At 41.9% G+C, this 115,343-nt stretch carries 76 protein-coding genes and 1 tRNA gene (2 of these 77 cut by a window edge); 44 read left to right on the top strand and 33 right to left on the bottom strand.

Going from position 1 to position 115,343, the window contains the following annotated elements:
• Together AC1DRQ_RS06990 and AC1DRQ_RS06995 are read right to left on the bottom strand one after the other, a co-directional pair.
• Window positions 1–549, bottom strand: the 5' portion of a protein-coding gene (locus AC1DRQ_RS06990; protein ID WP_477423162.1) for a TIM-barrel domain-containing protein. 2,298 nt of this gene lie to the left of the window's left edge; 549 of the gene's 2,847 nt are visible here — the first part of the coding sequence; it begins with the start codon at window positions 547–549; its stop codon lies off the left edge, out of view.
• 309 nt (window positions 550–858) lie between these two features.
• Entirely contained in the window at window positions 859–5,013 is a 4,155-nt protein-coding gene (locus AC1DRQ_RS06995) for a hybrid sensor histidine kinase/response regulator transcription factor (RefSeq protein WP_477423164.1), read from the bottom strand.
• A 654-nt stretch (window positions 5,014–5,667) separates the two neighbouring features.
• Here AC1DRQ_RS06995 and AC1DRQ_RS07000 point away from each other — a divergent pair.
• From AC1DRQ_RS07000 to AC1DRQ_RS07040, 9 genes are all read left to right on the top strand, one after another.
• Window positions 5,668–6,555, top strand: coding sequence for a helix-turn-helix domain-containing protein (locus tag AC1DRQ_RS07000; protein ID WP_429399516.1), 888 nt, complete (start codon window positions 5,668–5,670; stop codon window positions 6,553–6,555).
• A 456-nt stretch (window positions 6,556–7,011) separates the two neighbouring features.
• Window positions 7,012–8,655 carry an alpha-L-fucosidase gene (locus tag AC1DRQ_RS07005; protein WP_477423165.1) on the top strand — a complete coding sequence of 548 codons (1,644 nt, stop codon included), beginning with the start codon at window positions 7,012–7,014 and terminating at the stop codon, window positions 8,653–8,655.
• Window positions 8,656–8,661: 6 nt separating this feature from the next.
• Complete coding sequence (locus AC1DRQ_RS07010) at window positions 8,662–10,614, top strand: glycoside hydrolase family 97 protein (protein ID WP_477423167.1); 1,953 nt, start codon at window positions 8,662–8,664, stop codon at window positions 10,612–10,614.
• 49 nt (window positions 10,615–10,663) lie between these two features.
• The gene (gene fucP / locus AC1DRQ_RS07015; RefSeq protein ID WP_477423168.1) at window positions 10,664–11,932 is read left to right on the top strand and encodes an L-fucose:H+ symporter permease; all 1,269 of its coding nucleotides are present in this window, start codon (window positions 10,664–10,666) and stop codon (window positions 11,930–11,932) included.
• Between the two features lie 18 nt (window positions 11,933–11,950).
• Window positions 11,951–12,967, top strand: a complete 1,017-nt coding sequence (locus tag AC1DRQ_RS07020) for an aldo/keto reductase (protein ID WP_477423170.1) — start codon at window positions 11,951–11,953, stop codon at window positions 12,965–12,967.
• A 16-nt stretch (window positions 12,968–12,983) separates the two neighbouring features.
• Window positions 12,984–13,319 (top strand): L-rhamnose mutarotase, encoded by a 336-nt coding sequence (locus AC1DRQ_RS07025; protein WP_477423172.1) that lies wholly within the window; start codon window positions 12,984–12,986, stop codon window positions 13,317–13,319.
• An 11-nt stretch (window positions 13,320–13,330) separates the two neighbouring features.
• Window positions 13,331–14,344, top strand: coding sequence for a zinc-binding alcohol dehydrogenase family protein (locus tag AC1DRQ_RS07030; protein WP_477423173.1), 1,014 nt, complete (start codon window positions 13,331–13,333; stop codon window positions 14,342–14,344).
• 226 nt (window positions 14,345–14,570) lie between these two features.
• Window positions 14,571–15,434 (top strand): sialate O-acetylesterase, encoded by an 864-nt coding sequence (locus AC1DRQ_RS07035; protein WP_477423175.1) that lies wholly within the window; start codon window positions 14,571–14,573, stop codon window positions 15,432–15,434.
• A gap of 580 nt (window positions 15,435–16,014) precedes the next feature.
• Window positions 16,015–17,712, top strand: coding sequence for a cellulase family glycosylhydrolase (locus tag AC1DRQ_RS07040; RefSeq protein ID WP_477423177.1), 1,698 nt, complete (start codon window positions 16,015–16,017; stop codon window positions 17,710–17,712).
• 279 nt (window positions 17,713–17,991) lie between these two features.
• On the opposite strand, the gene AC1DRQ_RS07045 is transcribed toward AC1DRQ_RS07040, so the two are convergent.
• The 10 genes from AC1DRQ_RS07045 to AC1DRQ_RS07090 form a co-directional block, all read right to left on the bottom strand.
• Window positions 17,992–20,352: a beta-L-arabinofuranosidase domain-containing protein gene (locus AC1DRQ_RS07045; RefSeq protein WP_477423179.1), complete on the bottom strand. Its 2,361-nt coding sequence runs from the start codon at window positions 20,350–20,352 to the stop codon at window positions 17,992–17,994.
• 364 nt (window positions 20,353–20,716) lie between these two features.
• Window positions 20,717–22,225 (bottom strand): SusD/RagB family nutrient-binding outer membrane lipoprotein, encoded by a 1,509-nt coding sequence (locus AC1DRQ_RS07050; RefSeq protein ID WP_477423181.1) that lies wholly within the window; start codon window positions 22,223–22,225, stop codon window positions 20,717–20,719.
• Window positions 22,226–22,237: 12 nt separating this feature from the next.
• Window positions 22,238–25,396 carry a SusC/RagA family TonB-linked outer membrane protein gene (locus tag AC1DRQ_RS07055; RefSeq protein ID WP_477423182.1) on the bottom strand — a complete coding sequence of 1,053 codons (3,159 nt, stop codon included), beginning with the start codon at window positions 25,394–25,396 and terminating at the stop codon, window positions 22,238–22,240.
• Between the two features lie 189 nt (window positions 25,397–25,585).
• Window positions 25,586–26,902 carry a gluconate:H+ symporter gene (locus AC1DRQ_RS07060; protein WP_477423184.1) on the bottom strand — a complete coding sequence of 439 codons (1,317 nt, stop codon included), beginning with the start codon at window positions 26,900–26,902 and terminating at the stop codon, window positions 25,586–25,588.
• Window positions 26,903–26,919: 17 nt separating this feature from the next.
• Entirely contained in the window at window positions 26,920–28,635 is a 1,716-nt protein-coding gene (locus AC1DRQ_RS07065) for an IlvD/Edd family dehydratase (RefSeq protein WP_477423186.1), read from the bottom strand.
• Window positions 28,636–28,653: 18 nt separating this feature from the next.
• On the bottom strand, window positions 28,654–28,848 hold the full coding sequence (locus AC1DRQ_RS07070) for a hypothetical protein (RefSeq protein WP_477423187.1): 195 nt from the start codon (window positions 28,846–28,848) through the stop codon (window positions 28,654–28,656).
• Window positions 28,848–29,684: a fumarylacetoacetate hydrolase family protein gene (locus tag AC1DRQ_RS07075; RefSeq protein WP_477423189.1), complete on the bottom strand. Its 837-nt coding sequence runs from the start codon at window positions 29,682–29,684 to the stop codon at window positions 28,848–28,850. The genes AC1DRQ_RS07070 and AC1DRQ_RS07075 overlap by 1 nt, the downstream gene beginning before the upstream one ends.
• A 170-nt stretch (window positions 29,685–29,854) precedes the next feature.
• Entirely contained in the window at window positions 29,855–30,976 is a 1,122-nt protein-coding gene (locus tag AC1DRQ_RS07080; protein WP_477423190.1) for a bile acid:sodium symporter family protein, read from the bottom strand.
• A 13-nt stretch (window positions 30,977–30,989) separates the two neighbouring features.
• Window positions 30,990–32,273 (bottom strand): mandelate racemase/muconate lactonizing enzyme family protein, encoded by a 1,284-nt coding sequence (locus AC1DRQ_RS07085; RefSeq protein WP_477423191.1) that lies wholly within the window; start codon window positions 32,271–32,273, stop codon window positions 30,990–30,992.
• 25 nt (window positions 32,274–32,298) lie between these two features.
• Window positions 32,299–33,255: an RraA family protein gene (locus AC1DRQ_RS07090; protein ID WP_477423192.1), complete on the bottom strand. Its 957-nt coding sequence runs from the start codon at window positions 33,253–33,255 to the stop codon at window positions 32,299–32,301.
• 179 nt (window positions 33,256–33,434) lie between these two features.
• Between AC1DRQ_RS07090 and AC1DRQ_RS07095 the strand changes: the two genes are divergently transcribed.
• The 5 genes from AC1DRQ_RS07095 (at window position 33,435) to AC1DRQ_RS07115 (ending at window position 45,369) form a co-directional block, all read left to right on the top strand.
• Window positions 33,435–34,403 (top strand): helix-turn-helix domain-containing protein, encoded by a 969-nt coding sequence (locus tag AC1DRQ_RS07095; RefSeq protein ID WP_477423193.1) that lies wholly within the window; start codon window positions 33,435–33,437, stop codon window positions 34,401–34,403.
• Window positions 34,400–35,926: a gluconokinase gene (locus tag AC1DRQ_RS07100; protein WP_477423195.1), complete on the top strand. Its 1,527-nt coding sequence runs from the start codon at window positions 34,400–34,402 to the stop codon at window positions 35,924–35,926. Before AC1DRQ_RS07095 ends, AC1DRQ_RS07100 begins: the two co-directional genes overlap by 4 nt.
• A 1,067-nt stretch (window positions 35,927–36,993) precedes the next feature.
• On the top strand, window positions 36,994–40,161 hold the full coding sequence (locus tag AC1DRQ_RS07105; protein ID WP_477423197.1) for a SusC/RagA family TonB-linked outer membrane protein: 3,168 nt from the start codon (window positions 36,994–36,996) through the stop codon (window positions 40,159–40,161).
• Window positions 40,162–40,182: 21 nt separating this feature from the next.
• Window positions 40,183–41,742 carry a RagB/SusD family nutrient uptake outer membrane protein gene (locus AC1DRQ_RS07110; protein WP_477423198.1) on the top strand — a complete coding sequence of 520 codons (1,560 nt, stop codon included), beginning with the start codon at window positions 40,183–40,185 and terminating at the stop codon, window positions 41,740–41,742.
• 63 nt (window positions 41,743–41,805) lie between these two features.
• On the top strand, window positions 41,806–45,369 hold the full coding sequence (locus AC1DRQ_RS07115) for a VCBS repeat-containing protein (RefSeq protein ID WP_477423199.1): 3,564 nt from the start codon (window positions 41,806–41,808) through the stop codon (window positions 45,367–45,369).
• Window positions 45,370–45,514: 145 nt separating this feature from the next.
• Here AC1DRQ_RS07115 and AC1DRQ_RS07120 read toward each other — a convergent pair whose 3' ends face one another.
• The gene (locus tag AC1DRQ_RS07120) at window positions 45,515–47,740 is read right to left on the bottom strand and encodes an FG-GAP-like repeat-containing protein (protein ID WP_477423201.1); all 2,226 of its coding nucleotides are present in this window, start codon (window positions 47,738–47,740) and stop codon (window positions 45,515–45,517) included.
• Between the two features lie 588 nt (window positions 47,741–48,328).
• Here AC1DRQ_RS07120 and AC1DRQ_RS07125 point away from each other — a divergent pair.
• Entirely contained in the window at window positions 48,329–49,414 is a 1,086-nt protein-coding gene (locus AC1DRQ_RS07125; RefSeq protein ID WP_477423203.1) for a glycoside hydrolase family 43 protein, read from the top strand.
• 199 nt (window positions 49,415–49,613) lie between these two features.
• Here the strand turns inward: AC1DRQ_RS07125 and AC1DRQ_RS07130 are convergent, their stop codons facing one another.
• From AC1DRQ_RS07130 to AC1DRQ_RS07155, 6 genes are all read right to left on the bottom strand, one after another.
• Window positions 49,614–52,106 (bottom strand): glycoside hydrolase family 95 protein, encoded by a 2,493-nt coding sequence (locus AC1DRQ_RS07130; protein ID WP_477423205.1) that lies wholly within the window; start codon window positions 52,104–52,106, stop codon window positions 49,614–49,616.
• 345 nt (window positions 52,107–52,451) lie between these two features.
• The gene (locus AC1DRQ_RS07135; RefSeq protein ID WP_477423206.1) at window positions 52,452–53,522 is read right to left on the bottom strand and encodes an endo-1,4-beta-xylanase; all 1,071 of its coding nucleotides are present in this window, start codon (window positions 53,520–53,522) and stop codon (window positions 52,452–52,454) included.
• A gap of 69 nt (window positions 53,523–53,591) precedes the next feature.
• Complete coding sequence (locus AC1DRQ_RS07140) at window positions 53,592–54,446, bottom strand: sialate O-acetylesterase (protein WP_477423207.1); 855 nt, start codon at window positions 54,444–54,446, stop codon at window positions 53,592–53,594.
• Between the two features lie 14 nt (window positions 54,447–54,460).
• Window positions 54,461–56,434 carry an alpha/beta hydrolase-fold protein gene (locus AC1DRQ_RS07145; protein WP_477423208.1) on the bottom strand — a complete coding sequence of 658 codons (1,974 nt, stop codon included), beginning with the start codon at window positions 56,432–56,434 and terminating at the stop codon, window positions 54,461–54,463.
• 23 nt (window positions 56,435–56,457) lie between these two features.
• Entirely contained in the window at window positions 56,458–57,732 is a 1,275-nt protein-coding gene (locus tag AC1DRQ_RS07150) for a family 8 glycosyl hydrolase (protein WP_477423209.1), read from the bottom strand.
• Window positions 57,733–57,807: 75 nt separating this feature from the next.
• The gene (locus tag AC1DRQ_RS07155) at window positions 57,808–59,769 is read right to left on the bottom strand and encodes a family 43 glycosylhydrolase (RefSeq protein ID WP_477423211.1); all 1,962 of its coding nucleotides are present in this window, start codon (window positions 59,767–59,769) and stop codon (window positions 57,808–57,810) included.
• An 812-nt stretch (window positions 59,770–60,581) separates the two neighbouring features.
• Here AC1DRQ_RS07155 and AC1DRQ_RS07160 point away from each other — a divergent pair.
• On the top strand, window positions 60,582–64,490 hold the full coding sequence (locus AC1DRQ_RS07160) for a hybrid sensor histidine kinase/response regulator transcription factor (RefSeq protein WP_477423214.1): 3,909 nt from the start codon (window positions 60,582–60,584) through the stop codon (window positions 64,488–64,490).
• 210 nt (window positions 64,491–64,700) lie between these two features.
• Here the strand turns inward: AC1DRQ_RS07160 and AC1DRQ_RS07165 are convergent, their stop codons facing one another.
• From AC1DRQ_RS07165 to AC1DRQ_RS07185, 5 genes are all read right to left on the bottom strand, one after another.
• Window positions 64,701–66,044: a family 43 glycosylhydrolase gene (locus AC1DRQ_RS07165; RefSeq protein WP_477423216.1), complete on the bottom strand. Its 1,344-nt coding sequence runs from the start codon at window positions 66,042–66,044 to the stop codon at window positions 64,701–64,703.
• Between the two features lie 201 nt (window positions 66,045–66,245).
• Entirely contained in the window at window positions 66,246–67,820 is a 1,575-nt protein-coding gene (locus tag AC1DRQ_RS07170) for a glycoside hydrolase family 43 protein (protein WP_477423218.1), read from the bottom strand.
• Between the two features lie 177 nt (window positions 67,821–67,997).
• Entirely contained in the window at window positions 67,998–69,125 is a 1,128-nt protein-coding gene (locus AC1DRQ_RS07175) for an alpha/beta hydrolase-fold protein (protein ID WP_477423219.1), read from the bottom strand.
• Between the two features lie 78 nt (window positions 69,126–69,203).
• The gene (locus tag AC1DRQ_RS07180) at window positions 69,204–70,652 is read right to left on the bottom strand and encodes a family 43 glycosylhydrolase (RefSeq protein WP_477423220.1); all 1,449 of its coding nucleotides are present in this window, start codon (window positions 70,650–70,652) and stop codon (window positions 69,204–69,206) included.
• Window positions 70,653–70,702: 50 nt separating this feature from the next.
• Window positions 70,703–71,434 (bottom strand): hypothetical protein, encoded by a 732-nt coding sequence (locus tag AC1DRQ_RS07185; protein WP_477423222.1) that lies wholly within the window; start codon window positions 71,432–71,434, stop codon window positions 70,703–70,705.
• Between the two features lie 498 nt (window positions 71,435–71,932).
• Here AC1DRQ_RS07185 and AC1DRQ_RS07190 point away from each other — a divergent pair, with 498 nt between their 5' ends.
• The 4 genes from AC1DRQ_RS07190 (at window position 71,933) to AC1DRQ_RS07205 (ending at window position 75,489) form a co-directional block, all read left to right on the top strand.
• Window positions 71,933–72,802 carry a hypothetical protein gene (locus AC1DRQ_RS07190; RefSeq protein WP_477423223.1) on the top strand — a complete coding sequence of 290 codons (870 nt, stop codon included), beginning with the start codon at window positions 71,933–71,935 and terminating at the stop codon, window positions 72,800–72,802.
• 818 nt (window positions 72,803–73,620) lie between these two features.
• Window positions 73,621–74,229 carry a Crp/Fnr family transcriptional regulator gene (locus tag AC1DRQ_RS07195; protein ID WP_477423225.1) on the top strand — a complete coding sequence of 203 codons (609 nt, stop codon included), beginning with the start codon at window positions 73,621–73,623 and terminating at the stop codon, window positions 74,227–74,229.
• Window positions 74,230–74,329: 100 nt separating this feature from the next.
• The gene (locus AC1DRQ_RS07200; protein WP_477423226.1) at window positions 74,330–74,989 is read left to right on the top strand and encodes an NADPH-dependent F420 reductase; all 660 of its coding nucleotides are present in this window, start codon (window positions 74,330–74,332) and stop codon (window positions 74,987–74,989) included.
• 11 nt (window positions 74,990–75,000) lie between these two features.
• Window positions 75,001–75,489 carry a YybH family protein gene (locus tag AC1DRQ_RS07205; RefSeq protein WP_477423228.1) on the top strand — a complete coding sequence of 163 codons (489 nt, stop codon included), beginning with the start codon at window positions 75,001–75,003 and terminating at the stop codon, window positions 75,487–75,489.
• Window positions 75,490–75,864: 375 nt separating this feature from the next.
• On the opposite strand, the gene AC1DRQ_RS07210 is transcribed toward AC1DRQ_RS07205, so the two are convergent.
• Together AC1DRQ_RS07210 and AC1DRQ_RS07215 are read right to left on the bottom strand one after the other, a co-directional pair.
• Window positions 75,865–76,023: a hypothetical protein gene (locus AC1DRQ_RS07210; RefSeq protein WP_477423229.1), complete on the bottom strand. Its 159-nt coding sequence runs from the start codon at window positions 76,021–76,023 to the stop codon at window positions 75,865–75,867.
• A 310-nt stretch (window positions 76,024–76,333) separates the two neighbouring features.
• Window positions 76,334–76,407, bottom strand: a tRNA-Pro gene (locus tag AC1DRQ_RS07215).
• 227 nt (window positions 76,408–76,634) lie between these two features.
• Between AC1DRQ_RS07215 and AC1DRQ_RS07220 the strand changes: the two genes are divergently transcribed.
• Window positions 76,635–77,837 carry an NAD(P)/FAD-dependent oxidoreductase gene (locus AC1DRQ_RS07220; RefSeq protein WP_477423231.1) on the top strand — a complete coding sequence of 401 codons (1,203 nt, stop codon included), beginning with the start codon at window positions 76,635–76,637 and terminating at the stop codon, window positions 77,835–77,837.
• A gap of 7 nt (window positions 77,838–77,844) precedes the next feature.
• On the opposite strand, the gene AC1DRQ_RS07225 is transcribed toward AC1DRQ_RS07220, so the two are convergent.
• On the bottom strand, window positions 77,845–78,252 hold the full coding sequence (locus tag AC1DRQ_RS07225; RefSeq protein ID WP_429399474.1) for a DUF4199 domain-containing protein: 408 nt from the start codon (window positions 78,250–78,252) through the stop codon (window positions 77,845–77,847).
• A gap of 276 nt (window positions 78,253–78,528) precedes the next feature.
• Here AC1DRQ_RS07225 and AC1DRQ_RS07230 point away from each other — a divergent pair, with 276 nt between their 5' ends.
• From AC1DRQ_RS07230 to AC1DRQ_RS07265, 8 genes are all read left to right on the top strand, one after another.
• Window positions 78,529–79,506 carry a YeiH family protein gene (locus tag AC1DRQ_RS07230; RefSeq protein WP_477423233.1) on the top strand — a complete coding sequence of 326 codons (978 nt, stop codon included), beginning with the start codon at window positions 78,529–78,531 and terminating at the stop codon, window positions 79,504–79,506.
• Between the two features lie 94 nt (window positions 79,507–79,600).
• On the top strand, window positions 79,601–80,746 hold the full coding sequence (locus tag AC1DRQ_RS07235; RefSeq protein WP_429399472.1) for a methionine aminotransferase: 1,146 nt from the start codon (window positions 79,601–79,603) through the stop codon (window positions 80,744–80,746).
• Window positions 80,747–80,858: 112 nt separating this feature from the next.
• Window positions 80,859–81,641, top strand: a complete 783-nt coding sequence (locus AC1DRQ_RS07240; protein ID WP_477423235.1) for an amidohydrolase — start codon at window positions 80,859–80,861, stop codon at window positions 81,639–81,641.
• Window positions 81,642–81,878: 237 nt separating this feature from the next.
• Window positions 81,879–83,153, top strand: a complete 1,275-nt coding sequence (locus AC1DRQ_RS07245) for a TolC family protein (protein WP_477423236.1) — start codon at window positions 81,879–81,881, stop codon at window positions 83,151–83,153.
• 21 nt (window positions 83,154–83,174) lie between these two features.
• On the top strand, window positions 83,175–84,275 hold the full coding sequence (locus AC1DRQ_RS07250; protein ID WP_429399469.1) for an efflux RND transporter periplasmic adaptor subunit: 1,101 nt from the start codon (window positions 83,175–83,177) through the stop codon (window positions 84,273–84,275).
• Between the two features lie 113 nt (window positions 84,276–84,388).
• On the top strand, window positions 84,389–87,529 hold the full coding sequence (locus AC1DRQ_RS07255) for an efflux RND transporter permease subunit (protein WP_477423237.1): 3,141 nt from the start codon (window positions 84,389–84,391) through the stop codon (window positions 87,527–87,529).
• A 253-nt stretch (window positions 87,530–87,782) separates the two neighbouring features.
• Window positions 87,783–90,380 (top strand): GH92 family glycosyl hydrolase, encoded by a 2,598-nt coding sequence (locus AC1DRQ_RS07260; protein ID WP_477423239.1) that lies wholly within the window; start codon window positions 87,783–87,785, stop codon window positions 90,378–90,380.
• A gap of 88 nt (window positions 90,381–90,468) precedes the next feature.
• Window positions 90,469–90,834, top strand: a complete 366-nt coding sequence (locus tag AC1DRQ_RS07265; RefSeq protein ID WP_429399466.1) for a magnetosome magnetite crystal formation protein family — start codon at window positions 90,469–90,471, stop codon at window positions 90,832–90,834.
• Between the two features lie 218 nt (window positions 90,835–91,052).
• On the opposite strand, the gene AC1DRQ_RS07270 is transcribed toward AC1DRQ_RS07265, so the two are convergent.
• Complete coding sequence (locus AC1DRQ_RS07270) at window positions 91,053–91,931, bottom strand: polyphosphate kinase 2 family protein (RefSeq protein WP_477423242.1); 879 nt, start codon at window positions 91,929–91,931, stop codon at window positions 91,053–91,055.
• A 271-nt stretch (window positions 91,932–92,202) separates the two neighbouring features.
• Here AC1DRQ_RS07270 and AC1DRQ_RS07275 point away from each other — a divergent pair, with 271 nt between their 5' ends.
• From AC1DRQ_RS07275 to msrB, 4 genes are all read left to right on the top strand, one after another.
• Entirely contained in the window at window positions 92,203–94,533 is a 2,331-nt protein-coding gene (locus AC1DRQ_RS07275; RefSeq protein ID WP_429399464.1) for a penicillin-binding protein 1A, read from the top strand.
• A gap of 141 nt (window positions 94,534–94,674) precedes the next feature.
• On the top strand, window positions 94,675–97,890 hold the full coding sequence (locus AC1DRQ_RS07280) for a tolB protein precursor (protein WP_477423244.1): 3,216 nt from the start codon (window positions 94,675–94,677) through the stop codon (window positions 97,888–97,890).
• A 105-nt stretch (window positions 97,891–97,995) separates the two neighbouring features.
• Window positions 97,996–98,589, top strand: a complete 594-nt coding sequence (locus tag AC1DRQ_RS07285) for a fasciclin domain-containing protein (protein ID WP_477423246.1) — start codon at window positions 97,996–97,998, stop codon at window positions 98,587–98,589.
• Between the two features lie 160 nt (window positions 98,590–98,749).
• Complete coding sequence (gene msrB / locus AC1DRQ_RS07290) at window positions 98,750–99,226, top strand: peptide-methionine (R)-S-oxide reductase MsrB (protein ID WP_429399461.1); 477 nt, start codon at window positions 98,750–98,752, stop codon at window positions 99,224–99,226.
• On the opposite strand, the gene AC1DRQ_RS07295 is transcribed toward msrB, so the two are convergent.
• A complete protein-coding gene (locus AC1DRQ_RS07295) occupies window positions 99,216–99,572 on the bottom strand; it encodes a GIY-YIG nuclease family protein (RefSeq protein WP_477423248.1) in 357 nt (118 codons plus the stop codon). The two genes, msrB and AC1DRQ_RS07295, sit on opposite strands and share 11 nt — an antisense overlap.
• A gap of 86 nt (window positions 99,573–99,658) precedes the next feature.
• Here AC1DRQ_RS07295 and AC1DRQ_RS07300 point away from each other — a divergent pair, with 86 nt between their 5' ends.
• The 6 genes from AC1DRQ_RS07300 to AC1DRQ_RS07325 all read left to right on the top strand — a co-directional run bounded on the left by AC1DRQ_RS07300 (window position 99,659) and on the right by AC1DRQ_RS07325 (window position 104,002).
• A complete protein-coding gene (locus AC1DRQ_RS07300) occupies window positions 99,659–100,435 on the top strand; it encodes an XRE family transcriptional regulator (protein WP_477423250.1) in 777 nt (258 codons plus the stop codon).
• A 74-nt stretch (window positions 100,436–100,509) separates the two neighbouring features.
• Window positions 100,510–100,881, top strand: coding sequence for a hypothetical protein (locus AC1DRQ_RS07305; protein WP_429399458.1), 372 nt, complete (start codon window positions 100,510–100,512; stop codon window positions 100,879–100,881).
• A gap of 39 nt (window positions 100,882–100,920) precedes the next feature.
• Window positions 100,921–102,066 (top strand): aminotransferase class I/II-fold pyridoxal phosphate-dependent enzyme, encoded by a 1,146-nt coding sequence (locus AC1DRQ_RS07310; protein ID WP_477423253.1) that lies wholly within the window; start codon window positions 100,921–100,923, stop codon window positions 102,064–102,066.
• Window positions 102,059–102,673: a dethiobiotin synthase gene (gene bioD, locus AC1DRQ_RS07315; protein ID WP_429399456.1), complete on the top strand. Its 615-nt coding sequence runs from the start codon at window positions 102,059–102,061 to the stop codon at window positions 102,671–102,673. The genes AC1DRQ_RS07310 and bioD overlap by 8 nt, the downstream gene beginning before the upstream one ends.
• Window positions 102,674–102,751: 78 nt before the next feature.
• Window positions 102,752–103,645, top strand: a complete 894-nt coding sequence (locus AC1DRQ_RS07320; protein WP_477423255.1) for a 3-hydroxybutyryl-CoA dehydrogenase — start codon at window positions 102,752–102,754, stop codon at window positions 103,643–103,645.
• A 66-nt stretch (window positions 103,646–103,711) separates the two neighbouring features.
• The gene (locus AC1DRQ_RS07325) at window positions 103,712–104,002 is read left to right on the top strand and encodes a hypothetical protein (protein ID WP_477423257.1); all 291 of its coding nucleotides are present in this window, start codon (window positions 103,712–103,714) and stop codon (window positions 104,000–104,002) included.
• Window positions 104,003–104,157: 155 nt separating this feature from the next.
• On the opposite strand, the gene argS is transcribed toward AC1DRQ_RS07325, so the two are convergent.
• Window positions 104,158–105,924 carry an arginine--tRNA ligase gene (gene argS / locus AC1DRQ_RS07330; protein WP_477423259.1) on the bottom strand — a complete coding sequence of 589 codons (1,767 nt, stop codon included), beginning with the start codon at window positions 105,922–105,924 and terminating at the stop codon, window positions 104,158–104,160.
• Between the two features lie 86 nt (window positions 105,925–106,010).
• On the opposite strand from argS, the gene AC1DRQ_RS07335 reads away from it, so the two are divergent.
• The 3 genes from AC1DRQ_RS07335 to AC1DRQ_RS07345 all read left to right on the top strand — a co-directional run bounded on the left by AC1DRQ_RS07335 (window position 106,011) and on the right by AC1DRQ_RS07345 (window position 109,759).
• A complete protein-coding gene (locus AC1DRQ_RS07335) occupies window positions 106,011–107,453 on the top strand; it encodes an arginine deiminase family protein (RefSeq protein WP_477423261.1) in 1,443 nt (480 codons plus the stop codon).
• Between the two features lie 145 nt (window positions 107,454–107,598).
• A complete protein-coding gene (gene ctlX, locus AC1DRQ_RS07340; RefSeq protein WP_477423263.1) occupies window positions 107,599–108,519 on the top strand; it encodes a citrulline utilization hydrolase CtlX in 921 nt (306 codons plus the stop codon).
• A gap of 691 nt (window positions 108,520–109,210) precedes the next feature.
• The gene (locus AC1DRQ_RS07345; protein ID WP_477423265.1) at window positions 109,211–109,759 is read left to right on the top strand and encodes a DUF4468 domain-containing protein; all 549 of its coding nucleotides are present in this window, start codon (window positions 109,211–109,213) and stop codon (window positions 109,757–109,759) included.
• A gap of 159 nt (window positions 109,760–109,918) precedes the next feature.
• Here AC1DRQ_RS07345 and AC1DRQ_RS07350 read toward each other — a convergent pair whose 3' ends face one another.
• A complete protein-coding gene (locus AC1DRQ_RS07350) occupies window positions 109,919–110,614 on the bottom strand; it encodes a hypothetical protein (protein ID WP_477423266.1) in 696 nt (231 codons plus the stop codon).
• Between the two features lie 265 nt (window positions 110,615–110,879).
• Between AC1DRQ_RS07350 and AC1DRQ_RS07355 the strand changes: the two genes are divergently transcribed.
• Window positions 110,880–112,274 (top strand): arginine decarboxylase, encoded by a 1,395-nt coding sequence (locus tag AC1DRQ_RS07355; protein ID WP_477423268.1) that lies wholly within the window; start codon window positions 110,880–110,882, stop codon window positions 112,272–112,274.
• A gap of 371 nt (window positions 112,275–112,645) precedes the next feature.
• Here the strand turns inward: AC1DRQ_RS07355 and AC1DRQ_RS07360 are convergent, their stop codons facing one another.
• Window positions 112,646–113,179 carry a hypothetical protein gene (locus AC1DRQ_RS07360; protein WP_429399447.1) on the bottom strand — a complete coding sequence of 178 codons (534 nt, stop codon included), beginning with the start codon at window positions 113,177–113,179 and terminating at the stop codon, window positions 112,646–112,648.
• 316 nt (window positions 113,180–113,495) lie between these two features.
• Between AC1DRQ_RS07360 and AC1DRQ_RS07365 the strand changes: the two genes are divergently transcribed.
• Entirely contained in the window at window positions 113,496–114,995 is a 1,500-nt protein-coding gene (locus AC1DRQ_RS07365; protein WP_477423271.1) for a malate:quinone oxidoreductase, read from the top strand.
• A gap of 6 nt (window positions 114,996–115,001) precedes the next feature.
• On the opposite strand, the gene AC1DRQ_RS07370 is transcribed toward AC1DRQ_RS07365, so the two are convergent.
• On the bottom strand, window positions 115,002–115,343 hold the end of the coding sequence (locus tag AC1DRQ_RS07370) for an energy transducer TonB (RefSeq protein WP_477423272.1). It continues 672 nt past the right edge of the window; the window shows 342 of its 1,014 coding nt (coding positions 673–1,014); its start codon lies beyond the right edge, outside the window; it ends in the stop codon at window positions 115,002–115,004.

The following is a 115,343-nucleotide window of genomic DNA, read 5'->3' on the forward strand; positions in this document are numbered from 1 at the left end:
GGTGTTGTTCTGTAGCAACTCCAGGTGCTGATTTTTAAAGTTTACTATCCCATTCTGGTGTTGACCTAAACCATAAATGGCTTCATCAGTGGGGCTATTAAAAGTTTGTATAATATGATAGGAACCTTCTCCATTATTTGATACAGGAATAAACGTACGGCCTGGTTTTTCACTTAAAATAATATTACCTGCTTTATCAGTAAAACTTATGGTACCCTGTGTTAACGATACACGAGCAGTTACAGATGTAGTCGTTAACATCACCTGGTCATCTCTTTGAGCTACACTCCAGGTAATAGATGGATTTATCTGCGCTGTAGCCATCAGGCTTTTCTCGATGGAGAATGCATTCTCGGGAGTAGCTGTTACTCGGATAATTTTATCAGAGATCACCTGCAGTCGAAGCAGCCGAGCATTCTGGATTAATGTTTCAGGCAGATTAATAATAAGCCCATCATTTACTTTTTTATAAACGTTTTGCGCATATACATGAGTAAAAATAAAAGCTAAAAAAAAAGTACAGGCACTAAGGAGTACACGTTTTGGCATAGTCTAATTAAATAGGTTATAATATTAAAATTGGTTATCGTATACGAGCTATGATTTCAATACCAACAGAAGCATTAGAAATTTCACTGTTCGTCTTTCAATGGGGATGAAGTTACGGGCATGCTCGCAATCGATTGTTTATAAATAGGGGCACAAATGTTAACAGCAGTCAAATACCTGTTATACAGAAACTTAAATCCAATATAAGCGCACTTTTAGACCGTGGGACTGAAAATAAAGCGAAAAAGTTTAACAAAATGGGCCTGAGAAGAGCTGGAATATCCGATGGACACTGCTGTATTTAAATGTTTATTCAGGTTGTTCGTTTTTTCTGTTGACATAGGCTGATGGGAGGCAATTAAATTCAGCCTTAAAGGAACGCACAAAATACTTCTGACTTTTAAATCCAACTTTATATGATATCTGGGATATGGTTAAGTGCCCGCTTTCTAACAATTGCGCAGCACGTTTTAAACGAATGGATCTAATGAGTTCAACAGGTGACTTCCCGGTTAAAGCCAATGCTCTTTTATACAAAGTAACTCGGCTCACGCATAATTCACTGCTTAGCTCTTCAACAGAGAAATCGGCATTATCAATATTTTTTTCAACAAGGAGCAATGCTTTTTTAATAAAAACTTCATCAAATGATTCGGCAACCACATCTGTTGGCTTGACATCAAGCTGCTTTTGATAGGTTTTGCGCATGTCTTCCTGCATAGCCAGTATGTTCTTCAATTTGGATATCAGTATCTCGAAATTGAAAGGCTTGGTTAGGTAGTCGTTGGCACCGGTTTCAAGCCCCTGCAATTGCTGCTCTTCCCCTGTAACAGCGGTAAGTAATACAACCGGTATATGCGATGTCCGTTTATCGTTACGTATTTTCCGGCATAGATCGATGCCATTCATCTCGGGCATACTGATATCGCTGACTACCAGGTTAGGATGCAGGGCCAGGGCCTTTTGCCAACCCTCTTTGCCATTAGCGGCCTCAATGACATTAAAAGTATCATTTAAATTGTCCTTTAAATAAAAGCGAAAATCTTCGTTATCTTCAACCAGTAAAACAGTAAGCTTTTTGACTGTGTTACCGCATCCCGCCTGTAGCAAGGCCTGACCATCGGTTATCGCCGGCTCGAGCGTATTGTTAGCCGGCACTTGTTCCTCAGCTGTTAAATCAACAGGAAGCAATATGGTAAAACAACTGCCCCTTCCCGCCTCGCTCTCTACTGATATTTCACCATTATGCAGCTTTACAAATTCCTTTGTTATTGATAAACCTATACCACTGCCCTGGTTAACCATAGAGCCGGGTACTTCGTTCTGAAAAAAGCGTTCAAAAATTTTGTCCTGCTTATCAAACGGGATTCCAATGCCTGTATCAATAACCTTTATCTCCAGCAACCGTTTTTCAGATGCTTTTTCAGTTATAGCTAATATAACACTGACATGTCCTTCGTCAGGTGTAAACTTAAATGCATTGGAAAGCAGATTGAAGACGATACGTTCTATTTTATCGTGGTCAAAGTTCATAACCAGGCTTTGAATTTCCGAATCGAATACCAGCCGGATGTGCTTTTTCTCGGCAACATCTGAGAAGGAATAAACCATTTCCTTAATAAAACCTATAATATCCCCGTTCCGTGCATGCAGCCTGAGTTCCTGCACTTCCATTTTTCTGAAATCAAGCAACTGGTTTACCATATTTAGTAACCGTTTGGCATTACGGTTGATCAATTGTAACTGGTGCCTTTGTTCCTCTGCTTCGGTGTGCTTTAAGATCTTATCAACCGGAGCCATGATCAATGATAAGGGGGTTCTGAATTCATGGCTTACATTGGTAAAGAACTTGATTTTCATCATGTCAAGTTCATGCATACGCCTGGCCTCGTGGCGTTCATGCTCAATCAGTAATTTTGCCTCCTGCTTCTCTTTTTCAACTTCAAACTGCCTTCTTATTTTTTGGATTCCGCGCCGACGTATAAAAAACAGGATTCCAAATAAAAGTATTATATAAATAAAATAGGCCATTGTCGACTTCCAAAACGGAGGTAACACCTTAATTTTTAATGTCATATAATCGGGCTCCCATCTTCCCTCCTGACTAATCGCGCGTACCTTAAAAATGTAGTCGCCGCCATCAAGATTTGTGTATGTAGCTTTTCGTATGGTATTATCTGCATCAATCCAATCCTTATCAAAACCCTCCATCATGTACTGATGCTTTACTTTATTTGGATTGAAAAAGTTTAGCGCGGCAAATTCAATGGTAAATACATTTTCACTGTGTGTCAGTGTCAGCTCACGGGTTGCCGAAATAGCCTTTGACAAAACAACATGTCCCTTAACTTCCTCATTAGCCTTGATGCTTTTGTTAAACAGCTGAAAATCCGTAAAAATCAATTTCGGCTTATGTGTATTGGCATGTATGGTTAACGGATCGAAAATATTAAAACCATGTCCTCCTCCAAATATCAATTCGCCCTTACTGGTTTTGAGGGCAGCGCGTGTGTTAAACTCCCTGCCTTGCAGGCCATCCGTTTCATCAAAGTTTTCAAATCTGAAAGTGTAAGGCGCTTGCTTTTGGATATAGGTTATCCTGCTCAACCCGTTGGCTGTACTTAACCATATTATCCCCCGGTTATCCTCCAGGATATCCATTATGGTGTTGTCCGGCAATCCGTTTTTCGCTGTTAACGATCTGATAAACCCAGTTTCGGGGTAAACAATGCTTACCCCTTCGCGCGTTGATATCCAGATGAGGCCCCGGCTGTCCTGTATTATACAATTTATGCCATTGCTGATCAAACTGTTTGTGCCTTTCTTATCAGCACTGTAATGAATAACCCTGTCCTTATTTTTCAAGATTACATCAACGCCAAAGTATCCCCCTACCCAGATATTACCCTTCCTGTCCTCAAAGAGTGTGGCTATATAAGGCGACCTGATATCCGTTTGCTTAAGAGGAGAAGAAAATATCTTTTTGTCCCTGTCAAATATTTGAAGCCCCCCGGCAAATGTTCCTATCCATAACCTGTTCGAAGAATCTTCAAGAATACTCCATACCCGGTTATCAGCGATACTGCCGGCTACCTTATCATCATGTTTATAATGAATAAAATTTTTCCCATCAAAACAATCGAGCCCGCCGAAATAGGTTCCTATCCATAATTTCTGATCATGGTCGATACATAAACTAACAACAATATCATTACTGAGACTATTTGGATTCCCCGGCTCATACTTGTATTGTTTAAAACTGCCGGTTTTACGGTTAAAGTAGATCAGCCCTCCTCCGTTTGTCCCGATCCACAGGTTGCCGTTTTTATCTTCAACAAACTTGTTAACATCTTCAAAACTTAAACTTCCCGGATCGGAGGCGAAATGCCTGTAGAGTGGAAACCGGATAATATTTTTATGATAATAACTTACCCCCTCTTTAAATGTGCCGGCCCACATAATACCCGAATCATCTTTATAAAGGATCACGCTGTTTTGACTTAGCGACTTCGCATCATCCTCCCGGTTCAATAAATAGGTGACCGTGAAACTTTTTTTGTTTAACACGTTTATGCCGCCGTGATCGGTGGCTATCCATATCAGGCCATCATCGGCCTGTACAATATTAGTGATGATGTTTGACTTTAATTTTGCCCCGGCTGATTCGTCAGTAATATGCCGCAATACTCCGGAAGAAGGATTATAATAATATGCGCCTGAATTAAAATTAGAAGAATATAACCATAAATCATTATCCCTGTCTACAGTAATTGAGTAATTCCCTTCCTTATTACTGGCAGCTTTACTAAAAACGTCGGTGCGATAAGCAATTCTATTCTGGTTGATGTCTAATCTCTCAACCACACCGTCGCGATATGCCAGCCATATATTACCAGTTGCATCCCTTGCAATATCTGCAATAAGATTTGAATGTAATAACGCACCGGAGCGATGATGATAGTACCGCCTGGTTGTTTTGTTTAATTCATTATACCTGTAAAGACCGGAATCGGGGCAAACAAACCAAAACTCGCCTTTGCCACTACGGATTATTTTAGAGACAAAAGGATACCCGGGAAGTTTTAAAGAGCCGGTCATTAGTGATATATCACTATCAAACTGTTCCGTTTCAGGATCATAAAAACAATATCCGTTCCTCGTTGACACCCATAATTTTTTGTCAGGTCCTTCAAAAATACCGGTTATAAAATCATCGTTAAGAGACTTTTTATTATAAGCATCATGTTTGAATATTTTAAAAGTGTAACCATCGTAACGATTAAGACCCGCTGCCGTGCCAAACCACATAAAACCTTCAGAATCTTTAAAGACACAGTTAACCTGATTGTGAGACAAACCATTGCTTCTGTTTAGTTGCGAAAATTGGTATTTGCCGTTTTGCGCAAAAGCAACACGAAGCATTAACAATAAGATAAGAGCGCTTAGCGATAATTTATACCTCATAGCTTAAAGAGTCGGGGTATTCATAAAATTCAATCAATAGATTAGGCTATGTTTCCGGATTTGGCTTTCGTAAATATCGAATTTTGAATATATAAATCCAAAAACACTGAAATTATGTGGATGGTAAAACATAAAAAACAACAATACTGTAATCGATCATACTCCTTAACAAAATCAATTGTAGTTTAATAATTGGAATGAGCCTGGCAGCTATTCCCTGAAGGTTAAGCGCGTTGAGCATCTACCCCACTTTTTAAACAGGTGCTTATACCTTTTTTCTCATCATCATAGGTTTAACTTGTTGTTTATTTACTCCTTATTGGGTTTCAATTCTGCTTTATACAGTCGCCAGTAATTATTTTCCAAACCGGCAAAAATCGATTTGCTGGCTATCTGGTAACATCTTTGACTTTAAGCATAAACATCTATGCCGCTGATAGCTTTCACCATCGGTAAAGCCCGCTAATGCGCTGATACTAATGCAGCTGTTTTGAGGTATTGTTCCTTTATATTGGTTAATTCAAACCTACAGTAAACCAACATCTCAAAATTTGTTTGAAATGGACTTTTTTTTGTAAAAAACCGACTTTTCTGTATTTAAATCATTCATATACACACTGGTATGCCAAAGCAATTTGCATATTTGCAATTCAGATGATTAAAAGAAATTTAAAACATACTTTTTCGCTCCTTAACGTTGACTATGTAAGGCTTAACTCTAAATGGAATTACAGGAATGTGATTAGCCCTTATTACCGTATTTATTATATAGATGACGGAGAAGGTGAAATATCAGATGCAGCCAGTTTGTTAAAGCTTGAACCAGGCTATTTGTACATCATTCCGAGCTTCACCCTATGTAATTTAAACTGCAGTAATTACCTGGGCCAATATTTTGTTCAGTTTTTTGAGGATTCGACAGATGGAAGCTCCCTTTTTGCTAATAACAGGGCTGTATTGAAAACAAAAGCTACCGAAATGGATATTAACCTTTTTAACAGACTTCTTGAAATTAACCCGGGAAGAGGAATTAATCGGTCCGACAACCCCAAGGTGTATGAAAAAGACATTTACTATAAAGAATACCAGGAACTTAACAATCAGCAAAACACTTCAACATACCTGGAAACCCAGGGTATTCTGATGATGCTAACCGCCAAATTCCTAAACCCCCAATTGTTCAAACATCCGGAACATAAACTTATCCCGGTAAAAATTGCAGAAACCTTAAATTATATCCTTGTTAATTTACACCTGGATCTTTCGGTGCACCTGCTCGCTTCACGGGCAAATCAAAATGTCGATTACTTTTCAAGGCAGTTTAAGCAGCATACGGGAACCAGGCCATTAAATTATATAAATGAAAAACGTGTTGAGCGTGCACAGTATCTGATGGCGACAAGTAGAATGTCTTATTCGGAAATTTGTACTCAAACCGGATTTGATAACCTCTCTTATTTTTCCAAAACCTTCAAAAAGCTGACTGGCATGTCACCCAGCGAATATAAAAAACAGATGTACCAGGTTGGTTTTAATCATTAGTCAATGAGGTATCGTAATGGCAGAGGAAATATAACTGGTATTTTAAAATTAAAGATCAGTAGAGTCTGAAATAACCATTGGCAATGTTTTTATAAGTACCAAACCATAAACTATCAACGTGCAATAACTTGGACAATTTATTGGTTTTATTTCAACATTAACCAGCACTAAATAAACCAGTTAAAATCAAAACCAAAATATAAATTTTAATTTAATAACCTGGATTCTTTTCGCCGATTCGCATTTCCCTGTACGCAAAAAGTCGGTTTTATACAAAAAAAAGTCCCATTAGGTCAATTATTTAGATATTATTTCAAAGAAATTTGATTATCAATTATTGATGGGAATACATCAATTGCGGATCAACCAATTACAGCTAAAGTGACTTATCGAACCTTAATAAAATTTGGATAGCAGGTCGGCATAGCTATTTATTACCAATCACCAAACCCAATTATGAAAAGAAGAACATTAATAAAAGGTTTAGCCACAGGATTATCTTCCTTATACCTATCCAAACTTTACGGTAACAATTGGTTGCAAGCCAGTTCAAATCCAGGCATTGCCGCCGGCCCGTTTCAGCCAACATGGGATTCATTGGCTCAATACCAGGTACCTGATTGGTTTCGCGATGCTAAATTTGGCATGTGGGCACACTGGGGGCCACAATGTCAGCCGGAACGCGGCGACTGGTATGCCCGTGGTATGTACCAGGAAGGCAGTGACCAGTATAAATACCACGTTCAAAAATATGGACACCCTTCAAAATTTGGTTTTAAAGATGTGATTAACGAATGGAAAGCCGAGAACTGGGATCCAGGTGAATTGGTGGCTTTATACAAAAAAGCAGGAGCCAAATACTTTATGGCTCTGGCTAACCATCATGATAACTTTGATTTGTATGATAGTAAATACCAGAGCTGGAACTCTACCAAGCTTGGCCCCAAAAAAGATCTGATTGGCGGCTGGGCCAAGGCTGCTAAAGAACAGGACCTGCCTTTTGGTGTAACGGTACATGCCTCCCATCCATGGACCTGGTACGAGGTTGCACAGCGCGCTGATAAAACCGGACCATACGCGGGCATACCTTATGATGGTAAGCTTACCAAAGCGGATGGCGCAGGTAAATGGTGGAATGGCTATGATCCGCAGGAATTATATGCACAAAACCATCCCTTGAGCAAGTATAGTTGGGATAACGATTCGGGCAAATTCTGGGACTGGGGTAATGGCGTAAGTGTACCCAATAAAGTCTATTGTGATAAGTTTTTGAATCGCACCATTGAACTGATTGACAAGTACGGCCCCGAACTGATTTATTTTGATGATACCGCCTTACCCCTTTGGCCGGTAAGCGATGTGGGCTTAAAAATTGCGGCCCACATGTATAATACAAGTATTAAAAAACATGGCAAACTGCAGGCGGCACTGTTTGGAAAAGTATTGAATGAGCAACAGCGCAAATGCATGATATGGGATATTGAGCGCGGACAAAGCAACCAGATTGAGCCCTTGCCATGGCAAACGGATACCTGTATTGGCGCCTGGCACTATGATCGCCGCATATTTGATAATAAAGGCTACAAGAGCACCAAAACGGTGGTGCATACTTTGGTTGATATTGTAAGTAAAAACGGCAATCTCCTGTTAAATATTCCGGTACGTGGCGATGGCACGATTGACAGTGAAGAACGTGCGGTAGTTGAAGGCATAGGAACCTGGATGCAGGTTAACAGCGAGGCAATTTATGGAACCCGCCCCTGGAAGGTATTTGGAGAAGGCCCGGCAACAGATTCGGCGGCACCTATCAATGCGCAGGGCTTTAACGAAGGCAAAGGAAAGCCATTCGGAGCCGAAGATATCCGGTTTACTGTAAAAGGTAAAACCCTTTACGCTACTATGATGGGTTGGCCCACAGGGAACGAAGCCCTTGTTAAGAAGTTAGCGAAAGGTAATGAGATAGGTAACGTGAGCAGTGTAAGCCTGCTTGGAAACGATAAATTGAGCTTTGAACAAACTGAAGCAGGCCTCAAAGTAAAATTGCCGGAACAGGCTCCGGGTAAGGATGCGTTCGTTTTAAAAATAGAAGGAGCTGTTTAATCCGTTATGAATCTGAAACTTTATTACATTTTAGGTGCTGTCAGTTTACTGGCAGTACCCTCTTTCGCGGAAACTTTTAAACTGGTCTCGCCGGATAAAAAAACTGTTGTGGAGGTGAGCAACAATAACCGGTTGCAATACACTGTTACAAGTAACGGCTTAACAATAGTCCATCCTTCATCACTTGGTTTCGAGTTTAAAGATGAACCTGCTATGGGCACGGATATGAGCATAACCGGACATGTGGAGCACTCCATAAACCAAACCTGGGTACCGGTAGTGAAATCAAAGCACCGGATGGTAGCTGATTGTTATAATGAATTGGTGCTGTCGCTGGTAGAGAAATCCGGGCAGATGCGCCGAATGAATATATTTTTCAGGGCTTATGATGATGGCGTCGCTTTCCGCTACCAATTATTTGGAGCGGATAAAATTGGCGACCGGCAGATTGTCAGGGAGCTTACCAGCTTTAATTTACCGGCAACCGCAAAGGCCTGGGTAGCAGATTATGGCAGCTATACCTCCTCACAGGAGACCGAATTCCGGCCGCGAGCACTGAACCATATCACGGAAAAAACAATTGCCGGCCTACCTTTACTGGTCGAATTAGATCAGCGTCATTATGCAGCCATTACAGAAGCGAATATTGATAATTATCCCGGATTTTATATAGGATCCCTAAAAACAGATACTAATGCCACTGGTAAAATCGATCTGATCACCAAGCTATCGCCTTTGCCAAGCGAAAATGAGAGTGGTGTTAAGGCGCGCTTCACCAATAATCTGCTTACCCCCTGGCGCGTAGTAATGTTGGCCGGTTCGCCTGGTAAATTAATTGAATCGGAGTTGATACAGAACCTGAATCCTCCGTGTGCGTTAAAAGATGCCAGCTGGGTTAAGCCAGGTATGAGTGCCTGGGATAACTGGTGGAGCGGGGATGTAAAGATGGATATGCCAACCATCAAAAAATATATAGACATGGCATCGGCACAACACTGGCCCTATATGCTTATTGACTGGCAATGGTACGGGCCGTTTAACAAACCGGAAGCCGATATTACTAAACCCGCACCACAATTGAATATGCCGGAGATTTTAGCGTACGCCAAAGCAAAAAATGTTAGATGCTGGCTTTGGTTATACAGTTCTGATGTTAACCGGAATGATAATTTTGAAAAAGCATTTCCTATTTATGAGCAATGGGGTATTGCGGGGATTAAAATTGATTTTATGGACCGCGACGATCAGCAAATGGTGAACTGGTATCGCCGGATTATTAAAACAGCCGCAAAATATCATTTAATGGTTGATTTTCATGGCGCTTTTAAACCTGACGGCATTATACGTACCTATCCTAATATGATTACCCGGGAAGGGGTTTTAGGCGAAGAATATTCCAAGTTTTCAACCAGGATAACAGCCGGGCACAATACCACCCTACCATTCACTCGTATGCTGGCCGGACAAATGGATTATACTCCTGGTGGGTTTTTAAATGTAAAAAAGGAGGAGTTCAGAAAAGGAAGCCCAACCCAGGTTATGAACAGCCGCTGTGCAGAACTGGCTAAATTTGTGGTTTACGAAAGTCCGTTTATGGTTTACTGCGATACTCCGGAACATATTTTAGGTAAGCCGGGAGCTGATTTTTTGAGCAATATGCCTACTGTTTGGGATGATACCAGGGTACTGGGCGGATATCCGGGCGGATACATCATAATTGCCAAAAGAAGCGGGAAGGACTGGTATGTTGGCGCAATGACCAACGACGCTGAAAGGACGGTGCAATTGAAAATGGATTTTTTACCGTCGGGTAAATATACCTTATCGTCCTGGGCAGATGTGTTATCCTCGCCGCAAAGTTTAACCCGATCTGAAAGAGCGGTTTCTGCAAGTTCAGTTATCAATATCCGTTTGGACACCGCCGGTGGATGGGTTGCGAAGATTACTGCCACTAATTAAGCATGGCATTTTCATCAGCAAAAGAAAATATAAAATACAATATCCAGTCATGACAAAAAATAAAGGTCTTTTTCCATTTATATTGATTACCAGTTTGTTCTTTTTGTGGGGGTTTGCTCACAATCTTGATCCCATATTGATACCTCACCTAAAAAAATCATTTACACTTACCACTGTTGAGGCTACCCTGGTGGATTCTGCTGTATTTATAGCCTATTTTCTGATGGCTTTACCGGCAGGTTTTATCATGAAAAAATATGGTTATAAAACAGGTATTATAACCGGCCTGCTTGTTTTTGCGTTCGGTTCTTATCTGTTTATACCGGCAGCCAATACGCAGCAGTACGTGTTTTTCCTGGTGGCCTTGTTTATTATTGCCTGTGGATTAACCATTTTAGAAACAGCCGCCAATCCGTATGCTTCCTCGTTAGGCGATCCGGCAACCTCTACTCAAAGGCTTAATTTTGCGCAATCATTCAATGGGCTGGCTACAACCCTGGCTCCTGTAATAGGTGCACGTATTATACTGACCAAAGGTTATACGCCGGCACAATTAAGCGTAATGACCGAGGAAGGCCGCAAACTGGCCCTTGCCGCCGAAGCCTCTTCTGTGAAAATGCCTTATTTTATACTTGGTAGCGTACTGGTATTCATAGCTGTCCTGTTTGCATTTACCCGCCTGCCCAAAATTCAGCAGCACGAAGGTCATGCAGCCAGTAAAAACATTTTTCATGCCTTAAAGCACAGTCATTTAGCCTGGGGTGTTGCTGCACAGTTTTTTTATGTGGGCGCACAGGTTTGTGTATTCAGTTTGTTTATCCTGTATGCCACAAAATCTGCCGGTGTTACCGAAGTAAAAGCAGCCGACTATTTAGGTATCTGCGGGTTTGCATTTTTGATCGGCAGGTTTATCGGCACTTTCCTGATGAAGTATTATCGTTCAACGGGCTTACTGGCAATCTATGCGGGCATCAATATCTTACTTTGCGTTGTCGCCATTTTAGGTCATGGTATGCTAACCGTTTACACTGTCATTGGTATCTGCTTTTTTATGTCTATCATGTTCCCAACTATTTTTGCGCTGGGTATAAAAGATTTAAAAGCTGATACAGAATTCGGCAGCAGCCTGATCATTATGTCCATCGTTGGCGGAGCTGTTCTGCCGCGAGTGTTTGGCTACATCAGCGATACAACCGGTAATATACAATATGGCTATGTGGTGCCATTGCTTTGTTTTGCGGTGGTGGCATTTTTTGGCTTTAAAGGCCATCGTGTAAAAGTGAAGCCGGAAAGGTTGCCGGTTTCAGCTATTCTTTAAAAAATAATTCATTCTTGCATGAAAGAAGTCAGTTTACCTAAAGTAATTTTTGGAACCAGTGGTTTAGGAAATTTATATGTAGCCCTTTCTGATGAGGCCAAACGCGCTATTGTTGCTGAAAGCGTCAGGTGTTCTCCCAAGCCAGCTGTATTTGATTCTGCTGGAAAATATGGCGCTGGTCTCGCACTGGAATCATTGGGAAAGTCTCTAAAACAATTGAATGTCAATCCTTCAGATGTATTGATCAGTAATAAGCTGGGTTGGCTGCGCACCGAATTAAAAACAGCTGAACCAACTTTCGAACCCGGGGTATGGCGCAACCTGAAATATGACGCCGTTCAGCGGATAAGTTATGAAGGTATCCTGGAATGCTATGAACAGGGGGATGAGTTGCTGGGTGATTACCGGACGGAACTGGTATCTGTACATGACCCTGACGAGTATCTTGCTGCTGCAAAAGATGAGCCGGAACGAGCTCAACGTTACCTGGATATATTAGAGGCCTACCGCGCACTGAAGGAATTAAAGCAGGATGGTAAGGTAAATGGCATCGGTGTGGGTTCAAAGGATTGGCAGATCGTCAAAAAAATAGCTCATGATGTAAAGCTGGATTGGGTGATGATAGCCAACAGCATGACGATTCACAACCATCCCCGCGAATTAGTGGAATTTATGCAGGAGCTTGAAAAACAGGGAACCCAGATCATCAATTCTGCTGTTTTTAACGGCGGCTTTTTAACCGGATCGGATTATTACAATTATCGACTGACTGATCCCATAAAAGACAAGGGTTTATATCATTGGCGGGAGCAGTTTTATCAGCTGTGTTCAGATCATCAAATAAAGCCTGCGGATGCATGTGTGGCATTTGGACTAAATGCGCCAGGCGTTAACAGCATTGCCCTGAATACCACCAATCCTGATAGAGTCTCACAAAATGTTGCGTTGGCCTCTTTAAAGATCCCAACACAATTTTGGATAGAAATGAAACAATGCGGTTTAGTTGACGAATCGTACGCTTCCGCCTATCTGTAAAAAATTAAATATCACTATGAAAAGATACTGTTTGGCCCTTGATTTAAAGGATGATCCGCAATTGATAGCAGAATATGAACATTGGCATAAGACTGAAAATAGCTGGCCGGAAATACGCAAAAGCATACTGGATGCAGCAATTTTAGATATGCAGATCTATCGTACAGGCAACCGCTTGTTTATGATCATGGAAACAAGCGATAATTATGAGCCCAAAAAAAAAGAAGCGATGGATGCGCTTAATCCAAGAGTACAAGAATGGGAACAATTAATGTGGAAATTCCAACAACCCATGCCCTGGGCAAAAGAAGGAGAGAAATGGGTGGTTATGGAACAGATTTTTCAGCTTTAACCATAAATCATATGCAATCAATAGTTTGTGAAGAACCGGGCAAATTGGTTTTTAAAGAAAAGGAAAGACCTGAAATAAAAGAGGGACATGCCCAAATCAAGATCAGGAGAATAGGTGTTTGCGGTACGGACTTGCATGCCTTTGAAGGCACACAGCCCTATTTTAATTATCCCCGCATCCTGGGACATGAACTTTCAGGGGAGTTGGTGGAGCCGAACGGGGCACCTGGTTTTAAAAAAGGCGAGATCGTTACCTTCATCCCGTACTTTAACTGTGGTATTTGTATTGCCTGCAGATCGGGAAAGCCCAACTGCTGTGCTAAAATTAACGTTTGTGGCGTTCATGTAGATGGCGGAATGACCGAATACCTGAACGTACCAACCTATTCACTTGTACATGGTGATGGTTTAAGCTATGACGAGCTGGCTTTAGTTGAGCCCCTGGCTATAGGCGCGCATAGTATCAGGCGGGCGGATGTAAAGCCCGGTGAATATGTATTGGTCATAGGGGCCGGCCCCATAGGCCTCGGTATAATGGAATTTGCCCGTATCGCAGGTGGAAAGGTCATTGCAATGGATTTAAATGCTACGCGACTTGATTTTTGCAGTGACAGGTTAAAGGTTGATCATCTTATCAATGTATCGACCGAAGATGTATTGGAGCGGTTGATCACAATAACCCATGGCGATATGCCCGGAGTAGTGATAGATGCCACCGGTAGCTTGAAAGCCATTAATAGCGCATTTCAATACATGGCTCATGGAGCCAGATATGTACTGGTGGGTTTACAGAAAGGAGATATCAGTTTGAGTCATCCGGAGTTTCATAAGCGTGAGGCAACACTAATGAGCAGCCGCAATGCTACCCGCGAAGATTTTGAACATGTTATTGAATCCATGAAAAAAGGCTTGGTGCAACCGGCTAATTATATCACTCACCGCGTACAATTTGATAAGGTCACGAATGAGTTTGAAAGCTGGCTCGATCCCGCAAATGGCGTAATCAAAGCTATGATAGAGGTGTAGCGGGGTACTCTGTAATTATTAGAAGCTTTTGATAAACCGCTTTTTCGGTAAGGTTAAGGCTTGTTACGATAATGTGCATTATAGATAAATACGCTTTTGCACTTAAATTAAAGATGCAGTGAATTAAAAATATGATCATGATGAAAAATCCAGAATCCGGTGGGTATGGCACACAAGAGCTTACACTGATCAATTCCTATATCTGGCATCTCTTTATTGTCCTTTTATGAAGTGGCTACTATTCTTCTTTTTTCTAATTCTAACCTACAATCAAGTTTCTGCTCAAAAAAGAATAGAGGTTTATCTGATTGGCGGGCAATCAAACGCCACCGGCCAGGGCTATATGGCTAATCTGTCTGATACGATGGTTGCTGATAAGCAGGTACTTCTCTTCCATTCAGGACTGCCGCATCTCAATTCCGGCCTCCCGCCTTATACCTGGCAACCGCTCCACCAGGCATCGGAATCACCCGACCGCTTTGGACCGGAGCTGAGTTTCGGAACAGCCTTAAAGCGACTAAGACCTACAACCAGCATTGCAATTATCAAGCACGCCCATTCCGGTACCAATTTATTCAGCGATTGGAACCCGGCGAAAAACAATAAGGATACTTTAGCCCAGGGCGTTCAATACAAGGAGTTCATCCATACAGTAAACGCTGGACTGGACAGTTTGCGCAAAAGGGGTTATCATCCCGTCATAAAAGGGATGCTTTGGCAGCAGGGTGAGTCAGATGCGGATAAGGGCGGAGCGATCAGTGGAAATTACGGACAAAACCTGAAACATTTAATCGGCAGGGTCAGAAAACAGCTGCATGTCCGCAATATGGTTTTCGTTTATGGTTATGTTTATCCTCCGCCCAACCACGGCAAAGATATCGAGGAAGTTAGACAGGCAGAGCATGATCTCGATGAGGATGCCGAAACTGGCCTGTCTACAAGGAAGGTCTATGTGGTCGATACAGATGACCTGAGTTTGCGCTCGAACGATCCCAATACCCCATATCCAAATGATATCATTCATTTTGGCACCTCCGGTACATGGGAACTTGGATTAAGAATGGCTTATAAAATGAATCAGCATTTATAAATGCCGTCATCAGCTTAACCAGTACTTTAACAACATAGCTCCCCAATCAAATCGGTTTCGCTCAAAAATCCTTACAGACCCCATGTTTTTTCTGATAATTTAACATTTAGCGCCCTATTTTCTAACTTTTGAGCCCCTCTTCATTCAATTATTTCTTCTGTAATTTACTACTCAATTAATAAACCTGGTACCAAATAAAATATTGCAAACTAAAATATACTGTTATTCCAACGGTGGTGTTTTTGTTGACTTTTAGAGTGTATTTGTTTTTATTAATTGCCCTTTTACTTCGGAAAAACAAGATTTAACCAATTAAACAAATAAACCGGTCCAGGCCTGTTTTATCTTATCGAAAAATGAAACTAATGTTAGACTCTGCCTTACGCGGTATGACAACTGCCATATTATTAATCTTTTTAATACCCCGTTGGCTGCAGGCAGTTATAAACAAAAATACCCATAACCTTATCTATGTAAACCTTAAAGCTAATGTGACCTTCATCTTACCTGTTTATCTAACACTTCACATGCAATTAACCAATTATTAACGACGACTGTATCGTCAATTTAACCAATTCTTATGAAAAGAAACTTAAATCATTTTTTATGCATTTTTACAATCATCGCATTGACAAGCTGCAAAAAGGCAGGGATTGTTGATCAAGGCGTTAAGCCGCTTGCCAAAACAAGTACTAAAACGTTGACCGCTACCAGTTATCCGAGTTACAACACATCACCACTTGCACCTGACCAAACGGGAGTAAGCAGTACGGCGACTCAGCTCGCTGCGAAATTCCAGTTAGGATGGAATATCGGTAACACATTGGAGGCAACAGGCGGCGAAACAGCATGGGGTAATCCTACGGTGACCCAGGCACTTATCGATCAGGTTAAAAAAAGCGGTTTCACCGCAGTTCGTATTCCTTGTTCATGGGACCAGTATGCGGACAGCAACACAGCGCAAATTCAGCAGGCATGGCTCGACAGGGTGAAGCAGGTTGTTCAATACTGCGTTAACGACGGTTTGTATGTGATATTAAATATACACTGGGATGGCGGATGGCTGGAGAACAATTGTACCACCAGCGCACAGGCTGCCGTTAATGCCAAACAAAAGGCCTTTTGGGAGCAAATAGCTACTCAAATGCGTGGTTTTGATGAACATTTGATCTTTGCCAGCGCGAATGAACCTGCTGTATCAGATGCTACAGGGATGGGGGTGCTGCTTTCTTATCATCAAACGTTTGTTAACGCGGTAAGATCAACCGGTGGACACAACAGCTACCGGGTGCTGCTTATCCAGGGGCCCTCTACAAGCATTGATTACTCAAACACTTTGATGAATACCCTTCCCACAGATCCGGCATCCAATCGCATGATGGTTGAAGTACACTATTACACGCCCTTTAATTTTGCCGGTTTAAGCGCGGATGCAAGTTGGGGCAATATGTTTTATTATTGGGGCAGCGGATATCATTCTACAACCGATGGTTCACGAAATGCCACCTGGGGTGAAGAGTCGGACGCCCCTGCAGAGTTTCCGCTGATGAAGACAAAGTTCATTGATAAGGGTATTCCGGTTATATTGGGAGAATATGGAGCGATCCGTAGGCTACAAACGCTTTCGGGGGATGCATTAACATTGCATGAAGCAAGCAGGGCATACTATATTAATTATATCACACACCAGGCATTGCAATACGGCTTGCGCCCATTTTATTTTGATGATGGCTCACAGGGAAATAATGCATTCAGAATTATTAACAGGCAAACTAACGGAGTTGCCGACCAGCAAGGTTTAGCCGCGGTGGTACAAGGCGCGCAAAACGGTACATCCTCAACCATCCAGATTGGACAAGTTTACCAGATTTATAACAGATACAGCTTTAAAGCTTTGGAGTTCGCTGGCTGGGGTACTGCCAATCAGACATTGGCTGATCAATGGGATTATCTGGCTGGAGCCAATCAACAGTTTAAAGTGGAAGACGCCGGAGGAGGTTATTATAGATTAACTCCTATGCACGCTACCGGGAAGTGTTTGGAAATGTATGGCTGGAACACCGGCAATGGCGAGCAGGTAGATTTATGGGATTACAACGGCGGTACAAATCAAAAATGGTCAATTCAGGTAACCGACAACGGATATTATAAAATTACCAACGCAAATAGCGGAAAGGTATTAGATGTTGCAGCATCTTCGCTCAATAACGGCGGTGCACTTGATCAATGGACTTACTCCGGAAGCCGTAATCAGCAATGGGGATTTGTGAAAATATAAGATAAATACAAAGAAATCAATTAAGTTATTTCACCAATTGCCAAAAATCTCTAATGCCTCTGTTTTAAATGAGGTGTTAGAGATTTTCTTAATGTTAGATGCTGATGGCTGAAGCTAGTTGAACCAAAATAGTCCGAAATAAGGGATTAAACAGGCGGTGCATTTGTATTTGCTGAAGGCCTTTTTCGTTTTCCACTGTATGGCCCGGGAACAAGCTGTCCAGGCTGACCCGCGCGTGTGAACTAACGGACTTAAAGTTGGATGCCTGGTCTCTTCGCTTTAGCGCATCAGGCGTACGTCGTAAATAGCGGCGGTCTTATTACCTGGGGTAGCTACGAACTTCACCACTATGGTACTTGCACCGGTATTGACACGTTCAGGTATCGTATATTCCTTGATTATAAAGGCATCCGGCCCTGTGCCATCAAACGAAACCTGTGTAAGCTTAACATCGTTTAGGTAGATATCAAACTCCCGGCTGCTTTCCTTGCCATAATAAGTTATGCCCAGGCTTTTAACAGCAGGATTTGTACGCAGGCGGTAGCTGAAGAAGCCGGCCGAGCTGCGCCAGTGCATATTTCTGAATATGCCGGTTTCGGATTTTTGGGCAATCATGCCATGGTCGTTCTCTGGCTGCTGCTCACCAGGCGCTACCGCATCGACCGAGCGGGCGGCCATTTTTATATAACGCTCGTCAAGCAAGGCCAGTTCCTGCTCTTTTTGTTGTATGCTATCGGGTTTCGCTACCGGCCAATACAACATGTAGCGGCTGTCATGCACTTTATAGAATGGAATCAGTTTAAGACTTTTAAAATTTGGTTGGACAACCAGATCACTTATCTGATATGTTAAAGGCGCGTCGCCGGTAACCGCTTTAATTGCCGTACTAAGATCCCTGCTGTTGCAGACCAGCAATGGCGAGGTTGGCAGCGGATAGAGCGGACCTCCTGCAATGTGGCCCCAGCGGCTATCGCCTGCAATTAAGCCGATAAGTTTAGTGGTATCTGTTGGCGCGGCCAGTACGATAGGCCCATGCAGAAATGATACCCAGGCCGAGTTATCCGGAAGGTACTCCACATAGTTCTTCATCGGCAATGAGACCCCTATGCGGTCGCCTGTCTTCCAGACACGCACGAGCTTCACATAACCTTCAGCACTCTCGCTGAATGTAACAGACCGGTTGTTTATAGTAACGCTAAAGCCTCGGGACTTTAGCCATTCGGGCTTGCGGATATAGATGGCAAATTTACCCGGACGGTTTAATTTAAGCAACAGGGCGGTATTCTCGGCTTCCGGGAACCTGGTGTGCTGCGTCACCTCGATACCTTTCTCTTTCCAGTGGAGTACAGACGGAATGAAAAGATTAACATACAGATCGGCGCCTTTATGCGAATAAATCATTTCGCCATACTTTCCATGGTTCTCCATACCTGTGCCTACGCAGCACCAGAAGCTTTGGTCCGCTGTTGAATAAACGCGGTAATGCTGCGGGTGTATTGGCGTAAAATAAACAAAGCCGCCGGTTACCGGGTGCTGCGACGACAGGATATGGTTATACAGCAAACGCTCATAAAAATCTATGTAAGTAAGTTGGGTATCATCAACAAACAGCATTTTACTCAGTTTAAGCATATTATTGCTGTTGCAGGTTTCGGGTCCCTGCTCCGACTCTAACATGGTAGCAAAATTATCAACCGGGTTAAAGTGCTCGCGCACGCTGTTGCCGCCAATAGATATGGTACGCTTGTTTACCACGGTATTCCAAAAGAATTTGGCCGCGGAGCTGTAGCTGGTATCATTACCCAGTTCGGCTATGCGCTCAAAGCCAATAACCTTGGGTATCTGCGTGTTGGCATGCAATCCGCTCAGTTTGTCCTCGTGTTGCTCCAACGGCGTTAGTATAGCTTTTTGCGAAAATTTCCCGGCAAGTGTCAGGTATTTTTTATCACCGGTAATGGCATAGGCATCTGCGAAAACTTCATTCATACCGCCATGCTCGGTTTCGAGCATACGCTGCATCTGATCAGTGCTCAGCCCGGCTACTTCGTCATCGGCCCAATCGCATAGTTTAATAAAAACCACTTTCGCCTTGGCATTGCCTCCCAGCAAATAGGTATCCCGTAAACCGGCGTATAGCTTGTGCAAATTGTACCAGGGCACCCATTTTTTATTAAAGTCGCTGAAGTCGCCGGTTTTTACCTGCGCCCACATTTTGTTACCTCCCGGAACGCCACCCACATAACCGTTCCTGTCGTTTTCCTGGCAGCGGGCCAGTTCATCTATCATATAATCCAGTCGGCGCTTACATTCCATGTTGCCGGCCGATGCATACATTTGGGCAAGGGCGGTTAAATAGTGCCCGCCGGTATGGCCATCCAGACCTGAATTTTCCCAATTGGGATAACTTTTAGCTTTAGGCTCAAGCCCGGCTTCGCGCAGATATGGAGCCAGCAGCCTGTCGGGCGCCATTTTCAAAATATAATTTAAGTCCACCTGTTCCGCTTGCTTAAACGGGCTTTCCAGTAACCGCACATCGCTTAACTTAAATAATTGCATTTTGCTTTGTTGGGCATACAGTGATGACCCCGATAGCATTAAAACGGCAAGTATTTTAATGGTTCCTATAGTATTATTTTTCATGTATAGTTTTATATTTCAAGCCCACAAAACTTTCAGGGTTATAAAACTGCAGCTCAATGGCAATTTTATTAACGTGGCCCTATTCCCCAATTAGTACTCCACCCAACAAGGCAGCAGTACATAACATCTTTATATATATACGATTAATTACAAAACATACGCTTATGATTTATAACAGGCAAATATAAAATAATGGGATAGGCCTATAAACCACCAATGTTGATACTTCTATAACAAATGTTCACTCAAGCTTAAATCGGAACACGGGTTGTTACAATCATCAGAATCGCCTTTATAGAGATTAACGTATAATACCCCGGCATTAATCAGTACCGGGGTATTAAGGCATATCAACCGGGAGTATTTATTTATCCCAAAAAACAGGAGTATCTAAGTCGTCTGCGCCTATACTGGCTACAGCCGCCCTATAGTTATCGGCATTAATAGCCGACTCTGTTTGCGGGTAAGTATACCTGCGTACAAAGTTCCCTTTTATTTGCTTGCCGGGATATGTATTGGGCGATAATGCCGGAAAGCCGCTTCTTCTGAAATTGGCCCATGCTTCTGCACCGTTTCCAAACGAAGTTATCCAATACTGGGTATTAATTAGTTTCAAAGCGTTGGCATCAGCATATGCATTGACCGGGTTATTCAAATAGGCATTTTGTGCATCACTGCTGATGACAGCAGCATCATAACTGGCAAATTGATCCATAGCCGCTTTTACACCATTATTATAATAAGTACTTGCTGTACCGCTGATATATCCCCTGAAAGCAGCCTCGGCCAGTAACAGTTGCGTTTGGGCATATGTTACAAAATATTGTGGCGCGGTTACTTTACCAAATACGCTGTAATTGACCTGCGAATATTTGAACCCTGAACCACTCACGCCGCGAAATCCCGGCGCCGTTGGCAGCGTACCGCTATCATAACCTATAGGCAAACCAAACTGGTTGGCAGATGCTGTATCCGGAGGAAGGGATAATGCTTTTCCAGGGTCGGCATACATTGCTGAGATATACTTCAGCCTCGGATCGCCGGTAGATTTTAATTGTGTTATAAATGGCTCGGCGAGATAATAAGTGTTGGTTAACTGTTGAATTTGCTGTGTAACAGGGTTAGGGTACGTATTGTTATATTTAAGGTAACAATTATCGGCGTTAGATTGCATTACGCCTCCGGCAACAGCTGCCTGCACAATTGTTTTTGCCTTGCCTGCATCTAATTTAGAATAGCGCATCCCGATACGCAACAACAGCGAATAGCCCAGCCGTTTCCATTGCGAAATATCTCCTGCAAAAAAAACATCTCCCTTTACAACATCCCTGGCGGCGTCTAAAGCCGCCGTTGCTGCAGTAAGTTCCTTCACCAAATCATTATAAATTTCCTGTTGCTTATCATATTTGGGCAAAAAAACCGAGTTCAGATAAGCTTGTCCGGCTTGGGTATAAGGTACATCTCCATAAGTATCTACCAACATCATATAATTGTACGCCCTCCATATTCTGGCTTCATTGTACAGGTTGGCGCGGGCCGCATCACTCCTGGTTTCCGATAAGATATGCTCCAGGAATTTTATGCTGTTTGGATATGCATTATTCCACCGCATTACGGTATATGTTTGATTTAACACGTTGAAGTTAAACGCAGAGGTAACACCACCGAAAGGGTCGATAAACTGCTGAACAACGGTTGCTTCGGTTTCCATTAACGATGAATATGTTAAAAGCTCCGCGTTGGAAAACAAGAACATTGGGTCAAGACTGGTCGTGTTGTTTGGGTTAACATTTAACTCTTTGAACCCTTTATCACAACCTGCGGCAGAACACAGGCAGGCAGCACATATTATGATCTTTATATAATTTTTCATGATCGTACTCTTTTAAAATTTGACATTAAGGTTAAATCCATAAGTGCGCGTTGTAGGCAGTGAACTTTGCTCGTACCCGGTTAAAATATCACCACTTGAAGAGATTGCTTCCGGATCGATATTAGGTGTATACTTTTTGATGATCAGCACGTTGTGGCAAACAGCAGAAAGCACAAGCCCTTTGATAAACTTAGCTTTCACCATCTTTGAAAAATCGTAGCTAACAGAAACGTTTCTTAACTTGATGAAGTCCGATTTATAAATAAAGGGGTCCAGGATACCCTGTGAACGATAATTGGCATAAAAATCCTCAGCGTTCACGGCCGTGGTGTTAGGTGTGCCATCGGCATTTACCCCATCAAACTTAACACCGCCTTCCCTGCCAACCAGCGATTCTTTAGATAAACCCTCTCTCAGAAAGTTAAGGTTTGAGCTTGATAATATCTTACCGCCAACCTTGTAATCGATGTGTGTCATCAGGGTAAACCTTTTATAAGTAAATGTATTTACCCAACCACCTGTAGCTTTAGGCAATGCGCTTCCAAAAAGCGCGGGCGATGTACTTGCCACTGGCTTACCGCCTGATACAATGATCTTCCCGTTGGCGTCTCTGCGGTAAGTCGAACCCTGTATCTGGTTTAACGGAAGGCCTACCTGGTCAACAATGGAACCAAAGAATTCTCCTGCACCCAGGGTTAGTTGATTTTGACCGTTAGCCAGGGCTAATACTTTAGAAGAATTTATGGCAGTATTAAACGCTGAACGCCAGGTAAAATTCGCTTTTCTGACGGGTATTAACTCCAGCAAGAATTCCATACCGCGGTTTTGCAACTCGCCGAGGTTTACAATTGTACCGGTATAGCCTGATGCATTGGAAATAGCCACACTTAGGATCTGGTTTGTGGTGTGCTTATCATATGCGGCTACATCCAGATTCACCCGGCTGTTGAACATTCGCAATTCCAGGCCAATCTCTTTCTCTTTTACGCTGTAAGGTTTGATTGCCTGATTTGGCGTAGTGACATTGCTGATACTCCCAAGCGGAACGCCGTTGAACGCGTTTTGTGAAATCGTGAAAGTAAGCGAATTGCTATAAGGGTTAATACCGTTTGCACTACCCACATTAGCATAAGTCGCCCTGATTTTTCCAAAAGAGAGCCATGAAGGCGGATTCTTTAAAAATTCCGAAAAAACAAAACTGCCGCTTACAGAGGGATAAAAATAATGATTATGTTCGGGGCTTAACACAGAGAACCAATCGTTACGGCCGGTTACATTTAAAAACAAATAGGATTTATATCCAAACTCGGCAGTTCCATAAAGCGAGTTGACCGTTGATTTGGACAATGCATAGGCCGAGGTGTTGGTTACCCCATTTCCAAGGGTATAAAAATCTCTGACATAAAAGTTGGTTGCGGTAACGGTATATCCCTGCGATGACGAAGGGAAAGTATTTCCTCCCACAGTAGCATCAAAAGAAAATGCTCCCCATTTATGGCCACCTCCTAATAAAAAGTCAGCATTTAGAGCGCGGTAAGTATTGTCATTTGAGTTATAACTACCGTTATAAAGGCCAACGGGCGCAGCAGCATTTGCCAGGGTGCCTGTTGGCGCGTTTTGTTCGTAAAACGAAGTGCTATATTCCATATTCACACGGCCCTGCAGGTAAAGCCAATCAAAAAACTGGTAACGCAGGGTTGCAGTACCTAAAAGGTGGTCTCTGGTTTGCCTTGTGAATTGCTTGTTCATGATCCAATAGGGGTTGGTAAGGGTAGTGAAACGAGATGTAGGGGTTTCGTTGCCGTTAGCATCAACCGCAGCTGCTTTTAATACATCCAAACTAACCGAGTTAGAATAACGGTAGATATAATTGGTAACCGATGATCCCTGAATACCAATTACCGGCGGATTGTTGTTATTCTCGTGGTCATAATTCACATAGATCTGTGCGGACAACTTAGGGGTAAAGTTATAATTCAAGCCCAGGTTGAATATTTTTTTATGATAATCGTTGTTAGGTACTATACCCTGTGCATCCTGGTTCGAATAAGAGAATCTGAAGCTGCCTTTTTCATTACCTCCGGAGAACGCGATGGTATTCGTCCACGCATTGGCAAGTCTGAAGAATTTGTTGATCCGGTTTCTTTCCGGCGCATACGGACGTTGTACGCCATCAAACTGATAGGTAGGTGCATTATCAAATTTTTCCCCAAAACTCCAGGCACCTGAACTTTGTGCCTCGCCCTGCGTTTTGGGGCGTACGTTATTTTCGCCCTGTCCATATTCATATTGAAAGTCGGTAAAGTCAAGTGCCTGGTTTTGGGTAAAGTTGGAGGTAAACTCAATACCTATACCAGTATTTTTATTGCCGCTTTTAGTAGTGATAATTAACGCACCGTTGCTTGCCCTTGAACCGTAAAGTGCCGCAGCCGTGGCTCCTTTTAATACGGTCATCGACTCAATGTCGTCGGGATTTATCTGCTGCATATTATCGCCCAGATCCACTGACTGGGTGTAACCGTTGGTGCTCGACGGGCTTTGCGATAAAGGAAGGCCGTTTAATACAATCAACGGCGCATTATCGCCCTGGAACGCAGACTGCCCGCGCAACCTGATCTTGGTGCTACCGCCGGGGCCGCTTGCAGGCGGGGAAATATCCAAACCTGCAACCTTTCCCTCAAGTGAGTTAACAAAGTTTGTAGAACGGTTGGTCGTTATCTCGCCCACGCGTACATTTTCTGCCGCGTAACCTAATTTTTTTGATTCGCGCTTTATACCTAAGGCCGTTACGATTATCTCACTTAGGGCGTTTGATTTTGGCTCCAGCACAACATTCAGGGTAACGCGACCGTTGAGGGCCTCGGTTTTGGATTGGTATCCCACGTAGCTGAATAATAACACCGCGTTATCCGAGGATACCTGTATCCTGTAATTACCGCTTGCGTCAGTCATAACACCGTTTTTAGTCCCTTTTTCGCTTACGCTAACGCCAGTAAGCGGGCTGCCTTTTTCGTCGAGCACTTTACCGGTAACTGTTTGTACGCTCACGTCGATGCGGGTTCTGGCGCTGACGGCTTTCCCCGCCTGTACATCCGCCACAAATATAAGTGTAAAAAGAACACTTATTGTAATGGACAACATCATCCCAGATGCTTTGATTTCTTTTTCCATGATTTTAGGTTTAATTCAATTGATAAATCTTCATTTAACCTCTTTCTCAAAATTGGTAATTGCGAAAGAGTTTTTCGAGGCGGCACTTTGTGTGCCGTTTTCCGGTTTTAGTGTAGCTTTTTTTTCATTTACGCAGGGGTTTTGGTTTAAAATTGATTATATACATTGATGGGTATAGGTCTATTTTATTTATAGTAAACAATCTAACAATAAGACGCCTGCAAGCCCTATTACAGATACCAGGCTTTCCATTACCGTCCATGAGCGGAGTGTTTCCTTAACCGATAACCTGAAATATTCTTTGCATAACCAAAAAGCCGTATCGTTTACATGCGAGCCAAACAGGCTACCCGCCCCGATAGCCAACACCAGCAAATTGGTGTTAACGCCTGCATGATGCGCGATTGGAAACAACACTCCTGCGGCAGTTACGCCAGCCACTGTGGCTGAGCCGAGGCAAAGCCGCAAACAAGCTGTCGCCAGCCATGCAAACAACAGGGGATGCATGGTGCTACTAATCAGCATACCGGCCAGCACATCGCTTAGGCGGCTATCTACAAATATTTGCTTCAGTGCGCCCGCGCTGCCAATAATGATCAACACCATTGCTATATCTTTTACTGCACACACATAACCATCCATTATTTTTGCTAATGGCCTGCTTTTTTGCAGGCCAAGCGTATAGGTGCTTATAATTAAGGTGAGCAGCATGGCAATAATAGGTTCGGCGAGCCATGATGCTAAGGTTTTTATAAAGGGAGTCTGCCCAAAAAACGCAGACAGCAAATGGGCAAGGCAAATCAGTACAACCGGTAAAAGAGATGACAGTATGCTGTTAACAATACCCGGTAACTCATGAGCCGGCAAGGCGGCAGAACTCTTGGCAAATTGCAAACCGTTCGGTCCTATTTTTTTGAGGGTAGTCGAAAACACTGGTCCTGCTATAATTATAGCAGGAATAGCGATTATTAGCCCATAGCTAAATGTTTTAACAATATCTGCATGAAAGACGCTGATGAGCGTCATTGGCGAAGGATGGGGAGGTAAAAAGCCGTGCATCACCGATAAGGCGGTAAGCATGGGCATACCCACATACAACAGCGGTAAACGGTAGCTGGAGGCAACCGAAAAAATGATGGGCACCAACAGTATGAATCCTACATTATAATACAATGGGATACCCACAATAAAGCCGGTTATAGCCATGGCATAGGTTACATATTTAGCACCAAACAAATCGTGCATGAAATGAGCTATGCGCTGAGCGGCACCGCTTTCTGCAACCAGTTTGCCCAGCATAGCCCCCAATACAATAATGATGGCTACTGATCCCAATGTATCGCCTAACCCTTTATTTATCGATGTAATAACTGTGGCAAATGGCATACCTAAGAAGAGTCCTGCCAGCAATGTTACGATAAGAAAGGCAAGAAAGGCATTCACCTTTGCCCATGTGATCAGCGCCACAAGCAGTAAAATACAAAAGATCAGTACAAGTATTGTCATGCTATCCCCAGTTTAAATTAATGCGAATCGCGGGTTACAACAGATCCGGAATTCCCCACAAGAAAATCGAGGTCTGCCCCTTTATCGGCCTGCTGCACATGGCGCTGGTACATAGATACGTAGCCCCTGTCTGTATGATAAGCTGGCTTTTTCCATAACAGCCGCCGTCTTTCCAGTTCAACCTCATCTACAAGCAGGTCTATTCTTCTCGCCGGTACATCGAGGCATATCAGGTCCCCGTTTTCCACAAGTGCCAGGTTACCACCGATGGCAGATTCCGGTGATACATGGAGCACAACGGTACCGTACGCGGTGCCGCTCATCCGTCCGTCGGATATCCTTACCATATCCGTAATACCTTTATCCAGCAGTTTTTTCGGCAGCACCATGTTGCCAACTTCGGGCATGCCGGGATACCCTACCGGACCAACGTTTTTCAGCACCATCACACAGGTCTCATCAATATCAAGCTGAGGCTCATCAACCCTGGCGTGATAATCTTCAATGGTTTCAAAAACCACCGCACGGCCCGTATGCTGCATCAGTGATGGCGTTGCTGCCGAAGGCTTGATAACCGCGCCATTAACAGCCAGGTTACCTTTCAAAACGGCTATACCCCCCTCTCGGATGATGGGGTTACCATAGCCTGCAATAACCTCATTATTGTAGCATATACCATCATCTTTTATGTTTTCTGCGTGCGATTTACCGGTTACGGTTATCGCGTCCATAGCCAGTTCATTACTCAGTTCTTTCAATATAACAGGCAACCCGCCCGCATAGTAAAAGTCTTCCATCAGGTATTTCCCGGAAGGCATCAGATTGAGTAACAAGGGTATTTTGCTACCCAGCCTGTCGAAATCGTCCAGGCACAGGTCTACGCCAACACGCCCGGCAATTGCCGTTAGATGTATAATGAAATTGGTAGAACCGCCAATTGCCGCATTTACTTTAATAGCGTTTTCGAATGCGGCACGGGTGAGTATGGTGGATATCGTTAATCCTTCTTTCACCATTTCTACAATACGCCTGCCTGATAGCTGCGCCAGCACTTTTTTCCTTGAATCAACCGCCGGGGTGGCTGCGGCCTGTGAAAGGCACATACCAAGCGACTCGACCATACAAGCCATAGTAGAGGCGGTACCCATCGTCATACAATGGCCTGCGCTTCTCGACATACAGCTTTCGGCCGCAAGGTATTCGTCATTGGTTATTTTACCGGTTTTGAGGTCATCAGTCAACTTCCATACTGCCGTGCCCGATCCGATATCAACGCCCCGGTATTTACCGTTCAACATCGGCCCACCAGGAACTACAATAGTCGGCAGCCCTACGCTAGCAGCTCCCATCATGGTAGAGGGCGTAGTTTTGTCGCAGCCGGTCAGCAATACAACCCCGTCTATCGGATTGCCACGCATCGATTCCTCAGCATCCATACTGGCCAGGTTCCTGAAAAGCATAGCGGTAGGTTTAAGCAAAGTTTCGCCCAACGACATGATAGGGAACTCCACCGGGAAACCGCCGGCCTCATAAACCCCGTGTTTAACAGCTTCGGCCAGGTCACGCAAATGGGCATTACAAGGCGTTAGTTCCGACCATGTGTTACAAATACCGATGACCGGTCTTCCGTCAAAAAGATCGGCAGGCATACCCTGGTTTTTCATCCAGCTCCTGTATAAAAACCCCATTTTACCTGTTTTCCCAAACCAATCAGAACTTCTGAACTTTGACATTTTATTTTCTTTTATTATTTAACTTATATGGATACTCTGGTGAAATCGCCGTTTAGCTGCAGCAGCAGCCATATCAATATCTGCCACCGAAGCATTAAAAAAATGGGAACCAGGCTCCTCACCTGAAGCGCGGTTCACCGCATAAAAGTATTCGGTACCCGACGTGATACATTGGCTATCTATCAATTGCTTGCCTTCAAAGTTCTTACTCATTATTTCCCTACCTGATTTGTAAGTGTGCCTATGTTACTTATAGTAATATGTATCACGTCGCCATAGTTAAGTGTAAACGAATCAGGCGGTACGATACCGGTGCCGGTCATGAGGTATACACCTGCAGGGAATGACATCTCCATAAAAAGATAATGGGCAAGTTCCTTGTGGGTGCGCTTCATCCTGCTGATCAATATGGCATCAACAAACACTTTAACATCACCTCTCCATATTTCAATTTGAATTTCGGTATCCGGAGAAATGGGTGTGGCCGGCACATAAAGACATGGACCAACCGCTGCTGCACCGTCGTATGATTTCGCCTGGGGAAGATATAAAGGGTTTTCTCCTTCGATATCTCTTGAGGACATATCATTGCCTATCATATACCCCTCAATGGTACCTGCGCTGCAAAGGAATAATACCAATTCCGGTTCAGGAACGTTCCATTCCGAATCTTTCCGGATACGAACAGTACCGCCAGACCCAACTGCACGATATGCTGAAGATTTAAAAAAAAGCTCAGGACGTTTTGCGCTGTAAACCCTCGCATAGAAATCGCCTCCACCAGCATCTTTAGACTCTTCCATGCGGGCATCTTTGCTGCGCATATAGGTGACACCTGATGCCCATATTTCCTGATTGGCAATAGGGGCGCATAACTGTTCCAAATCATGAGCCAGCAAAGAGTCGGCTGTGATATTTTGGATGTCGTTTAAAACCTCGCGGTGCAATACTTCCCGGTTTATAAAACTGTCCCAGCTCCAATCCGGTGAACTGTAAAGCAAGCCGGCGTATTTCACAATAATTTTATCGTTGGTCTTAAATATATGCATAGCTATTTATTACTATTCCGCGTTTGTGCGGTAGTTTTTCATTATCAAAAAATGTGTTAGATCGGTTAGTTGGTTATGTACAAAGAATGCTAAATCAAATTGCTTTATCTTCTAAAAAAACGCAGCGTTGATTTTTGCACAAAAAACTTTGGGCAAAACCCCGCGCCGCTTCACTGCCCGGCTGAACCTTGCAAAGTAGCCTCAGGGGCAACGGCAGGTGTTTTTTTATGCCAGTAAGAGGCCAATAATGAGCCGGTAATATTCATAAAAGTTGAAAAGATGACCGGCGCCAGGCCAAGCGTAGCTATTTTGCCCATCCCTTTGGCAAGCCCCGCGGCCATACCGCCGTTTTGCATCCCCACTTCTATAGCAATGGTGCGGCAGTCCCGTTCTTCCATCCCAAACGCTTTTGCTGACCAAAAACCAAGTAAATAGCCGCCAATATTATGCAACAGTACCAATACGGCCAACAGCAGACCAACTTTAAGTAAGCTTTCCCTGCCGGCGGCTGTAATAATAATGATGATACAGATAATGCCGCCCATTGATAGTAAAGGCATTATTCTTTTTAGCCCGCTGGCACGCCCCTTAGCCACCGAGGATAATAGCAAACCCAAAGCAATGGGTATCATGACCATTTTAAAAATATCTGCCACCATCAGCCAGGGGTCTATCTTAATGAGCGGCCCGACAAGTAAATTCATTAAAAAGGGTGTTAATACCGGTGAAAGCATAGTGGAAATACTGGTTATAGTAACAGATAATGCGAGGTTTGCCTTCGCCAGATAGGATATTACGTTAGATGCCATACCATTTGGGCAACAGCCTATCAGTACAATGCCGGCTGCTATTTCGGCAGGCATTCCGGTTAACTTCACGCTAAGCGTCGCTATACTATAACCAAGTAAGGGCATAATCATAAAATGACTCACTACTCCTATGATTATTCCCCTGGGCGATTTTAACACGCCGAGGAAATCGTGATAATGCATGGAAGTACCCATACCAAACATGATAAGCTGTATAAGCGGGATAATAAGCGTGGCGTATTTGAAATTACCATAACTGATAAAAAACGCCGGATAATAAAGCGCCATGGCGGCCGCTCCGAAAATTAGTGCCGTATAGGCAAAACTTTTGGTTTTCGAGGAAGCACACAGGCTTATAGCAAACAGTACAAAAAATGCAAGCACATAAGGCCCTGTATGCGACAAACCTTTAGAAAACATGATGAGTACAGCGGCAAATGCAGCGATAGTCAGTGTGGTTGTGGCTTTGAAAAAAATGTTCATACCTGGCAGTTGATCAAGCAAAAAAAGGCACTCCTGGCATTGCGTACTTCTTCAATCCTTCCTCGTTGATCTCAACACCCACTCCGGGTTTATCAGATAATACCAGAAAGCCTTTCTCGATAAATGGCTTATCGTATTCCACTATTTCCTTCCATTTGGGTTCGGTGTCGCTCAGTGTTTGCCACTCCATGATATGGAAATTGGGTACTGAGGCACAAACATGTGCAGTTGCCATAGCGCCCAGGAAAGATCCTACCATATGCGGCGAAAACGGCACGTAATATAAGTTGGCAAGGTTAGCTATCCGTTGCCCTTCGCCCAACCCTCCACATTTTTGAAGATCGGGCATCACAATATCGATCCCGGCTTCTGAAAGCAGCCTGGTATAACCATAGGCCAAGTAAAAATTCTCCCCGGCGCAAATTGGTGTACTTGTTTCCTGAGTTATTGTTTTATATACATCAATATTATCTGCAGGTATAGGTTCTTCCAGCCACATTAAATTCAGAGGCTCCATCATTTTTGCAACCCGGCGGCCGGTTGTGGCATCGTACCTGCCGTGCATATCCACGCATACATCAATGTTTGGCCCTGCTTCTTTTCTGACGGCGGCAATAGCATTATACATCCTGTCCAGTTCGGCGTTGCTGGCGGTCCAGTTATAACGATCAAACTTATTCGGGTCGCGGGCATCGTCTATATCAAATTTCACAGCCGTGTATCCGCGGTCAATCGCGCCTCTGGCAGCCTTTGCATAATCTTCGGGTTTAGGGTTTGTGGCTGTGTATAATTCTGTATCGCAGTAAACACGGCATTTATCGCGGTATTTACCACCTAATAACTGGTATACAGGCACACCCAATGCCTTGCCTGTAAGGTCCCAAAGGGCAGCCTCCACCGCGGTAAGCACCGCAACAAACATACCGGATTGCGCGCCGGCAAAAAAATTCGCTTTTCTGATCTCCTCGGCTATTCTGTTTGGATTTAACGGGCTTCGGCCTTTCAACATCCTCTCCAGCCGTTTCACCAGGTAATAAGTGCCAGCTATGGCATCAACACCTTCGCCTGAACCCCAGATACCCTGATTGGTGTATATTTTCACAAAAAGCCCGCCGCCGGCATAAGCGCACTTGACTTCCGTAATTTTAAGGTCAGATGGAGATGATGCCCGCGATGTACGGTCTTTCGCATCGATCAACCCCTGCCCAAATGTTTTATTTAATGGTGCTGCCAGCATAGCTGCACCAGCTACCGCAGCTTTCGAAAGAAAACTACGCCTGTTTTGATGGTTTGACATATTTTATATTTAGTGATAGATTAATTTACCAGGTCCGGTTTTTAAGGATGTTCTGTATTTGCGCTTTGGGTACCGGCAATTCATTGATGTGCTCATTCAGCCACGCCGAAAAATCTTTTTCGATATTGGCGCTCCAGCGGGCATCTATTTGCCCGGCAGTGTATTTGCCTTCTTTTAAACGCAGGTGACCAAACATATCCCTTAACCTCACCACTTCAGAGGTAATTACCACTTTCTCGGCCAGGTGCGGCGGAATGAATATAACTACGCCATTCTCTCCCAGTACCACATCCCCCGGCATAACAGTGACCTGCTTTATCCTTGTAGGCTGATTAATGCCGACAATCATGGTATTCAGATCGCCCGGGGGATTATGGTACGATGGGTCGTAGCTTTCTACAAAGGATGTAAAGCCGCCAATCTCTTTTAATCCGCGCAGATCCCTTACTGCACCATTATAAACTATACCGTTACCGGTTTTTGCGTAGATAGCATTACCCACGTTATCACCAATGGTAGGTCCGTTTTTGTGGGCGCCGAACTGATCTGCCACGTACACATCGCCTTTTACCAGCAGGTCTACGGGCCAGGTATTTTGTCCTTTTCTGCCCTCTTTTTTTCCCCTGTCGTCGATCGCTTTCCATACATCAGGGCGTGCAGGCATAAAAATTGCGGTTACAGCGCGGCCTACCAGAACGCTATCCGGGTTTATTACCAACCAGTTCTCGGTTAGCTGATAGCCATAGCCGGAATTTTTCAAAACGGCCCAGGCTTCTTCAATACTTACCTGCTTCATCCGGGCCAAAATAGCATCCGATACCCTGGGACGACCATCGGCAAAGCGTTCGCCTTTCCACTCCGGAGTCAGGAATATCAACTCGTCCCTGGAAATTTGCTGGGCAAAAGCATTACAAAAAAATAAACAGCATTGCAGCAATGCAATACCTGCAGTACGGGAAAGAAGACACCATTTTATCATCATACATTTTACTACACACACTGCTACAGGGTGGGGGCCCGGCTAATTAGTGGCTTTGGTTTTTATTGGAACTGTTTATAATATATACAAAGTATGATAATATTAAACCGGGAAAATACCATTAAAAAACAGTGATGGTTTTTATACAAATCTTCATTTTATATTATGTAAACTTGCTTTTTATGGGTATCATTTGGGTTCCCGGATACCCGTGGCAGTACAGAGATGGCAGCAACGTATACCAATTATTATCCTGGATGAATCAATTGATACTTCAGCAGGGAGCATCGAAAGAACTTGTGCATTTTCCGCATATTCTGGAGTTTGCCCACAAAAAGAACAGCACTATCCAACTTAACTCCTTTAACAGTAACGTTACGGACTGCATTTGCCTGTACTATATTTTAGAAGGGAAATTTACCTGGATAATTGATTCACAAGACCATACCTTATACCCTGGTGATTTTGCAATAGTATTGCCCGGGCAACGCATTGGCGGGGAAAGCGGAATATTAAATATAGGTACTTTATTTTGGATAAAAATTTCTACCGAAGATTGCGGAAAGCTTTTGCCTGGCAAATGGAGCGGGCTCACCAAAAAGGAAAAATTATCTATTAACCAAATTTTGATGGTAAATAAGCAACAGCTTGTTTTAAAACTAAAAGAAGCGCACACATTAATGCAAAACCTACAGTTGGAATTACAAAACGAGGAAGTAGGCTTTTACACGCGTGTAAACCAGTTGCTCGATGAACTTTTTGTGTTGATCAGCCGGCAATTGATCCGGCAAAACAATTCCAGAAGAGACTTCCCTCAAACATTCTTAAAGCTGGAGCAAACATTGCGGCAAAATCTTGCCCATCAATGGACGGTGGAAGAAATGGCTGCACTGATCGGTATGGGTACTACCGCCTTCACCGAAAAGGTAAAAAACTATTCCGGCTTTTCGCCCTTGAATTATTTAATCAATATCAGGATAACCGAAGCAACCAAACTGCTGAAAAAAAACCAGGTAAATGTTACCGACATAGCGCTGAACACCGGCTTTTATTCGTCGCAGCATTTCTCCACAACCTTTAAAAGACTTACGGGGTACACCCCAAGCGAGTTCAGGAAAAATAAAACACCAGATCATCAACATACATCATGAATTGTATCATCATCATAGAAATGGGCACGGCCGCTGTACGGGTTTTCGCCTTTGATCTTTCCGGCAATTTAATCAGTTCGTCAAAGGGGCATTACCCAACCTTTCATGAGCAGCCCGACCATAGCGAGCAGGATCCGGAGCAAATGTTTATTACCATGCTCTATATTTTGAAAAATCTGCTCATTGAGCAGATATACCCTAAAAAATATACCGTGACCTGTATTTGCTTTGGCTCATCTATGCATAGTTTGCTGGCAGTGGATAAAGATGGTATACCATTAGGCAACGCGATTACCTGGGCAGATAACAGGGGCAAAAAAGAGGCGGCTGAACTTAAACAAAGCAGCCTGGGCGAGGAGATTTATAAAGCCACCGGAACACCTATCCACCCGATGTCGTCGTTGATAAAAATTGCCTGGATGAAAAACCACGAACCTGAGAAATTCAGACTGGCCAGGAAATTTATGCCCATAAAAACCTATATCATTCAACAGCTGACCGGTGCATGTGTGATAGATTACAGTATTGCCTCTGCAACCGGGCTAATGAATATCCATAATTTGGCCTGGGACCAGGCTGCACTGGAGTTTGCCGGGATCACACCGGAGGAGCTACCCGATCTGCATCCTGTTTTCTATTCGGGCGTAGTGCTAAAAAAAGAATATCAAAGGGTTTTAAAATTGTTACCGACGGTTAAAATCCTGATAGGATCCAGCGATGGCTGTCTGGCCACCCTGGGTGCCGGTGTATGGGAAAACTGTATGGCTACGATCACCATTGAAGATAGCGGCGCATTCCGGATAATAGGCGATAAAATAATAGAAGACCCCCAACAGCAAATTTTCAACTACCTGCTTACAGAGAAGCATATCATTACCGGCGGGCCAACAAGTAACGGCGGGGTAATATTCAATTGGTTTACCAAACAATTTGGCGATTTTCGAAAAGCTTTTGATGTTGACCAATCAATGGAAATGCTGATAGAGGAAGCTGCAAGCGTAGAAGTTGGTTCGGGGGGCTTAATTTTCCTTCCATTTTTGCATGGTGAACGGGCCCCTATTTGGAACCCAAATTCAAGGGGATGTTATTTTGGCATAAATATCAGGCACGAACGCAAACACTTTATCAGGGCCACCATAGAGGGGATTTTATACGAGATGTACAGCATTGGCCGCACACTGGAAAAGCACCGTCATATCGAAGGTCTGTCTATCAATGGTAGTTTTGCTTCTATACCATTTTGCACGCAAATCATTGCAGATATATTTAACAAGCCGGTAAGCACGCTTAGCCATGGCGACAGTATAGGCAAGGGTGCATTCCTGTTAAGCGCGACCGAGATGGGCATTTATCCTTCTTTAGAGGAAGCCTCAAAAACGGTGACCATGCACCAAACCTACTTACCCAACGCCGAAAACCACCAGGTATATGCCCAATACTTTAAAGTATTTGAAAGTTTGATAACAAAAGTGGCTGATGAATTTGATGTTATTTCTGATCTGCAACAACGGTATAGTCAATAAACATAGTGTCTCGAGATGGTAACAATAACAGGGCCAATCATGCACTACCCTTGACGGATGGCTGGAACACGACAATCTGCTTTCAAGATGTAAAACCGCACTCGTTTATGGTATAAAAACTTTTCCCTGAAGGGCACTATCTTTTGAATTTTGGCCAACCAACCTTATACCGTCCGGTGCGCAGTATTAACTTCCTTCCTGCTCGTTCCATTTCTTAAGGGCTATGTCTGCACCCGCGGTCTGTTCGCCATACCGGCCGTTAATTATTGCCGGGATGTGCTTGTTTTCCCACTCCATGGCAATCGCTTCCGGTCATCAGTACAAGCACAACCGGGTTCCCTGATAATACTCGTAAATAGCTGCAAGAACAAAACAATGTTGAAGCATTTCCACAACATTTTAACAGCATGTATAATAAGAACTCTTATTCCTCTTAATCAGCCACGTTTTTACCTCTGCGGCGACGGCGGTTGATCATGAATATGGTGTAAGTTGACAAATGTTGTGTTTTTATGGTAAAAAATTGGTTACCTGAATCTGCTTCAAAAGTAATTTTACGCTTGCAAAGCTGCTACAATTCTAAGTCAGGTAGCTGCTAAATTATAACCAATAAAGCCGACCGGCAAGTTCTGTCAAGATTTCGATTTAAGTTTTATTAAGGCTTGATTCGACCTGTATACTATGGTTAGTCGTATTCAGGGAAGTACAAACCGGCCCGGCTCTACAATCGATTGCAACCCTTTATGAGATATATTATGAAAGAATAAACCAAGAGAACTTGTTTCGCCGGTTACAGATCGTGGCCCGCAGTAAACTACATCGGTATCAATATTATGGATTCTATAACTAATAAATCCGAACCTGATACAAGCTACCGGTTAAGCAACCAATTAAGTAAACCGCTCTTTATTAAAACAAATGAAGTCTTCTTCAAACCGTATGGTTTATTATTCCAGATGAGTTAATTCATCTATCACCTAACCATTACCCAATGCAAAGACCTGTTTAATATAAGTGCTGAACCTTACCAATTTCTCAACCAATGTTTTCAATTAATAAACCACAATATGAAAAAAAAATATTTACTAAGCACTTTCATGAGAATGACGGTTATAATAGTATTTATATGCATTACTATTATAAATTCCACGTTTGCGGCTAATGACCCGGCTCATTTGCGGCATGCAGACCCTGATGTAATCAAATCAGTCATAAGCAAGGTCATAACGGGTAAAGTAACCGATGAAAACGGTTCAGCATTACCAGGTGTAACTGTTACCTTAAAAGGCACCACAACGGTGGTTGGAACCGACAACAATGGCGCGTTCCGCATTGAAGTACCTAACGACCAGGCGGTACTCGTTTTCAGTTTTGTAGGCTACGCGTCAAAAGAAGTTTCTGTTTCAGGCAAATCGGTGATTAATGTATCGTTAAGAAGTGATTCTAAATCATTAAACGAAGTAGTTGTTGTAGGTTATGGAACACAAAAGCGTGCCAACGTAACGGGCGCGGTTTCGTCCGTGAGCGGCAAAACAATATCAGCTTTACCTGTTGGCGGTGTTGATCAGGCCTTACAAGGCCGGGTGGCAGGTTTAACGGTTACCAACAATGGTTCGCCGGGTACCGCGCCAATTGTACAGATACGGGGTGTAAGTTCTGTAGGTTACGGATCTGATCCATTATATATTATTGATGGTTTTCCCGGTTCTATCGGCAGTCTTGATCCAAGAGATATACAATCAGTTGATGTACTCAAGGACGCGAGCGCCGCGGCGATTTACGGTTCACGAGCAACCAACGGCGTTATCATCATCACAACCAAGAAGGGTTCCAGTGGTAAAGTTGTGTTAAGCTTCGATTCCTATGCGGGATTTCAGGAAGTTACTAAAAAGTATGACCTTCTCAATACAAGCCAATATTTACAATATGAAAGGGCTTTGAACGGAGCCGCCGGTATTGGCATACCACCGCGTTTACAACAGGCAAACTTTAATCAGCCTATTTATGCGGGTTCTTCACAAACCTTCGCCCAAACCAATACAGACTGGCAGGATGCTTATTTCAAAAAAGGAGTTGTGCAGCAACATGCTGTTTCATTAAGCGGCGGGAATGAGAATTCACGCATATTTACATCTGCCAGTTACTTTGATCAGGATGGTATTACCGTTGGAACTAATTTCAGCCGTAAAAGCTTCCGAATGAATTCTGATCATAATCTGAATAAGTTTATTACAATCGGCGAAACATTCAATGCTTCGGTAACCCGCCAACGCTTTGGGATTCCTCCAGGCAATAGAACACCCATTACCAATGTAATAAGGATGCAGCCATACTTACCTATTTACAATCCAAACAATGCCGGTGGTTTTTTTGGTCCTCAAAGCAGTTTTGACGGCGCCGACCCGGTAAATCCGATAGAACAGGCACTAATTAACGAAAACCGCAATTATGGTATTGGAATCCGCGGTAACGCTTATTTAACAGTAAAGTTTACCCCATGGCTAAAATTCAATTCTACTTACGGCATTGATTATGGAACAAACAGGCAAGAGCAATATACCCCAATATATAACGATGGCGGTACATCAAGCAACCCGCTTGCATCAATAACCGAAAATACAGGCACCGGCACAACTACGTTGTACACACAACAATTAACTTTCGATCACACCTTCGCCAGCAAACATCACGTTTCGGCATTGGCAGTTTACGAAGTGCAAACCAACCGCAGCGACAGTCAAAACTCTTTTGGCAATCAAAACAACAACATTATACGCACACTAAACAATGCTACAAATACAACTACCAATTACACTTATGGTACTAATGTTCTGCATTCGTTAGTAGGCCGGGTTGGATATGATTTTGAGGGGAAATATTTAATTTCCGGCTCGATACGCCGCGATGGATTGTCGGTTTGGGCTCCCGGCCACAAATATGAAAACTTCCCTGCAGTATCAGTGGGCTGGAAAGTTGATCAGGAAAGTTTTATGAAAAACGTTAAATCGGTAAGCGAATTAAAAATACGGGGCGGTTACGGCGTTACCGGGATAAACGGAACCGTATTGGGAAATTACCCTTACGTTTCCAATGTTTCTGCGGGTGGCACAACATACCCGTTTGGCAACCTGGCAACGGGTAATAACTCAGGTAACGGATCTTTTTATAGCGCCTTAAGTAACTATTTCCTTCATTGGGAAATAACAAAATCAACAAACATAGGTTTTGACCTGGGCTTATTCCAAAATGCATTTACGCTATCGGCCGAGGTTTATAAAAGAAAAACTGATGACCTGATCTTAACTGTACCGATACCACCCAGCGAAGGTGTTGGCGCCCCCTTGGCCAATGTTGGCTCCATGCAAAATACTGGTCTTGAGTTGACCGCAGGTTACCATAAAACAACCGGCGATTTTAAATATGATGTATCAGCCGTGTTTGGTTTAGCAAGAAATAAAGTTACCTCATTAACAGGAGCGGCAAACGGCACGATAACTGCAGGCGGCGATGCAGATTTTGGTGGTGGCGGGCCACTTACCAACACCTCGGTTGGTCAATCTATCCAGTATTTCTACGGCTATGTGGTGGAAGGCATATTCCAAAATGCATCTGATGTAAGCAGTCATGCAACTCAAACAGGTGCAGCACCGGGCGATCTGAAATTTAAGGACGTTAATAATGATCATGTAATTGATGCTAATGACAGGGTTAACCTGGGCAGTTACCTCCCTAAATTCACCTATTCTTTAAATTATTCTGCCAGTTTCAAGAACTTCGATCTTGCTTTATTTTTCCAGGGAGTATATGGCAATAAAATATTCAACGCCGAAAAAATCATCGCTCAAGGTATGTCAAGGTTGTTTAACTCAGATGTTAAGGTGCTAAACGCCTGGACTCCCACCAATACAAATACCGATATCCCGAGGGCTATTTCAGGAGACCCGAACTCGAATGTAAGGCCATCATCCCGCTGGGTCGAAAGCGGCTCATACCTTCGTCTGAAAAACCTCCAGTTAGGTTACAATTTGCCAATGCCGTGGCTTAAAACGGCCAGTAACAATTTAGTAAGCAAAGTGAGGATCTATTTATCATCAACAAACCTGTTCACTATTACAAAGTACACCGGGCTTGATCCTGAGGTCGGCTCTAAAAACGGAACGCTTACAAACGGTATAGACTATGGTCAATATCCTTCGCCAAGGGTGTTCCAGGTAGGTTTACAGGCAACATTTTAACAATCATTAAATTGATATATTATGAAACATAAAAAAATTTATTTATTGTCAACCATTATCTTACTAACGATAACGGTGATTGTATTGTCCTGTAAAAAAACAGCGCTAAATACATCTGATCCCAACAACCTTACTACAGATAACTATTATAAAACGGCAGCGCAATTAAAGTCGGGCGTTAACGCCATCTATGCGGTTATGCATCAAAACAACCTCGTATCCCGGGAGTGGTATTACCTGCATGATACAAGGAGCGACGAGGTAGCGCCAGGCGGCGGACAATTAGAAGCTCCAAGGCTCCAACTGCTCAACAATACTGACGATCCTACAAACTCTGTGATGAATTCTGTATGGAATGGCTGGTACACGGTAATTTTTCGTGCAAATGTTGTAACAGATAATGCACCAAATGTTACAGATGACGTAGCAGACGCGAAAAAATCAGTGGGCGAGGCGAAATTTCTACGTGCCTGGGCTTATTTCGACCTGGTTAGCATGTGGGGCGGTGTGCCGCTGGTAACATCAGTTCCTAAAAGCCCTACCGACTTTAAACCACGCGCCGATGTTACCGCCGTTTATGCGCAGATAATTCAGGATCTTAAAGATGCCGCAGCAGTATTGCCCGGAAAATCAGCTACCGACAAGGGACGGGCCACGGCATCTGCCGCCAATGCAATGCTGGGCAGGGTGTTAATGCAACAAGGTAATTATGCTGATGCTAAGGCCGCGCTCCTTAAGATACCTACCAGCGGAGCCGATGGCTATTCATTAACTGCACGTTATCTTGATAATTTTGAGTTAGCCACCGAATTTAACAATGAATCAATTTTTGAAGTTGTATTTGTGGATAAAGGAACTAATGGTTACAACTGGGGAGGCGAAAGCGCAACTGAAGAGCAGTCAACAGTTAGAAATCAGGAATACTGCCCTGTTGCATGGAGAAACCTTATTCCTTCAAACAAATACCTGAATGAATTTGAAAACAAAGCTACAGGTGCGGCAAAAACAGATCCCCGTTTTTCATATAGCGTTTATCAGACCGGCGACGTATATAACAATGACCAAAGCACTTTAACTGATGCCGATCAAAACGGTAATTCTTCGGTGTTGAACGGCGTTACCAAAAAGATTAGCTGGCGTAAATTTATGATCATATACCAGGAAAGTGCAAGTACTGCAGGCTTCCACCCCGGCGGTAACAACCAACGTATTCTACGCTATTCAGAAGTTTTACTTAACCTTGCTGAGTGTGCTAATGAAACGGGCGACATAGCCGGAGCCGTAGCATACCTTAATATGGTACGTGCAAGGCCAGATGTTGCCATGCCCCCTTATCCAACAACTCAATTTCCGGTCGCTTCCAAAAGCGACGTGGTTAAGGCCATCATGCACGAAAAAATGGTGGAATTAGGCGATGAAGAAGTGCGTAACATCGACATTTTAAGGTGGCGCAAAAAAGGATATTTCGCTACAGAGCCGATTGCTTCATTCCACCCTAACAGAGACGAGTTATTACCTATACCTCAAGCCGAGTTGGATAATAACCCTCTTGTTACTGGGCACCAAAATCCCGGCTATTAATTTATTAAACCAATTCTTAAAGCAGGCGGCCCGTAAGCCGCCTGCTTTTATTAATGTTAAATTATGAAAATCCTCCTTGTCGGTTTTACTGTAGCCCTACTAATTTCTTCCTGTAAAAAACATACGCTATTTGAGCAAATACCATCTTCTGTTTCCGGCATTGTGTTTAATAACCTGATTACAGAAAACGATTCGATTAACCCTATCGATAATGCCACTGTATATAATGGTGGAGGTGTTGGCATAGGTGATTTTAATAACGATGGCTTACCGGATATTTATTTTGTGGGCAACATGGTACCGAATAAGCTATATCTTAACAAAGGTAATTTCAGGTTTGAGGATGTTACCGCTTGGGCAGGAGTAGATGGCAAAGCCCGTTGGGGCCGCGGTGCTGCTGTAATTGATATCAATAACGATGGGTTGCCCGATATATACGTATGTAATTCTTTTGCAAACGAGCCGCGAAAGAGGCAAAATTTATTGTATATAAACCAAGGGGTTAACGCAAATGGTGTGCCCATATTTAAAGAAGAAGCGAAGGAATACGGCCTTGATAGTCAGTTATTTTCTACGATGGCCAGCTTTTTCGATTATGATAATGACGGCGACCTTGATATGTACCTGACTGTTAATGAGCCAAACCCTGCTGAGTTCCCGAACCAGTTCAGGCCTATTAATATCAACGGCACCGGCAGAAGCATGGGACGATTATATCGGAACGATTGGGACCCGAAACTTAAACACCCGGTGTTTAAAGATGTATCATTAGCCGCAGGGATCAAAATAGAGGGATACGGACATGCGGCAACTATTGCTGATATTAACCTCGACGGCTGGAAAGACATATATGTTACAAACGATTTTCTGTCGAATAATATATTGTACATCAACAATCATGACGGCACTTTTACCGACAAGTCGAAAGCGTATTTTAAGCATACCTCTTTCAATGCTATGGGTCAGGATATTGAGGACATAAACAACGATGGACTGGCCGATATAGTTGAACTGGATATGAATCCTGCTGATAATTTCCGAAAAAAAATGATGTCGGGCCCCAGCAGCTATACAACTATTCAAAACTTTGACCACTATGGTTATCAATATCAATATGTTCGAAATACACTTCAGCTAAATCAAGGGCCGTCTGTTGAAGAAAATAACCAGCTGGGGCATCCTGTCTTTAGCGAAATTGGCTTTTTAAGTGGTGTGGCTCAAACAGACTGGAGCTGGACACCGATGGTAACGGATTTTGACAATGACGGTTACCGCGATATTATAGTTACGAACGGTTATCCTCGCGACGTTACAGATCATGATTTTATCGCTTATAGGTCCAATGCATTTTTAGTTGCGCCAAAAAAAGAAATTCTTAGTCAGATACCGTCAGTCAAAATTCATAATTATGCATTTCGCAATCATGGCGGTTTGCAGTTTAGGGATGTGAGCATGGATTGGGGTTTGGGTATTCCCTCCTTTTCAAATGGTGCCGTATATGTCGACCTAAATAATGACGGCGCAATGGATCTCGTCATTAATAATATCAATGATGAAGCGCTAATTTATAAAAACACTGCCGGGGAGGATAAAAAAAATGTGCATCATTACCTCAACATAAAGTTTGAAGGGCCCAATCAGAACCGTGAGGGAATCGGAACTTTTGTTGATGTATATTACCAGCACGGTTTACATCAGGTTTACGAAAACAACCCTTACAGGGGCTACCTTACCAGTATTCAACCTATTGCACATTTTGGGTTAGGCGAATGCAAAACCATAGACTCGGTAGTTGTTAAGTGGCCGAACGAATACAGGCAAACATTTTTAAATGTAGATGCAGATCAAACTTTGTTGGCAAACGTTAATAATGCTCATCAAACCTATACCTGGGCAAATCCTTTAAAGGCAAAAACTCCGCTATTTACAAATATCACGGGCAAAAGCGCGGTTAAATACATTCATCGCGACACGGATTATACAGATTTTAATATTCAAAAGCTTTTGCCACATAAGCTTTCAGAATACAATCCTGCGCTATCCATCGGCGATATGAACAGCGATGGCTTAGATGATATCGTTGTTGGTGGAAATTTGACCGAGCCGGCCCAGGTCTTTTTTCAGCAAAAGAACGGCACATTTATACAACGAGGCCTTTTGGAAGGAAAGAAGTATGATCACCCCTATCTTGATGGGGGAATTCTCATTTTTGATTCAAACGGTGATAAATTTCCTGATGTATTAATTACCGGTAGTGGTTATAAAACCCCGGCAAATGATCCGGCATACCAGGACCGCTTATATATTAATGATGGCAAAGGCTATTTTACGCTTGCAAAGGATGCGTTACCGGTATGTTTTAAAAGTAAGTTATGTGTAAGAGCTTTTGATTACAACAACGACGGCAAATTAGATCTTTTTATTTCAGGGCGCGTGGAACCATGGAGATACCCTGAACCGGTAAATAGCTATATTTTAAGAAACGACACAAAAAATGGGAAGGTGAGATTCACTGATGTGACCAATGAAGTTGCTCCCGATCTGAAAAAGATAGGGTTGATATGTGATGCCATTTTTAGTGATTTCGACAACGATGGTAAAACAGATCTGATATTAGCAGGAGAATGGATGCCAATAACTTTCTTGAAAAACTTAGGCGGAAGATATGCAAATGTTACAGCAAAAACTGGCGTTGGCGACAAACCCGGATGGTGGACCTCAATAATTGCAGGTGATTTCAGGCATACAGGCAGAATGGATTACATAGTTGGCAATGTAGGCTTGAATACCCTTTATCAGGCCAGCGCCGAATTCCCGGCCTTTATTACAGCAAGTGACTTCGACAAAAGAAACCGGTTTGACGCATTTCCATCATTGTTCCTTCCAGGAAAGGATGACGTTAAACGGGAATATCCTGCAAATGTAAGGGACGATGCCGTTAAGCAAATGATAACTTTACGTGCAAAATTCACTAATTATCATTCGTATGCGGAGGCTACCATGCAGGATTTACTGAGTGCTGACCAAATGAAAAATGCGCTGCGGCTTAAGGCTACAGAGTTAAGGTCGTGCTATTTTAAAAACGATGGCGAAGGTAAATTTACGATAGTTCCTCTACCTCTTGAAGCGCAGGTTTCAGCATTAAATGGGATGGTGGCCGACGATTTTGATGCAGACGGTAATCTCGATTTATTGATTAATGGAAATGATTTTAGCACTGATGTTTCAATTGGCAGATACGATGCCTTAAATGGTTTGTTGCTAAAAGGTAACGGCAAAGGTGAGTTTGCCCCTTTATCAATTACACGCAGCGGAATATACTTACCTGGCGATGGAAAGGCGCTCGTAAAATTAAGGGGAGCAAACAATAATTATCTCATGGCGGCAAGCGAGCACTTAGGGCCGCTCCGGATTTTTCAATTAAATGCTAACGTATCTATGTTAAAAATAGATGATACAGATCAAAGCGCTGTTGTCACTTATAAAAACGGCAGTCATACCAAACAAGAATTTTATTATGGCAGTTCGTTTATTTCCCAATCCTCCAGATTTATCCTCATCAATGATAAGGTAGCACAGGTATCAATAAAAAATAATTCAGGAATAACCAGGCTTGTCAAATTTTAATTAAATATTGTTTTTGGATAATTCTCGATTGGCTGTTTCTAATAATCGGTTCTTATCAGTGCAAATCTAAATCATCGGCCATGACACCCTGCATGGGAATTTAGATTTGCACTTTTCTATATACAATACTTAACATCTTTAGCCTTTACATATCAGCCATCTTCATCGACATCGCCGGCTCACCCGTGTTAAATTTAAGTACCTTCAAGCTAAGTGGTGTTACCTTGCCATCTTCTGCTATTTCCAGGAACTGGTTAGGCGTTATTTTTTTAAGATGCTGCACTGTGCCGCTGCCTGCCCACCGGATTTCGATATCGTCGATGATACTGGCCTGTCCTACGCCTATTTCCTGCCGCAGAGGAGATGAGCCAAAGCTTCCGCCGGAATTTACATCCTTAAACACATTTCTTTGTAAACCATTTTCTGTAAAAGTGACCTTGATTCTTGACCCGATAGCACACCTGTTTGACTTTTTACCAATCAGCTTCAACCCTATCCAATTATTACTATTTTGGCCGGGATTAAGGTATAATGCGCTTTTGTAGGCATCACCTATATAAGCGCCGCCCATTTCGATGAAAATATCCTGCAGGCCGTTATTCCTAAAATCGGCAAACGATACACCATGGCCTTTTTGCAAATTGCCGGTACGTGACGAACTGGTTACATCGGCAAACTTTTTGCCCCCTATATTCCGGAAAAGCTTATTCGGTATAAGCGATCCAAAATCCGGATTGCCAGTACCAAAATAAATATCAGGATAGCCATCATTATCAATATCACCAAAATTACCTCCCATGCTAAACACTACCTTGTTCAGCCCTACCTCACGGGTTACATTTGTAAACGTACCATCGCGGTTGTTTTTAAAAAGAAAAATATTGCCATTATCTGTTACAGGTGTGCCCAAAGCCTCCAACGCAGCATAATAACCCAGGGTTGTGGTAAAATTGTAACTGCCAACCAAAATATCAGGCCATCCATCGTTGTTGTAATCATAGAACCAGGTAGTAAATGTATTTTGTGTGATATTAATGCCCGCTTTTTTTGTAACATCTTCAAAATCTACATCTTTTCCCCCATTACATTTATTTTTCAGCAAATATTTTCTTCCACTCATTGTAGAAACAAAAATGTCAGGCCAGCCGTCGTTATTGTAATCCGCAGCCGTTACACCCTTTACAAAATCGTTGATCCGGCAATGCGCTTTTTGAGCCATTTCTTTAAAAGTACCGTCATGGTTATTTATGTAAAGTGCCGATGGATGGTTATTCTTAGGATCGGCCCCACCATGACTTTCCATCCCGATAAAAACATCAAGCCAGCCATCGTTATTAAAATCGTTCCATACTGCAGTTTGCGTAGGATGCATAAATTTCAGGCCGGCTGCGATGGTTACGTCGGTAAACCCACCATGGCCGTTGTTTTTAAGTAACGAACTTGGCTGGTTGCCAAAACCGTCCCTAAGCCAGCCTCCCCGCATTATAAAAATATCAGGATGGCCATCGTTGTTATAATCGGTTTGTTCAATATTAAGGCCGCCTACCACGTCTTGCAAGCCACTTTGACCTGTGCGGTCGCTAAAAGTACCGTCTCCATTGTTATGAAAATAATGCATGTGATCCTGAAGATCCATCCCTGTGGTAATAATGTCTATATAACCGTCACTGTCAAAATCCTCGGCTATGGAGCCGCCTGCCCTGCTATTCAGATTAATACCAACGTTTGCTGCTACATCTGTAAATGGCTTCACTTTGTACTGCCCGTCGTCGGCATTTAAATTAGGGATCAAATATTGGGCAGGAACTTGTGTTGGATAACGACCTAATGTCATATAAGCTATATTTAACAGCCATCGGGACTGGGCATCGTGAGCATTACTTTTCAAGATATTTTCCAGTGTTTCAATTGCTTGCTGCGATCCTGTTTGAGCTTGATGTATGCCAGCTCCTTTAATAGGAAATATGCATGATGAGCCGTTGTGGCTAAGCATGCAATTGGCACGTTCACCTAAACGCATATAGGCGACAGCCTGATCAGGCATTATATTTACGGGGTTCATATAACGGGGCAGTTTTGAAATTTTTGAATATATATCAATAGCCTCTTGTTCATGACCTTCCTGTAATTCAAACAAAGCTTTTTTTGACAACAATTGAACATCATAGTTTGGCGAATCAACCTTTAACAGCGAATCGCAGGCGGCAAGCCGGGCATCGGAGCTAAAGATGTTTTGGGGATTATAATTTCGCTTTTTGAGCTGTTGCAGCAAGTCTGCCATTTTCATCGGGGAATGTGGCTTACATGATAGTATTAAACCACAAATACCTGTAGCAAAAAACATGATCATTTTTGCAAATCGCGATAACATGATAATTGATTTTAAAATTGGAAACGAATCTTTTTCAGCCCCTTAATATCGGGTATCATAAACGCAGCGCAATAATAAACTTGGGCTATAATAAAAAATACCTAAAATTTAAACCAGCCTTACATCTTATAATAATACTAACAAAGCAATTAACAAATATAAAAGGGTACGGCAGCCCGAAACACAACATTTGTACATATTCATATAACATCTGAATAAACCTATCGATTAACTACCCGACAGCCAGATATGATAACCCATTGTTATTATACCAAACGCCTACAATGCCTTCAAAATTTGTGCGATAAGATCAGGACTTTGTCAGTTTCATCCAATAATAATTTTATCGCTGCATAAAAAACTCAGATAAACCGTGTTACGCCGATATGTTGAACATATGATGTATATATACATACAAATGTGCGTACGTAGGATGTTCAACCGGATTATATTCGTCCCACAACAAAAAAAAATTAACTCCAGCTGATGCAGTATACGCCCCGTAAAATTGTTCTAAAATTCAGGATAAGAAACGACCCGAGGATTTTGAGGTATAATTAAAGATAAATAATTAAATAAATCGAAAATATGAAGAAGACGTTTTTAAAGATGATTATGCTGACCGCTGTGTCAACCCTCCTATTCAATCCGTTAATTGCGCAGAAAAGTGCCAATAAAGTCAAATATCTTAATCCCCCACTTATTAAAAATATTTATACAGCAGACCCCTCTGCTCATGTGTTTAAAGGGAAAATTTACATCTATCCCTCTCATGACATCGATGCAGGTGTACCCGAAAACGATAACGGCGACCATTTTGCAATGCGCGATTACCATATATTTTCGCTTGACCGGATAGGCGGAAAAGTTACAGACCACGGTGTCGCCCTGGATATGAAAAACATTCCATGGGTTAGCAAACAGTTATGGGCACCCGATGCTGCCTATAAGAATGGAAAATACTATCTGTATTTTCCGGCAAAAAACAAGGATGGTGTTTTTCAAATAGGATGCGCAACATCCAATAACCCTGCAGGGCCGTTCAAGGCCAATCCACATCCTATTACCGGAAGCTACAGTATTGATCCTGCTGTATTTGTTGATGATGACGGTAAAGCCTATATGTATTTTGGAGGTATCTGGGGTGGCCAGCTACAGCGGTGGCAAACCGGAAAATATGAACCTAATGGTTCAAAAACAGATCTTCATAATGATAAGGGACCGGCAATAAGCTGCAGGGTAGTTAAATTGGATAAAAGCATGATGGAATTTGACGGAAAAGTGCAAAATGCGCTGATTATTGATAGCGCCGGACATCAGTTATTGGGTGGGGACCACGATCGCCGCTTTTTTGAAGGCTCATGGATGCATAAATATATGGGCAAATATTATTTGACTTATTCTACCGGGGACACGCACTTTCTTGCCTATGCAATTGGCTCCAGCCCCGTTGGGCCTTTTGTATACGCCGGGCACTTTATGCAACCTGTGCAAGGATGGACAACACATCATTCCATTGTTAAATTCAATAATAAATGGTGCATATTTTATCACGACACTGAACTTTCAGGCAAAACAAACCTGAGAAATGTTAAGGTTACCGAGCTGCGCCACCTTAGTAATGGTAAGATAGAAATGATCAATACTTACTTAGTAGCCGGGGAAAAAAAATAACACCCGTAGCAGTCGCATCGATCAACTTTGCGGCTGCTATTTTACGTTATTTAAAATTTGACCTTGCGTACCATCGCTAACCTGGATAAGCTGATCAAATTCACACCTTGACCGGTTACGGTTACCTTAATTGGATTCTTTTCAAAATTACGACTGCCGCAATCTAATTTCGCCTTTTGGGCTTATTAATTCCTGATTTTCAATTGCTAATAATAACAGTTTCGCCGGGGCGTGTCGGCAAATCGTACATCCAGGATCTTGTTAGCTTAGCTATAATATTTTTATCGGCACTTTTTACAATCGGCTTTTTTAAATCCATTACCTGGTAAAAGTGATTTTTATTTATACCATTTGCTTCCGTTAGCAATTTGCTACCGATCTGTTGATTAACACGTAGCCGGCAGTTTCCACCAAGCGAGGAATGTATCACCAGTTTGACAATTTTATGGTTAGCCCATGTTATATCAATTTTAAAACCACCTCTTGCCATTAATCCTGATATACTGCCATCCTTCCACTCATCAGGCAATGCCGGCAATAGGTAAATTGCACCATCATGGCTTTGTAAAAGCATTTCAGCTATCCCGGAAGTACAGCCAAAATTACCGTCGATCTGGAAGGGCGGATGCGCATCAAATAAATTTGGATAAGTGCCGCCAGAACTTCCGTTTATGGGCTTTATTTGATCTTTAATAAGCTTGTAGGCGTGATTGCCATCCAATAAACGCGCCCAAAGATTGATCTTCCACGCCATTGACCAGCCGGTGGAGACATCGCCACGATAGTCAAGTGATTTTTTTACGGCGGCAAAAAGTTGCGGTTGTGTAAATGGGGATATCTGATTTCCCGGAAACAAGCCGTATAGATGAGAAACATGACGATGATGATCATTTGTACGGTCAAGATCCTCCAGCCACTCCTGTAACTGCCCGTACCTGCCAATTTGCATTGGGGGCAATTGGCTGCGATAGCTGGCGAGGCTGTCTGCAAATACCTTGTCAATATTTAATTCGGCTGCAGCTCTTATGGCATCAGTAAATAAGCCATAAACTAACTGGTTATCCATGGTGGCACCGGCAGTGACAGAAACCTGGTTTTTTCCATCGATATATTCGTGTTCGGGCGAAACTGAGGGTGATACCACCAGCCAGCCATGTTCACGCTCTTTTTGAAGGGCATCAATGTAGTACTCCGCAGCACCTTTAATTATCGGGTAATATTGCTTTAAGAATTTTTTATCGCCTGAATATAAATAATGTTCCCACAGATGTTGGCAAAGCCATGCATTTGACGTTGGCCACAAACCCCAGAAAGCGCCGTCTACAACACCGGTAATGCGCCAAATGTCAGTATTATGATGTAATGCCCATCCACGTGCTCCGTACATTATTTTTGCAGTTGGTGTGCCGGTAACAGACAAATCGCTGATCATATTAAAAAGCGGAGTACTTAATTCTGCTAACTGGGTTACCTCACTTGGCCAGTAATTCATTTCGGTATTTATGTTAACCGTATACTTACTATCCCACGGGCCTTTAACTTCACCGTTCCAGATGCCCTGTAAATTGGCTGGCTGCGATCCCGGTTGAGACGAACAAATTAACAGGTAGCGACCGTATTGAAAATATAACTCGGCTAATTGTTTATCATTATTATTAGAAAAATTTTGGATACGGACGTCTGTGGGCTTTTTCGCAGCGCTATCTATACCAAGATCGAGTTTAACCCTGTCAAAATACGAACTATAATACCTGATGTTTTTGGTTAACAATTCATCGAAACTGTGCTGATAGGCTTTGTTTAAAATGTTTTCTGCCCGAAGCATGGAATTTGCTGAAACATCATGATAGTTGATAAAATTGGTGGCCATCGAAAGATAAATCACGGCTGTATCTGCATTTGCGATAGTAATGCCCGAAGTATCTGCAACGGTTGTGCCTCCAGAATTTTTGACCCTGGTGAGCACATTAAATTCTATTTGTCCTTTTTGTCCTTCGTGCTCACTGCCCTCGCCGGATAAAACCAGTGTTTTTTCGTCATTTATGGCGACTGAAGATTTAAGAGGGCTTTGAAGTTTTAGCTTACAGCTAATCATACCCGGCTTATTGGCTGTAAGCCTTACCATGAACGCGTTTGCGCCGAACGACGTAAAAAACTCTCTTTTATAGTTAACTCCGTTTAAAGTATACTTTACTGTAGCTGTGGCATTCGCTATATCCAGATCGCGATAATAGTTGCCAACGGTGCCTGTTTCAGGAAAGCTGAGGTATAAATTCCCTGCCAGTTGGTATGGCATGCCACTATTACCCTTTGGCCCAAGTTTACTGTTAGCTAATTCCTGCGCTTCGGCATACTTTTTCTCTGCGAGTAGTTGCCTCACCTGATTAATGTATGGCCTTGCATTTGAATCGATTGTATTATTGGGACCTCCTCCCCATATGGTTGATTCATTGAGCTGAATACGTTCGTTTTTCACATCGCCAAACACCATGCCCCCGATAAAACCGTTTCCAAGAGGAAGGGCCTCATTCCAGTTTTTAGCTGGTTGATTATACCATAATTTATATCGCCCGGAGCCATTAGGTATGCTGTTTTTTTTACCCGCATAATTTTTTTGTTGAGCTTGTACTGATGAAAAGATCAATAATGCCACAGTACATAGGCACCCTATTTTATTAACTAATCCTGTCATATACTTCAGTTTGTAATACGCAATCCTCATTGTATCCAATTGTTATTAACTTTTATCAATTATCTGTTTCAGCAATACCTGCTTATTAAACCCAGGCTGCCTACCTAAAGCCTTATAGTTTTTGGCAGTAAACAATGAAATCAGGTTCACAAGTGCAGGAGGCCCGCCTGATTACGTTGTTCAGTAACGCTACGACTAAAAATTCACTACAGACCAGTAGGCATTTTTGCGTTGCCGGTTTTCGTCAAACAATAAAGGATACGCTTTTTTAACCACGCGGGGCGTATTTAAGCCTGCGGCCGCTCCGCCCATTAATCCTCCACCTCTCCCGTCTAACCAACTGTATCAGTCAGATACATTCCAGAAGGTAACGCCTGTTATAAACTTTTTATATTGCCGGAAAATTTCGAACGCCATTTTGTATTGCGCTATTTGTCTGGCTTCCAATTCTGGCGTATAACCTGCATCAGTTCCCGGCGGCGTTTTGGCGGTCTGAGGCGTTGTTCCGGGCGCAGGTGTTGGTTGTGGTACGCGTATAGTAATATCCAATTCGGTAAATTGTACCTTTAAACCTAACGAAGTTACTTCATCCAAAGCCTTACGCAATTCGTAGGGCGATGGGTCATTCAACTTCCAATGCGCCTGCATGCCCACCCCATCAATTGGCACGTGTTCCTCAATCAATTTTTTTAACAATTTATATATCTTTTCTCTCTTTACCGGATGTTCGCTGTTATAATCATTGTAGTATAGCTTGGCCTGCGGATCGGCTTCATGCGCATATCTAAAGGCCGCCGCTATAAAATCGGGGCCATTGCATATGTTGTACCAGTTGCTTTTACGATATACCTGCGTTGTATCATCGCTGTCATCAACTGCCTCGTTAACCACATCCCAGGCATAAATCTTCCCCCTATACCTCCCTGCTACAGCAAAAATATGATCCTTCAAACGCTGTAACAGCAATTCTTTGGTAACCGGCCCTCCGTTTGGCCCCTTAAACATCCATGCAGCTTCCTGATTGTGCCAGCATAAGTTGTGCCCGCGTATTTTAATATGATGGCTCACTGCAAAATCAACAATTTTGTCGGCATTTTCCCAATTATAAATATCTTCTGACGGATGTATCGGCCCCATTTTCATATCATTCTCGGGCGTTATACTGTTAAATTCTTTGACAATTAATGCAGAATCAGGGCCATGCAAGGAAGCCATACTAACCGCTACACCAATTGGGAAATAGTTTTTATAATAATCTTTTAAACCCTTATCCGGATGACCGGCTATAGTACCTGCCTTAAATGATGAAACCACCTTATGTTTTGGTGTACATTGAACAAACGATAAAATAATAAAGGCAATTGCCGGGAGCAGGATGCCCCGATCAGTTTTTTTATGGACAGTTGAAAAATTCATAGATCATTAATGTTTTTATTGAAAATGTTAACTGTGTGTACATCGCTAAGCTTGTTCATCTTTAACTGGTTAAAGTTTAATGGTTTCTTTAAGCTTGTAACCCAACAAGGAAAGCATCGTCCCGCCATATCGTTTTCCTAATAACCTATACCCCTCGGCAGTAAAATGCAGATGATCGGAGGAGCAGGTGCAACCAGCTGAAGAAATAACGTATGAATTAGCAACTGTTTGAGGTAATGTTGCAATAATCTTGTTCATCATAGCGCAAGCACCTCCCTGGTCAGCATTTACTAACTCGCCAGCAAGTAAAGGCACTTTTTTAGGCTTCAGGTTTAAATCCCTCATCAAATTATCATAAATTCCCTTTACTTTTCTTGTCCATAGCGTATCGTTAGGATTCGATTCTCCCTGGTGCAGCAAAACACCTTTAATCACACCGGACTGTTGAGCTAATCTGGCCAGTTCTATCAACCTTGCGTATGGATTTCCACCATATTCAGCAACTATACCTTTCATCCAGCCGGGGGCCGTTGCAAGATATGATTGATAACTATCCTTTTCAAAAACTTCGATTTTGGCACCGGCGACAGAGACATTTATTATACCAACCCTTATTTTTTCAGGCAGGTTAGCCACCAAAGTCCGGCCGAAATAATCTGCCGGGGTTAGGCCCGTTTTGCACCTCGCCAATGGCGGTACGGCCGTGTACCAATTATCTTTTATCCGGCCTCTGTCTGCACAATCAACAGCCTGCAACATCCGGAACCTGCTATCAACAGCGGTAGTATCCTCGGCTTCAACTCTTGCATTACCCTCCATATTTGATTGGCCAAAGCAGATAAATATGTAAAAATTCTTGTCTTGCGAATAACTTTTCAGACTCAGCAAGGTGAGGCATGTCACTGCCATTAATCTAAGCTTCATTTTCATGTTTGAACTCAATTTTTGAATATCAGGCTTGCAAACTGGTTTAAGGAGCGTCTCCAGGATTGCCATTCGTGTGCAGTGCCCGGCGATTCGTAAAACACCTGCTTAATGCCTGCCTTTTCAAGCGCCTCATGAAATCCTTTTACGGTGGTTTGCATTCTTTCCGGTTCGGTAGTACCAACACTTAAATAAAGCACTTTAACCTTTTGGTTAAAGGCATTTGCATCGGCAAATACGCCATTGTACATTTTAGTTATATCGGTTCCAGGCTGCATGAAGCCCGCACCGCTAAAACCTCCCACATAGGCAAACTTGTCAAGGTTGGTCATGGTAGTTTGGAAGGTTTGAAACCCTCCCATTGAAAGCCCTGCCATAGCACGGTGATCGCGATCAGCAAGCGTTCTGAATTTTGCATCAACCATCGGGATAATTTCCTTTACGAGCACATCCGGAAAAACATTGCCTGCCATACTCATTCCCCGGGGCGTGCTGGTTACCGGCTGTGTTGGATCTGTGGCATACCCCCTGTCCATAACAACTATCATGGGCGTGGCCTGTTTCCCGGCAAACAGGTTGTCCAAGATAAAATTCATTTTCCCTTGCGTAGGCCAGCCGGTTTCGTCTTCGCCCGAACCATGTTGTAAATAAAGTACCGGGTATTTTTTGTCGATTTGTATATCATAACCGGGGGGCGTGTATACGTTTGCCCGCCTCCATACCTTTGTTATGTTTGAGTAGTAGTTTACTGAACGTACGTCGCCGTGAGGCACATCCTTAGTAGTATAAAAATCACCCTCCGGATCAGGAATATCAATACCACTTGCCATTCTCCCCATACCGTAAAAAGTTTGACTGGCAGGGTCGACAACGGATACGCCATCAATTATCAAAGAATAGTAATGGAACCCTAATACAATTGGGTCGGTAGTTACCGTCCAATACCCCCCGGTGTCTTTAGTCATCGGATATTTTTTCAATAAGTCAATCTGAACACTCTTCGCCTCCGGTGCCTTTACACGAAAAAAAACTGTATTGTCTGGAAATATTTGCGGGAACTTTACGCCCGGAATATTAGTAGACGCCGGTATGCCCACTTCGTTATAAGAATATTGGGGGAATGTTGAAACATTTACTGGCTTAAAAATGAGTTGTGAAAACATATATAAGCCGTTTTTCCAAACCTTAAAGTTATGAACACCCGGTTCTATATAGTACACATGCGGCACTTTTTTTTCTGCCAGGTAATCGTGAGTACGTTTGCTGAATGCAATTAGCCCGTCGCTTGATCCGCATGATATCCAAAGTAATTTTAGCTTACTTTTTACCGCATCAGGGTTGGGAACCAGCTCTTCGGGCTTTTTAGTATTGGGTGCTGCGGAGAAACTACCAACCCATGAAAATACGTCAAGGTTTCCCAGGCCGAAATTTAATGATTGCCCACCTCCCATTGAAAGGCCGGCCACTGCCCTGTGGTCCTTATCAGTATATACGCGGTATTTACTATCAATAAATGGTATCAGATCGTTCAGCAAATCTTTTTCAAAAACGGCAAAGCCCTGCACCTTATCAGGTGCCATAATATTTCCGGTAGCGCGGTCGTCCTTTATAGCCCTGCCATTCGGCAACACTACTATCATGGGTACAATTTTACCTTGTGCGTAAAGGTTATCCAATATAACCTGCGGGCTGCCGCCGTTATACCATTCTTTTTCATCACCACCAATACCATGCAAAAGATACAACACGGGATATTTTTTACTTTTAGAATATCCGGGAGGCGTATAAATAAGCGCGCGGCGGGTATTCCCCACGGTTTTTGATTGATAAGTGATGGTATCAATTTTGCCATGCATAATATCGGCATGAAACACATCAAAACCCACTCGTGCCTGGTTAACTATATCTTGTGAATAAACCTGCAGGTTAAACAAAAGAACGGCGCATGCCGCAAAAAAAAATTGCTTAAAATATTTTAATCTGTTCATATTGTTTATAGGTAAATAAATTGTCAATTGGTTTGTGGTTGTATAAGCTGGTATTTACCGCTTAGGTGCATCAGGCTGAATAAATATAACAAGCCGTCATAATATGGATCGAAATATCCATCTGCATAAGGCTCGAGCTTAGCGTTCCAAAGAGGTCGCACAAAATCGAATTTTTTATTATCTGCAATCATGAGCGAGGCCGCAGCAGAGGTGGCCACCAATCCCAACGAATGCCTTAACTTCCTAACTCCTCCTGCGGGTAGAATAAAGGCAGGCGTGGATCCATCTGTATTAAACTGATCCTCAAAATCATTTATTCCCTTTGATCGTAAAAAATTTTGAAGACGCTTCGCATAATTTTGCTGCCATTTTTTGTCCTTGCCAAACCACACATAATCCATTGCGATATTCATTGGCACGCGCCAGGAGTCGAAACGAAAAGCCGGCGGCAACCGGCTCCCTTCGAGTGCCTTACCATTAAAATGGGTATTGTCAGGATTAAGTGCTGTAACGGGGTCACAGGCCCTGTGTAAAAACACTCTTGCGGTATCTGCACAGTCCCGGTAAAATTGTTCATGGCCGTCTTTTGCATAAAGTGCCCATACCTCGTAAAACGCAGGTAAATCATAGGATGGATCTGTCCATTCATACCCGGTGCCTTCGGGCACAAAGGAAATTTGCTTCGCCGCAATGTTTATTAAAGGATGAACATTCCCTGTACCATCTTTTTTCCACATAGCATCCAGTATTATCCTGGCCTCGTCATAATAATTAATGCCTGTATTATTTCCCCACCTGTTAGAGGCAAAAAGAAGGTCTGTGATATAGTATAATTCTCCGTCAGATGCAGAACCTTCCGAATTATGCTTCATTGTTTGAGGATTAATGCTCCAGGCAAAATATCCTTTTCTTGGCCCGTCCTGGTGTTGAAGATATTTTTTTGACCACCGCCATATACGGTCAAAAACATCTTTTTTATTAAGCTGCACAGCGATCATCATACCATATGAAAGGCCCTCTGTCCTGRCATCGTGGTTTTTTACATCAGACACATATGCCATTGAATCGCCCACCTCGAAGTAAACCTTGTTGGGGCCTTCAAACACATCATGGTAAGCTTTCGCGACCTTAATATTTATATCACCTTTACTATATCCCGCTTCATGAAAAAGATCAGGATAAATGCCGGAAGCGAAAGCCCCTTTAACCGGCATTTTTTTTAAAGCTTTCTGACTTTGACTATTTGCCAAAGCAGGCAGCAAAGCAACTATTACATACAATAACACTATTTTTTTCATACTCATATTGTGGTTTAATAAAGATTATGTCTTACTATTTTTCTCATGGGTTAATAACTAAAAGCCACCCTACTCTTACTTACCAGGAAACCTGATGCTTTTAATAAAGATGGCTTGTGGAACGCCAGCAGGGTACCGCACAAAAACGTCATGTTGTCCGGTAACATTTTTAAGCCGCCCGCTAAATGTTTTATAATTACCGCTGCCAGTAGCGTTTAGCGGTATTGTGGCTATCAATTTACCGTTCTGAAGATCATCAAGCCAAATTTGAAGCTTGCCTTTGCGTTTTGAGGAAGCAACTACCTGGACTGAAGATGGCGACTGACTTCCAGTTTCCACACCAGATATCATAAACCATCCGCCATACAAGGATGTATTGGTTACCGTTTTATACTTTTCTTTATTAATAGTTGCTATTCCATAGTAATTACTATATCCTGCTGCAGGCAATAAGGAGGAGCCATCCTTACAAATAAAACAATCGAAGTCAGCCGGCTTGCCCTCTGCAAATAAACCAACGCTTGTCCCTACCCATGAATTAAAATTTGGTTGGGCTTCATCAAGTTTAACTGCGTTAATTGGCCTGCCTAAAGAAATCCAGGCTTTTCCGTCGCCGCTATAATATCCGGTTAGCTCGTGGCCGTTTCTTTCCAGTTTCAGCCAAACTACGTTTCCGAAGATATTTGGCGCGCTCCGAGTCGTGGTATCCATTGTAAAAACAATTTTCTTCCCATTGTTGTAACCGCTGTAAAGCCTCACCACCACCTCCTGGTTTCCGTTAGTAAGATAAATACCAGCCTTAACACTGTCGTTGGTTGCACGCAGGTCAACCTTTGTCACTGCGGAATAATAGTGATCCGTTTCTTTCTGAACAAGGTGGGTCCGGGCAGAATCGGGCGTAAGCCTTATCCACCCCCTCCGGGCGGTAAGTGAATAAGAGGCTGAGGCTTTCTTAGTAAGGAAATGCCAATTCAGGCTTAATTCACTGCTGTCAAAATAATCTGTTTTCACACTTGTCCATGAAATACCCGACTGTGGCAGGTTCGGTTTTCGGATAGGTGAGGCGGTTGGCGCCATACCCCATGGCCTGTCGCCCTCCCATGTTACGGGATAAAGAGCGGTTTGGCGTCCGGCACCTGACCAATCGTCGCCATCGTACTTCTCGTAGCTCTGTCCTATAGTCCACCAGGTGCCATCGGCTAATTGAACGGGGGCTGAAATGTGGTTAGGGCGGCGGAAACCTGCCTTATCATCAGTAATCGGTTTAAAAAAATCACCCAACCTTTCCCATTTTGTCGAATCGCCGGTCAATTCTTTTCCTCTTAAAACATATTGCCCGCCTGTAACATCACCCGCCGGCAGGTAATAATAATAGCCGTTGCGTTTACACATTACCGGGCCTTCTGCCCAGCTATATTGTAGCCTTGCGTTTACCCAGTCGAGATTAATCACATGATCTGTCAATTGCCCATCTTTACCCAAGGCTTGCAAACGATTAACTTTTTGACCGTTTTTTATTACCATGTAAGGCTTTCCGTCGTCATCCACAAAAATTGAGTTGTCATAACCAAGATTACCTGTTTCAGGATCAGCCTTTACCTGTACAGGAGCAGACCACGGCCCCTTAGGGGAACTTGCCTTACAAAACCACTGCCCTCCGGCCGAGAAATATATCCAGTAAGAGCCGTAAAAATAGGTGATGGCACCCTGCCAGATACCGGTTGAAGGCCGGTCATTAACCCAAGCCGCTTTTGATGATGGGAGCACCCTGCTTATTACCTCCCAATGAACAAGATCTTTTGAGTGATAAATGGGCAGATAGGGATTAAAATGAAAGGAAGACCCGCAGTGATAAAAATCATCTCCCACTTTAAGTAAGGTGGGGTCCGGGTGGTCGCCAGGTAACACTGGGTTCACATAGGTGTTAGCTGCCTGATAAAACAAGGTGGAATCTTGTATTTTCCCCTGGCCGCTTACAAACAATGCGGAAAGCGTGAATATGGTTATAAGACCCGTAAGCCGGCTGAATTGGTTCATGATGTTTAAATGTTAGCTTTTCAGAAATTTCACTTATTCGTTTATATTCTTTCAACATTATTCGGCCAAGCCGCCACGTGGAAGCCGACTTAGTTGTATTTTATTTGTGTCTTCCACAGCTGTATATCCCAAAAATTGTTCATTAAACTTTGACCAAAAGTATTTTGAAAATAGAACTTGACGTGCCACAAATGTTGAATAAATCAACACTTTGGTTGAAATTAGGGGCTTATGGCATAACAGATGTCTTGGTTAGGCAAACAATGTTATATATCGTAAATCAATTAATAATTTAAGCTATCCTTCTCCAATACAGCAAATAATCGTTATATCACCGGCTTATATCAATTATAATTAAGGTTGCCCTCTCCCTTTGCGATAAAATAATTGGCCCCCATTATCGGGTGAACGATCACTGTCATCATCCGATATACCTAACAGCCTATAGTAAAACATTCGGTTGGTAACGTTATTATTACGCAATCGATTGTTTTTTATTAATTTATAGCTTAGATTTACGTTGTGCGATTTTACTAAATGCTTGGATTCGCACCGTTATAAACCTCATTTTTCGAAAATGTATTTATCAGTACACTCATCTGCCAATAAAGCGGAATGTGTGTACAATTTTTAAAAAGCAATGGCAACTGATATGTTAAATCTTCCATTATCACTTAAGCGAGCTACGGTTAACCGGTTATTTTTAATTATATTAACGGTATCACTCAGTATCACTAATTAATGCGATCATAAAGGACCGTTACGGATTTTTATGGTTTGCAACGGCCGATGGGCTGGACAGATTTGACGGTATGGAACATAAGCCATATCGCTTTGATCCGGCAGACAAATCAGGCTATCGCTCCAAAGAAGTGACCAGCATGTATGAGGATGAAGCAGGGCAGTTTTGGGTAGCTACAATGGGGGGCGGTTTATATTATCTCGACCGTTCTCACGACCAGTTTCGACCCTACAAGGAGAGTTCTGCAGGTGGACCCCTTACAAACAGCTATATAAAATCTATCTATGGTGATAATCACGGCCGTCTTTGGATTGGTATGATAGGAGGCCTGTGCGTACTTGACCCAAAAACAAAAAAAGAAATATTTTACAAAGCCGACGAACACAAACCCGGGCAGCTCCGTTCGGGTATCATATTATCCATCTTCAGAGATAGCAAAGGGCGAATGTGGATTGGTACGGATAAAGGCCTCTATCTTTATGATGAAGGATCAAACAGCTTCGTTGCCTTTCGGCATGAAAACAATGACCCCTCAAGTATCCCAAATGAGGGAATAAATACCATAGCCGAATGTCAGCACAGGTTATGGATAGGAACTAATGATGGACTAAGCTGTTTGTCGGCGGATTTAAAGACTTTTAAAACTTTTAAATACAAACCCAATGATGATAGTACGATTAGTGGTAACCTTATTTATAGCATAGCCGCGAACGGTAATAAAATTTGGGTAGGCACCGAAGGCGGTTTGAATATTTTAGATCCGGTATCCGAAAAGGTAAAACGCTACAATCATGATGACAGGGATAAATTCAGCGTAAGCAGCAAATCTATCCGCTGCATTTATAATGATCCCCAGGGAATTTATTGGCTTGGTACTTACCAGGGAGGCGTGGATAAGTATGACAGAAACCTTACCTTATTTAATTCAAAGCAAAATAATGCTTATGACCCTGCCGGACTAAGCGCCCCTTTCGTTTCATCGTTCGCCGAGAACAAGGACGGGGATCTGTTTGTTGGTACAGATGGCGGAGGCTTGAATCTTTTTCATATCAGGAGCGGTTTGTTCAGCCATATTGCTATAAAATCTAAAACAAGAAGTAATTCTGCCGGTCTTCCGATATTAAGTATGATGCTTGACCGCAATCAACAACTTTGGATCGGCACTTTTCAGGATGGCCTGTTCATTTACAATACAAAAACCGGCAGGTACCAACAGTTAAATGCGGGAAAAGACGATACGCATATAAACCACAACGAAATTTTTTGTTTGAAGGAAAGCAGCAAGGGCAAAATATGGATAGGGACCAATGGCGGCGGGGTTAATGTATTTGACCCTGATAAAAAAACCTTTTTTAAATATGTATCAACTCCAGCCTCTGCCGGCGAAAGGCAGTTGCCTGTTAATGGTTTTATCAGAGCTATTGAAGAGGACGATGAGGGAAATATTTGGATTGGCACTTATGGCAGTGGAATAGCCGTTTTAAATCCTACAACTCAAAAGTTCCGGGTGTATAATAATAAGAATACCGGAATGGCGATCGATCGCACATTTTCGCTGTTGCAGGACCATAATGGCAATATGTGGATTGGCACTGCCGGGGATGGGTTATATTGCTTTAATCTCAACCAAAAAAAGTTGGTTAATTATTCGGCACCAGACGAACTGCCAGACGGAGTAGTGCACAAACTGCTGGAGGACTACAGCGGCAACATATGGTTAAGCACTGATAAAGGAATATGTATGCTTAATGCGGCGTCAAAAAAGTTCACTCATTATTCCGCCTACAATGGCCTGCAAAACGACGCGTTCATCGACGGATCAGGCCTCCGGTCATCTAAAGGCCTGCTTTTCTTTGGCGGGGCCAAGGGCTTTAACTATATTGACCCGCAGCAGGAGGTAAAAAGTAACAACAATGCTCCTCCGGTATTTTTAACCACCCTTAAAGTAAATAATAACATTATATTGTCTGGCAGTCACTCGCCACTTAAACAAGATATTTCGGTAGCGAAGCAGATTGACCTGAATTACAAGGAAAACTTTTCAATCAGTTATTCTGCAATTAATTTTACGCTTCCCCAGCAGAACAAATTCGCCTACATTCTTAAATCGTTCAATAAAAGCTGGAATTATGTAGGTTCGGCTACGACAGCGTATTATACCAATTTAGACCCGGGAGAATACCTGTTTGTAGTGCGGGCTTGCAACAACGATGGCATATGGAACAACTTAGGTACACAAATCCGCATCGTGATTCATCCGCCGATATGGATGACCTGGTACGCCTATTTGCTATATGCCCTGATGGCTGTGGGCACACTTCTGTTCATCCGTTATCGGGGTATAAAAAAATTAAAAAGTAAACTTGCGCTTGAACAGGAAAGAAAGGAAGCCGAACGACTACATGAGCTTGATATACTTAAGATTAAATTTCTTACCAACCTGAGTCATGAGTTCCGCACACCAATCTCACTGATCATGGCACCTGCAGATAAGTTATTAGCAGAACACAAGGACGAGCAAACCACAGGCCAATTAGCGGTGATACGACGAAATGCGCGGCGGCTGTTGAATTTGGTGAACCAACTTTTAGATTTCCGCAAATTAGAAGAGCAAGAATTAAAGCTTAGCCTAACCGAAGGTGAAATATTTTCGTTCATAAGTGACGTTGTAGATTCTTTTCAGGATTTGTCAGAATCGAGAAGCATCACTTTTAATTATAAGGCGCCTCAGGAAAAATTGTTCGTACGCTTTGATCACGACAAAGTGGAGCGTATTTTATTTAACCTGCTCTCCAACGCTTTCAAATTTACATTACCCGGAGGGAGTGTTTCTGTAAATATTACCAGGCATCCCACATCCAACATAGATAAAACGGTGTTGGAATTTAAAATAAGTGACACCGGTATTGGTATTGACCCGGAGAGAAAACATTTAATATTTAAACGGTTTTATCAGGCAGGGGATGTTAATATAGCAAAGGTAAATCCTGGAAGCGGAATCGGTCTTTCAATTACTAAAGAGTTTGTTGAAATGCACGGTGGCAGCATTACTGTTGAAAGTGAATTAGGAAAAGGTTCAGATTTCAGCGTGTTAATTCCTCTTGAAGTTTTTGCTGATAGGTCAATGGAAATTCAGCTGCCGGTTAAAACGGATGTTAAAGAAAAAGATCTCCGTATAAAAAGAAATATTGCCCAGGCGATTACAGACATGCCGGTACTGCTTATTGTGGAAGATAACGATGAGTTTCGCTATTATATTAAAGATAGTTTAATGACCCAATATAAAATTGTTGAGGCTTCAAATGGTGTAGAGGGTTGGGATAAGGCTTTATCATGCCACCCTGATTTGATCATTAGCGATATAACTATGCCATTTATGAATGGCATTACGCTGAGTAGGAAAATAAAAGCCGATAAACGTACCAGCCACATCCCATTGATAATGCTTACCGCCTGCACACAAGAAGATGAGCAGCTGAGAGGACTCGAATCAGGGGCAAACGATTATTTGACCAAACCCTTTAATTTTGAAATTTTAAATGTCAAGATCAAAAATCTTTTACAACTCAATACCATGCTTAAAAACACCTATAAAAAGCAATTAAAAGTTATTCACGCAGACATGGAGGTGGCGTCGAGCGGAGAGAAATTTTTAAAAAAAGTGATCAATTATATAGACAACAACTTAAACAATCCAAAATTTTCTGTTGTAGATCTCAGCGAACATTTGGCAATGAGCCGGGGAGCGCTTTACACAAAAATATTTGAGCTTACAGGTCTTCCCCCCGTTGAATTTRTCCGCTCATATAAACTCGACCGGGCCGCGATATTACTTCTGAAGAGTGACCTGACCGTTACACAAATAGCCTATGAGGCAGGTTTTGCTACACCTCATTATTTTTCACGGTCGTTTAGAGAGAAGTTTAATATGCTTCCATCCGATTATAGAAAGGTAGAGAATAGCAGTGTGATGGCATAGAAAAGCGGCTTTTAGGTCATTATAATAATTCCTCCCTATGCCTGGTAGGTCCGCGAGTGCCTTTTGCATTTGAGCAACAAAGCATAAGGAAAAGCGAGGAACAGTTGTAATAATTTTTCGTGCCACTCGATTTTAGCGGCGTGTACACAGGTTTAGATCAACGGGTTTTACATCCAGATAGTTTTATCGGACACTTACGGTATATAAGGCTTATTCGAAACTTATCCAGTCAACTTCTACATGACCGCTGCCTTTTAATTGTACTATAAGGTTCCTGACACCGCCAGGCATCGATAAAACTGCTTTTTTAACAACACTCCAGTTATTTCCTTTTGGTATAACAAGTTTTGCTATAATTTTGCCCGGCTTATCTTCAGTACTTATAGATAAAGTTCCTCCTGTTGCTGAACAGGCGTTTATGTTAATGTGCCCTGTTGTTTTTTTGCCAAAAACCACACTATTATATTTCACCCACGAATTGGTTTTATTGAAAATAATTTTCCAACCCTTGAATTTGTTTATCGTGTCCAGAAACCCCACCTCTACTCCATCCGCGCTTTTAGCACTAAACCTGTCTATCTGTATTTTTTTTGATGAGGCGGTTACACCAACGCCACGTAATGTGGGAATAACCTTGCGAATAGTGCCATCTTCATTAAAAAACAAACTATCGGCCCGTACCGCCCGGTTTTTATCAAAGCTTGGCGATAAGTCGTCATTATGATAAAATAAGTACCATTGATTTTTAAATTCGATTATCGATTGATGGTTTGTCCAGCAACCAGAAGCTGATTCGTCCATGAGCACGCCGGCGTATTTAAAAGGCCCTAAAGGGCTATCTGACATGGCATATTCAAGCCGTTCTATTTTATTAGCTACATGCGGATAGGTCATATAGTAAATACCTTTTCGTTCAAATAAGTAAGGCCCTTCTTTTAAGCCCTTATCCGGAAAGCCTTCAAGTTTTACCGGCTCTGATACCAGTTCAAGCATATTTGCTTTAAGCTTAGCACCATACAGGTTTCCCTGCGCCCAATAAATATAGGCTTGTCCGTCCTTATCTATTTGCACATTCGGATCTATACCATGAATCCCGGCTATGGGCAACGGCTGCGGAACGAAGGGACCATAAGGTTCGTCGGCTATTGCAACGCCAACTGAAAACCCTTTGGAGTTACCAGACTTTGCAGTGGCAGGAAAATAAAAATAATATTTTCCTGCCCGCTCAATACAATCAGGGGCCCACATGCTATACGCTGTCGAGTCGGCCCAGGGCACTTTATTTTGACTTACTATTACGCCGTGATCGGTCCAATCGGTTAGGTTGGGCGATGAAAATACATGATAATCCTGCATACAAAACCAACCGGGTTTGCCATGCCCTGGCGTGGCCGGGATATCGTGTGAGGGATAAAGATATACCTTGCCGTTAAAAACGCGGGCCGAGGGATCGGCGGTGAACTGGTTTTGTATAAGTGGGTTTTGTGCCATCAAACAATTGAACCATAAGATAGATACAATTAGCGCTGCGTATTTCTTAAAATCCTTCATCATTTACAATTTATTACTATTCATTATTTTGTTCTTAAAATCGATTTTTTTTACTGCCACAGAAAAAAACAAAAAAGAGGTATTAAGCTTTTTCATGGTTTTTTTATTAAAAGGATACTTCCATCCTGGTTATAAGCCTGTTTCAGTCTTTACGCGGTGGCTTTAAGACAATAAAAAATCAACCTATCCTGATAAACAACCGGCTTAATTTGGGCTTGAAATTTTATCGCCTAACCGGAAATAATCAAAGTCGGCATATCCTCCTGTAACTTTGGTGGCGTAGTTAAAAAGGCCAAACCTGTAACCCATAAAGTGTGGAATTGTATAAGCCATTTGAAGCGTGGCGCCAATTGGTATCCAATTATTTCCGTCGGTGCTATAATAAAAATACGCTTTGTCAGTCCGGTCTTTAAAATCACACGCTGCCTTTAAATACACCAGGTTTTGGGTTAACGGAATACTTGCCGACTCTGTTGGCGAAGCACCCTGTGCATTTACCATAACGATAAACTTATTGCCGTTTATCACCTTAACGCCCACCCATCCAAATTTTTTCTGTAACAATGCAAGGCCTGCGTGGTCGCCATCTTTAAGTCCGGATACATCAACAGCCGTTATAGCTAAGCATTCGGGCCCAAACGTGCGCTGTGTGAGTATATTTTTTGCTGCAACTAAAGTGGTATTAAGCCTCCCCGTAGTAAGCCTGAGGTATCCCTTACGCTGCCTTACAGACCATAATTGATTAACAGGGTTATGGTTCCATTGCCAAACCAGGGGCAAATCGCGTTCACCGCGCCTGCGGTTAAATTCATCCGGGGAGATTATACCTGGTATTAATGATCTATTTGCCGGTAACGCTACAGTATCGGGGGCTTGATGATTTACACCCAATACAGGCCAACCATCCTCCCAATTTACAGGAACCATATAAGGCACCCGGCCTACTGAACCAAAATCGCGGAAAAGATATGCAAACCACTGGCCATTAGGTGTATTTACTAAACCGCCCTGAGCTACGCCTTTGTCCTGTAATGCCAGGCGACCCTCGTAGGGCCCAATAATATTATCTGCACGGTGAATAAGAACACTTCGCATTCCACCACGTGGCCATGAAATATTGAATAGGTAATATTTCCCCTTAATTTTGAACATCTGGGAGCCCTCAGCCGGCAATCCTAAATTCGGCCCGGCAGCCAGGCTCGCATTCTCTATCAACACCTGTGGCTTTGTGTCAGGTTTTAGTCCCGAAAGGTCATCCTTTAATTGAGCTAACATGATACGCCCGCTTCCATAAATCATATAAACTTTACCATCATCGTCAAAAAACAATGAATGGTCATGCAAGCTTGGTTTAAAGGATATAGCCTTCCACGGGCCTTTTTCAATATTGTGAGTGGTATAAATATAAGTTTTGCCGGTATTGCCCGCAAACGTAGATACATAGTAAACGCCGTTATGATAACGCAGGCTGCTTGCCCACGAACCTCGTCCATAACTGCTCTGTCCATTATTTAAGTTTAGGTCATCGGTATCATCCAAAATATCATACGCATAGTTAACAAGTTTCCAATTGACTAAATCCATAGATTTCATTATCGGCACCCCAGGGCTCATATGCATAGTAGTACTGCTCATGTAATAAGCATTACCTACCCTGATTATTGAAATATCAGGCACATCTGCGTAAATAATTGGATTATGAGCCGTTTGTGCAAAAGACACGGATGTAGCCAAAAAAAATGCTAATCCCCAAAAAAGATCATTTAAAATTTTGCGCATAGGTTTGTTAGTTCATATTATTTAGGGCAGCGATTAAACTAAGCATTTGTACCAGCGGTAGTTAAACTTTGCTGATGTTATACTCATTTTACGGGTTTAACCATGTTATAAAAGCGATGCGTTAATCTTTATTCCCAATTAACGAACTTAATGAATAGATCAACACAAAAAGGCCGCTCAATCCTTAAACAACAGCGGAGCAAGTTCATTCAAACTGCGGCGCCAGGTCAGAAACTCATGGGCAGTATGCTCTGAAATAAAAGATACAGCATTATAGCCTGCATCTTTTAATGCAGCAGCAGCTTTTTTTACGCCATCAGGATTTTCTTTACTGCCGCAACTCATAAAAATAAGTTTAGCCTTCGGTTTATCTTTTAACTCAGCGGGTGTATAAGTCCCCCCGCTTAAAAGACCGTAGTAAGCAAATTCATCGGGCTTGGCAAGTGTTATTAAATGTGTTTCCATGCCGCCCATTGATAACCCTGCCATCGCACGGTGCGCCCTATCTGCAACCGTGCGGAAGCTGGCATCCACATAAGGCACCAATTCATCTGTTAATACGGTTTCAAAAGCATCTATCTTGAAATTCCTCAAACCGCCAGCGCCTATTTTAACATCGTTGGTCATGCCATAGGTCATCACTATAATAAATGGTTTTATTTTRCCTTCAGCAATTAAATTATCCATGATCAGATTGGCATGACCCTGGTTGCTCCATGCAGTCTCGTCTTCACCCCAACCGTGTTGTAAATACAGCACCGGGTATTTCTTCGATCTTTCCTTGTCGTAACCCGGAGGTGTATAAACGAAGGCCCTCCGCTGAATATTTGTACTTTTTGAAGGAAAAAGTATTTGCTGCACATTACCGTGTGGCACATCCTTTAAGGCATAAAAGTCCTGGTCATGAGCCGGTATTTCTATACCGCTTTCCCAACGGGTTGAGCCATAATAATTCAATGTGCCCGGGTCATTAAATAAGCCTCCATCAACTATTAAATGATAATAGTGAAAACCTTCGTCCATTGACCCTTCCGTTGTGCCTGAAAAGTACCCGTCAGTACCTTTGATAAGTTTAGTACCCCCACGTCCACCCAGGCCTAAAGTAACCCGTATACTGTCGACATTTGGTGCTTTTATACGAAAACGAGCATAACCTTGCGAATTAACCTGGGGATATTGCTGCCCCGGCTGATTAAGGCTGGAAGCCTGGAAATCTTCTTTGATCTCTCCAACGCCCGTTTGAGCCTTGCAAAGGCTACCGGCCAGGGAGGTTGCTAACACAATAATTAAACATTTAAAATTCATATCGCCATAATTTAAGTTTCAGGATGGTTACATTTTTCGGATTGTATTTATAGCACAAAGTGCATTTTACTAAATATGTTAGTGAACCCTAAAATTCCACTTGGAATTATCACTACTCATATCAAACCTGGCGAGTGTAGGTGTGCTGTCGCCAGAAGACACTAAAGCCAGCTGCTCCTTCGAGTTCGGGACCACCTTGGGCATAATCCTATAAGTTCCATCAGTCAACTGATCGATTCGCCATAATTGTTCCGGCGCACCGGTAAACGTCGGAACTGTTATCAGTTCAGCTTCGGCTGTTGCTGCTAATGCACGGTCTGTTCCGGCAATTACTATTTTATAATAGGGTCCGCCCAAATATCCTCCTGCACCAGGAACCTGTGAAATTGTCCATTTTTGATGAGGACGAAACATATAATCACTTATCCGTACGCCAATGTTTCCGGCTGGCCAGCTTTTAATTACATCTGCTAATTCCTGGGACGGCACCGGTTTTACCGGTTCATCATTATTTCGATTAAATCGCATTCCACCCGGCATTCTTATAAAATCAACGCCCAATTGCAAGGCGTATCCCCTTCGCTCAGACTCAATCTCGTAAGTTCCATCTTTGAAGTTATCACCAGCAACAGGCCATCCATTTTTCCATAGTAACGGGCGGATGCCCAATACGCTACGACCACTTTGATCCAAATCCGCCTCGTAATGACAAGACATTTTTTCAACGCCATTGCCAACTACTATACGTCCAAAATGCCCTGGCCCAATCAACCTATCACCAGCTGCAACTACCATTTTGCCACCTCCCTTCAACATACTTCTTCCTATGTTATCAAGGTATGGACCCGTTATCTTTCTGGAGCGGCCAACAACTATGTTATAGGTTGAGTTTGGGCCGTCACAGCATGTGCCGTGTGTTCCAAGTAAATAATACCACCCATCCCGATATAACAGATCTGTGGCTTCACAATCGATGGCTATGTTTAATGCTTTATTACCTTCCACACGCTTACCCGTTTTGGGATCAAGTTCCACCAGGCGTATATACCCAAAATAGGTGCCGTAGGATAACCATAATCTTCCATCGGTTGGGTCCAGAAGGAGCCCCGGATCTATCGCATCATTGTCCTCTATACCATCGGATGAGGCAACTTTGACAGCCTCTGAATATTTAAAATCCGACGATTTTGGATCAAGCGACTTATTCCACATGGTAAGTATTGTTCCGTTATGACCGCCCGCCAGGCCACCACCAGTTGCGCCATAAACAATCAGGTAGCGGTCACCAATTTTCAATACATCAGGAGCGGCGCCGCCGCCGGGTCTTACAGCGCCCCCATTCCATGTCCAGCCGTCTTCGGATATTAATCCGCCTCCACCTGTTCCAAATGTGAAATACTTTCCATCACATTCTGTGATAGTTGAAGGATCATGTATAAATGGTTTACCAATTTGCGCTATCGCATTTCCGGTTAACCACAATAAAAAAAGGGCTACAGTACTTATTACCTTTACTATTAATTTCATAATAACTTATTGCTATACAAATTCGACGTTAAATGGGATGATCAACTGATTTATTGCAGGGTGATGGTGAGACCTTTTATCGGATCTCCTTTTTCGTCAAGCAGACGAACGCAAAAATCACTAAGTCCGGGCCCATTGATTACTGCTCCCCGTATGATATTTTTCCCTTTGTTGAGTGTTAATCGGGCCGAGACACAATCATCCATCACCATGCGTCTATCGCCGTCAAGTATCACTGCTTCTTTTCCGTTTAGCCACCACATTGATCCTCCGTTTGACCCTACAGCCAATCTTACATTTTTCATTTCCCGCGGACTGTTGATTATGGTTACCGCCCAAAACAAAACGGCATAGGTCTGTTTCCTCAACCCGTAGGCAAAACGAAATAATTTGAGGTTGAAATCCGGACTTTCCAATGCATGCCATAACAATTCCTGCTCCCCAACTTTTACTTTTTCCCTATCCTTCGGAATAACCGTAAACTGGTTTGGAAAATAATCGGTTTCAAATTGTGTTTTCAGGTAGTTGTCTGTAAAAACAAGATTACTCCGTATTGATTTGTTAATGGGCTCTAAAAGTAACCATCGCTGTATAAACCCCTCAGAATTCGGGGTCTTTTTTGATGCGGTTGCAGGGATAAAGAATGGTGCGAGACTTCGAGTGGTATCATTTTCGGTTATAGGATCGATCCTGCCTGAAGTTGCAGACTGTCCTTGTGACCTTAATCCGGTCAAAATTACAAGGCCCGCCGCCAGCAACGATGCACTGTGTTTAATATTCATAGTAGGTACTTTAACTTAAATCAACTTTTAAAAAATGGCTGCAAACCATTAATCCAAAACTATACCTTCAGAAAAGGACTTCATCACACTATTCAGCAAGAAAAGTCAACTTTTGTCAATAATGCTGTATAAAAGGAAGCATTCCTCAGCAAAATCAATTAAAAAATCCCCTGATGTTCTGTTTTCCGAAAATCCTTTTGTACCTTTAAAAACTGTGGATAATCGTATTCAGGCAGGTGCCATCCATTACAAACGATATTGCGATAAAAGTGCTTCCGGGACACAGGCTCCTGTGGATACGAGTGGGAAGGTTAGAACTCAATGACCAGACCATGTTCTGTTCGGGCATGCTAAACACGCGGCTCGAAGATCCGCCATTTAAAATTGATACACCATCAAACCCGATAAAACGACAGGGTTTCGAGATGATCAATAATCGCAGAATCTCCACAAGGTGATGCGGTATGGCAAGGTGCAGGCGATCGTGGCAACCACGCCATGATCGCTTATGGTGCTTCAAGGTTCGCGTTGGCTTACGGAAACCCTGATTCTGCAAAGGTCTTATGGCCACTTATTACCTGGTGTTTGGAATATAGCCACAGGAAATTAAATGACCAGGGTGTGGTCACCTCAAATTCTGATGAACTGGAGGGGCGCTTCCCATCCGGCAAAGCCAACATACCAACAAGCAGTCTTTATTATGGTGCGTTAATATCTGCGGCTAATTTGGGTAAGCAATTGCATCAGCCAAAAGCGCAAACAGATGCATATTTAAAACAGGCCGCAGTGCTTAAAGTAAATATCGAGAAATATTTTGGTGGTAATGTGGATGGTTTTGAAACGTACAAATATTACGAAACCAATAATGTGCTGCGTGCCTGGATCTGCGTACCCCTTACCATGGGTATCTTAAACAGGGCCGAGGGAACGGTTAACGCCTTGTTTTCGCCCCGGTTATGGACGGCAGATGGATTAGCCACCGAGGCAGGCAAAGAAACATTTTGGGACCGCTCAACCCTATACGCGCTTCGTGGGGTATTTCAGGCCGGTAAAACAGAAAAAGCAATGGATTACTTGCGTTATTATTCGCGCAGAAGGTTGTTAGGGGAGCATGTCCCCTATCCGGTAGAAGCCTATCCCGAAGGTAATCAAAGGCATTTATCGGCCGAGGGCGGATTATATTGCCGGATATTTATCGAAGGCGTGTTTGGTATACTGCCAACCGGTTTTAACAGCTTTGATTGCACGCCACGGTTACCAAAGGGCTGGAATGAAATGGCATTAAATAATATCCATTCATTCGGACATGTGTTAACCATTTCAACTGCGCGTAACAAATTAAAAAAACAGATAGTTACATCACTTTAAAACACCTGTAAAGGTAAAATTTAAAGACAGGTGTTCGGATAGGTGTCATACATATTGAAAAACTTTGGCTTATTTTGATGTTTCAGGGAAATCCTTAAAAACAAAAAACCCGCAAATCAGTGTGATTTGCGGGTTTTTGACTTCGATTGGTATCGCTTTAGTCGGGATGGCAGGACGATTATCCCACCCCTTAAATGGTTGGTTATGTTAAAGTTATCAAGCGAAACTTAGGAAGTGGTAACCGAATGGGTCTCGTTTTATTAGACGACATTTGATCGCATTTGAATCCTTAAAGCACTCGTAACAAATAGTCAATGAACTTGTTATTATACAAATATAATAAATGATTTGCTATTAAAGAAGGCATTTTTACATGAAGTTTTGGGTTCGATGAACCCTATGTTTCATTTCTACAATCAGCAGCGCTTGTAAATGAGGTCTTTTTATCATAATCTTTAATTTCAACAAACGTCAACTAATTATTTTATCAAAAGTATCACGATTATGCGCAACCTATCTGCGTAGGCAAAAGTTATTTAACAATTCTCTTGATTTTTATTTGATAGTTCAATGATTTGGCTAATCTTTATTGTAAAGGCTTGGTCAAGCTGAAATGGTTGTTGCCATAACTTCATAAATTATTTCAATTAAAACATGTCACCATACTAAGATTGCAATACCATTTGTACCAAAAAGCAAAACCATTTTTGACATTGTACAAAATTGTAGATTTGTACTTCTATTGCTTCAGCATTGTAGAGATGAGAAACATATGCAATACAGCGACCACCAAATCAGTATTCGAAAAACAGACAAAAATGAATAAAGACGACATTATACATTCTCAGCTTGAACCGCTGTTAGATTACTTTCAAAAAGTAATTCGATTAAACAATGAAGAAAAACAACTGGTAATAGAATTATTCAAACCAAGACTTTATCGGAAAAGACAATATGTTTTGCAGGAAGGCGACATTTGCAATCAATTCAACTTTATTGTTCGTGGTTGTTTGCGAATGTACAAAGTGGACGACAAGGGCAACACACATATATTACAATTCGCTGCTGAAAATTGGTGGTTAGGCGATATCGGAAGTTTTCACGAGCGAAAGCCTTCAGAATTGAATATTGACGCTTTAGAAGATACAATGGTATTACAAATTAGTCACGATAATTTAACGTTGCTTTACACAAATGCACCTAAGTTCGACCGCATTTTTAGGGTGTTAAATGAAAATAATTTTGTAGCGCTACAAAAAAGATTATTACAAAATATCAGTTCTACTGCCGAAGAAAGATACCATTCATTTTTAGAAAGCTATTCATACCTCTCTAACCGCCTTCCACAAACCCAAATAGCTTCATTTTTGGGCATTACACCTGAATTCTTAAGCCGTTTAAGAAAAAGGCAATCCAGAAAGTCTTAATCTACGTCAATACTATTTCTTGATCCAGTTCATTGGACAGAGTCTTCTTTCTGATGCATCTTTGCATTACAAAATTAGTAATAATCTAAAAAGAAATAGTATGACAACAACATCAAAAGTAGCCGTTATTGGCTTAGGAAGCATCGGTAAAATAGTTGCCCAAAATTTTGTAAGAGGCAATCGTCCTGTAATAATTGCAAGCCGTAAACTGGAAGATGCAACAGCATTGGCACAAGAATTAGGAACTCTTGCAACACCATCTGAAATTGGCGAAGCGATTAAGAATGCCGACATCATTGTACTTTCTGTTTGGTTTAAAACCCAAAAAGAATTGTTTGACCAATATGCTTCGGAACTGAATGGCAAAATCATTGTTGACCCGTCTAACCCAATTGCATTAGACAAAAATGGTGGCTTCAAAAAAATTATTGGCGAACAAGAATCTGCCGGACAACTGAACGCAACTATATTACCGCAAGGTGCAACTTTGGTAAAAGCATTTGGAACATTGGGAGCATCATCACTAGCCAATGTAGCTTTTCAAACACCTGAAAAATCAGTTTTATTTTATGCTACTGACGACGCAACTGTTGATACTGAAGTTGAGCAGTTAATTCATGACAATGGTTTTGATGCTTTAAAAGTTGGTGGTTTAGACCAATCAATCCGTATTGAAGCATTTGGAGACTTACACGAATTTGGCAAATTGGGCAAAACCGTAACGCTTGAAGAAGCCAGAAACTTAATAACTAACAACTAATAACAATCGAGATGAAAAAAATATTCCTCTATGCAACTTTCTTTTTCGTTTTAACAGCTTGTCAAAACGAGACAAAAAATCAAACAAAAAATTTAGAACAAAACGCTATGGCACAGAAAACAGAAAAAGCAGCAATTGAAAAGTTACTTTTGTCTTACCGTGATGCTTTAAACGCATCAGACGTAAATAAAGTGATGCAACTTTACACAAACGATGGAGTATTTATGCCTTCCAATGCACCTTCTGCAGTCGGACAGAAACAAATCAAAGATTCTTATGAGTTTGTCTTTAAAACCATTCAATTAAGCAACATAGAATTTTTTATAGACGAAATTGTGGTAAATGGCGACTATGCTTTTTTAAGAACAACTTCTAAATTCAATACTTTAATTCACGCTAACGGACAAACCGTGGGACAAGAAGACAGAGCAATATATGTTCTTCAAAAAACAAGTGGGCAATGGAAAATAAGCCGTTATATCTTTAACAAGATGAAATAAATAGGAATACACATCCTTGAGTGGAGATTTCGCTCAATCTGACCACCTGATTCCGGTTTAAAGTGACCACTCGTACCTGGTTCAAACTGACCAGGGTATTCCGGACCAAACTGATCACCCTTTTTTCTGTTTTATGCTTTAGACACTGGTTGTCCTGTTTAAATGCGATATATAATTGCCAGATGAACAGGTTGACCGGGGAGCCTCATTAGGTATACGAAGTCGTCCTGGAACGCCTCTATTAAAGCGATGAACGGCTATCACCACAAGGACATACCTGGTAACTCACCCAATTATTAAGCTTCTAAAAAAATAAAGAGGTTACAGCCAGAGCGACGGCCGGCTAAATGAAAATTGGTAAATAATTATCTTTGTTTATGCTGCTAAAGCATGAGCTGCATTTCTTTGCCAGCAAAACAGGTGGTCAGTTTGCCACGGAACAGGGTGTAACATATCTCCGAAACATCCAGCTTGTGTGGTCTTTTGCTTTTTAAGATAAAAAGCAACGCCGAAGGTGTTGTTTGTGGTACTCATAGCTATTTCAATTAATAATTTACAAAAGCATGGTTTTGACTGTTTTGACGTGCCCTTTAAAAAGGGGCACCGATTTGAGTAAAAAACAGGTATCAAATCGCATCAAAATATGTCAAAATAAATTAATCAATTAATTGACTATCAATACATTACAATGCTTTTGGTGACCCAAACATCGGAAATTTAAATGGGTAACCGAATAGGTCTCATTTTCTTTGGTTTTACTTGAATAACTTGGGTTGAAATAAAAAGAAAAACCCCTTAAATCATACGATTTAAGGGGTTTTCGACTCGATTGGTATCGCTTTAGTCGGGATGGCAGGATTCGAACCTGCGGCCTCCACATCCCAAATGTGGCGCGATACCGGGCTACGCTACATCCCGTTCCCGATTGGGTTTGCAAAAGTAGGATTTAAAATCAAGTTACAAAACTTTTTTTCAAAGAAGTTTCAACTTAAACCTTAACCCATTCATTTGCACAGGTTTGAATTTTAAAAAAAAATTCAAACTCCTCATTTAAGCTTATTTTTATAGTAATTTAAAGCCAATAGTGTGTTTTAAAACTTTAAATGACATACAATGTTATTCAAGCAAATTCCCTGCAAAAGCATATGAATCTTTATGACCAACAACCGTACTGGCTCATGAAGGATGGTATTGTTGCCTCCTACCCTTCTTTGCAGCAGCACCTACAGGTAGATGTTGCTATAATGGGTGCGGGTATCAGCGCGGCTTTAACTGCCTGGCATTTGCGCAACTCGGGTTTAAAGGTAGCTGTGTTTGATAAAAAGCATGCCGGCATGGGTAGTACTGCGGCAAGTACTGCCTTTTTGCAATACGAAATTGATACCCCATTAACTGTATTAAAAAATTTGATTGGCGAACCTGATGCTGTTAGGAGTTATGAACTTTGCCGCAAAGCAATTTATGATATTGGCGATCTGTGCAAATCACTGAAGCCAGCCTTTGATTTTCACTTGCGACCAAGTTTACAATATGCAAGCTTTAAAAGTCATACAGCCAATTTGTTAAAGGAGTTTAAACTGCGTAAAAAACATGGTTTTAAAATAGAATGGCTTGAAAATACTGATGTAAAAAAAACATTTGGCTTTGACGCTCCCGGTGCAATCTTTTCGGCAGATGGCGGTGAGGTGGATGCCTATCTGCTTACACATGCTTTACTCAAGAACTTTATGGATGCAGGCCATAAAGTTTATAACAATACAGCTATAGTTCACATAGAACATACCAGGCAGCGTGTAATATTACTTACTGCGAATAATCTAACCATAAAGGCAAAAAAACTGATAATAGCCTGTGGTTACGAAAGCCTGCACTACATTCCCAAGAAAATTGCTGATATCAACTCTACCTATGCCATGGTTTCTGAGCCCATGGCCGATGAATTTTTTTGGCACAAAAACAGCCTGATATGGGAAACCGCAACGCCATATATGTACTTCAGGGCAGTAAGTGAAAACCGCATCCTGATTGGCGGTCGTGATGATCCATTTCATCACCCACATATTTCACCATCTGCAATTAACAGAAAAACAGAGATGTTGAAGAAGGCCTTTTTAAAAAAGATGCCCCACATACCATTGGTGCCTGATTTTAGCTGGGCCGGTGCCTTTGCTTCAACAAAAGATGGATTGCCTTATATTGGATCAATTGCCGAAAGGCCAAATACTTTTTTTGCTTTGGGATTTGGAGGTAATGGAATCACTTTTAGTATTATAGCAGCCCAAATTATTCACGACCTGATACTTGGCAAAAAAAATGCCGATGCCGATATATTCCGGTTTAACAGGTAATTGAAGCTTAGTTAAGCTTACCTGATCTGTTCATCAGCGTTAGCGAAACCCCTATGCATATTAGTATCCCGATTAATAACCCGCCAAATAAACGGCCAGAAAAGTCAAGGAAGTTGTTCCCCTGGTCAACATAGTTAAGGTATACAAGTCCGCCTAAACAGGCAAAAATCCCACCTATTAATAATATCCTGAAACTTTGAAACAATGCTTCAAAAAAGCTGAGACTATTATCTTTTTCATTTTCTTTATAACTTTTCACGCCTATGTAAACACCAACCAAGGGTATTAAAACAGATAAATACTCAATCGGTGCAACATGGTTACCAGAATTGCTATATCCAAAATTGTGCATTACAAACAGCCAGGTTCCACTAAAAATACCAATTACAAAACCAGTTACAAATGCATTTTTCATGGCTTTAATTTACGAAAATGATTTAATGATCTGCCTATAAGAAAGTTAAAACTTAAGATAATTGTTTGCACACGTATTATATTTTATCAATATGCCCTGCTCCCGTTAATTTGCATAACAATAAGCAATGATAAACCCAGATCCACAATATCAATCTGATATATATTAATAGCTAAAAATCCCACACATCATAACCAAAAGTTATTAAACATATCATTTTGTGATAAAAATCACACCTACTAATGCTTCACTTTTGCATGTATTAAAAGAAAGATCATGCATACTCCAAATCAATTCACCAATAATTCCAGCGCGTTATTACTTCATGTAAGTTCAAACGCTCGCATAGTTATATTTGCATTATGTACAGCACTTTGCCTGACGCCATTTATAAGCCCCGCAATAGCACTGTTAATGGGCCTTGTCATTGCTCAGTTTACCGGTCATCCATATCTTCATTTAAATCATAAGGCCACTCACCTGTTGTTACAAATCTCTGTAGTGGGTTTGGGTTTTGGCATGAACGTTCACAGCGCCCTGCAAGCCGGTAAAGAAGGCATATTGTTTACCATAGCATCCATTACCGGAACATTGGTTTTTGGATACCTGATGGGTAAATGGTTCCGTATCGAAAAGAAAACTTCCTACCTCATCTCATCGGGAACAGCCATTTGCGGAGGCAGTGCTATAGCAGCAATTTCACCTGTCATCAAAGCCGAAGAAAAACAAATATCGGTTGCATTGGGCTGCGTTTTTATCCTCAACTCCATAGCATTATTTATATTTCCGTTGATAGGGCATCATTTAAACCTGTCGCAAACCCAGTTTGGTTTATGGTGCGCCATTGCCATTCATGATACAAGCTCAGTAGTTGGTGCTGCCAGTAAGTATGGGCCCCGTGCCCTGGAAGTAGCCACAACGGTTAAGCTTGCAAGGGCCTTATGGATCATACCGGTAGCCTTTATATCATCATTTATTTTCAAAAACAACTCAAAAAAAATAAGTGTACCCTATTTTATCGGGTTATTTATCCTGGCCATGGTCGCCAATACCTATATACCGACGGTATCCAATATCAGTCACTACTTCATAAAAATTGCCAGGGCAGGTTTAACGCTTACCTTATTTCTGATAGGTGCAGGATTATCACGTACAGTGTTGTTATCAGTAGGTTTCAGACCCTTAATGCAGGGTGTATTACTGTGGATTATTATATCTGCCACGGCTTTATACGCAGTAATACATCTGGTATAATAACTTTCTTATAAAGCTAAATAATTTCAATAAACAAAAAAAGCGTAGTTTTACGCTTACTGATTTGCAGTTTTTTGCTTATTTTGGCCCCCAGATGATACCTGTTGTTTCAAAATTACCTCAAACTGGCACCACCATATTCACCATTATGTCGGCCCTGGCCAACGAAGTTGGTGCAATAAATCTTTCGCAAGGCTTTCCAGATTATGATTGTTCGCCCGAGCTTATTGAGCTGGTTAACAAAGCCATGAAAAACGGTCATAATCAGTACGCCCCAATGGCCGGAGTGATGGGCCTGCGTGAAAAGATAGCCGAGAAAACGGAAAAATTATACGGCGCCGTTTATAACCCTGATACCGAGATCACCATAACTGCCGGCGGTACGCAGGCTATATTTACCGCCATCAGCGCGGTTATTCATCCTAACGATGAGGTGATTATATTTGAGCCTGCATTTGATTGCTACGCCCCGGCTATTAAACTGATGGGCGGCGTTGTAAAATCACTGGCCCTTGAACCACCTAACTACCGCATTGCCTGGGATATGGTAAAAAGGTTGATCAACCACAAAACAAAAATGATCATCCTTAATTCGCCGCAAAATCCAACGTCAACTATATTGCACAAAGAGGATATTGATGAGTTGAGCGCATTGGTAAAAAATCAGGACATCCTGATATTAAGCGACGAGGTATATGAACACCTGATATATGATGGCGAAACCCATCACAGTATGGCGCGTTATCCCGAATTACAGCAAAGGAGCTTTATAGTAGCATCCTTTGGTAAACCTTTTCATGCCACCGGCTGGAAAGTAGGTTACTGCATGGCTCCCGAATATTTGATGCAGGAGTTCAGGAAAATACATCAGTTTTTGGTGTTTGCGGTAAATACCCCCATACAATATGCCATTGCCGAATATTTACAAAATGAAGAAACTTATCTAGGCCTGCCCGATTTTTTCCAGCAGAAAAGGGATTACTTTCGTAAGGGCCTTGAACAAACCCGTTTTGAATTACTACCTTGCTACGGATCGTACTTTCAATCAGTACGTTATAGCAAAATAACCAATGATAAAGATGCCGACTTTGCTATACGGATGGCCAAAGAAAATGGCGTTGCCTCCATACCGGTTTCAGCGTTTTATACCAAGGGAATTGACCATCATGTATTAAGGTTTTGTTTTGCCAAAAGGCAAGAAACTTTAGATAAAGCCGTTGATAGGTTAATAAAAGTTTAATTGGTAGTTAATGGATCTGTAGAAATAATACCAGGAACCATTAATTATCGTCTATTTACTTTTTAATTATCTATGGACTATTGACCTTGGTCTATAGACTTAAATTATGCTTATGGATAATCTTAAAATTACTATTTTTCAAGGCTACCTTTTTTGGGAAAATACCGATAAAAACTTACAGAATATCTCCCTGAGATTATCAGGTGGTATCCGCGAAAAAACAGATCTTATCATACTACCAGAAATGTTTAGCACAGGGTTTACCATGGATGCTGAAAAACTGGCTGAACCTATGGATGGTAAAACCATGAAATGGATGCATAAAATTGCGCAACAGTATGATTGTGTTATAACCGGCAGCATTATTATAAAAGAAGCTAATAAATACTTTAACCGCTTGATATGGATGCGGCCTGACGGCAGTTATGAACATTATGACAAACGCCACTTGTTTGCCCTGGGTAAAGAACATGATACCTATACCGCCGGTACCGAGAAACTTTTTGTTGAACTTAACGGCTGGATAATTTGCCCGGTAATATGTTATGATCTGCGTTTCCCGGTGTGGTTGCGCAATGTTAATGAATATGCTTATGACCTGCTGATCGTGGTAGCCAACTGGCCCGAGCGCAGGGCCCTGCACTGGCGCACCCTGCTGCCGGCGCGTGCCGTAGAAAATCAGGCTTATATAATTGGTGTTAACCGCGTTGGGCATGATGGCAATGAGGTTTATCATTCAGGCGATTCAACCTGTATTGATCCTAACGGAAATGTGGTGTATTACAAACGCGATGAGGATGATGTGTACACATTCACCATTATTGCCGATGAGGTAAAAAAAGCCCGGCGCGCATTACCTTTTTTAAAGGATGCAGATGAATTTGAGATAAAATAATTTTGATCATTGATTTAAGTATACTTTCCGAAACTTCATTTTTAACTTGTTTATTTTCACGGGGTTCAAGCGCGTTTCCCTATTTTCAATTAAATAAATCATCACTTTTTTGATTAAATTATTTGTCATTTTTTTAATAATTTAAACTTCAAACCCCAAACCTCACAAATTACATGTCGTCTTCATAGAAAATTCATATCTGTTATGAATTTTTGTTCCGTTGAATAAACGATGATCATGTATAAAATAAAAACCCTGCTTTTTTTATTAGTTGTACTTTTTAGTTTTAGTACCAACCGGGCCAATGCCCAAACCGACACGGTTAAGCTTACCTTTCAGGATGCAGAAAAACAATTTCTTGAAAACAATTTAAGCCTTTTAGCCCAAAAGTATAATGTAGAAGCGTCGAAAGCGCTGATACAGCAAGCCAAACTTTGGGATAATCCTGTTTTGAGCACCGATCAAAACATCCATACCAGTGGCAGCAATAAATTTTTTGACCACAGCAAAGGTAACGGACAAGTATTTGTTCAGTTAAACCAGGTATTTACCACAGCCGGTAAACGTGGCAAACAGGTACAGGTAGCTAAAGACGATGCCATGGTACAGGAAGCCGCTTTTAATGACCTGATGCGCAACCTGAAATACAACCTGCAGCTTGACTTTAGCCAGCTGGCTACCCTGAACGCACAGGAAAAGGTTTACCAAAACGAGATCAGCTCGGCAACAAACCTGGTTCAGGCCATCCAAAAATCATATGATGCGGGCAATACTTCCATGAAGGACCTGATCAGGCTTAAAGCCCTGCTTTTTGGGTTGCAGAACGATATGGTGGAGAACAACCGCCAGATCAACGATCTGCAAACTGAGCTAAAAACCTTGCTGCAAACCAAAGAGACCGCTTTTGTTGATCCTATCATTAATGATAAACCTACCGAGACTGTAGCACTTGATATACCCGCATTAATTGAACAGGCCAAAACAAACCGTCCTGATTACCTGTCAAACCAGTACCAACTCAGTTCGGCTACACATAACCTGGCCTATCAAAGGGCCCTGGCGGTTCCCGATATAACTATTGGCGCATCGTATGATAAAAACAGTAATTACGCGCCCAACTATTACGGTTTGGAGATCGGCCTACCCCTGCCCTTTTTTAACCGTAACCAGGGCAATATTAAATCGGCCAAATACAATATTCAAAGCCAGGAAAGCACTTTAAAACAAAACGAACTGCAGCTTAAAAACGATGTAGTAGCTGCCGTAAATCAATATAAATTAAATCAGCAATTATTCTCAACCCAGCAAATTGAGTTTAATGAACAGTATGATAAGTTATTTAATAGTATGCTCAAGAGCTTTCAGCAAAGGCAGATAAGCCTTATTGAATTTGTTGATTTTTTTGATACTTATAAAGATACCAAACTCAAAATACTGCAACAGCAATACAACCTGCAAAAGGCCATTGCCGATCTCAACTTCGCCACCGGCACAACTATAGTTAAATCCTGAAATTTTTATAAATATTAAATAATGATGAAAAGAGAAACGCTGTTATCCGGCATCTCCGCTTTACTATTGCTTGCCGCCTGCAAAGGCAAGCCACAACCCGTAGCAGAAAACAAACAGGTTTGCATAAGCGACTCCATGGCGCATATGATTACCATTGACACTGCAAAAACCACTACCATGAAAGATGAACTTACCCTTTCGGGCGAGGTATCATATGATGATAATAACGTGGTTAAAGTATTCCCTTTTGCAGGCGGGCAGGTATTGGATGTTAAAGTTTCGCTGGGCGACAAGGTGACCAAGGGCCAAACGCTGGCCATTGTACGCAGCGCTGATGTTGCCGGTAATTATACCGACCTCACGGCCACCAGATCAGACCTCGCCATTGCCAAACGTCAGTTAGAGCAAGCCGAATATTTATATAAGAACGGCATATCAAGTGAGCGCGACTATACCGAGGCTAAAGAAAACTATAACAAAGCTGTTGCATCCAATACCAAAATACAGCAGCAAATAGCTATCAATGGCGGCGGTAATACCAATGCCGGCGGCACACTGGTTATCAAAGCGCCCGAAAGTGGCTATATCGTTGAAAAAAATATTACCTCAGGCAGTTTTATCCGTCCGGATAATAATAACAGCATGTTCACTATTTCAAACATGAAGGATGTGTGGATCTGGGCCAACGTATTTGAGTCAGACATTAGCAAAGTTAAAACTGGTTATGAAGCCAAAGTTACAACAGTAGCTTATCCTGACAAAGTGTTTACCGGTAAGGTAGATGCTGTTAGCTCGGTTTTAGACCCCGATAACAAGGTGATGAAGATAAAGATCGTATTGCCAAATACAAATATGATGCTGAAGCCAGAAATGTTTACCAATGTGATTATCACCAACAATGAAAGGGCACAATCAGTATCGGTACCGGCAAAGGCAGTGGTGTTTGATAACAGCAAGAATTATGTAATTGTATATAACGACAAGTGCGACTTAAAATTGAGAGAGGTTAATATCATTAAAACGGTAGCCGACACCACCTATATCTCGTCGGGCCTTAAAGCCGGCGACAGGGTGATCTCAAAGAATCAGCTGTTATTGTACGATTCTTTAACAGGAGAGTAAAAACAAGAGCCAGACAGTGGTACCGGATTACAAACCCTGGATACTAACTGCTTAATAATTAATACTATTTAATACCTGTACTTGCTACTTGATACTAAATACCTGATACTACAATGAACAAATTCATTAAAAATATAATCTATTTCTCACTCAGGCACCGCTATTTTGTGTTTTTCATGACACTGGTGCTTGTTGTGATCGGTGTGTGGAGTTACATGAACACGCCTATTGAAACATTTCCCGATGTAACCAATACCCAGATCATCATTATAGCGCAATGGCCGGGACGTAGTGCCGAAGAAGTCGAAAAAATGATCACCATCCCTATGGAGACCGTTTTAAACTCGGTACAAAAAAAGGCTAACCTGCGTACCACCTCTGCATTTGGTTTATCATACGTGCGTATTATTTTTGATGACGATGTTGACGATGCCTTTGCGCGCCAGCAGGTACTGAGCCGCCTGGGCAATGCCGACCTGCCTGATGGTGTAAAGCCCGAAGTAGAACCTCCTTATGGCCCGACCGGCGAAATTTACAGGTACACCCTTAAAAGCCGAACCAAATCAATTCATGAGTTAACCGCCATACAGGACTGGATACTTGACCGCCAGTTTAAATCAGTTCCGGGTGTTGCCGATGTGAACAGCTTTGGTGGCGAAGAAAAAACTTATGAGGTAAGCGTAAATCCTACGCTCCTGCAAAAGTACAGCCTTACATCGCTCGATGTGTATAATGCCATAAACCGAACCAATATTAACGTAGGTGGTGATGTAATAGAAAAGAATGACCAGGCTTATGTAGTTCGGGGTATAGGTGTGATCAACAACATTGAAGAGATACAGAATATCATCATCAAAAATGTAAACAACGTACCTATACTGGCTAAAGATATTGCCGAAATAAAGGAAAGCGGTTTGCCGCGTTTGGGTCAGGTAAGCCGGGACAAGCAGAAGGATGTACTGGAGGGTATCATTGTGATGCGCAAAGGCGAAAACCCGGCCGAAGTTTTAAACCGCATACGTGACAAGGTTAAGGATCTTAATGAAAATATTTTGCCGAAGGATGTTAAGATCGATACTTTTTACGACCGCACCAACCTGATGGATTTTTGTACCGAAACCGTGATCCATAACCTTATGGAAGGTATTGTACTGGTAACGGTGATCGTATTCCTGTTCATGGCCGACTGGCGCACTACTTTAACGGTGGTTATCATTATCCCGTTGTCGCTGTTATTTGCCTTTATATGTATGCGTATCAAGGGTATGAGCGCCAACCTGCTCTCGATGGGAGCTGTGGATTTTGGTATCATTATAGATGGCGCCGTGGTAATGGTTGAAGGTATTTTTGTGGCACTTGATCATAAGGCCAAAGAAGTAGGTATGCAAAAGTTTAACGGACTGGCCAAACTGGGTCTGTTTAAAAACGTAGGTGCCGAAATGGGTAAAGCCATTTTCTTCTCCAAACTCATCATCATTACCTGTTTGATCCCAATTTTCGCGTTTCAAAAGGTAGAGGGTAAAATGTTTAGTCCGCTGGCTTATACGCTGGGCTTTGCTTTACTGGGCGCGTTGATATTTACTTTAACTCTGGTACCTGCGTTATCAAGTATCCTGTTGCGTAAAAATGTGAGGGAAAAACACAACCCGGTAGTTATATTTTTTGAGAACGGCATTCGCCGCATGTTTAATTATACCTACCGTAATCCTAAGCTGAGTTTAATTGTGGCAGTCTCGTTCATGGCACTTACCTTCTTTTCGGCAAAGTTCCTCGGTTCTGAGTTCCTGCCCGATCTGAATGAAGGCGCCCTTTGGGTGGAGGCCGAACTGCCTATGAGTGTTTCCTTATCCGAAGCCGAAAGCATCAACCAAAAAATGATGCAGATACTGGCTAAGTTCCCCGAGGTAAAACAAACACTGGCACAGGTAGGCCGTACCAACGATGGTACCGACCCGAAAGGCTTTTTTGATGTACAGATCCAGGTCGACCTTAAAAATAAAAAAGAATGGCCAAGCGGTTTGTCTGAAGATGAATTGATAGACCAGATGGATAAACAGCTAAGCAAGATCCCCGGTGCTATTTTCAACTACTCGCAACCCATACGTGACAATGTGGAGGAAGCCGTTGCAGGTGTAAACGCTGCATTAGCTGTAAAAATATTCGGGCCCGATTTTCAAACGCTTGATGCAAAAGCCGACAGCGTGATGAACATACTTAAAACCGTAAAAGGGGTAGATGACCTTGGCGTTTTACGTAACCTTGGTCAGCCCGAGTTTAGGATTGAGCTCGACCAGCGTAAGATGGGGCTTTATGGGGTATCAACTGCTGATGCTAACTCGGTAATTGAAATGGCCATTGGTGGTAAGGCAGCAACTGAGCTATATGAAGGCGAACGCAGGTTTGATATCAGGATAAGATATCAGAAACAATTCCGTGATACACAGGATAAGATCGAGAACCTGATGGTGCCAACACTTAACGGATCAAAAATTGCCATAAAAGAAATTGCTACCATCAGAACCATTACCGGCCCTGCTTTTATTTACAGGGATAATAATACCCGGTACATCGCCGTAAAATTCTCGGTACGTGGCCGCGATTTGGGAAGTACCATTGCCGAGGCGCAGCAAAAAGTTAACCGCCGTGTTAAGCTCGATCATGGATATTCATTTGTTTGGGCCGGCGAGTTCGAAAACCAGATAAGGGCATCAAACACCCTTGCGCATGTGGTTCCTATTTGTTTATTAGTGATATTCCTGATACTGTTTGTAACCTTTGGCAATGTAAAAGATGCCACACTGGTAATATTAAACGTACCATTCGCATTAATTGGGGGTATCCTCGCGTTACATATCACCGGTACAAACTTCAGTATATCGGCAGGGATAGGCTTTATTGCTTTGTTCGGTGTGTGTATACAAAATGGGGTAATTCTGATCTCGGTTTTCAAAAAGAACATTGAAGAACATATGCCGCTTAACCAGGCTATATTAGATGGTGTTATTTCCAGGGTAAGACCGGTAGTGATGACCGCATTGATGGCCGCTATTGGTCTAATGCCCGCGGCGGTTTCAACCGGTATTGGCTCCGAAACCCAAAAACCCCTGGCCATTGTGGTAATAGGTGGTTTGGTTACTTCAACCATACTCACTTTATTGATATTGCCAATTATATATGCCATAGTTCACCGGTTAGTTCATCGCCGGGAAAACAGGAAACTTTTAAAAAGAATGGGTGCTGTAAGAAATGCCTAATCTAATCAGATAAAAAACGCCCCGGCAAWTGCCGGGGCGTTTTTTTGTCCCCCTCTTGAGAGGGGGAGCGTAGGGCCACGTTGTAGCAGGGGGTGTGTTTCTTCACCTATAAAGAACACACCATTTTCAAGAGTGAAATAGCACTTCCTCTTTCTCAATAACTGTTTTTAACATTATTTAGCTTAAATTGCTACTGCTTGTTGTAATATTTAAGTTTTAATTTGCGTGATATAATAAAACAGCATTCATCCATATGCCAGCTATCAAATCTGTACTTCGTAATGTTTTAGCACTTACTTTATTATTAGTTATTGCATCAACTGCATCAGCCCAAAAGGTTCAAAAGAAAAAAGAGAAGGATTACGCCCAGGTGGTTGATCCTTTTATTGGCACAGGCGGGCACGGGCATACCTATCCGGGCGCTGTTGTGCCTTTTGGTATGGTGCAGCTTAGTCCTGATACGCGATTAACCGGATGGGATGCCTGCTCAGGCTATCATTATACCGATACCGTGGTTTATGGTTTTTCGCACACCCATTTAAGCGGAACAGGCGATCTGGATTATTGCGATGTATTGTTTATGCCAACCACCGGCGAACCCCAGTTTAAGAATACAGATTACCGGTCGGGCTTTAAAAAGAAAAATGAGGAGGCTACCCCAGGCTATTATAAAACGCTGCTTGATAAATATAACATCGGTGTGGAGCTTACTGCCACTACGCGTGTTGGCGTACATCGTTATAATTTCCCATCGACCCCAAATGCTAACATTATTATTGACCTGCAGCACCGCGACGAGGTACTGGATTCATGGATAGAAGTAGTGAATGATCATGAAATACGGGGTTTCCGAAAATCAGGATCATGGGCGGCAGACCAGCAGGTGTACTTTTATGCCAAATTTTCAAAACCATTTAAAACTTATGGCATAGCCAGTAACGACCAGGTGCAACAAGGTAAAAACAAGCTTGAAGGGGAGAATATTAAAATGTACCTGCAGTTTGACAACCCCGGCGAAGTAATTGCCAAGGTAGGAATATCTGCCGTAAGCACCGAAGGTGCCTTAAAGAACCTGGATACCGAAGTACCGGATTTCGATTTTAAAAAAGTACAGAAAGCCGCAAAAGCAACCTGGAATACCGAGCTGAATAAGATCCAGGTAGAAGGTGGCGCCCCTACCGTAGCGCAGGCTACCCAGGCGGCACAAACAGACCTGAGGGTAAATGCAGTTCCTAATGCTCCCAAGGGGAAAAGACCGGTAATTCCTGATTATGCGAAAATTAAGCAAACTATATTTTACACGGCTTTATACCATACCATGCTGGCCCCCAACGTTTATAATGATGTTGATGGTCAGTACCGCGGTTTGGATCAAAAAATACATACCGCGCAGGGCTTTAATTATTACACCGTATTTTCTTTGTGGGACACCTACAGGGCCGAACACCCCCTACTTACCCTGATAGATAAAAAACGGACTCTTGATTTCATTAAAACTTTTTTAGCCATGTACGAGCAGGGTGGTTTATTACCTATGTGGCCATTAGCCAGCAATGAAACCTTTGCCATGATCGGAAATCATTCTATCCCCGTTATTGTGGATGCATATGCAAAAGGAATTCGTGATTTTGATGCTGCAGAAGCCTTTACAGCCATGAAAGCAGCTGTAAACCGCGATCAGTTTGGTTTGGATGATTACCGTAAACATGGCGTAGTACTGGCCGATACGATAAACCTTTCCGTTTCGAAAACGCTGGAATATGCTTATGACGATTGGTGTATAGCCCAGATGGCCAAAATGCTTGATAAGCCACAGGATTATACCGAATACATTCAGCGTGCGCAGTACTGGAAAAACGCGTATAACAACCAGAATGGTTTTATGCAGGCTCGTGTTAATGGCGGCTGGATCTCCCCTTTTGAACCTACAGAAGTAAACCGCAACTATACCGAGGGCAATGCCTGGCAATATGCCTTCTTTGTACCGCAGGATACGGAAAATTTAATGGCATGGATGGGTGGCAAACAGGTATTTGAAGCCAAACTCGATGAGTTGTTTACCACAACATCAAAACTAAGCGGCAATGCCGTACCCGATGTTACCGGACTTATTGGCCAGTATGCGCATGGTAATGAGCCAAGCCATCACATGGCCTACCTGTATAACTTTACCGATTCGCCGGATAAGACCCAGTTTTATATTGATCGCATATTACGCGAGGAATACAGCGAAAAACCTGATGGCTTAGCCGGAAATGAAGATTGCGGACAAATGTCGGCCTGGTACGTAATGAGTTCATTGGGTATTTATAACATTGCTCCGGGCCAAAATGAGTTCCAGATTGGCATCCCCCAGTTTGATAAGGCTGTTATTTACCTGGAGAATGGTAAAAAGTTCACCATCACTAACTCTGGTGCCGGTATAAGTCGTGCTAATACCTACCTGCAGGGCATGAGCCTTACCAAAAAATCCTACAACAAACTATACCTCAACTATACTGATATTGCCGATGGCGGTGAGTTTGAAGTATTCACTGGTAAGCTGGCCAACAAAATGTTTACGCAGGATCTTGAAAAACCTGTTTCTAAAATTACGGATAACCTCATCTTGGCCAATCCATACATTATAGCACCATCAAAAACTTTCAAACAACCCTTCAACATCCAAATAAAAAGTGCTGATGCTGATGCCAAAATATACTATACACTTGACGGATCAACACCTTCGGCAAGCGCAATACTTTACAGCCAGCCTGTAAATATTTCGGCCAATACAACGGTTAAGGCTATTGCCATCAGTAACGGCAAAAGTAGTTTTGTTGATGAGGCCAGTTTTGTTAAGGTAAATTGATGGCATAATTAGTAAGAAATTAATAATTTGGTAATAAATTATCGTTAGCTTTATTTAATTAATACCAATTTTAAATTAACCTATCGCTATGAACGACATTCCATCAAAAGACGACGGCAAAACAGCAGGGATCGTCAGTTACTTTTTCATTCTTGGGTGGCTTATAGCCTATTTTGCTATGTATAAGGACAATAAAACTGCACTATCTACTTACCAGTTAAGGCAAACTTTGTTGTTCCACCTGGCTTCCATAGTTATTTATTATGCTGTTGGAGCTATTTTCGCAGCAACACTTTTTTCCGGCGGCTTTTCTTTGGGCTATGCGCTTTATTGGGTAGTTAAAGTGGGTTTATTAATTCTGTGGATAATAGGCTTTATCGGTGCCATCAACGGCGAACAAAAACCTATCCCACTTATTGGTGAAAAAGCACAATCAATATTTTCAGGTATTTAATTATCGATAGACTTTTGTCATTCTGAGCAAAGTGTTTTTGCACAGCAATTAACAAATATGTCATTGCGAGCGTAGCGTGGCAATCTCATTATACAAGTGGTCGACCTGCCTAATGAGATTGCTTCGTTCCTCGCAATGACATCATATTATAGGCATCATTTTTTGCATGTCATTTCATCCCTTGGGGTTTCCCAATTTTATAACTCAGCTTGGTAAACCTATTCCCCATCCAACAACTTTTTTGATTCATCCAGTTTTGCCTTTTCTTCTTTTGATAAGGCTGGATATGTTAATTTCAGTTCCTTCAGGGTTTCGAGTATAGTGGAGGATATGGCTATTCTTGTAAACCATTTTTTGTCGGCAGGTATCACGTACCAGGGACATTTTTTTGTAGCGGTTTCCTTAATTGCCTTTTCATATGCATCCATATAATCGTCCCAGTACTTGCGTTCTTCAATATCATCTGCCGAAAACTTCCAGTTCTTTTTAGGATCGTCTATCCGTTTTAAAAAGCGTTCTTTTTGTTCCTCCTTTGATAAGTGCAGAAAAAACTTGATGATAACTGTTCCATCGCTGGTAAGATGATCTTCAAACGAACGGATACTTTCATAGCGTTTGTTCCAAAACTGATGGTCTATATGCTTAACGGCATCAATGCCTGGTAAATTCTCTTTTAGCACAAGCTCCGGATGTACTTTGGTTATCAGCACGTTTTCATAATGCGAACGGTTGTGGATGCCAATACGACCCCGTTCAGGGAGTGACCGGTAGTGACGCCATAAAAAATCATGTTTGTATTCTTCAGAACTGGGTTGTTTAAAGCTGTATACCTGGCAACCCTGCGGGTTTAAACCCGAAAAGGTATGTGCTATAGCACTATCTTTACCGGCAGCATCCATAGCCTGGAAAATAATAAGCAAAGCATACCTGTTGGCGGCGTAAAGCTCCGTTTGCAGGTCAAAAGTTTGTTCAATTAAACCCGTTAAAACCTTTTTAGCATCACTTTTTTTAAAGCCATCAGCATAGCCTGGATCAAAATCTTTAAGCGAGAAAGTTTTACCATCGTTTACCCTGAATTTGCTGATCATGTTACTCATATTAAAAAAATCTTGTTACACTTTGTTAACTTAAAATTTAGATGTTAAAATTGCGTTTATAATGATGCCGTTTAATTTAAAAGCCGGATATTAACACACCAATACTCATCCTGATTTGAGGATGAGTTTTTTATAAGGTAATAAAAGGTTTTAATACCTTATGCTTCATAATTTGGTTGGTGGTGAGCATATCCGTAGCTTTTATTAAACTGCTCATATTAATATTTGTTTGAGGCTATGATTTAGCGTCATAATTTTACATCTTTACCCAATGTTCAGACGTATACGAAACCGATTTCTGAGATATTTCGCCATATTTATTTACTTCGTTATTATCTTTTTCTGTTCTATCGAACTTAACTTCCTGTGGCTTTCAGGCTACTCTCCTGACATGCAGGATATTAAAAACCCTATCATGTCGGTTGGTTCAGAGGTTTATACTGCCGATGGTAAACTGATAGGCCAATACTATAAAGAGAACCGGTCGCCGGTTGAGTTAAAAAACATATCCCCAAACCTTGTAAATGCACTTATTGCAACCGAAGATGTACGCTTTTACAAACATCACGGAGTTGATTTTTATTCCTTTTTTACCAGCATGCTCTCTACCGCCAAAGGCGAACGCCGCGGCGGAAGTACCATTACCCAACAGCTGGCAAAAAATCTGTTCGAAACGCGTAAAAGAAAGTCGCAGGGAATCATAAAGCGTGTTCCATTGATCCGTACCATAGTTTACAAGTTTAAAGAGTGGCTTACTGCCTTTAAAATTGAGCATGTTTACAGTAAACAGCAAATACTTACCCTGTACTTTAATACCGTACCGTTTGGCAATAACTCCTTTGGTATTAAAACCGCCTCGTTAAAGTATTTTAATAAAACACCCGATAAAGTGAGCCCAGCCGAAGCTGCATTGCTCATCGGGATGCTCAAGGCCACATCAAGCTATAGCCCAATTAAAAATCCTGAACGCGCGCTTGAACGTCGTAATACGGTTTTAGGACAGATGGAAAAATATAAATTCCTTACCAAAGCAGGGTATGATACCAGCGTCAGATCACCTATAAAGCTTAATCTGAGTTATGTAGAGGAAGATTCACATGGTGACTCATATATACGCCGGGCTGTTGAAAAATGGCTGGATAAATGGTGCAAGGAAAATGACTATAACCTGTACGAGGACGGCCTTAAAATTTATACTACCATTGATTCGCGTATGCAGCAATATGCGGAAGAGGCCGTTGCCGAGAAAATGAAGATGCTGCAAAAACGCTTCAACAATCTTTGGGGCAATAAAAATCCCTGGCGCGATTCAAAAGGTGTGGAGATCAAAGATTTCTTATTAAAAAATGAACAAAGGCTGCCTATATATAAACTGCTCGATAAGAAATATAAAGGCGATACCACCCAGATACAGCAATACTTTAAACAGAAAAAGCGGATGACCGTTTTTACCTGGAAGGGCGAACAGGATACCACTTTTTCAACTATTGACTCTATTAAATATTATGCTCATATTTTAAACACCGGTATGATGACCCTGGAGCCGTCAACAGGTAAAATAAAGGTTTGGATAGGCGGTATTGACCATCGCTTTTTTAATTACGACCACGTAAACCAATCGCGCAGGCAAGCAGGTTCAACTTTTAAACCATTTGCTTATTTAACCGCTTTGGATAATGGCTTTACACCTTGCGATAAGTTTACCGATAAGCCTGTAACTATTAAATACAAGGATAATGGCAAAGACGAAGTTTGGCAACCCAACAATGCCGATTTCCATTTTTCATACCAGGAAATGTCATTACGCTGGGCCATGGGAAAATCAGTTAACTCCATAACCGCGCAGTTAACAGAGAAGGTAGGCTGGGATAAAATTGTGGAGTATGCGCATAAATGCGGTATTGAAAGCCCTTTAAAATCGGTGCCATCCGTATCCCTGGGCTCCAATGATGTTTCGGTTTTTGAAATGGTAAGGGCCTACAGCACTTTTTTAAATAAGGGCGAAAAATTAGATCCTCTGCTGGTAACTAAAGTAGTTGATCAGGATGGTAACGTTGTAAAAGAATTTACATTAAAATCAGAACGGGTAATAAGCCCGGAAACTGCCTGGCTGATGCTTTATATGTTTCGTGGTGGTATGGAAGAACCCGGAGGCACCTCACAGGCATTATGGGAATATCCCGGCCTGTGGAAAAAAGACAACCAGATTGGTGGTAAAACCGGCACATCATCTGATTATGTGGATGGCTGGTACATGGGTATCACCAAAGACCTGGTTACGGGTATCTGGGTAGGTGCCGATGACCGCAGTGTTCACTTCACCACATCAGAAACCGGCGAAGGGTCACACACCGCCCTGCCGATATTTGGCCGCTTTATGGAAAAAGTTTATGCCGATCCTAAATCAGGGTATACCTATGGTGCATTCCCAAAACCATGGGTTAAAATAACTAAACAATATAATTGCCCTTCGCCAAGGATAGTTGCCGATACCACATCAACTGATAGTACAAGCAACCCTATTGATACAACCGGCGTATTACCTGTACCGGCACCAACAACACCACCAGAAAACCCTGAAAATACTCCGCCAAATCAATAAGGGGTACAGTATTCATGGTGTACACTTAATATAAACCGGTAGGCTATATGGTCTGCCGGTTTGCTTAACCAGTAATTAATAGTAATTTGTTTCAATAAGATCCTATTTCATTAAATTAGCCATATCTATTTTAGTTAAATTATGAATAAACACTACCTCTTATCAAATAAAGCTAAAAAGTTCAGCCTTATACTGATCTGCTTTATTGGCTCACTATTGATAAGTACCGGTGCCAGGGCACAGTATTTCGGTCAAAATAAGGTACGCTATAAAAATCTTAAGTTTAATGTTTATAAAACCCCTCACTTTGAAATTTACTATTATTTAAAAAATGATAGTATGGTTAAGCGCTTTGCGCAGGAGAGTGAATTGTGGTATACCCTGCATCAGCAAATATTCAGGGACACCTTTAAAACAGCCAATCCTATCATTCTATACGCTAACCACCCTGATTTTCAGCAAACCACCGCTATTGATGGCGAAATTGGTGTAGGTACAGGCGGTGTTACTGAAGGCCTGAAAAACCGGGTAGTAATGCCGGTAATGGAAACCAACCAAACCACGCGGCATGTTATTGGGCACGAGTTGGTGCACGCTTTTCAATACCGTGCACTGCAGGGTGGCGACTCTGAAAGTTTCGAGAACATCAATAACATCCCTTTATGGATGATTGAGGGTATGGCCGAGTACCTTTCATTAGGTAAAAAGGATTCGTATACGGCCATGTGGATGCGTGATGCCTATTTAAATCATGATATCCCAACGGTGCGCGACCTCACCGAAAGTAGTAAATACTTCCCTTACCGTTACGGCGAAGCTTTCTGGTCGTTCTTAGGGTCAACCTATGGCGATACGGTGATTGTCCCTTTCTTTAAAAATACCGCCCGCTACGGCCTGGAATATGGCATAAGGCGCACCTTTGGCTATGATGATAAAACACTGTCGCGCCTTTGGAAAAACTCCATAGAAAACACCTACAAACCCTATTTAAAAGATACAGTTCAAAAACCTGTAGGCTTTAAACTGGTTGATAGTAAAACCGGCGGCGACCTGGTGGTTGCTCCCGCGGTAAGCCCAGATGGCAAATATGTGGCATTTTTATCAGCCAAAAGTTTGTTTTCCATTGATCTTTACCTGGCCGATGCAAAAACCGGGGTTATACTGCGAAAGCTCACGAGCAAGGTATCAAACACGCATATTGATGAGTTTAACTTCATCGAGTCGGCAGGTACATGGTCGCCAGATGGTAAGCGTTTTGCTTTCAGTGTGTTTAGTAAGGGGCGCAACCGTATGATCGTGGTTGATGTGGCCAGTGGGCGTACGCTGGATGATGTTTCGATGGAAAAGGCCCAGCAATTCAGTAACCTGTCGTGGTCGCCAAACGGCAAGGATATTGTTTTCCAGGGATTATCCGAAGGACAGGGCGATCTGTATTCCTATAATTTCGACAGTAAAAAAATAACCCAGCTTACCAATGATAAATATTCTGATTACCAGCCAAGCTATTCAAGGGATGGAAAAAAGATCATTTTTTCGAGCGACAGAACAACCTACGATCAATCCTTAGAGCAGGATATTCCTTTTAACCTGGCCGAACTTGATATTGCAACCGGAAAAATTACCGATATAAAAATATTTAACGGAGCAAATAACTTAAACCCGCAATACTCGGCAGATGGTACGCAGGTCTACTTTTTGTCAAACCGCGATGGGTTCCGTAACCTGTACCGTTATACCCTCAGCAGCGGAAAAATTGAACAAATGACCGATCTGTTTACCGGAATATGCGGCATAACCGAGTATTCGCCTGCCTTAAGTATCTCTAATAATGACGATGTTGTTTATTCGTACTACCGCGCTCAAAAATATGCACTGTATAATGCTAAGGCATCGGAGTTTAAACCACTAACCTTACAAGCTACCGATGTAAACTTCAGCGCCGCCATGCTGCCACCCTCGCGCGCAGTAGGTGTGGATCTGATTAACTCCAACCTGAATAATTACCTTGCTTATAAAAAAATACCCACCGATTCGGTTACCAGTATTCCATATAAATCAAAGTTTAAGCTTGATTACCTGGCAGGCAGCGGTATTGGCATAGGTGTAAGCAATTTTTACGGCACAAGCTTATCAAGCGGCGTACAAGGTGTATTTAGCGATATACTGGGGCGTAACCAGATCTTCGCGGCCGCCTCGGTTAACGGGCAGATCTATGATTCGGGCGCTGCTATAACCTATGTAAATCAAACCGGCCGGTGGAACCTTGGGTTTGGGGTATCGCACATCCCCTACCAGTTTGGCTTGCAAACAAGAACTTTCCCAACACAAAGTGTAGGTGGTAAAAACCAAACCGTATTATCAGATAATATTGATATCATCCGGAATTTTGAAGACGCTGCCAGGGTATTCACCTCCTATCCTATTTCAAAAACCACACGTTTTGAAGTTGGTGCAGGTGCATCCTATAACTCATACCGGGTTGATCGCTACAGTGATTTCTACAAGCTTGATACCGTTGTGAATGCCGATAACAGTAAAAGTATCAGCACAACCTATTTATCATCAGACCGGAAAAAGATCGCAAATAATGAAGAAGGCAACCTGATCGGTACTAATTTAAGATCGTATTCCCTTTTCCAGGTTTCAACAGCGTTGATTGGTGACAACTCCTTTTTTGGAGTTACAGCTCCGCTTAATGGCTTCAGGTACAGGCTGGAAGCAGAATATAATTTTGGCACATACCGCTTTTTTGCTCCTACTATTGATCTCAGAAAATATGTGCGTGTTGAACCGGTTACCTTTGCTGCCAGGCTGTATGGTTATGGCAGGTTGGGTGGCGATGCCAGCGGGTTATATCCTTTATATGTAGGTTATCCGTTTTATATACGCGGCTATGAAGGGCAAACTTTTTACAACAATGGTAAAACATCAAGCAACGGTTTTAGTATTGACCAACTGTCGGGCAGCCGTATAGCTGTGTTTAACTTTGAGGTGCGCCTGCCATTTACCGGTCCCGAGAAGCTGGCCCAGATAAAATCAAAGTTTTTGTTTACTGATCTTAACTTATTTTTTGACGCAGGCTTAGCCTGGAACGCGGGCGATCATATATATTTCCAAAAAAATCCACCGGTAATAGGCCAAACACCTGTACTTAATGATGATGGCACGCAGCAAATTGTTAACGGGCAACCGGTTACACAACCTTTATATGGCAGAGTTCCGGCGTTAAGCGCGGGTATATCATTAAGAATTAACGTTTTTGGTGCATTTGTATTGGAGCCTTATTTAGCTGTTCCGTTTAACCGCAGCGATGTAACTAAACCATTATTTGGTTTAGGCTTTACTCCTGGATGGTAGGTATAGCAAAAGATAAAAATAAAAAAGCGGCACATAGCCGCTTTTTTATTTAAAACCTAAATTGATAAAAACAGTTATTTACATGATCAATATAACCAACCAGGTATGAAAAAATTATTACTGCTCGGCCTTGCCTTTATTTATGGCATCACCGTGTTTGCCCAAACCAGCAATATAACTGCTAACACCGGGGCAATCGGTATACTAAAAACTACTGCTGGTGATGGTATGCTGCCTGCAAATGACATTGTTCAAAATATTGCATTATCAAAAGATCTTTCAATATTTTATAATTTCATCAAAAGCTCCAACTTAATAGAAACTTATAAAAGTAAGGGGCCTATTACCATATTTGCCCCGGCTAACCAGGCATTTGAAGCACTACCCACTGATATAGTCGATTCCCTTGCAAAGCCAAACCATGTTTGGGAACTTACCGGCATACTTACTTATCATGCCATTGCAGGCAAGCTAAAAGCAAAAGATATTGAGAAACAAATAAACGGGCATAAAGGACTGGCTACTTTTACCACACTGGGCGGTAGCAAGCTTACCGCTAAAATTGATTCCAACCGTAATATTGTACTGGAAGACGACAACGGTGGTAAAAGTATAATTAACCGGTTTGATGTGGAACAAAGTAACGGTATGCTGCACATTGTAAATAGAGTTTTGATGCCCAAGGTCAAATCCATATAATAAAATATAAATACCCTGGAATGACAATCCGTTGAAAATAATATTACGTATTTTAAGTATAATAAACTTGTAAGGGTTAGCCGTATTTTACGACTAAAGATCCGTAACCATGGTGCTACAATGCCCCATGCAAATTTTATGATTGCTTAATTAAATTAAAATGAAAAGATCAATTTTTGCTGTAGTAATATTATGTGTTTTGACTGCCTTTGGCTGTCAGAACAGTAACGGACAGGATGCCAAAAGAAAGCTGAGTAAACCCGCGGCCGAGTGGCAAAAAATACTGACACCAAATCAGTATCACATCATGGTTGAGAGTGGGACTGAACCGCCGTATAAAAACGACTATTGGAACAACCACGAAAAGGGCGTTTATGTAAGCGCCGCCACCGGCGAAGTACTGTTTAGCTCGGATGATAAGTTTGACAGCGGTACAGGTTGGCCAAGCTTTGTTAAAGCCGTTGACCCCAAAAAAGTTGCTATAGTACATGATAACAGCTACGGCATGAGCCGCGATGAAGTTATTGAAAAAAGTACCGGTTTACACCTGGGTCATGTTTTTGACGATGGCCCCGCCGACCGTGGCGGTAAAAGATACTGCATGAACTCAGGCGCGTTAAAATTCATTAAAAAGTAACCGGTCTTCTGTTAGCGTTTACAGATGGGCGCAATTGGGGCCTTACACGTAAACCGCTTTCATACTTTAAACCAATGGTCAGATCAATCCAGTCAGGATTAACAGGTCTGATCATTTTTTCTTTTTGGGGGCGTGTAAAAGTGCTCACCACTTTAAAACGTTCCATAGCCTGCTCTTCGGTGTTTATCTCTTCAAAATAAACCAAACGGTTAAGCTGCTGCGCGCTATCAAAAAACAAAGTAGGCATATCGCTGTAAAATTGTAATGTTTTTACAAGATCTGAACATAAGCCAACGTGTAAGTTTTTCCTGTTTCTGTCGGTGATGATATATACAAAACGTTTCATTTTATGATAAAAAATTTGGTGAACAAATAATTATTACTAACTTTATGAGCATAAAATTACTAATAATTTTAGCAAATGCAAATTTTATGTCAATAATTTCACAAAATATTAAGTTTCTCCGCAAAAAGAAGGGTTTAACCCAGCAGCAATTTGCCGACCAATTAGGTATAAAACGCTCATTAGTAGGTGCATACGAAGAGGAAAGAGCCGAACCAAAATATGAACTACTAAAAACGTTAGCAATATTTTTTGACATTACTATTGATGACTTTATAAATGAAACCATCAATGAAAAATGGGCACCTAAGCCCAAAGGCAATCCGGCTAACCTGCGCATACTGAGCATTTCTGTTGATAAAGAGGATAATGAAAATATTGAAATGGTACCGCTTAAGGCCAGCGCCGGTTACTTAAACGGCTACGCCGATCCGGAATATGTATCAAAACTGCCTAAGTTTTATTTGCCCATGTTTAAACAAGGCACCTACAGGGCATTTGAAATAAAAGGAGATTCCATGCTGCCTATATCATCAGGCGATATCATCATAGGCGAATACCTGGAGAACTGGGGCGATATTAAAACCGGCGAAACCTACGTGGTGATATCCAAAAATGATGGCGTGGTATATAAACGTATAGGTAACAAATTTAAAGAGAGCAAAAAGTTAAAGCTGGTATCTGACAATCCGGTATATGAACCCTATGAAATAAACGGTGAGGATGTGTTAGAAATATGGAAGGCAAAAGGCTTTATATCAACACAATTACCACAACCTACACCTGAGCCAACTATGGAAAGCCTCACCAATATGATGGCACAAATGCAGCGCTCTATATCAAACTTACAGCAAAGCAACAATTAAGTTACATCAGCTTATTTAAACCTTTACGGTATATCTTTATCATAAGATTATTAAAACGTAAATTAAAAAAAGCTATGAAAAAAATTTTGTTGATGTGCTGTTTCCTGATGGGGATTGCAGCAGCGAGCCATGCCCAGGGCGGTAATAGAAGAAGCCCGGAAGAAATGGCCAAAGGATTACAGACTCAGCTTAAGCTGACTGATGATCAGACTACTAAAATTACTGCCATCTATAAAGATCAGGCTACCAAAATGGATAGCGTAAGAACAGCTGCCAATGGCGACAGGGATGCTATGAGAAGCGCAAGAATGCCTATCATGAAAGCCACTAATGATAAAGTTAAAGCCATTTTAACACCAGAACAGGCAACTGCTTATGATGCATGGATGAAGGAAAGAATGGACAGAATGAGACAAGGCGGCGGCGGAGGCGGCTCGCAAAATTAATTGATAATAAAAAGCGGCTTATGGCCGCTTTTTATATTTTTGCACAAATCATTCGCATTGACACCGGCCCAAATATATCTTAAAAACAAACTTGATGAAAGGCAGTCGTCTGGTACGTACAGAACTTTAAAGCCTGAAAACGATCTTATTGATTTTTGCTCAAATGATTACCTTGGGTTTGCCAGGTCATCTGTTTTAAAGCAAAACATTGAAACTGAGGTTCAAAAATATCCTTCCGCTTTAAACGGTTCTACCGGTTCAAGACTTTTATCAGGTAATATAACTTATGCCGAAGACCTGGAAAAAGAGATAGCCGCATTTCATCAGTATGAAGCTGGCTTGCTTTTTAACTCAGGTTATGATGCCAATCTGGGTTTACTCTCCTCACTGGCCCAACGCGGCGATACCATTATACTTGACGAACTGATACATGCCTCTGCCATTGACGGAGCACGATTAAGTTATGCCAACCGCTATAGTTTCAATCATAATGATCCGGATAGCCTGGAGGCTAAGCTAAAGCAGGCTAAGGGCAATTGCTATGTAGTTATTGAAAGCGTTTATTCTATGGATGGCGATACGCCCCCGCTATTGGAAATACTAAACCTTACCGAAAAGTATGACGCGCATTTAATTGTTGATGAGGCACACGCTGTAGGGCTTTACCCATTAGGATTAGTGAATGAACTGGGCTTACAAAACAGGGTATTTGCATTGGTGGTAACTTTTGGCAAAGCACTGGGTTGTCATGGGGCCATTGTATTGGGCAGTAATATGTTAAGGGAATACCTTATAAATTTTGCCCGCTCCTTTGTTTATACTACTGCCTCGCCCTTTCACCAACTGGCAGCTGTAAAAATGGCTTACCAGTTATTATATAATGCCGGCCAGGAAATCATCAGCCTAAAAAACAATATTGATTTGTTTAAAAATCAGATCCAAACAAATGATGCTTTCCCCTTACTTAACAGCAATAGCGCCATTCAATGCATCGTACTAAAAAGTAATGATAAAGCTCGTGAAATTGCAAACATTTTGCAACATGCCGGGTTAGATGTAAGGGCTATACTTAGCCCTACTGTTGCAGCAGGAACTGAAAGGATACGGATATGCCTGCACGCATTTAATACAACCGATGATTTAACCTTACTTACTGATACTATTAACAAGTTTATAAATGCCTAAACCGCCTATTTTTATTACCGGTATTGGTACCGGGATCGGCAAAACAGTTGTTTCGGCCATTATAACAGAGAAATTAAAGGCCGATTACTGGAAACCCGTGCAGGCCGGCGATCTGGATGATAGCGATACCCTCAAAGTACAAAGCCTGGTATCAAACGATGTTTCGCGTTTTTATCCTGAAGCTTATCGCTTAACACAACCTTATTCGCCCCATAAATCGGCAGCCATTGATAAAATAGTTATCGATATTCAAAATATTATTCCTCCAAAAACCGATAACCAATTAATAATTGAAGGGGCAGGCGGTCTTATGGTACCTTTAAATGATAATTTTTTAATGATAGATGTGATCAAGCAGTTAAATGCTAAAGTGATCCTGGTATCGCAAAACTACCTGGGCAGCATCAACCATACTTTATTATCGCTTCATGCGCTTAAAAAATATAATATACCGGTAATGGGTATTGTATTTAATGGCGATAAGGATATTTATTCAAAAACCTTTATTCTTAATTACGCAAGTGTGAATGAACTGGGGCATGTACCCACTTATGAAAACCTCAACAAAAAAACAATAATTGAGGCTGGCGCTTTTATTACATTATAGTACAAAGGTATTTTTCCAAATAAATAATTTGCTCCACTTTAACTTATTGATTTTAAGCATTTACATAACCTGATCATCATGAAAAATATTACCGTAATTGGTTCTGGCACTATGGGTAACGGCATAGCTCATACCTTTGCACAACATGGCTTTGAAGTATCATTGGTTGATATTGATACCGGCGCGCTAAGTAACGCTATACAAACCATTACTAATAACCTGGACAGGCAGGTAAAAAAAGGCATTATTGATGACTATGTAAAAACCACTACCCTGGACCGCATTAAAACTTTTACCGACTTGCAACAGGGCGCAGCCGGTGCCGATCTGGTGATTGAAGCTGCTACCGAGAACCATGAGATCAAGCTTAAACTATTTAAACAGCTCAGCAATATTTGCAGCGATGATGTTATCCTGGCTTCTAATACATCGTCTATATCTATTACGCAAATTGCCGCGGTAACAAAAAATCCGGGTAATGTGATTGGTATGCACTTTATGAACCCTGTACCGGTAATGAAACTGGTGGAGGTAATAAGAGGTTATGCCACTACTAATGAAGTTACCAACGCCATTATGCAACTGGCTAAAACATTAGAAAAAGACCCTGTTGAAGTGAATGACTACCCGGGTTTTGTGGCCAACCGCATTTTAATGCCCATGATAAACGAGGCTATTTATACCTTATATGAAGGTGTTGCCGGTGTTGAGGAAATTGATACAGTGATGAAACTGGGCATGGCTCACCCGATGGGTCCGCTTCAACTTGCCGATTTTATTGGCCTTGATGTTTGCCTCGCTATTTTAAAAGTATTGTATGATGGCTTCGGCAATCAAAAATATGCCCCATGCCCTTTACTGGTAAATATGGTAACCGCCGGGCATCGTGGGGTAAAATCAGGAAGTGGTTTTTATAAGTACACTCCAGGTAGTAAGGAACATGTGGTAGCCGATAAATTTCTCCGTAAATAATTAAACTTTTTAAGTTGGTCGCTGTCAAATTTTCTGTAAGTATTTAATAAAATAAACATTTTACAGATGAAAAAGATAGCGAAAATAGGATTATTACTGGCCTTAACAGGCACCTTATTCACATCATGCGCTGCTGATTATTATGTTGCCGAACGTCCTGCCGAACCTGTATACGTACGCCCGGTTGCTCCGTATTCCGGTGCCTATTGGGTACCCGGCGAATGGGCCTGGCGTGGAGATAGATATGTTTATGTAAACGGCTATTATGCCCGTCCGCGTCCTGGCCGTGTTTATGTACAGGGATACTGGCATCCGGTTCGTCGTGGCTACGCATGGCACAGAGGACATTGGAGATAAGAAGCCCCCTAACCCCCTAAAGGGGGAACTTTTGAAAATCTTATTTCAAAAACAACAAAGCCCGGTTCCAAAAAGAACCGGGCTTTGTTGTTTTAATATCTGTACATCTGAAACCCGCACATCAAAAAGTTCCCCCTTTAGGGGTTAGGGGGCCTCTACATCCTTTCTGGCACATCAATACCCAGCAGGTTCATGGCTTTGCTGATCACTTTGGCTGATGATGCCGATAGTTGCAGTCTGAACTGCTTTAATATTTCATCCTCTGCCTGCAGAATTGATTTTTCGTGGTAAAATTTATTGTAAGATTTGGCCAGTTCATATACATAATTGGCTATAACAGCCGGACTGTATTCGGCAGCTGCCGTGTTGATCACTTCAGGGAATTGAGTTAACAAAATGATCAGGTCGCGCTCAACACCGGCAAGCTCTGTTATTTCAATGTTATAGTTAGGCTCATAATCTGCCCGGCTTAATACCGATTTAATACGGGCATGGGTATATTGAATAAATGGCCCGGTGTGCCCCTGAAAATCAACCGACTCGTTAGGATCAAACAACAAGCGTTTTTTGGGGTCAACCTTTAAAAGGAAATACTTAAGGGCACCCATACCAATGGTATGATAAAGTTGTAATTTCTCCTCCGCTGTAAAAGCTTCAACCTTGCCCATAGCCTCGGTTTGCTCCTTGGCGGTAGTTTCCATTTCTTCCATCAGGTCGTCGGCATCAACTACTGTTCCCTCGCGCGATTTCATTTTACCCGATGGCAGATCGACCATACCATACGATAAATGGAATAAACCATCGGCACCGGCTTTACCCAGTTTACGTAAAATCAGGAACAGCACTTTAAAGTGATAATCCTGCTCATTACCCACCACATAAATGGATTTATCCATGTGGAAGTCGTTATATTTTAGCTGAGCGGTACCCAGATCCTGGGTTATGTAAACCGATGTACCATCTGACCTTAGAACCAGCTTTTCGTCCAGCCCATCGGGTGTCAGGTTTATCCAAACAGAACCATCCGGTTTTTTAAAGAAAACACCTTTTTGTAGCCCCTCATCAATAATATCCTTACCTAAAAGATAAGTATTTGATTCGTAGTAGTATTTGTCAAAACTAACGCCCAACTGTTTATAAGTATCAGCAAAACCAGCATAAACCCAACTGTTCATGGTTTTCCACAGGTCGATCACTTCCTGATCGCCGGCCTCCCATTTTTGCAGCATTTGCTGGGCCTCTTTTATAACGGGAGCATTCTTTTTAGCTTCTTCTTCGCTTTGGCCTTCGGCTTTCAGCTCCTCTATCTGGGTTTTGTAGGCTTTATCAAACAACACGTAATATTTACCTACCAAATGATCACCTTTTAAGCCCGATGATTCGGGAGTTTCGCCATTGCCAAACTTTTGCCAGGCCAGCATTGATTTGCAAATATGAATACCGCGGTCGTTCACCAAATTGGTTTTTACCACCTCATAGCCAGCTGCACTTAAAATTTGTGCTACCGAGTATCCTAAAAGGTTATTACGGATATGCCCCAGGTGCAATGGTTTATTGGTATTGGGCGATGAGTATTCAACCATCACCTTTTGACCGTTTGGCTTTGCCACTGCAAAATCGTCAGGCAATATCTGGTTGTATAGCTGGCTTATCCAGTATTCGTCGCTTATAGAAATATTGAGGAACCCCTTGATCACGTTAAATGCGGTCACCTCTTTTAATTCGTTTTTAAGGTATTCCCCTATCTCGTTACCGGTTTGCTCAGGCCCTTTGCGCGAAAATTTGGTAAAGGGGAAAGTTACTATGGTTATTTGTCCTTCAAATTCTTTCCGGGTTTCCTGTAAACTTATAGCTGCCGATGCAACATCAGTTTGGTACAGATGTTTAATTGCTTTTACGGCCGCATCAATAATAAAATTCATGCGGCAAAATTAATTAAATTGCTAATAACCTTGCTATAATAAAATATTGATTATTCTGAATAGATTTGCTCTTCTTATATCCTTTTATGATACTAACCAACAACGATTTTAAAATAGATGTAACATCCGAAATTGGCAGCCTGCGCACCTTACTCATCCACAGCCCGGATAGCGGATTAGGTAAAGTTGTGCCATCAAAAGCCCAGGACTGGCTGTTTGAGGATATAGTTCACCTGGATACCATGCGTAAAAACGAGTATGATCATTACGTAAAACTATTGCTCTATTTTTTGGATCCCGATAAAATAAAAGGCAAACTGCAGCAAATAGATAACGATGAAGAGCGCGCGTTTTTTAAACCCGATAATGCCGGCTTCCATGCATCAAACCAGGTAATTGAAATACAAACCCTGCTGGCAGATATTTTACAGCAGGAAGATATTCGTGAAAAACTCGTTGCTTCGGTTTGCGCCATTGAAAGCTGCAACTACCGCCTGCAGGAGCAACTGATAAATACCGACCCGGTAGAGCTGGCCAAGATATTCATATCAGGATCGTTAAATAACGAGGAAATGATATTTGCACCCATACCTAACCTTATTTTTTCGAGGGATATTGGTATAGCGGTCAATAACCATATGCTGCTCAACAAACCGGCTAAAAAAGCGCGTTTCCGCGAAACCCTGCTGGCGCGGTATATATTTTTCAACCACCCACTGTTTGCTGCCTACAGCAATAACATACTGGAGATACCCGAAACCGCACAGCATTTTTTACGGCCCGGTGAGGACAACCTGGAAAAAACCACGCTGGAAGGTGGCGATGTGATGATGGTGAGTCCGCAGCATTTAATTATTGGCTGTAGCGAGCGTACCTCCATAAGCGGTGCCAACGAGGCTATTAAATTATTGTTTGATAACGATGTGGTAAAAAAGGTAACTATTGTAAAAATTCCGCATAAGCGCGATTATATGCACATTGATACCGTATTTACACAAATAAAACGTGACACCTGGGTATTGCTGCGCTCATTGGCCGTAGCCGACGCACCGCTGGAAGAGCAGGAACCCATTTCCTGGTTTGCAGATAAAAAGCAAAAGGACAGAGCCGAAATTGTGCAGTTCGAAAAAGGTGAAAAGCCGCGACTGTTTGGATGCATTGAGGACCTGTTGGCCGACATTAGCGAGAATGACCTGCAAAGCGGTACAAAAACAAATTTCATCTACTCGGGCAATAACACATTTCCTTTTGATGCCCGTGAACAGTGGACCGATTCCTGTAACCTGTTGGCCATAAAGGAGGGTGTGGTTTTAGGTTACGACCGTAATGATAAAACGGTAGAGGCCTTTAAGCAAAACGGATTTGACGTGATCAGGGTGAATGATCTGCTGCAAAAATTTGAGAACGGCGAGCTTGACCCGCAAACCATGACCAATACATTAATTTTAATGCCATCGGCCGAACTTTCCAGGGCCCGCGGTGGTTTTCATTGTATGAGCATGCCACTTTTAAGGGATAAGGTGGTCTGAACCTGGATTTATACGATTAAAGGATTACCATGATTTTTGGATCAAAGGCTTTGATTTACAAATAAAAATCCCAAAAATATAAGCAATCTGTTTAATCCAAGTTCAGACAATTTAATCAAGGTTCAGACAAAATAAATGAACTAAAATGAATCAATCAACCAACAGCATATTAATGATACGGCCGGTAAGTTTCGGCTTTAATGAACAAACTGCAGGCAGTAACGCTTTCCAAAACCGCGATGCCGACCAGCAGGCCGTTCAGGATAAAGCGCTGGCCGAGTTTGACGGCTTTGTAAAAACATTGAAAGAAAATGGTGTAAGTGTTACTGTAGTTGATGATACCGCGCAACCGCATACGCCCGATTCTATTTTCCCAAACAACTGGGTATCGTTTCATGCAGACGGCACGGTGTTCCTGTACCCCATGCAGGCCGAAAACCGCCGACTGGAGCGCCGGGAAGATATCATCAGCAAACTGGAGGATACTTTTAAAGTTGCTCATGTGATTGACCTGAGCCGTTTTGAGGCAGAGAACAAATTTTTGGAAGGCACCGGCAGCATGGTGCTCGACCGGGAGAATAAAATTGCCTATGCCTGCCTTTCGCCACGTACGGATAAAGAAGTGCTGACCCTGTTTTGCGAACAAGCCGGTTACAAAGCCATCAGCTTTGAAGCAGCCGACGCCAATGGCAAGGCCATTTACCATACCAATGTGCTGATGTGCATTGGCAGCGGATTCGCGGTAGTCTGTACAGACAGCATCCCTAACCCGCATGAAAAGGTGGTGGTTCTGGAATCGCTGCGGTTAACCCATAAAGAAGTTGTAGAAATAACCTTTGACCAGATGAACCGCTTTGCAGGCAACATGCTGGAGGTAAAGAACCTGGCCGGCGAAAACCTGATCGTAATGTCGCAAAACGCTTACCAGGCGCTGGATGAGGAACAAAAAGCAACATTGAAAAAATACGGCAAGTTAGTTTATGCCGATATCAATACCATTGAAACCAATGGCGGCGGCAGCGCCAGGTGCATGATAGCCGAGGTGCATTTGCCGGCGGGGAAATAGGTAAATACTATTCGGCCTGTGTTCATACCGTTCATATCCACACCCATGAACACCCGTGAACACTAACGAACACTTGATAATCAATCACTTGTATTTTTAGCCTATATAACTGAAAAAGGTTAACCGTTTATGATTAACCTTCTCAACACATTTTACTAAATTCCCTAAATAGGGATATATTAACATTCGCCCTCGCTTGTGTTATCTGCTATAAAATAACCCAAAACAGAACTTCCAAATAACATTATTAATAAGACTATCATAAGCTTTAATTTTAGGTGAATAACTATTAATTAAGACAATGACAGTTTATAATAGTTTAGTCTATTTTAATTATCACGATTTTCATAATAAAAAGGGCCAATCGTTGATGATTAGCCCTGATATTACCTATATTATTAAATAATTAACCCCTATTATTTTTCGTTTTCAATTTATCTAAATTGAATATCGCTTAAAATTTACGTTTTCAATATTAATTGAATGAATTTCATGTTCACCCTATGGTCGTCATTATCACGGTATCACACATTTACGCTATGGCGATGCAATCGCCTCACCATAATAAGCACTCATTGCAAACGAGCGCAAGTAGGACGGTGATAACACCGACCACTGGCTAAATATTCGAAGTTAAATCCTCCTGCACCTAAGAGGCTTTATTTATAGTAATTTTTCTTACTTTGGCTTTATGAAAGCCTTAGCCTCAAGTTTATTTATCTTTTTATTTACGATTCCCCAAATTTCCTATTCACAAGTCAAAGGCTATGAAATAAGTGGTWATTCCATTCAATTTGATGGAGTGATTAAAACCGACACCACCATGGATGCTAAAAAACTTTACTCAATGGCAATTGAGTGGTTTGCCACGTCCTTTAACAACTCAAAAGCAGTATTACAGATGCAGGATAAAGAGGCTGGAATTATAGTTGGAAAATCAGTTTTTTCAATTGAATCCAAAGGAAATGTTTTAATGTCATCCACCTATCACAATGTTGATTATACCATCAAATTATACTTCAAAGATGGAAGGTTTAAATACGAATTATCTGACTTCACAAATGAGGGTTACGGCATAATAAAAGATGGTGAAATCACAAAAGCGCCATGGGGAGCAAAAAAAATTGCAACTAAACAATATACAGGACTTCAACAAGGGTGTAATAATAATGCATTAGCCATTGTAACCTCTTTGAAAAACTTCTTCGCTCAAACTACACACAAATCTGATAATTGGTAATGAATACTAAACTATTAGATATTTTAGCAGTTCAACCTATGGTCGGTGTTATCACCGAACCGTAGATAGCCAATAAACATTTCATTATGCCTTATTGCATTTATAATCTTATCACCAAAAGTAAGATGCACTTACTTTGAGTTTTCAATTATACAGAAATTATAATTTATCAATAAAATATTGAGCGTGGTTTGTAAAAAAATCGTGCAGCAATGGCTTTAACTGCTCATAAACTTCATCTGCCCCTTTAGTACCTGCATAACTAACTACAATACCTGCCGCCCTCTGATACCATCGCTTTTTACCCGAAATATAATCAGATTTCAACGATTCAAAATCATTTTTCAACTCAGCTATATCATCAAAAATGATCTCCTGCCCCAATTGAATTTCATTTAATTTTTGAAGAATGGAATCTATTTTGGAGTTTAAATCGCTGACTTCTTCATTCGAAAAAGTATTGGTATCCAAATTATATCCACTATCCCGAAGCAAGCCATATAAAAAAAACAGCATTTCATTTAACGAGTCTAAAGTGCTATCCTGTATAAGTTGATTATGGGAACTTAATTTATTTGACTTAGATGAATACTTAACAACATTATCTTCATGCTCACTTTTAATTTTAACTACACTTAAAATTATCTCGTTAACAAAAACAATTTTCAATCTCAGCTCCTTTAGATAATAAAAATCGCTTTTTATGTCTTGTATAATTTTCTCAGTTGTGTTTATATATGGGTTTGTGAAATTGCCTATATAGATATACAAATTGATGATGTTTTTGGCTTTTTTTTGAGCAACTACATCAAAATCAAAATTTGGTGCAGGAACTGAAATATTGACAGTATTCATAATAAATGCTTAGGTGAAATAAATATACTATTTATATATTTTAAAATTCTTAACTGATTAACCCCTTCCAGCCCGTGGTCGCTATTATCCCCGCACCACATATCTACATAATTAGCATTTCACCCAGCTTTTACCCATCCTCCCGAACCCCGCAAACCACCTCACAAACCTGATACAAATAAATTACATTCAGACCATAAATTTTATGCTGACATTTGGCCGTTAATTCCGTTTAAAAATTACATTTTTGCCAAAATTTTAATAAATGCAAAGTTACCAGGAATTTCTTGATCTAAGTGTAGGTTTTCCGCAGGATGGTTTTGAGATCATCGACGATGAACTATATTTTCAGGACCTTAATTTAATGGAGATGATTGAAACGTATGGCACTCCCCTGCGCTTCACTTATCTGCCCATGATAACTAAAAAAATACAGCAGGCTAAGCTGTTATTTCAGCAGGCTATTGTTAAGAATAATTATCGCGGTAGTTATAAATATTGTTATTGCACCAAGAGCTCGCACTTTAGGCACATTGTTGAAGAAGCGCTTAAAAACGAGATTCACCTGGAAACGTCATCAGCCTTTGATATGCCGATGATTGATGCCCTGGAGAAAAAAGGCGCGGTTAACAAGGATATTACCGTAATATGCAACGGTTTTAAAACCTTCCAGTACAAAACATATATTATTGATATGCTGCATGATGGCTTTAAAAACATCATCCCGGTATTGGATAATAAGGAAGAGTTTAACCTGTACGACGATGAGATCGAGATGGATACTCCATGTAACCTGGGTATCCGTATAGCCGCTGAAGAGCAGCCTGACTCACAATTCTATACCTCGCGTTTAGGTGTGCGTATGGAAGATGTGATCGACTTTTATCATAATAAGATAGAGGATAACCCTAATTTTCAGGTTAAGCTGTTACATTTCTTTATCAACTCTGGTATATCTGATACTCCATACTACTGGAACGAGCTGGAAAAATACGTAACGCTTTATTGCAAATTTAAAAAGGTTAACCCAGCCCTTGATACGCTTGATATTGGTGGCGGTATGCCATTTAAAGACTCACTGGTTTTTGATTTTGATTATGAATACATGATCAATGAGATCGTGAGCCGGATCAAAGAGATCTGTGCCGAGCATGATACCATTGAACCGGATATCATTACCGAGTTTGGCAAATACACTGTTGCCGAAGCATCAGGTATTTTATACAAAGTTTTGGGCCGCAAGCAACAAAACGACCGCGAAAGATGGTTAATGCTTGACGGATCATTCATCACTAACCTACCCGATGTTTGGGCTTTGAACCAAAAATATATCCTGTTACCGGTTAACAACTGGGATTCTGAATATGAGCGCGTAAATCTGGGTGGTATTACCTGCGACGGGCAGGATTATTACAACCAGGAAGCCCACATGAACAGCGTATTTATGCCCAAAACCCGTAAGGTACAATACCTGGGCTTTTTTAATACTGGAGCCTATCAGGAAGTATTAAGCGGTTATGGTGGTATACATCATTGCCTGCTGCCATCGCCAAAGCATGTGATCATCCGCCGCAATCGCGATGAAACATTTAACTTTGAGGTGTTTGGCGAAGAACAGAACAGCAAGCAGGTGCTTAAAATACTGGGTTATACTACATAGTAAGCAGTTGCTGCCAGGCAGGCAGCATTTAAAATACTTGTATAGCGATGGGTTTAAACTCATCGCTATTTTTTTGACCGTTGATTTAGGTGATTGGTGCGATTTCGCTGATTTTTGTCTGAACCATTTGTCTGAACCTGGATTTATGGGATTAAAGGATTATCAGGATTTTGACCGTTGATTGAAGTGATTGATGTGATTTCGTTGATTTTGTCTGAACCTTGATTCGCACGATTAAAGGATTACCATGATTCTTGACCGTTGATTAGGGTGATTTGTTTGATTGCTTTGATTTTTTTGACTAAATTGTTTGTCATTTTACACGCAACACGCAACACGCAACACGCAACACGCAACACGCAACACGCAACTCACTTCCCCGACGCTACACCCCAATAGCAACTGTTCCTGATCTTTTTAAGGATGGCTGGTGTTACGCTCGATACTTCCTGCTGGTATTTATTTTCGTTATTGAGTAAATACATGGAGCCGTTTTCGTTGTTGTAAACATATGCGCACAACTTTTTTTCTTCACCATCCTCATTTTGCCTTACATCAACTTTTAATCCATTAGTTACTTTACTGTTGTTTGCAGGTTCGGCCGGTGCAGATGCCCTGATCCAGTTAACTGTATAAGTTATATTTTGGGGTAAGACTGATGCGGTTTTTTCTTTGTAGCTTTTACTGGTCTGTATCACCTGTAACAGGCATTTTACACAGGGATCGGCAACGGTAGCTGTACCATAGTTTTTTTGCGGGTTATTGATCACACTATCTTTTTTACCGGCTACCTGCACCGTGGTTTTTGAAATATCATTTGATACGGGCTTTGATTTGGAATTACCACAGGCACATAACGCTATGATTAAAACACAAAAGCAGGAATTTAATTTTAACACACTCATATTACACTTATACTATATTTTATTCTATATACAGTATACAGTATTTAAAGCTTTTTGTGTTATCGCACCATAAATTACATTTCATCATCCGTTATTAGCAAAATCATGGCTATCTAAATTTAAACATGGTTTTTATTGCATTTAACGGACAGGAAAAGACGGCTTTTCTCTAAAAATTCCTTAAAATTGTCTGATTTAATTTTACCCTGCAATTAAACAAGCCGGCAGGACTTAATCAGCATAACAATTTTGCAAAAATCAGGTTATACCTGGTATAATTTAATTTGAAACATACCTTTACAGGTATTATACTAAGATGACTAAAAGCGATAAAGTTTCAGGAACAACGGTTGATGTAGTTTTAATAGGTGCTGGTATCATGAGCGCTACACTGGGAGTAATGCTTAAAGAGCTTCAACCCGATTTAACCATTGAAATTTTTGAACGACTTGATGTTATAGCCTCAGAAAGTTCGGCCGCCATGAACAATGCAGGTACAGGCCACTCCGCTTTTTGCGAACTAAATTATACCCCCGAACTTCCTGATGGCACTGTTGAAATAAAAAAAGCCATAAAAATTGCCGAACAGTTTGAAACCACCAAAGAGTTTTGGACTTATCTTATCGAGCAAAAATATATCCCATCGCCACAAAGCTTTATTCGCAAAGTACCGCACATGAGCTTTGTTTGGGGGCCCGAAAATGTAAATTACCTAAAAAAGCGCCAGCAGGCCCTTACCAAACATCACTTTTTTAAAGGGATGGAGTACTCAGAAGATCGTACACAGATCCAAAAATGGATACCCCTGGTAATGGAGGGGCGCGATGAGAACGAAAAGGTATCGGCCACATTCATGGATATGGGTACCGATGTAAATTTTGGCAGTTTAACCAGCAGCCTGTTTGATCAGTTAAAACAAAAACAAGGCGTTAGCCTGCACCTCAATCATGATGTAAGGAACCTTAAACGCAATCAGGATGGCAGCTGGCTGGTAACCGTAAAAGACAAAACAAACGGGCAAAAAAGAAAACTTAACGCAAAATTTGTTTTTGTTGGTGCGGGTGGTGGCGCTTTGCCGCTGCTTCAAAAATCGGGCATTGCCGAAAGTAAAGGTTTTGGCGGTTTCCCGGTAAGCGGGCAATGGCTGGTGTGCAATAACCCCGATGTAATAAAACGACATGAGGCTAAAGTTTATGGTAAGGCTTCGGTTGGTTCGCCGCCAATGTCGGTACCGCATTTGGATACCCGCATGATCAATGGCAAAAGAGAATTGCTTTTTGGGCCTTATGCCGGCTTCTCTACCCGTTTTTTAAAGAGGGGTTCGCTGCTTGATCTGTTCTGCTCTATAAAACTGAATAACATAGGCCCGCTGCTTGCCGTAGGGCGCGATAATATGGCGCTAACCAAATACCTCATCAGCCAGGTATTACAATCGCCCACAGACCGTTTAAAAGCCCTGCAAGAGTATCTGCCAACAGCAAACCAAAACGACTGGACGCTTGATATAGCCGGTCAGCGCGTACAGGTTATAAAGAAAGACGCCAAACATGGTGGTGTACTGGAGTTTGGTACCGAAGTAGTAACATCTGCCGATGGCAGCATTTCGGCACTGCTTGGCGCTTCGCCGGGCGCGTCAACATCAGTGCCTATCATGGTACACCTCATTGAGCGCTGCTTTAAAAGCCATATCAAAACCAACGGTTGGCAACAAAAATTAAAGCAAATGATCCCGTCATACGGTCAGTCATTAGCCAATGACGAAGTTTTAAGCGAAGCTACCAGGGCAAGGACAAGCAAGGCGCTGGGATTAGATTAAGTTAATTTAATTATCGTGCACCAGTGTAAAACTGATTGGTACAGTATAGGTAATTCTTGAAATTATACCATATATGTAACATGGCGTCCAGTTAGGGGAGTTATAAATTGCATTTAATGCTTCATTATCAATACTTGGATAAACACTTTTAACAACCCGGATAACTGATAATGAACCATCTTTTTCAACAATAAATCTCACGTGAACTCTGCCTTGTATTTTTTTATTTATCGCATCTGTAGGATATCTAAGAGTTCTGCCTAAAAATGCACCAAACAGGTTCAGTCCTCCTTTAAATTCAGGTGCAACAAATATTTCACTAAAAGGGTACTCCTTACCTGAAATACT

Source organism: Mucilaginibacter sp. P4_E8 (assembly GCF_056401495.1).

Bases quoted from the DNA above. Each gene is read 5' to 3' on its own strand.
- AC1DRQ_RS07250 (WP_429399469.1), top strand. From the start codon at position 83,175: ATGATGAAAAGAGAAACGCTGTTATCCGGCATCTCCGCTTTACTATTG.
- AC1DRQ_RS07110 (WP_477423198.1), top strand. From the start codon at position 40,183: ATGAAACATAAAAAAATTTATTTATTGTCAACCATTATCTTACTAACG.
- AC1DRQ_RS07260 (WP_477423239.1), top strand. From the start codon at position 87,783: ATGCCAGCTATCAAATCTGTACTTCGTAATGTTTTAGCACTTACTTTA.
- AC1DRQ_RS07030 (WP_477423173.1), top strand. From the start codon at position 13,331: ATGCAATCAATAGTTTGTGAAGAACCGGGCAAATTGGTTTTTAAAGAA.
- AC1DRQ_RS07230 (WP_477423233.1), top strand. From the start codon at position 78,529: ATGCATACTCCAAATCAATTCACCAATAATTCCAGCGCGTTATTACTT.
- AC1DRQ_RS07300 (WP_477423250.1), top strand. From the start codon at position 99,659: ATGTCAATAATTTCACAAAATATTAAGTTTCTCCGCAAAAAGAAGGGT.
- AC1DRQ_RS07065 (WP_477423186.1), bottom strand. From the start codon at position 28,635: ATGTCAAAGTTCAGAAGTTCTGATTGGTTTGGGAAAACAGGTAAAATG.
- AC1DRQ_RS07070 (WP_477423187.1), bottom strand. From the start codon at position 28,848: ATGAGTAAGAACTTTGAAGGCAAGCAATTGATAGATAGCCAATGTATC.
- AC1DRQ_RS07035 (WP_477423175.1), top strand. From the start codon at position 14,571: ATGAAGTGGCTACTATTCTTCTTTTTTCTAATTCTAACCTACAATCAA.
- AC1DRQ_RS07090 (WP_477423192.1), bottom strand. From the start codon at position 33,255: ATGATGATAAAATGGTGTCTTCTTTCCCGTACTGCAGGTATTGCATTG.
- AC1DRQ_RS07120 (WP_477423201.1), bottom strand. From the start codon at position 47,740: ATGTTATCGCGATTTGCAAAAATGATCATGTTTTTTGCTACAGGTATT.
- AC1DRQ_RS07185 (WP_477423222.1), bottom strand. From the start codon at position 71,434: ATGAATATTAAACACAGTGCATCGTTGCTGGCGGCGGGCCTTGTAATT.
- AC1DRQ_RS07170 (WP_477423218.1), bottom strand. From the start codon at position 67,820: ATGCGCAAAATTTTAAATGATCTTTTTTGGGGATTAGCATTTTTTTTG.
- AC1DRQ_RS07045 (WP_477423179.1), bottom strand. From the start codon at position 20,352: ATGAAAAATAATACTATAGGAACCATTAAAATACTTGCCGTTTTAATG.
- msrB (WP_429399461.1), top strand. From the start codon at position 98,750: ATGAAAAGATCAATTTTTGCTGTAGTAATATTATGTGTTTTGACTGCC.
- AC1DRQ_RS07105 (WP_477423197.1), top strand. From the start codon at position 36,994: ATGAAAAAAAAATATTTACTAAGCACTTTCATGAGAATGACGGTTATA.
- AC1DRQ_RS07165 (WP_477423216.1), bottom strand. From the start codon at position 66,044: ATGATGAAGGATTTTAAGAAATACGCAGCGCTAATTGTATCTATCTTA.
- AC1DRQ_RS07000 (WP_429399516.1), top strand. From the start codon at position 5,668: ATGATTAAAAGAAATTTAAAACATACTTTTTCGCTCCTTAACGTTGAC.
- AC1DRQ_RS06995 (WP_477423164.1), bottom strand. From the start codon at position 5,013: ATGAGGTATAAATTATCGCTAAGCGCTCTTATCTTATTGTTAATGCTT.
- AC1DRQ_RS07095 (WP_477423193.1), top strand. From the start codon at position 33,435: ATGGGTATCATTTGGGTTCCCGGATACCCGTGGCAGTACAGAGATGGC.
- AC1DRQ_RS07295 (WP_477423248.1), bottom strand. From the start codon at position 99,572: ATGAAACGTTTTGTATATATCATCACCGACAGAAACAGGAAAAACTTA.
- AC1DRQ_RS07125 (WP_477423203.1), top strand. From the start codon at position 48,329: ATGAAGAAGACGTTTTTAAAGATGATTATGCTGACCGCTGTGTCAACC.
- AC1DRQ_RS07255 (WP_477423237.1), top strand. From the start codon at position 84,389: ATGAACAAATTCATTAAAAATATAATCTATTTCTCACTCAGGCACCGC.
- AC1DRQ_RS07050 (WP_477423181.1), bottom strand. From the start codon at position 22,225: ATGAAAAATTATATAAAGATCATAATATGTGCTGCCTGCCTGTGTTCT.
- AC1DRQ_RS07025 (WP_477423172.1), top strand. From the start codon at position 12,984: ATGAAAAGATACTGTTTGGCCCTTGATTTAAAGGATGATCCGCAATTG.
- AC1DRQ_RS07115 (WP_477423199.1), top strand. From the start codon at position 41,806: ATGAAAATCCTCCTTGTCGGTTTTACTGTAGCCCTACTAATTTCTTCC.
- AC1DRQ_RS07265 (WP_429399466.1), top strand. From the start codon at position 90,469: ATGAACGACATTCCATCAAAAGACGACGGCAAAACAGCAGGGATCGTC.
- AC1DRQ_RS07060 (WP_477423184.1), bottom strand. From the start codon at position 26,902: ATGACAATACTTGTACTGATCTTTTGTATTTTACTGCTTGTGGCGCTG.
- AC1DRQ_RS07225 (WP_429399474.1), bottom strand. From the start codon at position 78,252: ATGAAAAATGCATTTGTAACTGGTTTTGTAATTGGTATTTTTAGTGGA.
- AC1DRQ_RS07005 (WP_477423165.1), top strand. From the start codon at position 7,012: ATGAAAAGAAGAACATTAATAAAAGGTTTAGCCACAGGATTATCTTCC.
- AC1DRQ_RS07280 (WP_477423244.1), top strand. From the start codon at position 94,675: ATGAATAAACACTACCTCTTATCAAATAAAGCTAAAAAGTTCAGCCTT.
- AC1DRQ_RS07210 (WP_477423229.1), bottom strand. From the start codon at position 76,023: ATGAGTACCACAAACAACACCTTCGGCGTTGCTTTTTATCTTAAAAAG.
- AC1DRQ_RS07240 (WP_477423235.1), top strand. From the start codon at position 80,859: ATGGATAATCTTAAAATTACTATTTTTCAAGGCTACCTTTTTTGGGAA.
- AC1DRQ_RS07145 (WP_477423208.1), bottom strand. From the start codon at position 56,434: ATGAACAGATTAAAATATTTTAAGCAATTTTTTTTTGCGGCATGCGCC.
- AC1DRQ_RS07075 (WP_477423189.1), bottom strand. From the start codon at position 29,684: ATGCATATATTTAAGACCAACGATAAAATTATTGTGAAATACGCCGGC.
- AC1DRQ_RS07130 (WP_477423205.1), bottom strand. From the start codon at position 52,106: ATGACAGGATTAGTTAATAAAATAGGGTGCCTATGTACTGTGGCATTA.
- AC1DRQ_RS07335 (WP_477423261.1), top strand. From the start codon at position 106,011: ATGATACTAACCAACAACGATTTTAAAATAGATGTAACATCCGAAATT.
- argS (WP_477423259.1), bottom strand. From the start codon at position 105,924: ATGAATTTTATTATTGATGCGGCCGTAAAAGCAATTAAACATCTGTAC.
- AC1DRQ_RS07220 (WP_477423231.1), top strand. From the start codon at position 76,635: ATGAATCTTTATGACCAACAACCGTACTGGCTCATGAAGGATGGTATT.
- AC1DRQ_RS07325 (WP_477423257.1), top strand. From the start codon at position 103,712: ATGAAAAAGATAGCGAAAATAGGATTATTACTGGCCTTAACAGGCACC.
- AC1DRQ_RS07235 (WP_429399472.1), top strand. From the start codon at position 79,601: ATGATACCTGTTGTTTCAAAATTACCTCAAACTGGCACCACCATATTC.
- AC1DRQ_RS07245 (WP_477423236.1), top strand. From the start codon at position 81,879: ATGTATAAAATAAAAACCCTGCTTTTTTTATTAGTTGTACTTTTTAGT.
- AC1DRQ_RS07055 (WP_477423182.1), bottom strand. From the start codon at position 25,396: ATGGAAAAAGAAATCAAAGCATCTGGGATGATGTTGTCCATTACAATA.
- AC1DRQ_RS07180 (WP_477423220.1), bottom strand. From the start codon at position 70,652: ATGAAATTAATAGTAAAGGTAATAAGTACTGTAGCCCTTTTTTTATTG.
- ctlX (WP_477423263.1), top strand. From the start codon at position 107,599: ATGAATCAATCAACCAACAGCATATTAATGATACGGCCGGTAAGTTTC.
- AC1DRQ_RS07155 (WP_477423211.1), bottom strand. From the start codon at position 59,769: ATGAACCAATTCAGCCGGCTTACGGGTCTTATAACCATATTCACGCTT.
- AC1DRQ_RS07135 (WP_477423206.1), bottom strand. From the start codon at position 53,522: ATGAATTTTTCAACTGTCCATAAAAAAACTGATCGGGGCATCCTGCTC.
- AC1DRQ_RS07195 (WP_477423225.1), top strand. From the start codon at position 73,621: ATGAATAAAGACGACATTATACATTCTCAGCTTGAACCGCTGTTAGAT.
- AC1DRQ_RS07305 (WP_429399458.1), top strand. From the start codon at position 100,510: ATGAAAAAAATTTTGTTGATGTGCTGTTTCCTGATGGGGATTGCAGCA.
- AC1DRQ_RS07100 (WP_477423195.1), top strand. From the start codon at position 34,400: ATGAATTGTATCATCATCATAGAAATGGGCACGGCCGCTGTACGGGTT.
- AC1DRQ_RS07080 (WP_477423190.1), bottom strand. From the start codon at position 30,976: ATGAACATTTTTTTCAAAGCCACAACCACACTGACTATCGCTGCATTT.
- AC1DRQ_RS07365 (WP_477423271.1), top strand. From the start codon at position 113,496: ATGACTAAAAGCGATAAAGTTTCAGGAACAACGGTTGATGTAGTTTTA.
- AC1DRQ_RS07010 (WP_477423167.1), top strand. From the start codon at position 8,662: ATGAATCTGAAACTTTATTACATTTTAGGTGCTGTCAGTTTACTGGCA.
- AC1DRQ_RS07270 (WP_477423242.1), bottom strand. From the start codon at position 91,931: ATGAGTAACATGATCAGCAAATTCAGGGTAAACGATGGTAAAACTTTC.
- AC1DRQ_RS07200 (WP_477423226.1), top strand. From the start codon at position 74,330: ATGACAACAACATCAAAAGTAGCCGTTATTGGCTTAGGAAGCATCGGT.
- AC1DRQ_RS07360 (WP_429399447.1), bottom strand. From the start codon at position 113,179: ATGAGTGTGTTAAAATTAAATTCCTGCTTTTGTGTTTTAATCATAGCG.
- AC1DRQ_RS07020 (WP_477423170.1), top strand. From the start codon at position 11,951: ATGAAAGAAGTCAGTTTACCTAAAGTAATTTTTGGAACCAGTGGTTTA.
- AC1DRQ_RS07085 (WP_477423191.1), bottom strand. From the start codon at position 32,273: ATGTCAAACCATCAAAACAGGCGTAGTTTTCTTTCGAAAGCTGCGGTA.
- AC1DRQ_RS07350 (WP_477423266.1), bottom strand. From the start codon at position 110,614: ATGAATACTGTCAATATTTCAGTTCCTGCACCAAATTTTGATTTTGAT.
- AC1DRQ_RS07285 (WP_477423246.1), top strand. From the start codon at position 97,996: ATGAAAAAATTATTACTGCTCGGCCTTGCCTTTATTTATGGCATCACC.
- AC1DRQ_RS07190 (WP_477423223.1), top strand. From the start codon at position 71,933: ATGATCGCTTATGGTGCTTCAAGGTTCGCGTTGGCTTACGGAAACCCT.
- AC1DRQ_RS07320 (WP_477423255.1), top strand. From the start codon at position 102,752: ATGAAAAATATTACCGTAATTGGTTCTGGCACTATGGGTAACGGCATA.
- bioD (WP_429399456.1), top strand. From the start codon at position 102,059: ATGCCTAAACCGCCTATTTTTATTACCGGTATTGGTACCGGGATCGGC.
- AC1DRQ_RS07140 (WP_477423207.1), bottom strand. From the start codon at position 54,446: ATGAAGCTTAGATTAATGGCAGTGACATGCCTCACCTTGCTGAGTCTG.
- AC1DRQ_RS07355 (WP_477423268.1), top strand. From the start codon at position 110,880: ATGCAAAGTTACCAGGAATTTCTTGATCTAAGTGTAGGTTTTCCGCAG.
- AC1DRQ_RS07040 (WP_477423177.1), top strand. From the start codon at position 16,015: ATGAAAAGAAACTTAAATCATTTTTTATGCATTTTTACAATCATCGCA.
- AC1DRQ_RS07205 (WP_477423228.1), top strand. From the start codon at position 75,001: ATGAAAAAAATATTCCTCTATGCAACTTTCTTTTTCGTTTTAACAGCT.
- AC1DRQ_RS07275 (WP_429399464.1), top strand. From the start codon at position 92,203: ATGTTCAGACGTATACGAAACCGATTTCTGAGATATTTCGCCATATTT.
- fucP (WP_477423168.1), top strand. From the start codon at position 10,664: ATGACAAAAAATAAAGGTCTTTTTCCATTTATATTGATTACCAGTTTG.